This window comes from Pectobacterium actinidiae, from assembly GCF_000803315.1.
GTDB classification, from domain to species: domain Bacteria; phylum Pseudomonadota; class Gammaproteobacteria; order Enterobacterales; family Enterobacteriaceae; genus Pectobacterium; species Pectobacterium actinidiae.
Genome location: NZ_JRMH01000001.1, coordinates 1,498,073 through 1,613,415 on the forward strand (window position 1 = coordinate 1,498,073; position 115,343 = coordinate 1,613,415).

61 protein-coding genes and 2 pseudogenes (2 of these 63 running past the window's edge) are annotated in these 115,343 nt (G+C 54.9%); 23 read left to right on the plus strand and 40 right to left on the minus strand.

What is annotated here, in order from left to right; genetic code table 11:
• Positions 1–695, plus strand: partial view of an aminobutyraldehyde dehydrogenase gene (gene patD / locus KKH3_RS06335; RefSeq protein ID WP_039357090.1) — the end only. The gene continues 730 nt to the left of window position 1, outside the view; the window shows 695 of its 1,425 coding nt (coding positions 731–1,425); its start codon lies off the left edge, out of view; it ends in the stop codon at positions 693–695.
• Between the two features lie 328 nt (positions 696–1,023).
• The gene (gene ygjG, locus KKH3_RS06340) at positions 1,024–2,430 is read left to right on the plus strand and encodes a putrescine aminotransferase (protein ID WP_234991497.1); all 1,407 of its coding nucleotides are present in this window, start codon (positions 1,024–1,026) and stop codon (positions 2,428–2,430) included.
• Between the two features lie 96 nt (positions 2,431–2,526).
• Here the strand turns inward: ygjG and KKH3_RS06345 are convergent, their stop codons facing one another.
• On the minus strand, positions 2,527–3,513 hold the full coding sequence (locus KKH3_RS06345; RefSeq protein WP_039357095.1) for a class I SAM-dependent methyltransferase: 987 nt from the start codon (positions 3,511–3,513) through the stop codon (positions 2,527–2,529).
• A 66-nt stretch (positions 3,514–3,579) separates the two neighbouring features.
• Here KKH3_RS06345 and KKH3_RS06350 point away from each other — a divergent pair, with 66 nt between their 5' ends.
• The 4 genes from KKH3_RS06350 to KKH3_RS06365 all read left to right on the plus strand — a co-directional run bounded on the left by KKH3_RS06350 (position 3,580) and on the right by KKH3_RS06365 (position 8,430).
• Entirely contained in the window at positions 3,580–4,569 is a 990-nt protein-coding gene (locus KKH3_RS06350; protein WP_181939648.1) for an AraC family transcriptional regulator, read from the plus strand.
• Positions 4,570–4,852: 283 nt separating this feature from the next.
• The gene (gene proP, locus KKH3_RS06355; RefSeq protein WP_039357101.1) at positions 4,853–6,355 is read left to right on the plus strand and encodes a glycine betaine/L-proline transporter ProP; all 1,503 of its coding nucleotides are present in this window, start codon (positions 4,853–4,855) and stop codon (positions 6,353–6,355) included.
• 168 nt (positions 6,356–6,523) lie between these two features.
• Positions 6,524–6,961 (plus strand): IS200/IS605 family transposase, encoded by a 438-nt coding sequence (tnpA, locus tag KKH3_RS06360; protein ID WP_039281630.1) that lies wholly within the window; start codon positions 6,524–6,526, stop codon positions 6,959–6,961.
• Between the two features lie 149 nt (positions 6,962–7,110).
• Positions 7,111–8,430: a hypothetical protein gene (locus KKH3_RS06365; RefSeq protein WP_039357104.1), complete on the plus strand. Its 1,320-nt coding sequence runs from the start codon at positions 7,111–7,113 to the stop codon at positions 8,428–8,430.
• A gap of 69 nt (positions 8,431–8,499) precedes the next feature.
• On the opposite strand, the gene KKH3_RS06370 is transcribed toward KKH3_RS06365, so the two are convergent.
• The 11 genes from KKH3_RS06370 to KKH3_RS06420 form a co-directional block, all read right to left on the minus strand.
• Positions 8,500–8,739 carry a hypothetical protein gene (locus tag KKH3_RS06370; RefSeq protein ID WP_039357106.1) on the minus strand — a complete coding sequence of 80 codons (240 nt, stop codon included), beginning with the start codon at positions 8,737–8,739 and terminating at the stop codon, positions 8,500–8,502.
• Positions 8,740–8,846: 107 nt separating this feature from the next.
• Positions 8,847–10,307 carry an AMP nucleosidase gene (locus KKH3_RS06375; protein WP_039357109.1) on the minus strand — a complete coding sequence of 487 codons (1,461 nt, stop codon included), beginning with the start codon at positions 10,305–10,307 and terminating at the stop codon, positions 8,847–8,849.
• 131 nt (positions 10,308–10,438) lie between these two features.
• Complete coding sequence (locus tag KKH3_RS06380; RefSeq protein WP_039357114.1) at positions 10,439–12,217, minus strand: ABC transporter permease subunit; 1,779 nt, start codon at positions 12,215–12,217, stop codon at positions 10,439–10,441.
• A gap of 37 nt (positions 12,218–12,254) precedes the next feature.
• A complete protein-coding gene (locus KKH3_RS06385) occupies positions 12,255–13,766 on the minus strand; it encodes an ABC transporter substrate-binding protein (protein WP_039357118.1) in 1,512 nt (503 codons plus the stop codon).
• A gap of 10 nt (positions 13,767–13,776) precedes the next feature.
• Complete coding sequence (locus tag KKH3_RS06390) at positions 13,777–15,024, minus strand: MDR family MFS transporter (RefSeq protein ID WP_039357121.1); 1,248 nt, start codon at positions 15,022–15,024, stop codon at positions 13,777–13,779.
• An 85-nt stretch (positions 15,025–15,109) separates the two neighbouring features.
• Positions 15,110–15,946 (minus strand): ABC transporter ATP-binding protein, encoded by an 837-nt coding sequence (locus tag KKH3_RS06395; RefSeq protein ID WP_039357124.1) that lies wholly within the window; start codon positions 15,944–15,946, stop codon positions 15,110–15,112.
• Entirely contained in the window at positions 15,943–16,782 is an 840-nt protein-coding gene (locus KKH3_RS06400; protein WP_181939649.1) for an ATP-binding cassette domain-containing protein, read from the minus strand. Before KKH3_RS06400 ends, KKH3_RS06395 begins: the two co-directional genes overlap by 4 nt.
• A 188-nt stretch (positions 16,783–16,970) precedes the next feature.
• The gene (locus KKH3_RS06405) at positions 16,971–17,867 is read right to left on the minus strand and encodes an Rpn family recombination-promoting nuclease/putative transposase (protein WP_039357127.1); all 897 of its coding nucleotides are present in this window, start codon (positions 17,865–17,867) and stop codon (positions 16,971–16,973) included.
• 173 nt (positions 17,868–18,040) lie between these two features.
• Complete coding sequence (locus KKH3_RS06410) at positions 18,041–19,834, minus strand: aryl-sulfate sulfotransferase (RefSeq protein ID WP_039357131.1); 1,794 nt, start codon at positions 19,832–19,834, stop codon at positions 18,041–18,043.
• A gap of 16 nt (positions 19,835–19,850) precedes the next feature.
• Positions 19,851–20,660: an ABC transporter ATP-binding protein gene (locus tag KKH3_RS06415; RefSeq protein ID WP_039357134.1), complete on the minus strand. Its 810-nt coding sequence runs from the start codon at positions 20,658–20,660 to the stop codon at positions 19,851–19,853.
• Entirely contained in the window at positions 20,657–22,258 is a 1,602-nt protein-coding gene (locus KKH3_RS06420) for an ABC transporter permease (RefSeq protein ID WP_039362193.1), read from the minus strand. Before KKH3_RS06420 ends, KKH3_RS06415 begins: the two co-directional genes overlap by 4 nt.
• A gap of 237 nt (positions 22,259–22,495) precedes the next feature.
• On the opposite strand from KKH3_RS06420, the gene KKH3_RS06425 reads away from it, so the two are divergent.
• Positions 22,496–23,632, plus strand: coding sequence for an ABC transporter substrate-binding protein (locus tag KKH3_RS06425; protein WP_039357137.1), 1,137 nt, complete (start codon positions 22,496–22,498; stop codon positions 23,630–23,632).
• A gap of 12 nt (positions 23,633–23,644) precedes the next feature.
• On the opposite strand, the gene KKH3_RS06430 is transcribed toward KKH3_RS06425, so the two are convergent.
• The 6 genes from KKH3_RS06430 to KKH3_RS06455 all read right to left on the minus strand — a co-directional run bounded on the left by KKH3_RS06430 (position 23,645) and on the right by KKH3_RS06455 (position 30,817).
• Positions 23,645–24,583, minus strand: coding sequence for a LysR family transcriptional regulator (locus KKH3_RS06430; RefSeq protein ID WP_039357140.1), 939 nt, complete (start codon positions 24,581–24,583; stop codon positions 23,645–23,647).
• 145 nt (positions 24,584–24,728) lie between these two features.
• Positions 24,729–25,478: a CDP-diacylglycerol diphosphatase gene (locus KKH3_RS06435; protein WP_039357143.1), complete on the minus strand. Its 750-nt coding sequence runs from the start codon at positions 25,476–25,478 to the stop codon at positions 24,729–24,731.
• Between the two features lie 215 nt (positions 25,479–25,693).
• On the minus strand, positions 25,694–27,310 hold the full coding sequence (locus KKH3_RS06440; protein WP_039357146.1) for an ABC transporter ATP-binding protein: 1,617 nt from the start codon (positions 27,308–27,310) through the stop codon (positions 25,694–25,696).
• On the minus strand, positions 27,307–28,140 hold the full coding sequence (locus KKH3_RS06445) for an ABC transporter permease (RefSeq protein WP_039357149.1): 834 nt from the start codon (positions 28,138–28,140) through the stop codon (positions 27,307–27,309). Before KKH3_RS06445 ends, KKH3_RS06440 begins: the two co-directional genes overlap by 4 nt.
• Before the next feature lie 68 nt (positions 28,141–28,208).
• Positions 28,209–29,183: an ABC transporter permease gene (locus KKH3_RS06450; protein ID WP_039357152.1), complete on the minus strand. Its 975-nt coding sequence runs from the start codon at positions 29,181–29,183 to the stop codon at positions 28,209–28,211.
• 5 nt (positions 29,184–29,188) lie between these two features.
• On the minus strand, positions 29,189–30,817 hold the full coding sequence (locus KKH3_RS06455) for an ABC transporter substrate-binding protein (protein ID WP_039357154.1): 1,629 nt from the start codon (positions 30,815–30,817) through the stop codon (positions 29,189–29,191).
• 367 nt (positions 30,818–31,184) lie between these two features.
• Here KKH3_RS06455 and KKH3_RS06460 point away from each other — a divergent pair, with 367 nt between their 5' ends.
• The gene (locus KKH3_RS06460) at positions 31,185–31,997 is read left to right on the plus strand and encodes a VOC family protein (protein WP_052201300.1); all 813 of its coding nucleotides are present in this window, start codon (positions 31,185–31,187) and stop codon (positions 31,995–31,997) included.
• 11 nt (positions 31,998–32,008) lie between these two features.
• Positions 32,009–32,809, plus strand: a complete 801-nt coding sequence (locus KKH3_RS06465; protein WP_039357157.1) for a pyrroline-5-carboxylate reductase family protein — start codon at positions 32,009–32,011, stop codon at positions 32,807–32,809.
• Positions 32,810–32,945: 136 nt separating this feature from the next.
• Here the strand turns inward: KKH3_RS06465 and KKH3_RS06470 are convergent, their stop codons facing one another.
• From KKH3_RS06470 to KKH3_RS06485, 4 genes are all read right to left on the minus strand, one after another.
• Positions 32,946–34,955: a TonB-dependent siderophore receptor gene (locus tag KKH3_RS06470; protein WP_039357159.1), complete on the minus strand. Its 2,010-nt coding sequence runs from the start codon at positions 34,953–34,955 to the stop codon at positions 32,946–32,948.
• Positions 34,956–35,163: 208 nt separating this feature from the next.
• On the minus strand, positions 35,164–36,399 hold the full coding sequence (locus KKH3_RS06475) for an MFS transporter (RefSeq protein ID WP_052201301.1): 1,236 nt from the start codon (positions 36,397–36,399) through the stop codon (positions 35,164–35,166).
• Positions 36,396–36,818: a hypothetical protein gene (locus KKH3_RS06480; protein WP_039357162.1), complete on the minus strand. Its 423-nt coding sequence runs from the start codon at positions 36,816–36,818 to the stop codon at positions 36,396–36,398. The genes KKH3_RS06475 and KKH3_RS06480 overlap by 4 nt, the downstream gene beginning before the upstream one ends.
• Positions 36,819–36,931: 113 nt before the next feature.
• The gene (locus tag KKH3_RS06485; RefSeq protein ID WP_039357165.1) at positions 36,932–37,900 is read right to left on the minus strand and encodes a helix-turn-helix transcriptional regulator; all 969 of its coding nucleotides are present in this window, start codon (positions 37,898–37,900) and stop codon (positions 36,932–36,934) included.
• A gap of 214 nt (positions 37,901–38,114) precedes the next feature.
• On the opposite strand from KKH3_RS06485, the gene KKH3_RS06490 reads away from it, so the two are divergent.
• Complete coding sequence (locus KKH3_RS06490; protein WP_039357169.1) at positions 38,115–39,941, plus strand: ABC transporter ATP-binding protein; 1,827 nt, start codon at positions 38,115–38,117, stop codon at positions 39,939–39,941.
• Positions 39,941–41,713, plus strand: a complete 1,773-nt coding sequence (locus tag KKH3_RS06495) for an ABC transporter ATP-binding protein (RefSeq protein WP_039362200.1) — start codon at positions 39,941–39,943, stop codon at positions 41,711–41,713. Before KKH3_RS06490 ends, KKH3_RS06495 begins: the two co-directional genes overlap by 1 nt.
• A 17-nt stretch (positions 41,714–41,730) precedes the next feature.
• Here KKH3_RS06495 and KKH3_RS06500 read toward each other — a convergent pair whose 3' ends face one another.
• Positions 41,731–42,468 (minus strand): LuxR family transcriptional regulator, encoded by a 738-nt coding sequence (locus tag KKH3_RS06500; protein WP_039357171.1) that lies wholly within the window; start codon positions 42,466–42,468, stop codon positions 41,731–41,733.
• A 484-nt stretch (positions 42,469–42,952) separates the two neighbouring features.
• On the opposite strand from KKH3_RS06500, the gene KKH3_RS06505 reads away from it, so the two are divergent.
• Complete coding sequence (locus KKH3_RS06505) at positions 42,953–43,567, plus strand: TetR/AcrR family transcriptional regulator (RefSeq protein WP_039357174.1); 615 nt, start codon at positions 42,953–42,955, stop codon at positions 43,565–43,567.
• Here KKH3_RS06505 and KKH3_RS06510 read toward each other — a convergent pair.
• From KKH3_RS06510 to KKH3_RS06530, 5 genes are read right to left on the minus strand one after another with little or no spacing between them, the layout of a single operon-like run.
• Positions 43,545–44,189 (minus strand): PqiC family protein, encoded by a 645-nt coding sequence (locus KKH3_RS06510; protein WP_039357177.1) that lies wholly within the window; start codon positions 44,187–44,189, stop codon positions 43,545–43,547. The genes KKH3_RS06505 and KKH3_RS06510 overlap by 23 nt on opposite strands.
• On the minus strand, positions 44,186–45,829 hold the full coding sequence (locus tag KKH3_RS06515; RefSeq protein WP_039357180.1) for a PqiB family protein: 1,644 nt from the start codon (positions 45,827–45,829) through the stop codon (positions 44,186–44,188). Before KKH3_RS06515 ends, KKH3_RS06510 begins: the two co-directional genes overlap by 4 nt.
• On the minus strand, positions 45,826–46,449 hold the full coding sequence (locus KKH3_RS06520; protein ID WP_039357182.1) for a paraquat-inducible protein A: 624 nt from the start codon (positions 46,447–46,449) through the stop codon (positions 45,826–45,828). The genes KKH3_RS06515 and KKH3_RS06520 overlap by 4 nt, the downstream gene beginning before the upstream one ends.
• On the minus strand, positions 46,439–47,074 hold the full coding sequence (locus tag KKH3_RS06525) for a paraquat-inducible protein A (protein WP_181939667.1): 636 nt from the start codon (positions 47,072–47,074) through the stop codon (positions 46,439–46,441). Before KKH3_RS06525 ends, KKH3_RS06520 begins: the two co-directional genes overlap by 11 nt.
• A 36-nt stretch (positions 47,075–47,110) precedes the next feature.
• A complete protein-coding gene (locus KKH3_RS06530) occupies positions 47,111–47,773 on the minus strand; it encodes a DUF3313 domain-containing protein (protein ID WP_039357187.1) in 663 nt (220 codons plus the stop codon).
• A gap of 539 nt (positions 47,774–48,312) precedes the next feature.
• Between KKH3_RS06530 and KKH3_RS06535 the strand changes: the two genes are divergently transcribed.
• A complete protein-coding gene (locus tag KKH3_RS06535) occupies positions 48,313–49,284 on the plus strand; it encodes a chemotaxis protein (protein ID WP_039357190.1) in 972 nt (323 codons plus the stop codon).
• A 164-nt stretch (positions 49,285–49,448) separates the two neighbouring features.
• Here the strand turns inward: KKH3_RS06535 and KKH3_RS06540 are convergent.
• Positions 49,449–51,635: pseudogene (locus KKH3_RS06540) on the minus strand (TonB-dependent siderophore receptor).
• Positions 51,636–51,812: 177 nt separating this feature from the next.
• The gene (locus KKH3_RS06550) at positions 51,813–53,099 is read right to left on the minus strand and encodes a TetR/AcrR family transcriptional regulator (protein ID WP_039357196.1); all 1,287 of its coding nucleotides are present in this window, start codon (positions 53,097–53,099) and stop codon (positions 51,813–51,815) included.
• A gap of 92 nt (positions 53,100–53,191) precedes the next feature.
• On the opposite strand from KKH3_RS06550, the gene KKH3_RS06555 reads away from it, so the two are divergent.
• The gene (locus tag KKH3_RS06555; RefSeq protein WP_039357199.1) at positions 53,192–54,448 is read left to right on the plus strand and encodes a multidrug effflux MFS transporter; all 1,257 of its coding nucleotides are present in this window, start codon (positions 53,192–53,194) and stop codon (positions 54,446–54,448) included.
• Between the two features lie 45 nt (positions 54,449–54,493).
• On the opposite strand, the gene yghU is transcribed toward KKH3_RS06555, so the two are convergent.
• The gene (gene yghU / locus KKH3_RS06560; protein ID WP_039357202.1) at positions 54,494–55,333 is read right to left on the minus strand and encodes a glutathione-dependent disulfide-bond oxidoreductase; all 840 of its coding nucleotides are present in this window, start codon (positions 55,331–55,333) and stop codon (positions 54,494–54,496) included.
• A gap of 156 nt (positions 55,334–55,489) precedes the next feature.
• Complete coding sequence (locus KKH3_RS06565; protein WP_039357204.1) at positions 55,490–56,101, minus strand: NAD(P)-dependent oxidoreductase; 612 nt, start codon at positions 56,099–56,101, stop codon at positions 55,490–55,492.
• Positions 56,102–56,224: 123 nt separating this feature from the next.
• Between KKH3_RS06565 and KKH3_RS06570 the strand changes: the two genes are divergently transcribed.
• Together KKH3_RS06570 and KKH3_RS06575 are read left to right on the plus strand one after the other, a co-directional pair.
• On the plus strand, positions 56,225–56,644 hold the full coding sequence (locus KKH3_RS06570; RefSeq protein ID WP_412458872.1) for a winged helix-turn-helix transcriptional regulator: 420 nt from the start codon (positions 56,225–56,227) through the stop codon (positions 56,642–56,644).
• 40 nt (positions 56,645–56,684) lie between these two features.
• A pseudogene (locus KKH3_RS06575) lies at positions 56,685–56,876 on the plus strand (helix-turn-helix domain-containing protein); the annotation flags it as partial.
• Here KKH3_RS06575 and KKH3_RS06580 read toward each other — a convergent pair.
• Both KKH3_RS06580 and KKH3_RS06585 read right to left on the minus strand, forming a co-directional pair.
• A complete protein-coding gene (locus KKH3_RS06580; RefSeq protein WP_039357208.1) occupies positions 56,866–58,065 on the minus strand; it encodes a multidrug effflux MFS transporter in 1,200 nt (399 codons plus the stop codon). The pseudogene KKH3_RS06575 and the gene KKH3_RS06580 sit on opposite strands and share 11 nt — an antisense overlap.
• Before the next feature lie 171 nt (positions 58,066–58,236).
• Entirely contained in the window at positions 58,237–59,472 is a 1,236-nt protein-coding gene (locus tag KKH3_RS06585; RefSeq protein ID WP_039357210.1) for an MFS transporter, read from the minus strand.
• Between the two features lie 66 nt (positions 59,473–59,538).
• Here KKH3_RS06585 and KKH3_RS06590 point away from each other — a divergent pair, with 66 nt between their 5' ends.
• From KKH3_RS06590 to KKH3_RS06620, 7 genes are all read left to right on the plus strand, one after another.
• Positions 59,539–59,994, plus strand: a complete 456-nt coding sequence (locus tag KKH3_RS06590) for a helix-turn-helix domain-containing protein (protein WP_039357213.1) — start codon at positions 59,539–59,541, stop codon at positions 59,992–59,994.
• Between the two features lie 199 nt (positions 59,995–60,193).
• The gene (locus tag KKH3_RS06595) at positions 60,194–61,630 is read left to right on the plus strand and encodes a glycoside hydrolase family 1 protein (protein ID WP_039357217.1); all 1,437 of its coding nucleotides are present in this window, start codon (positions 60,194–60,196) and stop codon (positions 61,628–61,630) included.
• A 246-nt stretch (positions 61,631–61,876) separates the two neighbouring features.
• A complete protein-coding gene (locus KKH3_RS06600) occupies positions 61,877–62,359 on the plus strand; it encodes a cold-shock protein (RefSeq protein ID WP_039357220.1) in 483 nt (160 codons plus the stop codon).
• A gap of 177 nt (positions 62,360–62,536) precedes the next feature.
• Positions 62,537–63,076, plus strand: a complete 540-nt coding sequence (locus KKH3_RS06605; protein ID WP_039362205.1) for a DUF2058 domain-containing protein — start codon at positions 62,537–62,539, stop codon at positions 63,074–63,076.
• A 298-nt stretch (positions 63,077–63,374) separates the two neighbouring features.
• Complete coding sequence (locus KKH3_RS06610) at positions 63,375–64,151, plus strand: isocitrate lyase/PEP mutase family protein (protein ID WP_039357223.1); 777 nt, start codon at positions 63,375–63,377, stop codon at positions 64,149–64,151.
• Positions 64,135–65,208, plus strand: coding sequence for a bifunctional transcriptional activator/DNA repair enzyme AdaA (locus KKH3_RS06615; protein ID WP_052201302.1), 1,074 nt, complete (start codon positions 64,135–64,137; stop codon positions 65,206–65,208). Before KKH3_RS06610 ends, KKH3_RS06615 begins: the two co-directional genes overlap by 17 nt.
• A gap of 135 nt (positions 65,209–65,343) precedes the next feature.
• A complete protein-coding gene (locus KKH3_RS06620) occupies positions 65,344–65,589 on the plus strand; it encodes a YmjA family protein (RefSeq protein ID WP_039357225.1) in 246 nt (81 codons plus the stop codon).
• 192 nt (positions 65,590–65,781) lie between these two features.
• Here KKH3_RS06620 and KKH3_RS06625 read toward each other — a convergent pair whose 3' ends face one another.
• From KKH3_RS06625 to KKH3_RS06650, 6 genes are all read right to left on the minus strand, one after another.
• The gene (locus KKH3_RS06625) at positions 65,782–66,126 is read right to left on the minus strand and encodes a gamma-glutamylcyclotransferase family protein (protein WP_039357228.1); all 345 of its coding nucleotides are present in this window, start codon (positions 66,124–66,126) and stop codon (positions 65,782–65,784) included.
• Positions 66,127–66,450: 324 nt separating this feature from the next.
• Entirely contained in the window at positions 66,451–67,482 is a 1,032-nt protein-coding gene (locus KKH3_RS06630) for a methionine synthase (protein ID WP_039357231.1), read from the minus strand.
• Positions 67,483–67,512: 30 nt separating this feature from the next.
• Positions 67,513–68,490, minus strand: a complete 978-nt coding sequence (locus tag KKH3_RS06635) for a DUF1852 domain-containing protein (protein ID WP_039357234.1) — start codon at positions 68,488–68,490, stop codon at positions 67,513–67,515.
• 455 nt (positions 68,491–68,945) lie between these two features.
• Positions 68,946–70,610, minus strand: coding sequence for a cyclic peptide export ABC transporter (locus tag KKH3_RS06640; RefSeq protein ID WP_039357236.1), 1,665 nt, complete (start codon positions 70,608–70,610; stop codon positions 68,946–68,948).
• Between the two features lie 85 nt (positions 70,611–70,695).
• Positions 70,696–91,845, minus strand: a complete 21,150-nt coding sequence (locus KKH3_RS06645; protein WP_052201303.1) for a non-ribosomal peptide synthetase — start codon at positions 91,843–91,845, stop codon at positions 70,696–70,698.
• Positions 91,838–115,343: the 3' portion of a non-ribosomal peptide synthase/polyketide synthase gene (locus KKH3_RS06650; RefSeq protein ID WP_052201304.1), read on the minus strand. Its footprint extends 2,225 nt past the window's final position; the window shows 23,506 of its 25,731 coding nt (coding positions 2,226–25,731); its start codon lies off the right edge, out of view; the stop codon is at positions 91,838–91,840. The genes KKH3_RS06645 and KKH3_RS06650 overlap by 8 nt, the downstream gene beginning before the upstream one ends.

Below are 115,343 nucleotides of genomic sequence, written 5' to 3' on the forward strand. Positions count from 1 at the left end.
ATATGGAGCTGGGCGGCAAAGCGCCGGTCATTGTCTTCGACGATGCTGATATCGATCAGGTGGTTGATGGTATTCGTAGTTTCGGTTTTTACAATGCGGGGCAGGATTGTACCGCGGCCTGCCGGCTGTATGTGCAGCGTGCGATCTACGATGAGGTTGTCGAAGCATTAGGAAAAGCCGTGGCGACATTGAAAATGGGCGACCCACACGATGAAACCACCGAACTGGGCCCGTTGATTACCGAACCACAGTTGGAACGCGTGATTGGCTTTGTCGAACGCGCCAAAGCGCTGCCGCACATTACGGTGGTGACCGGTGGCGAGCGGGTGAAAGGACAGGGATTCTACTTCCAGCCTACGGTGTTGGCGGGGGCGAAACAGGAGGACGAAATCGTACAGAAAGAGGTGTTTGGCCCGGTGATATCCATTACGCCGTTCGACGATGAAGCGCAGGTGATTGGTTGGGCGAATGCCTCACATTACGGACTGGCTTCGTCGGTCTGGACGCGCGATATCGGGCGGGCGCACCGTCTGGCCGCATGCCTTCAGTACGGCTGTACCTGGGTGAATACCCACTTTATGCTGGTGAGTGAAATGCCACACGGTGGTCAGAAGTTGTCTGGTTACGGCAAGGATATGTCGATGTACGGTCTGGAAGATTACACTATCGTGCGGCATATCATGATCCGGCACTGAGGAGCTTTTGTCTGCCGCAGGGTTCTACTCGTTCTGTTAGAGAACGTGGATAATTAGATAGCGCGTTTATCCAGCCTCAGCGTGCACCAAAAAAGGGCGCGCTGGACAAAAGCAGGGCATCGGAAGATGTCCTGCTTGCCTTCACACTGGCACTCACCCTATCAATTGGTTATTAATTTCAAATATTCGTATTTGGTTCAAATCATCTGCTGAATTTTTGGTTTAGATCGCGTTTTTGTATTTTATTCTGATTTGGGGCGGGCGACTGGCGTGTTATGTGCATTAATTAAAGTGGCATCGCGTGATGTCCGTTTTCAAGGAGCGCATTTTGTCCAGATCAAACGCCCACCTTAACCCGCTAGAGTGTACTCAGCAGGCACTGCATTGGATTCATAGTGACGCGCTATCCCACGATGACATGGCGGCACTGAACCAAGAAGTTTTGAATTGTTTTCGCGAATACGTCAACCCGGGTTTTCTGGAGTACCGAAAATCTGTCACTACCGGCGGTGATTACGGCGCAGTCGAATGGCGCGCCAGCGGCCCGAATACGCTGATTAATACCCAAGGGAATGAATATCTGGACTGCCTCGGCGGTTACGGCATTTTTAACGTTGGGCATCGTAATCCTAACGTGATTGCTGCCGTTGAGCGCCAGCTCGCCAGACAACCGCTGCACAGCCAGGAACTGCTCGACCCTCTACGAGGGCTGTTGGCGAAAACGCTGGCGGCGCTGACGCCGGGCAAGCTGAAATACAGCTTCTTTTGCAATAGTGGAACGGAATCGGTTGAGGCAGCGTTAAAGCTGGCGAAGGCCTACCAGTCACCGCGCGGTAAATATACCTTTATCGCCGCGACAGGTGCATTCCACGGGAAATCGCTGGGCGCGCTTTCCGCCACCGCCAAACCCGCGTTTCGCCGTCCTTTTATGCCGCTGTTACCGGGCTTCCATCATGTTGCTTTTGGCGACATCAACGCCATGCGCAAGCAGGTTCAGCAATGCCAGAAGACTGGCGATGACGTGGCTGCCATCATCCTTGAACCTATTCAGGGGGAAGGTGGCGTGATAGTGCCACCAGAAAATTACTTGCCTGCGGTCAGAGCATTATGCGATGAGGTTGGGGCATTGCTGATTCTGGATGAGGTACAAACCGGCATGGGGCGAACGGGCAAGATGTTCGCCTGTGAGCATTATGGCGTCCAGCCCGACATTCTGTGTCTGGCGAAGGCGCTCGGTGGCGGTGTGATGCCGATTGGCGCCACGGTGGCGACGGAAGAAGTCTTCTCCGTACTGTTTGAAAACCCGTTCCTGCATACGACCACGTTTGGCGGCAACCCGCTGGCCTGCGCGGCGGCGCTGGCGACCGTCAATGAGCTGCTGACCAGGAATCTGCCGGAACAGGCGGCAATACAAGGGGCATTTTTGTTGCAGGGTTTACAGCAGTTGGCAGCCGACTATCCTCAATTGATTGTCGAAGCACGAGGAATGGGGCTGTTGCAAGCTATCGAGTTCAGGAAAAATGAGATCGGGTATGCCTTCGCGAAAGAGCTGTTTCAACGAAATGTTCTGGTGGCGGGCACCTTGAATAATGCTAAATCGGTCAGGATTGAGCCACCGCTTACCATCACGCGCGAGCAATGTGCTCGGGTATTGAAAGAAGCGAAGGAAGTGCTCAAGAAACTCAATGGCACTATGCCTGACGAAAATAAAATGAAGGAATATGCGGTAGAGTGAAAAACGAGACCGAAACACGCAGCACCCCATTATGTTCACTCCGAAAGCCAGTCAGCCACAATTGACTGGCTTTTTTTATCCGATTTTCAATACGGCTTAATGACCTTTGCGGGCGATCAGCACATTCAGCGGTGCCATAGGGAAGGCTTGATGACGATGAGTTTCGACCGAGGTAAAGCCCGCAGCCAGCAACCACTGCGTCAGTTGGCCTTCACGCGTGACGTGGCGTCCACTCATTTGCATCGGCAGATAAAACGGCAGAACCGGTGCGGCATCCTCCGGCGTTTCGGCAATTTCAGCCTGTGCCAGAATCAGCGTGCCCTCAGATGTCAGCGTATCGTGGAGCGTGCTCAGCATGGCGGGAATGTCTTCAACAAAATGCAGGAAAGAAGAGCTCCAAATCAGATCGTATTTTTGGCTGGGAAATGCGCCGCTTTGCGCCGACAGGCGTGCGGATAATCCGGCATCGTCGATATTGCGCTGCGCCACGGCGGCGGTCTGCGGCAGGTCATACACCGTGCCAGAGATCTGAGCGTGACGCTGCGCCAGTGTAATCGCCACCCAACCGGGGCCACCGCCCAGATCGAGAACGTGCCTGATTTGCGGAAAATCCAGCAGGCTGGAGATAAACTGCTCGGCACGGTCGGCTGTTATCGATCGCTGTTCCTGTGCGATTTGCTGTTCTGCGGCGTTGGCCCACGCCGCATCGCGCGGCAACTCGCTCAATTGTGTCGGCAAAGGCTGGCGCATACCGTTAGCGAGTCCCTGACCAAACTGGCGCAGGCTGGTCAGGCGAAAACGCCACGCATCGCCCAGGAAATGTGCGCTATTTTTACAGAGTACGGCGGCGCAGGCCGGAGCAGTGCGATAGCCGTCATGATGGCGCGTTAAGAGCTGCATACTCCACAGAATCTCAAGCAGAAATCCGGTTTTCTCCGGCTGCCAATCCAGCGCTTCCGCCAGCTGTTCCGGTGTGGTGACCTCTTCCAGCCGATCGAAAATCTGCTGTTCCAGCGCCAGATGTAAAGCGTCAGCCTTTACGCTGCTGGCGGCAAGCTGCCATAACGTCTCTAATGGATTCATAAACGGTTTTTCTCATTGATGGTCAGTCGATAGGGAATATGCTATCTATAAATGAGAATGGTTATTATGTTCATTGTTATGCGAGGCGGCGTTTTTCATATGCGAAACGGCGGGGGAAAGAGGGTGCAAAGACAGCAGCAGGGGCGAGAGGGATTGTCATCTGGCGATCAATGCCGTATAGGGGAGGTTCGTTCTGATTCGCGTCGAACACTGCCGGGCGAAATCGGTGAATGCTGGTCGGATTTTAGCCATATCGACACGGATCTGTCGCTGGCGCGGTCGCAATATCGCCCGCATCGCGCGCTGGTGGAGGAAACCCACAACCCTCATTCACAGCCGATGCTGGTGATGACGTTTGCGTTGGCTGGGGAATCGGCCTATTACGATAGTAGTGGTTCACAGATCTGGTTTCGTCAACAGCATGTCACCATCACGACGTTTGGTACCAGCGTGGGTGAACGCCATTATCAGGCTCAACAGCAGGTCGATCAGCTACGGCTGCTGGTGGGCAAAACGGCGGCGACTCGCTATTTTGGCGCGAACTGTGCAGAGCAGCTATTCAGTGACGATGGGGTAGAGCAGCGCGCGTTTACGCCCCTATCTGCGGCCAGTCAGGTTCATGTCAATGCGCTGTGCGCTGACGCCGATCCGTTGAATCGCCATATCCATGCTTTAAGCCTGTTGTCACAGTATCGACATCTTCTGCAACCGAAGAGCGAACGCGGCGGTATCCATCCGCAGGAACGGCAACAGTTGGAACAAGTATGCCGGTGGATGCGTGAACATTTGGCTGAACCGCTGACGCTAGCCTGTATTGCTGCGCAGGCTGGAATGAGTGAATCCAGACTCAAACTCGGGTTTTACCGCTGTTTTACGACCACGCCGGGTCAAATGCTATTGCGGATGCGGATGGAACGAGCGCACCAGCTATTGGAACAGGGGTTTCAGGTGGCTCAGACCGCCTGGCAAGTTGGCTATCGGCATCCGGCTAATTTTAGCCTGGCATTTACGCGTTATTTTAAACGTAACCCGAAAATGATTACTTCGCGTAAGTAAAATATTTCATTGAAGACAATATGAACGTTTTGTCATAACCCTTTACGATTATTTTCCTTTCATTATATTTCAGTGCGTTATTTAGGCATACAGCGGCATGCTCGGACGTGAAACCTAGCCTTTGTGTAAATTCTTCTATACTCCATTCAGTAGTATCAACGTGTAATGACTATTGCGGCCAACAACCTGTTCATTTTTTAGTGTGCAGTCGGGTGGTTCCCTGTGCATGAAATAGGCAGTTTTATTTTTATAAATGGTCGCTTTTTAAGCAAAGGAAGAAAGGATGAGATTAAAAAAGAAAAAAATTGAACCGATGAAAATTCAGGACATAACCATTATCGATAATGCCAGACTCAAGAAAGCCATTACCGCTGCCGCATTGGGTAATGCCATGGAATGGTTTGATTTTGGCGTATATGGTTTTGTGGCGTATGCGCTCGGGCAGGTCTTTTTCCCCGGCGCCGATCCGGGGGTGCAAATGATTGCCGCGCTGGCAACGTTCTCGGTTCCCTTTTTGGTTCGGCCATTAGGCGGGATATTTTTTGGTGCGATGGGGGATAAATTTGGTCGCCAGAAAGTCTTGTCGATCACCATTATTATCATGTCGGTAAGCACATTCTGTATCGGCCTGATTCCTTCCTATGAATCGATCGGTATTTGGGCACCGATATTATTGCTGCTGGCTAAATTGGCACAGGGATTCTCCGTCGGGGGGGAATATACCGGTGCGGCTGTTTTCGTTGCCGAATATTCCCCGGACAGGCGACGTGGCTTTTTAGGTAGCTGGCTGGATTTCGGGTCTATCGCTGGGTTTGTCATGGGGGCTGGCGTCGTGGTGCTGATTTCCTCCATCGTAGGGGAAGACAGTTTTCTGGACTGGGGATGGCGTATTCCGTTCTTTATTGCCGCGCCGCTTGGGTTAATCGGTATTTATCTGCGCCATGCGCTGGAGGAAACACCGACGTTCCAACAGCATGTTGACAATATCGATAAAGAATCGAAAGACAGCATTCAATCCCCGCCGAAGATTTCCCTGCGTGAGATCGTGACCAAGCAATGGAGAGGGTTACTGGTTTGTATCGGAATGGTGATTACCACCAATGTGACCTATTACATGCTGCTGACCTATATGCCGAGTTACCTCTCACACAGCCTGAATTACTCTGAAGATCATGGGGTGATGATTATCATCGCCGTCATGATCGGGATGCTGTTTGTGCAGCCAGTGATGGGGCTGATGAGCGATCGCTATGGGCGTAAACCGTTTATTATTTGCGGCAGCATCGGGTTACTGCTGCTGTCAGTTCCCAGCTTCATTTTGATCAACAGCGATGTGATTGGGCTGATTTTCTGCGGGTTATTGATGCTGGCTGTATTGCTGAATTCCTTCACGGGGGTGATGGCGTCGACGCTTCCTGCACTGTTCCCTACGCATATTCGTTATAGCGCGCTGGCGACGTCATTTAATGTTTCCGTGCTGGTCGCGGGCTTTACGCCGACGGCAGCGGCCTGGCTGGTGGAGTCTAGCGGTAATTTGTATATGCCCGCGTACTATTTGATGGTGATTGGGTTGATCGGCCTGATTACCGGGATGTCGATGCGAGAAACCGCTAACAAGCCACTGAAAGGTGCCACGCCTGCGGCGTCGGATCGGACGGAAGCCAAAGAGCTGTTGCAGGAACAGTACGACAATATTGAGCAGAAAATAGAAGATATTGATGAGCAAATTGCCGAACTGGAGAAGAAAAGAAAACGGCTGTCCGAACAGCATCCTGAAATTAATTAGCCTCAATTTTACTGTCTTCAGCAAGCGCCACAGATGTGGCGCTTTCATTGTCAGCCTTAAACCACCTCCTCGGGAGGTGGTGATTGTCCCTGTGAGGCTATAGCCTGAAGGAAGCCCATGCCAGAAAATTCCAGCTTACTCACCACAAGTAAGAAGGAAATCACTGACATGAGCAGTTATAGAAGTTCAGCACATGTGTTTTGGCGTTGCAAATACCACTTGGTTTGGACCCCAAAATATCGCTACAAGATTTTAACGGGCACAGTAGGGAAAGAGCTTTACCGTTCGATTTACATACTTTGCAATATGAAAGATTGCGAGATATTGGAACTAAATGTTCAACCAGACCATGTTCATCTTGTCGTGATGGTTCCACCGAAACTCTCAATTTCAACGCTAATGGGCGTCCTGAAAGGGCGCACGGCAATTCGTCTCTACAATAAATTCCCGCATATAAGAAAGAAACTGTGGGGCAATCACTTTTGGGCTAGAGGATACTTTGCGGACACGGTGGGAGTGAACGAAGAAATTATCAGACGTTACGTGAGGCATCAGGATAAGAAAGACCAAGAATACGAACAGCAAATGGAGTTATTGCAGGATTAAAACGGACAAGGCCCCCTTCTAGGGGGCCCCACTTAAAGCCACCTCTTCAAGAGGTGGATTTTACTATCTCCCTTCCTGTACGATTCTGGCATTCTCAATTGTTATGTTATAACATAACTTAAAATCACAATGACATCACGGAGAGAAAGATGCAGAAAACGACAATCGCAGCGACTCTGGCGCTGTTGGTGGGGGCGGGGAGTACAAGTGTTCAGGCGCACGATCATGAGGTATTGCGCGGACGGTTAATCTTTTCCGATCACCAGAAACCGACGCTCAGCGTGCTGGATCTGGATACCTTCAAGGTTACGCATACCTTTGACGTAGGTCGGGCGAATGCGTCGCTGGTGCCTACCGAGGATGGTCGATTCACAATCGTCAACCTTTACGATAACGCTGGTACGATTACTTTTCTTGATACTGGCCTGACCTATGAATCGCACGATGATCATCTGGACGTGCATAAAGGTGAGCCACGTCTTCTGCCGCTGCGGGTGACGGGAGACAAACCTTCGCATATTACCTCGGAAAATGGCTGGGTGGCCTGGTCGTACGATGGGTTACGCCCGTGGGATGGCCCCAGCAAACCAGAATCGGTCATGATCCGCTTGTCGGATCTGGATAGCGCGAATCCCGTGGTGGAGAAGCGTAAAAGCCCGGCACCGCAGCACGGCATCACTGCACCGTTGGGGAATAATCAGTGGCTGATTTCTGTGCCGAAAGCGACTTATGCCAAAGGGGATGATAAAACGGTGACGTCGCGCCCTAATGGTTTTGTCGTCTATCAACAGGACAAGAACTGGAAAGCGATAGCAGACTTTAATCAGGAGCAGGATCCACAGCGTTCTTGTAAAGAGTTTCACGGGCACAGTGCGCTAAATCACGTCCACGTTTTTGGCTGTAACGCGACATTGTCGAATGGCGATGTGAAAAGTGACGGCGGTGTTTTGATCGTAAAACAGCAGAGTGAGAAATGGGTATCACACAAGCTGGCTTATCCTGACGATCGCCGTACCAGTACGCTGAAATCTGGCCTGCAAGGCACTTATGTGATTGGTAATTACGGTGGGCTGGGCGGGCAGCCGTTTAATGCACTCATTCGCATCGATCCTCAGGCTAAAAAACTCACGGCACAGGATGTGTTCTCTATCCCAGACGCTCAGGCCGTGTGCAAATTTGAAGTCTCTGCTGATGGCAAGCGGGTCGCCAACCTGACGCCGGATGGCAAACTGAGGTTGTATGACGTTGCACCAGACTGGAAGCAAATCGCCAGCTTTGATGCGGTTGAGGCGTTTGACTGCGCTTACGGTGCGAAAACGCCAACGCCGTCGCTCGCTATTGTCGGTGGCAGCGTGTACGTCAGCGATCCGGTGAACCAGCGCATTCGTGAATTTTATCTGAACAGCGCGAAGCAGGGACTGGATATTAAGATTGATGGTGCGCCTACCGAACTGGCAGGCAAGCGCTAAAGCATCGATTGGAACAGAAGCAGTACGTGGGCAGGGATGCCCACATTCTCTCTACTTACGAGGCTGCGCTTAGCGACCAATAAGCCGCAACTGGGTGCAAAATGGGCAACCGCAGCCGTTAACGGAGGTGGCATCACACTGTCCGGGGTGAATCGTTTCCAGCCCCATTGGCGTAAAGCCAGAAAAGGTGCGCTTAGCCTCACCGATATTGCGTAATCCAGAATCATCGGACTGGGCTATTTTCGCCTGAAACGCAGAGGCTTGCGTCGCGACGAGGGAAAGAAACAGAATTGACAGACCTTTTTTCATCGGGCTTATCCGCTATGGAATTTGTTCTGTTATAACATAACGTATTGGGTCGCACCAGAGCAGCCGACTGCCCGAATCGCGTCGGCTGTCTGAACAACGTCGTTCAATTAGCGGAATGGCGGCTCGTTAAAGGTGCGCAGCTTACGCGAGTGCAGCTTGTCGCTTTCCGCCCGCAGCAGATCGATAGCGCAGATGCCAATCTGCAAATGCTCCGAAATCGCCCCTTCATAGAAACGGTTTGCCTGTCCCGGTAGCTTGATTTCACCGTGCAACGGCTTATCCGAGACGCACAGCAGCGTGCCGTAAGGTACGCGAAAGCGATACCCCTGTGCGGCAATCGTCGCACTTTCCATATCCACTGCCACGGCGCGACTGAGGTTAAATCGTAGGGCGGAGGCCGCATAGCGTAGCTCCCAGTTGCGGTCATCGGTGGTCACAACCGTGCCGGTACGCAGGCGCTGTTTAACCTCTTCCCCCGGCATACCGCTGACCATCTTGGTGGCGTCGTACAGCGCGCGCTGCACCTCGGCGATACTGGGAATCGGGATATCCGGCGGCAGCACGGCGTCGAGTACATGATCGTCACGCAGGTAAGCGTGCGCCAGCACATAATCGCCGATGGACTGGCTTTCGCGCAGGCCACCGCAGTGGCCGATCATCAGCCAGGCGTGCGGACGCATCACCGCGAGGTGATCGCAGATGGTTTTAGCGTTGGATGGCCCGACGCCGATATTGACCATCGTAATCCCTTTGCCTTGACGGGGAATCAAATGATAGGCAGGCATCTGGTGGTTCTTCCAGGCCAGATCGGACACCGTCTGTTCAGGGTTAGGCGTGTCAGCGGTGATGTAGATCCCCCCCGCGCAGGACAGCGCCTCATACGGGCTGTCGGGATCGGCAATCTGCGCACAGGCCCAGCGCACAAACTCATCGACATAGCGGGTGTAGTTGGTGAAGAGAATGAACGGCTGAATATGTTCTACCGGTGTGCCGGTATAGTGGCGCAGTCGCGCCAGCGAGAAATCGGTACGTAGCGCGTCGAAGTGCGACAGCGGCGATGTCGTGGTGGCGTGAAACAGCCCATCTGCCGTCTCGTCCCCAATTTGCGACAATTCCGTCGTGGGGAAATGCTTGGCGATGCCCGCGCTCATGGAACGATCAAGAATCAGGTCGGAACCGTCGAGCACGTAGGGGAACGGAATTTCCTGCTGTGATGGGCCGACTTCGATGATGACATGATAATCCCCCTCCAGCAGCGCCAACTGTTCCGCCAGATAAGCCCGCAAAAATGCCGGACGGGTAACGGTAGTGGAGTAACTGCCGGGATGCGTAAAACGCCCATAAGCGCGATGTCGGGGATGACCGGTCGAATTGCCACTCCAACTGACGCGGAGGGCCGGGTAGGCAAATAACCCTGCCGCGCGCGCGTTGGCGTCAGGCAGGGTGCCATTATTGATGAAGTCCCCGATGGCGTCACGCAGCGCTGAGACGGCATCATCATACAGCGCTTCCAGTTTATCCAGAGTCTGAGTGACGGTAAGGCTGACGTGGGATCCGCTGTTGTGCATATTCTCTCCTTTAATCACGCTCTGCTGTTAGCTCACAGCGTAACTGAAGATGCACAGCCCCGCCATCGTGAAATCGGGCAGGGCTGTGAACGTGGAGAGAGGCGAACGCTTAGGCGGTGTCTCTCGAGAGATTAGTGCTTGTGGCGACCGGAGAGGTTCGCTGCGCTCACGGCCAGTATCGACAGCACGCCGAGTGCGGCCGCCGGTGCCAGCACGCCCCAGAAGGCACGTTCGATATACGGCATGCCTTCAGCAAGAACCCGTCCCCATTCTGGCGTCGGCGGTGACGCGCCCAGACCTAAAAAGCCGAGCGATGCCAGCGCCAGCGCGATGCCTGGCAGTTTCAGCATGGCGTGACGGAAAAGCGGACCAATGAGCGCGGGCAGAATATAGAACAGACTGCGCCGTATCGGACCGACGCCGAGAATCGGCAGCATCCGAATATAAGGACGCGCATTGATTTCGGCGACCAGCGCTGCCGTGTGAGCCGCGAGTGGAGCCCAACTGACGGCAATGACGGCAATCGCCGCGCCCGTTGCCGTCGGACCATTGACCGCAGCAACCAGCAGCCCGGCAATCACTGGCGGCAGGGCGTTAGTCACTTCGATGGGGCCGCTAAACAGACGCGGGAACAGCCCAACCAGCAGCCCAATCGCCAGACAGGCCAGCGACACCGCCAGCGCCAGCAAGCAGGTATGTAGCGTGCCGTGTGCGACGCGCGCCAATAAATCGCGCCCCATCGCGTCCGCGCCAAAAGGCAGCAGTAACGACGGCGGTTGCAGGCGCAGAAAAGCGGAGGTATAGGGATCGCGCGGCAGGCCAGCCAGCAGCAGAAGCGCCAGCAGCAGTACGCAGATAATCGGCAGCCAGATAGCATGACGAGACGCGGGGCTACCGTGTTCTTCCGGCACCGGCATAGCGCCGCTCCGCAGTGCGCGTCCGAGAATCAGCAGTCGTACGCCGCTTGCTGCTATGCCAGCCAGCGAGGCGATGAGTAAGAGAATCAGCACGCCGACCTGCAAGGCGGGCAGATCCTGCGCGGCTGCCGCCCCCAGCGTTGCACGTCCCAGTCCGGGGATCGCGAACACTTTTTCGACGGCGATGGCACCGCCGGTTAACGAGACCAGCACCAGCCCGACCAGCGGCATCACGCTGGGCAACGTGCGTTTCAGCACTGCCAGTGCGATATGACGGCGACTTACGCCCGACACGCTCCAGGTGGTGAGCCAGTTTTCGCTGAAAGTGGCGGAGAGCGCGTCGGCAATAATCCGACCAAGGTAACCGCCTGCTGGAATACCGAGCGCCAGCGACGGCAATACCGCGTAGTGCAAGCCTAGCCAGCCATAGGGTGGGAACCACTGTAGCCAGACGGCACCGACGATCAGCAGAAATGACGCCAGCAGGAATTCGGGCAGTGCGGTAAACAAGGCGGCAAACAGGCCGCCTGAACGATGAACCTGACCGCGTAACCCTTGCCGAAAGGTCGGGGCGCACAGCACGGCAGCCAGCGTGAAGGCCACCAGCGCCGAAGACGCCATCAGCGTCAGTGAGACGCCCGCCGCCTGCAACATCCCCGGAAGGACCGGTCGACCAGAAACCCAGGAGTTACCCGCATCGCCGTGCAATAGGCCCGTCAGCCAGTTCAACAGCAACTGCAACGGGCCTTGATCCAGCCCAAGAGCGTGACGAATCGCGTTTAGCGTTTCTGCCGTCGCTTCCTGATCGCCGGAACGGGCGCGCAGCAGCGCCAGCGCCGGATCCTGACCGGATAGCCACGGCAACATGCCAATCAGCACCACGATGCCCGCCAGCGTCAGCAGCCGCGAAAACAGCGGGATCAGCACGCCATATCGCGGGCGTTGCGTCTGGTTGATGGTCGCACAGGTGCGGCAATACAGCGATTCGCTCATAAACTCGTCATCTTTCTGGTTGCGGGTGTGCTATCCGTTACTTGGCGCTGGTGGCAATATGCGTGGCGGCGTTAATCAGTGTGCGTTCACGCGGGTCGCGTAGGGCGTCTTTGACCTGTGCGCTTTCACCTTGAATCACGCGCTCATGCAGCATTGGGATCGCGGCATCGCTGGCAAGAATCAGGTTTTCTGCCTGCATGATGGCCTGACGACGTGCAACGCCCGCAGGAATCGCGGCCGCTTTTTGCAGCGCTTGATCGATCTCTGGGCGGCACAGCTGGGCGATATTGAACGACCCTTCACAGGCGAAGTCGCTGTACAGATAAGCCACCGGATCGCCGGAATCCAGTACGGTGGCGCGGGATAAAATAAAGGCATCGAACTTGCCTGCCAGTGCGTCGGACTCAATCTGCGCATACTCACGCACCACCTGTTTCACCGTAAATCCAGCGGCCGTGAGCTGCTGTGCCAGATAGACTGCGACTTCAGGCAGCTCGGCGCGATCGCTGAATGTTGCCAGCGTGATGGTGGCTCCCGCAGGTGTACCGGCTTTGACCGGATTCGCTACTGGCTGACGCAATTCCGCAGCCCACGGCAGCGCGGGACCTAACAGACCCTGCGCGATATCAGCACGCTTTTCATAGACGTTATCCACCAACTGTTGGCGATTGATCGCATCGCGTACGGCAGCGCGCATCGCGGGATCTTGCATCACGCCGTGACGCGTATTCAGATACAGTGTGTTGGTGCGTGGCATGGGGACTTCATGCACCAACGATTGATCCAGCAGCGGTGCCTGTGAAACCGGAATGGCTTCGACAATATCTGCTGTGCCGGTACGTAATGCAGCAGCGCGCGCCGCGCCGTCAGACACAAAACTGACGTCGATACCGCTGGCCTGTGCTTTATCACCCCAATAACCGTCGAATCTATCTAACACCGCGCTGCTGGTGCCGGTGACGGTACGCAGAACGAACGGGCCGCTTCCGGTGTTGATCGGATTGACGACGCCATTTTTACCGTATGCCGCGGTGGAGAGAATCGCCAATTGTGGGCTGGATAAACGCTGTGGCAGCAGTGGATCCGCTTTAGCGGTGGAGACAATGACGGCGTTATCGCCATCGGCTTTTACCGTTAACTGCACGCCGTCCAGAATGCGCGGTTTGGGGGCAGCCGTGGACGCCACGGTGAGCGCATTCACTACGGTGGCGGCGTTTAAGGTGGTGTTATCGTGAAAATGGACGTTTGGCCGCAGTTCAAAACGCCAGGATTGATCATCGATCTGTTGCCATTTTGTCGCCAGCGCAGGCTGGGCTTCGCCGAGTTTGTCGAGCACCACCAGCGTTTCTGCCGTGCTCCAGCGCGACAGCTTAAAGGCATCATCGCTCAGCGGCGTCAGGCCGGAGCGCGGTGGTTGAAGCATCGCCAGTTTGATTCGCCCGTCATGATGCGAGGTCTGATGTTCCTCCGGCTCATTGAAGCAGCCTGAAAGCAGCAGCGTGGCTGAGAGCAAGCCGGAAACGGGCCACAGGAGATTGCGCATATTCATCAGTCTGTCCTTATTCATTCACGGTTGAAGCGGATTTAAACGGGCGGCAGATGACCATCATGGCCAGCGAACTGCACAGCGGCACGGCGGCGAGCAGTACCCACGGAATGGCGGCCTGTGGCGATGGCGTCAGCGCGCGATCGAGCTGGCTGCCGAGTATAAAGTTGCCGACCAGTACCGCGATGCCACCCATCGACGCCAGCGCGCCATAGTGCGCACCCAGATTTTTGTTGTTGGCAAAGCGGGGGATGAGATCCATTCCAACGGGAACGATTAACATCTGGCCCAGCGTCAGCAGCGTAATTAATGAGATAGCCGGAAGCAGGCGCTGCCACCCGTCAGGCGGCGTGCTGGAAGCAAACAGGGCGACGCTAAAGAATGACGCGGCCAGCAGTGCGAAGCCCAGTGGCAGCATACGTGCCGCACCAATCCGGCGAGCAAAACGCGCCAGCGGAAGCTGTAATCCGATCACCAGCAGCGAAGCAAGAACAAACAGCGGGCCGAGATCTTTCTCGCTACTGCCGGAGCGATGCAGTTCAACCGGCAGTGCCAGATAGAGCTGGTTGTAGCTGAACAGGTAAGCGCTGTAGGCAATGATGAACGCGACAAAGCGGCGCTGGCGGAAGGTTTCCCACCACGGGGCAATGTGTAATTCGTTCTGATTGCGCTGCGTCGGCGGCAGGCTGAAAAACAGGACGATGAGCGCGATAACAAATACGCCTGCACCCGCGAGCGCCACGCGCTGGAATCCGAATCCGGCCAGCACCGAACCGAGCAACGGCCCCAGCACCGCGCCCAATTCGCCGCAAATGGCAAACAGGGCGAACCACTCGGAGCGGCTGCGTTTTCCCTCTTTTTCACTTTGCGTACCGGCCTGTGCCATGAGCGCTTCAATGGCGGGAGAGAACAGGGCACCGCCGACACCGGTCAGACAGGCACCGAGGATGATCGGCCATAGCGAGTCGCCTAACGCCAGCAGGAGATAGCCGCTGATACGCACGACACAGCCACACAGAATGATCACGCGTGCGCCGAATCGGTCAGCCAGCGCGCCGCCGACTAAAAACATGCCCTGTTGAGAAAAGGTGCGTAAGCCAATCACCAGCCCGATAGCCCAGCCCGAAAGCAGCATGTCGTCGCGCAGGAATATCGCCAGAAACGGCACGACGGCATAAAAGCCAATATTGAAAACAAGCTGGCTACCCAGAAGCAACGGGGGATAAGGCCGTGGTGCGCGGTTGGCGGTAAGGTCTGACATGTCATGATCCGTTATAAAAAGCCCGTTACGGGGGGAATGTGTTATTGATGCGATATTTTATTGTAAAAAGCGCGTTTTCAGCGAGCTAATAGCCTGACGTCGATAGCGCGGGGACGGCCTGCAACAGATGAGCGGTGTGCGCCTGCTGCGGTGAAGCCAGCACCTCTGTCGTGGGGCGATCTTCGATAATGCGTCCGCCGTCCATGACCAGCATTCTGTCGCACAGCCCGGCGAGCATGGAAATATCGTGCGAGACCATCAGCAAGCCCATTTTGTTTTGTTCGGTGACCTGCTGAAGCAAGGCTTTAATCTGTTCGCGCAGCGGTAAATCCAGACCGCTGACGGGTTCGTCCGCCAGTAAAAATTCGGGCCGAACAATCAATGCTCGTGCCAGCGCGACACGCTGTGCCTGCCCGCCGGAAAGCTGCCCGGCGACCTTGTCCAAAAGTGTGGCGCTCAGCCCTACCTGATCCATGACTTCGCTCAGGTGGGCAGAATAATGTCCATTAGCGTGACGGATCTCATCGGGGCGGAGTCGCTTCAGTGGTTCGATGAGGAGATCGGCGACGCGCTGACGCGGCGCGAGCGAGCCTGCCGGATCCTGCGGAATGTACTGAACGCGGCGGCGATACCAGAGCAGCGAACGCACCGAGCCGGGTTTAATCAGGTTGCCATCGCAGTACACCGCACCACTTTCTGGCGCTTCAAGCGCGAGCAGGGTTTTTAGCAGCGTGGATTTACCACAGCCGGAGGCACCGACCAGCCCGACGCGTTCATGCTGTTGCAGGTTTAGCGACAGGTCGTGAAAAATGGCACTGGCAGGATCGGTCTTTTGCCACGGCAAACGTGATGTCTGGCGATAGCGGCTGACGTGCTCAAGGCTTAAAAACGGTGAGGGAACCGCATGCAGGTGGTGGTTCATCCGGCAAGCGCTCCGGCAACAGAGGTGGGTAACACCGTGTCAGGAAAAAGATTGTCAGATAAAAGCGTGTCAGCACGACGTGCGGCAGCGACCAGACTACGGGTATAAGGCTGCTGTGGCGCATTCAGTAATTGCAGCATACTGCCGGATTCAACAATTTGACCGTTTTCCATCACCAGTCCACGCTGGCAGAGTTGGGCGGCAACGGCGATATCATGCGTAATAAACAGCAGAGCGGGAGCATCCGGTTGCGCGCTACGTTCCTGTAAGACCTGCAATACCTGTTGCTGGGTAATGACATCAAGCGCGGTTGTCGGTTCGTCTGCCACCAGCAGGCGCGTCTTGCCGAGTAGGGCGAGGGTAATACAAATGCGCTGGCGCTGTCCGCCGGATAGCTCGGCAGGATAGCGTTGCAGGAGATTGGGAATATCATCCAACTTCATGGCAGCCAGAAGTGCAGAAAGCTCAGCGGAAGAGGGGGCTTTCAACGCCAGAGACAGTTGTTTTCCCAACGGCATGAGGGGATTAAGCGCCGTTGCGGAATCCTGAAACACGGCAGAGACACGGCTGGTCTGCGGACGTGCCAGCGCTTTCAACTGGCTGACTTCTTCGTCATTCACCCGAATACTGCCGCTCATCTGGCAGCCCGGCGGCGGCGTGCCGATGATTGCTTTGGCGGTGAGGGATTTACCGGAACCGGATGCGCCGAGTAAACAGACACGTTCACCTGCGAACAGCGTAAAGCTGATATCGCTAACTTTGGTTTCACCACCAATAGACAGGCTCAGGTTCTCTATCTGAAGAATGGTGTCTGTGTGTCTGTTCCAGTTAATCATGGCTAACGTATGTATAAGGTCAGTGTAAATCGATATGTAATAACATAACAAATTACGACAAGATGATGCAAAGGAAATGTGACCCAGCGCGTATAAATTGACGCCGTGACGCAGCCTTAGCCGACTGCGTCGATGATGAAAATAGGGGGGAGAATAAATTGTAGAAAGGTGCAGACTATCTTTAGAGCCTACTCATTCGATGAATCAACAAGCTGTGCCAGTTCCGCTGTGCTCAACTGAGTAATTTTACAAACCTGAGCAGGTTCCATGCCGCTAAGTAGAAGTTGACGGGCAATATTTTGAGCACTGGCTTTCATACCTTGCTTGATACCTTTTTCAAACCCGATTTTCTCAAGCTGCTGTGCGATAGTCATGATCGCCTCCCGATCCGTTGACAGAGACTGCGCGACGGTCTCAATAAACTCTGCCGGCTTTGACGTGTTGCCGCTCCGCGCGATGTAAAAAAGCATCGCTCTTTTTTGCGGCAGTGGTACCTGCCAGCGCTCAAATAATAGCCCGATATCCTGTGCTAATTCCAGCATATTTCGTGTGCGAATGTGTTTTTGCACCAGTTCCAACAGCGCTACGCGGCGATGCGTTTTGATGTCCTCATCCGGTATCACAGTTAGGTCAACCAAAGGAAAGGGGGCGTTGTAGAGCTTTTCTGCCTGAATAACGTCGGCAAATCCATCGAGCCAGCGCAGCGTATAGGGATAAGGGCTACGCTGGCCGTGATAAAACAGTAAAGGAACGACGAGCGGCAACGTATCGTGACCTTGAGAGAGGTGCTGCTGCATAGCAGCCAGCGCGTAGCGCAGCAGGCGAAACGGCATCAGCTTTTCTGGGCGGCTCTGATGCTCAATCACGCAATAGATATAACCTTGCCCTGTGGTGGTCTGAATTGAGTACAGCATATCCGATATTCTTGCGTGTAGTTCCTCGTCCACAAAAGAGGCTGATTGCAGTTGCAGCGAGCTGAAGTCGCAGATATGCCTGATTTCTTCTGGCAGGTGAATGGCGAAAAAATCCTTTGCGACGGCTGGGTCGCTGAGAAACTGTTTAAAAATCGCATCATGCGCGGCCATGCTGTTTTTCTGTCCCTGAATAATCTGTAGGCAATGATAAAAGAAGCGGATATGGGTGGGGAAGAAGCGCAGAGGATGACTGTGTTGGTATGGAAAGATGTACGCAAGAAAAGTGAGAGATGAAAGCAACGACGCGATCTCACTGGGAGCGAGATCGCGTTAAGGGGTGAGGGTTAGCTCTGTTGCGTGGTCAGCCACTGGCGCAGGCGTTCGGGCTGTTGCGCGCCACTCAAGCGAGCAAGCTCTTCACCGTTTTCGATCCAGAGTAAGGTCGGCAACGTTCTGACCGCCAATTTCTCCGCCAGTGCAATGTGATGATCGGCGTCCAGATAATGGCTCGGTAATTGTCGGTACTCTTCGTTATCCAGAATCACTGCTAACTGGCGGTAGAGGCTTTTGCAGTGGACGCAGCGCTCCGCGCCGACTAGCAGCAGCTGTGGGCCACGTTGCGCTGTCAGTTCAGACCACTCTTCGGCAGTAAGCGGCGTGAAGCGCTCGCGGTTAACGGCAAAGAGCTTAGGACTGCGCTTGAGATCGTCGCTGTCGGTCGCGACACACAGGGCATCGCCGCTCTTTTTATAAGGACGTGTGCCATCAATCCTCACCACGCTGGCGAAGCCGGGCGCGGCGGCTCCGGGCTGGCGTAGCTGAGTATTATCAGGGGCAATCACGAGTGTTTCCTGTGGGCGCGACAACTGCGGTATCCATTCATAGGGCACGCGGTAGGCGCGATACAGCATGTTGGTGTTCACCGTCTTACCCCAATAGGGGGAAATAAACTCCCAGACGATTTCATGATCGGCGGTGACTTCAAACAACCGACCGTTGGCCCCTTCGTTAATCAGCGTATTGCCGTTCGGCAGGCGCTGGATATTACTGATGTACGGGCTGTAAAAACGGAAGGCGTCCGTCGGATGTGGAATGCCCGCTTCGTAGGGTGAGTAGCGCCAGACAATATCCAGCGTAACCGGGTTGATTTCCAGCACGCGGGAATAGTCACGCCAGGCGTTTTTCACCCCGTCGGCCGATGCCGGGTTGGGCGCGCCGTAGCCAGCCCAGCCGCCGTTATCAAACACCAGAATATTGCCCGCGCCCGGTAAGCCTGCGGGGATCATATGCGCGTGATGCTGGCCGATAATCCAGCCGATGTGTTTGAGCTCAGGCGTGTTGTAGTTGGGGCCAAGCTGCCAGACGATGTTGCCACTTTTCTTGTCGATGATGGCGATGATGTTGGATTCACGTGCGTCCCAGATGATGTTATCCGGGTGGAAACGGGTATCGCCTTGATCGAACCACGGATTGGGACCGAGTGCCGACATGGAGTTGATGTGCATCCAGTCGCCCATCCCGCCGCCGCTTTTGCGCAGGTTAGGATTGTTGTACAGCGCGGTTTTTGCATCGTCATCAAAGCCGAGTTCATCGAAATGGTCGCTGCAACGCCATTCCCACAAGATATTACCTTCCCAGTCTACTTCGATGATGGTGTCGTCGAGCAGCAGTTTGTCGCTGATTCGTTCATTATGCAGGTTGGTATGCGCCAGCAATAATGTGTTGCCGCCAATCGACTGTGGTTCCTGACCCGGCGCGTAATAGCCGACCGGATTGCCGCTGCGCTGGTAGTCATGGTGGACGCGTGCCATCCATTCTGGTGGAAGGTCAGGATCGGTAATGTGTTCATAGCCGTTAAATTTCCAGACGACGTTGCCGTCCCAGTCGACCTGAATCAGATCGACCATATCCTGCATGCCATAGCGTGAATCACGTTCGCCGCTGTGCCCGAGGATGTAACCGCCGGGCAGGATTTTGTTAGGGAAGCCATGCAGGCCTTCCCACAGGCGCAGTTCGGTGCCGTTCATATCCACCAGCACCGCGCCCCGTTCCAGCGCCTGAAAGACGGTGTAGCCGCCCCAGGCTTTTTCCGGGTTGTAAATTGTCGTGCCGGTTGGGTAGACGGAAGGGTGTCCCATAATGGTGCTCCAGTGTTTACGTGTTCAAAGAAGATAGGTCGGCGGCCGTATCGGCAGGCTGTGTCAGCAGTGCAAGTAGTTCGCTGCACTGCTGGTGAAAGGCCTGACTGTCACGCTGGCGTGGATGCGGTAGCGAAATGGTCGCAATCTGGCGGATACGTCCTGGCCGCGGTGCCAGCACGACAACACGATCGGCGAGATAAACGGCTTCCTCGACGTCGTGAGTGACCAGCAGCGTGGTGGTACCTTCCGCCTGATGAATGCGGCGCAGCTCCTGCTGCATCTGCTGACGGGTCAACGCATCCAGCGCGCCAAAAGGTTCATCCAGCATCAGGATGCGTGGATTGGCGACGAGCCCACGTGCGATGGCCACACGCTGCGCCATGCCGCCGGAAAGCTGGGCGGGCAGGGCATCGGCAAAATCCTGCAAATGGACGAGCTGAATAAAATGGTCGATCAGGCGCTTGCGTTCGTTGTTATTGATTGCTTCATTCGCCAGTCCAAGTGCGATGTTTTGCCGCACCGTCAGCCACGGAAACAGGCGCGGTTCCTGAAACACCATGCCGCGCTCACGTCCGATGCCGCGCACGGTTTTTCCTTCGACCAGTACGCGTCCCTGATAGTCGTTGTCCAGACCGACCAGCATGCGTAACAGCGTAGATTTGCCGCAGCCGCTGCTGCCGACAATGGCGACCAGTTCACCGCTGTGAATCGACAGGGAAAAATCATCGATTACCGTCAGCGACTCCCCCTGAACACGAAACTGTTTACGCAGGCGATCGAACTGCACTACTGGCGGTGATACGTCAAGGGGTGTGGACGTCATACGATTTCTCCTGCGGAACGCCAGCGCGTCATCCGCTGTTCCAGACCTAATCCGACGCGGTCGAGTACCGCGCCTGTTAATCCAATCAACAGCATGCCGCTGATAATCAGGGGCATATCCAGTAACTGTTGGGCGTTGATCATCAGGCTGCCGATCCCGGTGCCGGATGACATGAAATATTCCGCGCCGATGGTGCCAAGCCAGGCGTAAATCAGCGACAGACGTAAACCAGCGAAGATAGCGGGCGCGGCACCGGGCAGGATCAGCACCCGCAGACGCGTTGATAAACGCAGTTGCAGTACCTGTGCGACTTCCTGTAAGGCTTGGGATCGCTGGCGGATACCGCGATGGCTGGCGACCAGCATGGGGAAGAAGGAGGCCAGCGCGACAAACGTGATTTTCCCAGTTTCATCGTTGCCAACCCAGGCGGTCAGCAGCGGCAGCCAGGCAAACAGCGCGATCTGACGCAGCGTCGCAACCGTAGGCGTGAAGAGGGCGTCGCTGGTGGCATTCAGCCCCAGCAGCACGCCGCACACGAGACCTACGACAATCCCACCTATCGCACCGGCGAGCGCACGGGTCAGACTGGCCTGCATCGCCTCGGTGAGTGAACCGTCACGCACGCCTTGCAACAGCATGTGCCACACATCGGCGGGCGGTGGCAGCAGCAGCGGATCGATCCAACTGAAACGGCTGGCCTGTTGCCAGAGCAGCAGAAGCAGAAAGGGGAAAACCAACGCCGATAAGCGGCGAGATGGCGCGGCGGTTAAGCGGCTGAGCGGCGGATGCGGCCAGAAAACCAGACGGTGTTCCAGTTGATTGATTGCCCACTCCATCGTCAGCCCCGCCAGCCCGATGACGGCGATACAGACAAACACAATATCCAACTGAAACAGCTGTCGCCCCCACACCAATAGGTAGCCAATGCCCTGAGACGACGCCAGCAGTTCGACCACGATCAGCGACACCCACGCCTGTGAAAGCGCGAGCCGTAAACCGGTTAACCAGGTAGGGAGAGCGGCGGGCAGCGTTAATTTGATGAGGCGCTGATGCCACGGCAGGCGCAGAGTGCGAGCGATTTCCTGTAGTGCATGCGGCACGTTGCGCACGCCCGTTTGCGTATGCAGCGTCACGGGGATAAGCACGGCCTTGATGATCACGGCAAGTTTCAGCCCGTCATCGATGCCGAACAGCACCATAAACAGCGGGATCCAGCCCAGCGTTGGGATTTGTGCCAGCGCGTAGACGGTGGGGTGCAGCAGGTGTTCGGCGCGGCGTGAAGCTCCCATCAGCGCCCCAAGCAGCGTCCCCGCCAGTACGCCGGCTAGCAGGCCGCTAGCCAGCCGTTGCAGGCTGATAAAGAGCTGCGGCAGAAGATCGTTATGCCAGAGTTCGACGGCGGTTTTCGCGACGATGTCGGGAGCTGGGAGAATCTGGGCGGGCATCCAGCCGTAATGGGTGCTGATATACCACAGTGCCAGCAGCGCCAGCGGCACGATTAACGGCACCACAATTGACACGACAAGAGAATAGACCCGCGCAATTGGCAAAGCAGGCCAGACGATCGCGGTTTTTTTCAGCAGTATCGACTTATTCATTTTATTCCCGAAAACCATCGCAGCTGGATGAATAGGGAATAAAAAACAGGTTTCGACGTTGAACGCCAATGCAATAAAGCGATGGTCGTCGTGCAATAAATGCATACGCGTAGCCCAAGCCCGTCAGCCCTGATTTATGCTTTTTTCCGCTGAACAAACCTGTAAATGTTATTTAAGCCTGACGCCGACGGTTCGCTAGTTTCATGACAGATGAAACGAATTATTAAGGAAAACCGTATGCAGCACGCCACCCTGTTGATCACCGCCTCGCCGATAACGGCATCTTCCCGCTGGCGCTGGGGGATGAAGGTATTAAGTACTGCCTTGCTGATGGGCGCCGCGCTCGTTTCCACCGTTCAGGCAAACGACGCTGCCCCGCAGGATGCACAGAAGCCGACAGAAATTCGTATTGGTTTGCCGGATCAGAGTGCAGGTAGCAAACCCTTTATTCGTGGACCGCTGGGGCTGGCGCATATTCGCCAACAGTTAGAGAAAGAATTTGAGCCGCAGGGCATCAAGATTCAGTGGTCATTCTTTAAAGGCGCGGGGCCAGCGGTGAATGAGGCGCTGGCAAACAAACAACTGGATGTGGTGTATCTGGGCGATCTGGCGGCGATTATCGGCCGTGCGGGTAGCCTGCCGACACGGGTGCTGGTGGGATCGCGTGGCTCTAATTCTTATCTGGCGGCGACGCCGGAATCGGGTATTCAGCGTATTGAAGATTTACGCGGCAAGCGGATTGCGGTCTACAAAGGGACGGCCGACCAGCTGTCATTTGAACGCGCGATTAAAAGTGTCGGGCTAAATGAGCGGGACGTGCGCGTCATTAATCTGGACTGGACGGCAGGCAAGGCGGCGCTGGCGGCCAGACGCGTGGATGCGGTGTGGGGCGGCGTCTCTCTGCTGGCGTTACGTAAGCAGGGCATTAATATTGTGACCACCAGCCGAGCGCTGGGCTGGCCGAATACCACGCAGGCTGCGGTGCTGGCGACGCAGGACTTTATCGACCGCTACCCAGGCACGACGCAGCAACTGGTGAATGTGCTGGTGGACAATGCGCAATGGATCGGTGATGCGCAGCACCTGACGGAATACACGGCGCTCATGGCTGAGCAGAGTCAGATTCCGCAGGCGATTTTTCAGGAAGAGCTGAAAGCGGAAGATCTTCCCTTCCAAAGCTCACCGCGTCTCGATCCGTTCCTGCTCAGCAGCTTGCAGGACAGCATTGAGCGGGCGAAAGCCGCCGGGCTGATTCGCAACACGTTCTCGGCCAGCGACTGGTTTGCCGGCCAGTTTGTTGACCGGGCGCTGAAAGCCAAAGGGCTGGAATCGAACTGGCCGGTGTATGACGCCAGCGGTGATCCTGCGAAATAATCACCAATGCGCTCACAGGGTTGGCAGTGCCGGAGCCGGTGAGCGCAGCCTGTCTTGCGTCAGTATGCTTTCGATCATCAGCTCAGCCAACGGCGGCAGCGTTCTCTGCAAACAGGTGACAATACCGAAACGGGTTTGCATGTTTGCCCATTCCGGCGGGGTGCCCGTGAGCGGAATTTCGACCAGTTGATGACTTAATCGTCCCAGTGCAAACCCATCCTCGCTGGCAAAGCTGATGGCCTGCGTATGCCGCAGGATGCTGAAAACAGAATAGATATGGTCACACTGAATCTGTGGCCGATAATCGGGCTGACGCGTTAAGGCGGCCAACACCTTGCGCATACCTACGGGCATAAAAGGGGAGGCGAGCGGGAAGCGCAGGAGATCGTCCGGCGTAACGTTTGCCTGCTGCACTAGCGGGTGCGAAGAGTGGCAGATAAAAAAGCAGCGTTGCTGGCTTAATGGCTGGACATGAAGGTTGGTTTCCATTTCGGCCTGCCAGGTATCGGCAACGATAAAAGGCCACTCGTCGGCTAGCAACCGCTCACGCAGGGATTGCCAGTTATCTACGCTGTAGGTGACTCTGGCTCGCGGACGGAGGGCGTGAAAATGCGCGACCGCCTTGGGGATCAGCGTGGTAGACGGCGCCGGGCCGCTGCCAAACGTCAGTTCGCCTTCCTGTGCCTCGCTGATCTGCCGCATGTCGGTCATCAGTTCCCATGACAGCTCCTGCATACGCCGCGCAAATGGCAGCAGCGTATTGCCCTGCCACGTTAGCGCAAAGCGACGGCTCTGGCGGTCGATAAGCGGATGCCCCATCGTTTGTTCCAGCGCCTGAATGCTGCGGCTGAATGCCGATTGCGACAGGCAGACGGCCTCTGCGGCCTGTACAAAACTCCCATGTTCTGCCAGTGCAAGAAAATTGCGTAATTGCCGTAAATCCAGATGCATATTGCAGCTACCTACCCTATCTATTTTCCCCACTTTTTAGGCGGAGGTCGGCTAGCAACGCAATGAACAAAAAATCATAACTTATAGCGAATTGATTGCTATAGGCCTTCAGCGCGCGCAGGCTGCCGTCTGGCGCGGTCAGCGGCTATTTCGCCAGTGCACAGGAAAAATCCTGAATTTCTTCCACGGAGCCGAGGCTCATATTGAACACATCGTGGCCGCTGGCGAGCAGCACCTTTTCTCCCGTCGGCATAGAGATCATCGCAAGGCCGTATTTGCCGATAGACTCATTCTGTTGCTGTGCGTAGCGATCGAGCGTTTTGAGCGGATCGCTTTGCGACAGTTCGTTCACCGCGAGCGTTTTTGCCAGATAGACGTGGCCGTTAATTTTTACCGGCAGCGTTTTCCAGTCAGTAGAGAGCGTGGGGAACTGCTGGTTCAACGTGTGATAAATCTCCGGGCGCAGGCAGGCAATGTGGATATGCAGCTGGTTTTGTGTACGGCCATAGCGTGAATTAATCGCTAGCGAGAGATAATCATCTCTGATCGGTTTACCCGCTTCGCGCGACAAATGGCCGCGTCTGTCCCATGCCTGTTCAAAGAAATTGGGTATGTTTTGCTGCAAGAGTTCAGGGCTTTCGATGCCGCTGATTTTCTCGGTTGGGAGCAGCAGGTCATGATAGGGGCCGTTTCTGTCATCAAAAAGCACGTAACCTTCCGCCAGATTGACTTCCAGACAGGGGGCGGGTTTACCGTTACGCTGTTGGTTGGGCACGCACTGTTCGCTGACGATCTCCCACAGCGCATTGCTGTTTCCCCGACCAACCTTCCACCCTATAGCGGCAATGATTACAGCGAGTAATAGCACCATGCCGATGACACGTTTTTTCGGCATATTGATTATCTCCATTAGGATCGAACGCCCAAAATAGAATGCCGTGAGCAGATGACATGTATCTCTGCGGTGCTGCATCGACAAAATACCGTACCAGTTTTTTAACGTCGAGTGCGGCATGCATGCCGAATAGCACACCATACAAAAATGACAGGTCAATGACGATAGCGGTTCGTGGGGGGATGCCACAGATTGTGATTCTGCGGCATCTAGGGTCAGGCTATTTGTGCTTGCCAGTCGCGACCAGGAATGGCGCTGAGCAACTGCCGGGTATAGGCGTGTTGTGGATGCTGAAATAGCTGTTGCGTGGTGCCTTGTTCCACAATCTTGCCTGTTTGCATCACGATAAGACGGTCGCATACCTGTGCGGCCACGCGGAGATCGTGGGTGATGAAAATCATGGACAGCCCCAGCCGTTCGCGCAAGTCGGCCAGTAGTGCCAATATCTGCGCCTGCACCGACACATCTAGCGCGGAAACCGGTTCATCAGCCACCAGTATACGAGGTTCCAGCGCGAGTGCTCGCGCCAGCCCGATGCGTTGCCGCTGCCCGCCAGAGAATTCGTGTGGATAGCGTTGGATCGCGTGTTTATCCAGCCCAACCAGCGTGAATAACGTTTTCACTTTTTCCAGTGCTTCGGCGCGTGGCACCCCCTGAATCAACAGACCTTTTGCCACGATTTCTCCTACCTGTTGGCGGGGATTAAGCGACGAGTAAGGATCCTGAAATACCATCTGGATATGGCGGCTATATTCGCGTAGCTCGCGTTGTCGCAATCGAGTGAGGTTGTGTCCGTCGAACTGAATCTCGCCAGAATCAGGCTGATAAAGCCGAACAATACAGCGTGCCAATGTCGATTTGCCGGAGCCGCTTTCGCCCACAATGCCCAGCGTGCTGCCCTGCGGCAGTGTCAGGCTGACACCCTGTAGCGCTTTTTCTTCACGTCTGTGGCGCGAAAACCAGCCCGGTTGACGGAATGTTTTCACCACATGATTGAGCGTCAGGATGGGCGCGTTGTCTGACACTGGACGCGGCGCTGCCGGGTGTAGCGCAGGGATTGCGGCAATCAGGGCACGGGTGTAAGGATGCTGCGGCGCATAAAGGATCTGTTGTGCGGCACCTTGTTCTATCCGTTCACCCTGTCGCATCACGACAATACGATCGGCGATATCGGCGACAACGCCGAAATCGTGTGTGATAAAAAGTACCGATGTTCCCTGACGCTGCTGTAGTTCACGAATCAATTGCAGAATTTGTGCCTGCGTGGTGACGTCCAACGCCGTGGTCGGTTCGTCGGCAATGAGCACATTGGGTTCCAGCGCCAGCGCCATAGCAATGACGACTCGCTGGCGTTGTCCACCGGACAACTGATGCGGATAAGCCTGTGCCGTCGTTGCAGGATCGGGAATATGTACGTCTGTCAGAAGAGCCTGCACGCGGCGGTCGCGTTCACGGCGCGTCAGCGTGGGCTGGTGGGTGATAAACATCTCGGCAATCTGGTCGCCGATTTTTTGCAGGGGATTCAGTGCGGTCATCGGATCCTGAAATATCATGCCGATGCGTGCACCGCGTAACTGGCGCATAGCCTGCTCAGGTAACGTCAGTAAATCGCGCCCCTCAAAGAGAATTCGTCCTTGCGTGGCTCGAACCTGATCCGGTAATAGCCCCATAATGGCACTGGCCGTCATGGATTTGCCGGAGCCACTTTCGCCAACGACACACAGAATCTCGTTAGCATAAAGTTCGAGCGAAACATCGCGGAGTGCCCACTGGCGGTCTGCGTCTGCTGGCAGAGTGACGCTGAGATTTTCTATGGATAACAGTGGACTCATGATTTTTTTAGCCTCGGATTGAGTGCATCGTTGAGCCCTTGTCCCACCAACGAAACGGAGAGTACGGTTAATAGGATCGCGACACCGGGAATAGCGGACACATACCATTCCTGACGCAGCACACTGCGGCCAGCGCCAATCAGATTGCCCCATGACGGCACGTTGGGATCGGAGAGATTCAGGAAAGCCAGCGCACTTTCCAGCAGGATGGCTACGGCCATAATGACGCTGGCGTAGACGATGATAGGCGGCAGTGCGTTAGGCAATATCTCGCGAAACATGATGGGCATATCGCGCATGCCAAGCGATCGGGCTGCCTGCACAAATTCCCGGTTACGCAGAGAAAGAAATTCGGCGCGTGTCAGGCGAGCCGCAGGCGGCCAGGATACCACGCCAATGGCCCAGATGACGGTATCCAGTGAGGAACCGAACACGGCAATTAACACCAGCAGCAGGAGAAAGTTGGGCAGAACCTGAAAAGCTTCGGTGAGACGCATTAACACGTCATCGACAATGCCGCCATAAAAACCGGCCAGTGCGCCAACGGCAATGCCAATAACGATCGCGATGAAAGTGGCGATCAGCCCAATGGTCAGTGAAATCCGTGTGCCGTGGAAAATTTGTGCGGCGATGTCACGCCCGGTTTGGTCGGTTCCCAGTATAAAGCGGGGATTTTGCAACGGCCATTGCAGCGGTCGCCCTGCCAGCCGTAATGGGTTGTCAGGGAAAAAGAGATCGGCGGTAAGCGCCATGGCTACCACCATAAACAACACCGCCAATCCGAATAGCGCGGTGGGGTTGTGTGCGTAACGTTTACAAAAAAGAAGCATCGTGTTTCCCTGCAAGTCTTACATCATGAGTCATCTGCTACCTGTTGGTCGCGTTATTCTCAGTGGCGTTATTCACGAATAATGCGTGGGTCGAGTTTGGCGTAGAGTAGATCGACTAAAAAATTAAGCGCAATAACCAGCAGCGCCGACACAAATACGACGCCAAGCAGCGTGTTGAGGTCGCGCTGCATAACGGATTCGTAAGCCAGTCGGCCCAGACCTGGCAGTGAAAAAACGCTTTCCACAACCACTGAACCACCCAGCATGGTGCCTGCCTGCAAGCCGACCAGCGTGATCAGCGGCAGGAGGGCGTTACGCAAAATATGTCGTATGACAATGCGGTTTTCCCGCACGCCTTTGGCTCGCGCGGTACGCACAAAGTCCTGCGTCGCGACCTCCAACATCGCCGCGCGCATGATGCGCAGGTAAATGGCGAGAAAAATGAGTGCTAGCGTCAGCGTCGGAAGCACCAGATGCCGGGCGATGTCGAACAGGCGATCGAAGCCGGTCAAGCCGCTGGCGATGGTTTCAAATCCGCCGGAGGGCAGCCAGTCGAGATAAATAGAGAAGAAAAAGATGCCCATCAGCCCAAACCAGAATGAGGGGGTGGAGTAAAATATCAACCCGAGCAGAGAGATCAGGGTATCCGGCCAGCGATTCACCCGACGTGCGGCGATGATACCCAGCACCATGCCTGCCGCCACGGCCAGTGCCAGAGAGCTTGCCATTAGCAGTAGCGTGACGGGCAGGCGCTCAATAATCACGTCGACCACGGGTTTACCATAAATCGCCGACTGTCCCAGATCGAGGTGTACCAGCCGCCACAAATAGTCGCCGAGTCGCACGGCAGTGGATTGATCCAGTGCATAGTAACGGCGAAGCTCTTCAATCATGGTGGGATCGCCGCCGCCCATTTGTGCAACCAGCGCATCCACCGTGTCGCCCGGCGCGAACTGCAACAGCAGAAACAGCCCCGTGAGAATGATCAGTAGGGCTGGAATGGCGGCCGCCAGACGGCGACCGACGAGCAGTAAGAATGTCATACCACTCACGCCTCCAGCCAGGCGTCGTGCCAGCTACTGGACGGCCAGCGTGCGTTGTTGAGGGCATTTTTTAGCTTTTTATTCACGACGGTGTAGAACTGACGCTCGGTAACGAACCACACTGGGAACTGCTCATTGGCTTCTTTCACCAGTTCAGCATAAAGCGCGCGCCGTTTGGCCGGGTCGATTTCGGAGGCGGCATCGTCAATCAGTTTATCCACTACGTCTGACTGCCAGCCGTACTGATTCGTCCATGGCGAGCCTGCCGGGCTGCCGGAGCGCAGCCAGACCGTGGTGGAAACCGCGGGATCGCCCCGATACTGATGCCAGCCGGTGGCGATATCGAAATTGTGCTCTTTGTATACTGCGGACAAGGAACCTGCATAGTCGAAGTTGGTGATGTCCACGCGTATACCGATTTCCGCGAGTGATTGCTGAATAAAAGTGGCGAACAGCGTGACGTCTTCACCGTTGGTGATCGGCACCAGTTTTAGGGTAAAGCGTTCTCCCTTGGCCTTGCGTGGGTAGCCGGCTTCATCCAGCAGCGCATTGGCTTTCTTGGGATCGAACGGATAGGGGACTTGGCTGTTTGCTGGGTAAAACGCGGTTGAGGTTGACGGAATTATCCCGGTAGCCGGTTTACCCTGGCCGTATAAAAAGTTTTCGATAAAGAACGGTACGTCAATCGCATGAGCGATGGCTCGCCTGACGCGCACATCGGCAATCTCTTTACGGCGGAAGTTGAATTCGAGCGTGTTGTTGAACACATTGGCTTCAGAACCATGTTCAGTAACCTCGAAGTCTGGATGTTTCTTCAGGCGATCCAGATCGGCAAGCGAAAGTTGCGAATAGGCGCTGAGTTGAATTTGCCCGGTTTCCAATGCGGCCGTGGCAGCAGATTTATCGGTAATAATGCGCCAGACAATGCGCTCAATATAGGGTTGGTCCTGCCGCCAATAGTCTGGATTGCGGGTTGCGATGATGTATTGGCCGCGCTCGTACTGAACAAATTTAAATGGTCCAGTACCGATAGGCGCATTATTGGCCGGATTTTCCAGCACGTTACTGTTTTCGTAAACGTGGCGCGGTACAACGTAGCCGAGATCGGCTAGCGCGCGCAGCAGCAGTTCGAGTGGCATGGGGCGCGAATAGTGGAAAATAGCGGTGTGGTCATTCGGCGTGTCGACGGTTTCTAAATGCTGGTGCAGCGCGGTGCCATAGTTGAGCTGTTTCTTCCAGAGCTCAAGTGCGTTGTATTGCACATCTTTAGATGTAAAGGGTTTGCCGTCGTGCCATTTCACCTGTTCACGTAGCGTAAAGGTAATCGTTTTTCCATCTGGCGAACTCTGCCACGCTGTGGCCAGTTGCGGAACGATAGCGCCGTTGGCATCAAGATCGACCAATGATTCGATAATTTTACTGGTAACGATATACACGCCAGTAGACGCGCGAAGCGCCGGGTTAAGGATGCGTTGCTCAGCAGCAATATGTACGCCGAGCGTGCCGCCTTTAACCGGTGGACTGGATAACACGTTGCCCTGACTGGCGTGGGCGGTCGATAAAAACGTTGTGAAAGGCCATACCGCTGTCATAGCGGCAGAAGAGAGCAATAGCCGTCTGCGTGAGATGTTCATAATAGCCCCTGTATATCGCCATTCTTCGAGCCATGAATCTACTGACTGGCCGTGGCTTGAAATAGGCTGAATAAAAATAGAAAACCCAAAGGAGTGAAAGCATAAAAGCGAGAGTGATTATTAGTGAAATGACGATTTATGCTATTGCTTTGCATTATTGATATATATGAGATTCGAATTTTATATATTCAATTTTCGATAAATTAAAGTTAAATAAATTATTAGTGAATGGGGGTAATTGGTTTCTAATAGTACTTTGTTCTTTCTTCACGTCATGACCGCTTGTTTGTGTATCAACGTGTTCTGCCAATGAATAACAGGGAACACGTTAACCCGATAGTGGTGATGTATGTTATCTGGGGAAGTTATGAGTACGCTATTATTGGATCACGTCGTACACTATGTGAATAACCTGCAAGACGCTGTTAAGGTATTGACTACTCACCACCTGCATGCCTTTCCTGGTGGTTCGCATCCCGGCTGGGGAACCCATAATGCGCTGAGTTATTTCGGGCTGAACTACGTCGAATTTTTAAGTATTCGTGACGCAGATGAAATTGCTGCGGCGCGGGACTCGTTTCTGCTCTCAAGGGATATTCAGACGTTTCTGCCGGCACGACAGATTTTGCATCGAGTGGCGCTACGTAGTGATGATATTGAAGCCAGCTATGCTGAGCTCCAGTTACAGGGACTGGTGCTGTCGCCACTTATTGCCGGTCAACGCCATGATAAGCAGGGGAACCTGATCGAATGGCGGATGTTTACCATCGACGGCGATTTTCAAGGTGTCGCTTACCCTTTCATTATCCAGTGGGGAGAGCCCGACAACGAACGGCTAGCTCTGCTACGTGAGCGTGGCCTGGATCGGCCGCATCCCGCAGGCGAGATGACTCTCCAGTCATTAATTTTCAAGGTACAGCAACCTGAGCAGGTCGCTGCACACTGGCAGAAGCTTTTCCATTTTTCTTTAGCGGGCGCGTCTACCACGGAATTACAGGTAGGCGATCGCCGTTTTATTTTTCAGCATGGTGAACAAGACGCATTAACTGCGGTGCAACTGGCAACGAATAGTCAGTCGTTAATCAATAAAAGCCTGTTTGTCGGCGAGGGAGAATATCAATTCGTCGCTATAGGTAATTATTCTCCAGCAGAAGTACAAGGAACGATTGAAGAAAACTGAAGCGAGGATATATGGCAAAGGTTCATTTTATTGGCGCAGGACAAATGGCTGAGGCGATTATTCGTGCGTCTCTGGAGAGAAATACGTTTAGTGCGGCGAAAATCAGCGTGGAGGATATTGATGGCAGTCGTGTGAAGGCGCTAACCGAGGCGTATCATCTGGCTTCTCATCACGTAGATGACGCGCTGGCACAGGCGGATCTGATCGTTATCGGTGTACGTCCACAGGATGATATTGCAGGAGTTGCCAGACGAATCAGCAATCTGGCGTCGGAGCAAAGTACGGTGGTGTCGATTGTCGCAGGGGTAACGCTGGCACAGTTGGCTGCGCTGTTAGGCGAAAAACAGGCGATTGTACGGGTGATCCCTAATACCTTGACGGATACCGGTTATGGTTACAGCGGTGTGGCGTTGAACGCGTTAGCCCAGCCGGAACATATCGAGACGTTTCTCTCGGGGTTCGGTAAAACGCTGTATCTGGAAGAACGCCTGATCGATATTTTCACCGGGTTTGCTGTGGCAGGACCCAATTATATCTACTATTTCGTCGAGTCTCTGACTGATGCGGGAGTCTTAGCCGGATTGCCGCGTGCTCAGGCAACGCAGGTGGTACTGGAAAATCTGGTGGGGGCGGCGGAAATGTTACGTCTTAGCCAGAAACATCCTCGTCAACTGCTGGATATCAATAATTCGCCCGCCGGAGTAGGGATGCATGGGCTATATGAGCTAAACAATAGCGATTTTGCCGCAGGATTGCAGCGTAGCGTCTTAGCGGCCGTAAAACGAACCACTGAACTTGCTCATGCCCGCTAGCGTTGCATCGTCGGTTTATTGGGAATGTAGCTGATTCTCCAGGATCGTTCTAAGCATCATGTTTACGGTATTCCCGGCAGTATTTTGCCTGCCGGGTTCCGTTACCTCTAAGTTTTCAGCGGTAGCGCCATCGGAATCAGAACAAATCGACCCGTACGTCCACGCCAACGGTTCGGCCTTCATTGACCTGCGCGTAGCCCGCTGTTCCGCTCATAAAACCAAAGGTGCGGTAGCGGCGGTCAAAGACGTTATCCACATAGCCAGCGATATTCACCCGGTCAGTGGCCTGCCAACTGAGGCGCAGGTCGGTCGTGGTATAGGTGCCCTGACGCAACGCGTTATCGCCGTCGAAGTAGTGCGGCCCTACCACGTTGAAGGCCAGACGTGGCATCAACGCACCGAACGAGGTATCAATCAATCCGTTCAGGCTGGTGCCAGCCCCGTAGCGGGGTACGAAAGGCACACGTTTATCCTGATAGCTTTCGCTGTCGCCACTGAATTCAGATCGGACATAGGTGCCGTTGACATCCCATGACCAGTTAGGAACGAACTGCCATTTCAGCATCATCTCGACGCCGCTGGCATCGGCGCTGCCTGCATTGCTGAGCGTTTGCATGCCGACCGGGCCCGAATACAGCTGCATATCACGCGTGTGGGTATGGAACACGGCCCCCTGAAGCTGCACATCGCCGCTCTGATAGCGCGAGCCGATTTCATAGTTAATCGATTTCTCTGCGCTATACGGAATAGCCTGTGTGCCGGCGGCAGGTGAGTAGTTAAAACCTGTGGGTTTGTAGCCTTGTGCGACGCGGGTATAGACACGCCAGTCAGTGTTCAGCAGGTAGCTGGCGGAAAGTTGCCCCAGCACCTGATCGTCATCGACGCTATTGCTGTCGCCCACGTTCACACCGGAGAATTGCTGGTGGTAACGGGTTTCGGCTTTATCGTGTGACACGCGCAGCCCGCCGCCCAGATCGATGCGGTCGGTCAGGTGCCAGGTGAGATCGCTGTAGGCGGCTAGCGTCTCCGACGACGTGTTGGCATTGCTCTTCATGAATGGAGAACCTGCCATGCTGTAGGCCAGATCGAGCTTTTCCCGTGTATTTTGTCGGTAAAGGCCAAACACCATATCCACCTCGCGGCCTGCGCCATGTGTGGCGGCACGCAGCTCTTGCACGTCCTGATTCCAGCGTTCCGGCATATCGGCAATCAGCGTACCGTTCGGGAACGTGCGGTCATAATTTTGCTGCTGCCACGCGCCAATCAGGCTAAAAATCCAGTTATCGGTGGTGTATTTTCCGCTCAGCGACTGACTGTGCGTACAGCGGCGCAATGTAGGATCGGGTGAACCTGCGGCGATCTCCAGCGTTCGATTTTTGGCATCGCCAAACGGCAGATAGGTATCCTGTGTGGCGCGCGTGCAGTCTTCCGTCAAAGCCAGACTGGTTTCCCACGGCTGATCATCGGGTGCCAGTCGCAGTCGAAGATTCCCGACGCTGGATTTTGTTCCGCCGAGGTTATCGCTGCCCGTGGCGGGGTTCGTCATCGCGCCCGAATCGACCTGACGCAGCAGCGTGACGCTACCGTACAGCAGGCCATCCTGAATAGGGCCGCTGAGATTGATTTTGCCGTGATAGCCGTCGCGGCTGGCGACGCCGCCTTCGACATAGCCACGCGGCGTGCTGTCTGGCTGCTGAGTCACGATATTGATAATGCCACCCTGTGCACTTTTACCGTACAACGTCCCCTGTGGGCCTCGCAGCATTTCGATGCTTTCTACATCGGAAAGCGCTTGCACGGTGTTGGTGGCGAGCTGCGGTACGCCGTCTATGTAAACAGTCACCGCCGGGCTGTAGAAGTCCTGCGCCGAAGACACGCCGCGTAGTGAGATGGATGGGAACAGCAGGCTACCGTTATTGCCGAGATTCAGGCCGGGCATCACACGTGTCAGCTTGTCGGTGCTGGTGACGCCAGCGTCTTTTAGCTCCGGTGCCGTCACGACGGTGGAAGAGACGTTATTGGCCGAGGCAGAATAGGGCGACTGTTTGCTGGCGGTGACAACCAGCGTATCTTCCTGAGCGGCAAAGGCGCAGGAAGAAAGAAACACGCCGGTTAAGGCGAGCGGATAAAGACGCATTATTTTCATTATTGAATCCCTGAAAAGACTAAAATCGATGTCAAAGGCAACGGCTTTCATCACGACACGCTTTCTTACGATAGGGAAAGCGTGTGAGACAGAGAATGATGAAAGTTAAATGATAATCGTTTGCGTTTTTTGAGCTACCCGTATCGGGTCTATTTCAACCCGAATACAGCAGATGTCCTGCATGTTTCTCCGGTCATAAATCCTGTCCCTATTGGTTTGCAACCACGGGGGAGGTTCCCTCTGAAAACGCGCAGGAAAGCCGTACAAATAGCCGTTTAGCGGGCCACAGGCTGACGACTGCGAAGCAGGCCAGCACGCCTAGCGTGATTTGATAATTGGTGTGATGCGCTAACTGGAGCGCGGCAATCGACACGATCATGGCGACGGCGGCATCGGTCGATTGGAACAGCGCATAGTCAGAGATGGGCTGATGGGGTCTGACCAGACCCATCAGGACGTTGTATAGCGTGACAAACCCGACGGCGGCAGCCAGATTGACCACGCCAAAGAGTACGATCCAGGCGTTCAATGAATACCGCGGGTAACCGACGGCCAGCACAATGGCCAGCAGGGCGTGCACAACCATCACGGGTAGCAGGCAGCGCAGTGCGCCCATGCGTCGAATCAGAACGTTGGCGAGAACAATCCCTACGCCGCTGACGGCGGTGCTGTACACGGTCATGACGATGCCCAACTGGCTCAGGCTAAGCTGTCTGTCGATCAGCATGACGGTTTGTAACGCCATCATGCCGCGCATCGCCAAATAGAAAATGGCCGTAAAGACTAATACCGGCCAGAGCGCGTTAAACGTCAGGCGATTTAACGTCGGGCGGGCGGCTTGTTGAGTCTGATGATGCTGAATAGCGGGTTGTCGGGTATAGCGCAGCGGCAGGATGAGCATCAGCAGCGACAGCCCTGCCAGCGCGAAGAAGCCACCTCGCCAGCCCGCCTGTTCCGCAATACTCAGGAACGCATAGGAACCGAACAGAATACCCAGATAGCTGCCGCCGACCTGTGCGGTATTCGCCAGAGCACGGCTGGACGCGTTGGTGGTGCAGATCGTGATGCCGTCGGCATAGATATCGTGGCTGGCGGAGAGCAGCGCCAGCAGCATTAGCGCGATGACGATTATCAGGACGGATTGTTCAGGAGAGATGACGCCAATCACGACCAGCGTTGCCGCCATCGCGATCTGGATCAGCACCAGGCTGCCTAAGTAGGGATTGCCACGCAGGGGAAGGGCGTGACGCTCGCCCCACGGTGCCCACAGGCACTTGGCAATCCACGGCAAAAAGGTCAACGACAGCCAGCTTAATTGCGCCAAATCGAGCCCTGCATGGCGAAAATAACCCGCCACGCCTTGCATAATGAGGGCGGTGATCATGCCCTGATGGAGGTAGAAACACCAATAGGGCAGATAACGTGTCATCGCGCTGTCTGTCATGGTTTGTCGCGATCCAGCAGTGTTATCGCCAGCGCCTGTGCTTCAAGTGGGGTGGCGACAACATAGTAGGCGTACGGCGCCTGCCCGGATTGCGCCCAGTTGTCCGCCCACTGGATGTATTTTTCCCTTGTGACCTCGTCATTTTCGATACGAATGGCACCCGCACAGTATTGCTGTTGCAGGCCGATGTTATCGCGCGTCCACTGAAGGTAAGCGTTCATAAAAACGGGGGAGCGATGGGGCAGGTCGGCACCCGTCATGCAAAGTACAAAGCGTTCCTGTCTGGCATACAGTTGATGGATTTGCGCCATATAGGCGGCGGATTCAGTATCGGACACCTGTTCTGGCATATGTAAGAACACCACTGGCCAGGCCTGCGTATCAAGAAAAGTGGGTTGTGTTGCGATGAAATCGGACATGGCGGTTTCTCCTACTCATAATGGAGAAAATGATAATCATTCGCTGTTGCGACGCTACCCGAATCCAGTCTATTTGTATCCGTATCGGGATGAACGGTGGCGTTGGCTATCGACTACACGTTCAGACGCTTGAAAGCGGAAGGCGTCACGCCGAACTGCTTTTGGAAGGCGGCGCTAAAGTGGCTGGCATTGGCGTAGCCCAGATCGGTGGCGACCACCATAACGGGTGCACCCGTGACAAACAGCCGACGCCGCGCTTCGTGCATGCGTTCGGCCTGAAATAACCCATAGATACTGTTATTGAAGAGCTGGCGGAATCCGCGTTTCAGCTTGAGCACGCTTAACCCCGTTTCTCTGGACAGCATGGCGATGGTCGGGGCTTGTGACAGATCTGCCAGCAGCAGATCTTTTGCTCTCAACAGTTTCTGACGATCGGCCAGGCTTATCGCATCTTGCTGTGAAACCGTATCGGCATGCCCGGCGACGGCGAGGCTGACCAGAATCATGCTTTGCCCCAGCAGCCATAGCGGCGCATGGCAGTTTTCACCGGCCTGCTGTGGATGCGTCAGGCTGGACAGCGCGTGGCTTAATACTTGCGCGGTTGCTCGCATTTCGGCATTGCAGTCGCAGTGAGTACAGAGCCGACCAGAATCCAGTTGCTGTTGCAGGTTACCGGTGAGATCCGGTACCCAGCCAGCCAGTAGCTCAGGGCTCAGCGACACGGTGACGCTTTCAAACTGTCCTCTATAGGAGGATGTGCCCTGACAGTCAGGGGTATAGCTAATACAGCCCGATCCTTGCTTCAGCACGTGCTCTCGTCCCCGTTCGCCTTTCAGTAAAAATTGCGAATCTCCCTGCAACGAACAGGAAAAATTGATGCGTCCCCAGTCGTCGTGCAAATGCATGGTCGTCGGCTGCTGGAACTGCCCGCGCCACACCAGAATATCCAGCCCTTCCTGAAGCGTAGCGCGCAGCAGGCTACAGTTCGCACCGGTATCCGGCCGTATGACGTGCCGTTCCTCGATCAAATTTGAAAGGGTGACTTCAGGCTGGTGGGCGGATTTCAGTGGGGAGGCATTCAATGGGTAGACTCCTGACGATACGAGTTGCGGTCATCGGACGATCGTCGCAACGCGGTTGATAGCGATAACCCGTACCGATTCGGGTAGAAATCGGCTCGAATCGGGTAGATACGCAATTGAGAATAGTTATTATTCCTGACTTTATTGCCGTCGTCGAGTTGATTTGCTTGTCTTGCAGATAAGCGACTGTGCGGGAAGGAGAAAAGAGAAAACTATGCCACATTCCGCTGTTGAGGGCGGTTCATCCGCTGCCACGTCGCCGTCTACGCCACAGAATCGCGCCTGGCACATTATGCACCCCGTACGCGGGCAGATTCGCCTGGCGATGGGGTTGTCGGGGCTATCGGTTCTCGCTGGTATCGCATTTCTGCTCTTTCTGGCGTGGAGTATCCAATCGCTAATCGTGCAGCCTGCGTCGTGGCCGTTGCTGACGATGAGCGGCGCTGTGCTGTGCCTGTGCGCCAGCTATTTGCTGCGTCTACTGGCCTTTAATCAGTCTCACTACGCTGCGTTTCGGCTGGAGAATCAGATTCGCAGTGCGTTGGCGGAACAGCTGGCGCGGATCCCGCTGGGTGAGGTGCAGCGTCTTGGCACTGGCTCGCTGGCGAAGATCCTTCAGGATGATGTAAAAGCGCTCCACCTGTTTGTGGCAGACAGTACGCCACTCTATGCTCGCGCGGTTGTGGCACCGCTATGTACGGGCGCATTGCTGTTCTGGCTGGACTGGCGTTTTGCACTGGCGGCTTTGTTGGTACTGGTCATCGGAGCCCTGGTGCTGATGCTGGCGATGCGTAATGCGAGTGAGATGAACCAGCGCTATAACCAGGCGCGGGAAGACGTCAGTACCGCCGTGATCGAGTTTGTGCAGGCGATGCCGGTAGTGCGCACCTTCGATACAGGTGCCTCAACGTTTGGGCGCTACCAGCAGGCGCTGGAAAACTATCTGGACGTGCTTACGCGGTGGTATCAGCAGGCGGGGTTCTCGGCGCGCTTCTCCTTCGCGGTGCTAAACCCGCTTCCTACGCTGCTGGTGCTGTGCTGGGTGGCATACGGTTTCACTCACGCTGGCGAGCTTGATTTCAGCCAGTGGGTAGCCGTGCTACTGCTCGGTAATGGCATGGCGGAGGCCGTCATGCCGATGATGGCGCTGAATCACATGGTGGCGAAAACCCGTTTGAGTATCAGCCGGATTCAGGACGTGCTGGCGTTGTCGCCGTTACCGGAAGCTGAAAGTGATGCCTTGCCCGCTGACGCTAGCGTCAGCGTTGAGCAGGTCAGTTTCCGTTACGATCGGCACGCGAGCGACTGGGTGTTGGAGGACGTCAGTTTTCAGGTGCCGGCAGGGTCGGTCACGGCGCTGGTGGGGGCATCTGGCGCGGGGAAAACGACCATGGCTCGGCTTATTCCCCGCTTTTGGGACGTAACGGCCGGGCGTATTTTGATTGGCGGTGTCGACATCCGACAGATGAAAACCGCCACGCTCATGCAGCAGGTGTCGTTTGTTTTTCAGGAGTCATTCCTGTTTGCGGACACCATCGCTAATAACATTCGGCTCGGTTTACCTGAAAAAAATAGGGAAGAGGTGGTTGCCGCAGCGACGGCGGCGCAGGCACACGATTTTATTATGGCGCTACCGCAGGGCTACGACACGTTGGCCGGTGAGCGCGGCCAGTTCCTTTCTGGCGGGCAGCGTCAGCGCATCGCTATTGCGCGGGCGTTGTTGCATAACCGACCGATTTTGGTGCTGGATGAACCAACGGCCTTTGCCGACCCGGAAAACGAGGCGGCGCTGCTGGCGGCTCTTGGCGTCTTGATGCAGGGTAAAACGGTCATCATGGTGGCGCATCGTCTGTCGACGATCCGCGATGCTGACCAGATCGTGGTCTTCGATCGTGGACAACTGAGCGAGTCTGGCCGTCATGACGCGCTGCTGGCGGCACAAGGTCGCTATAGCGAACTGTGGCGACACTATGAGCAGGCGCAGAATTGGGCGCTAGGCAGCGCATCACCGAGTAACGAACCGTCAGGAGATCGCGCGTGATAAACAAAGGCCATTCCGCCATTACGACGCAGCTATCTGCGTGGTGGCACACGTATCGTCAGTTGCAGCGGGTGACGGGTTCACAAGCTCATGTATTCCATCGGTGCTGCCTGAGTTTGCTGGCAGCGGCTATGACTCAGGGGCTGGCGCTGGCGTGCCTGTTTCCGTTGCTGTCGGCGTTCACGGGTGCAGTGGCTGCCCGTGAGATAGTGATATGGCTGGTGCTTATGACGTTTCTGAGCCTGCTGACGCTGGTGCTGCGCTGGTATGGACAAGGGTTTGAATATCGCGGGCAGCTTGCGGCGGCGACCCATGAATTGCGTATGCGTCTTGGGGAACAGCTGCGGAGTATGCCGCTGACTACGCTTCAGTCCGCGCGGGCGGGGGACATTAACGCGCTGCTGCTGGGCAGCGTGGATGAGAACCTGAACTATATGTTAGCGATAGTCAACCAACTGCTGCTGGCTATCGTAACGCCTGTTGTGATCGCGCTCGTCATGCTGCTGGTGGAGTGGCGATTAGGTGTGAGTCTGCTGCTGATCTTTCCCGCTATCGCGCTGCTTTATCGCTGGAGGCGGCCAGCATTTGCACGCACGATGCAGGCGCTGGCGGAGGCGAATCAGCAAACCAGCGCCGATATTGTGGAATATGTACAGGGGCTTGCGGTCCTGAGAACCAGCTGTCAGCAGGCTGAACGTACGTCGGCACTGCGTCAGCGTTTTCAGCATCTACAGCAGATACAAACGTCGGCTCACCGCAGCGGTGCGAAACCCGGTACAGTGGTCGCCAGCGTCGTGGAGTTGGGGCTTCAGGGCGTGCTGATTTTGGGTATCAGCGGCGTTGTTGTGGGGGCGTGGGATATCGCCATCGTTGCCGCGATGATGGTGATTGTGGTGCGCTTCTCTGAGCCACTGGCAACGTTTGTCAGCTATACAGCCGTGCTGGCGCTGATTGATACGGCGCTGCGTCGCATTGACGATCTGCTGGCGATTGAACCGCTTCCAGTACACCCACCTGCCGAGACGCCGACGACGTATGCGATTACGTTCGAGCAGGTGAGTTTTCGCTATGCCGATGAGGCTGAAGCGGTGCTTGATGAGGTGGATATCGCGCTGCCGGAGAAGGGGATGACGGCGCTGGTCGGGCCGTCTGGCTCGGGGAAAACGACGATAACGCGACTGCTGATGCGCCATACGGATCCGCAACAGGGGCGCGCGTGTATCGGCGGCGTGGATATTCGCTGCATTCCAACGCGTGAATTGAATCGGCTGATTTCCGTGGTGTTTCAGGATGTCTATTTATTTGATGATTCGGTGTTGGCGAACATTCGGATGGCGCGGCCGGATGCCAGCGATGCAGAGGTCGAGCAGGCTGCGGACGCCGCCCAGTGTCTGGAATTTATTCAACGGTTGCCGCAGGGATGGCAAACGCGGCTGGGCGATATCGGCGGCCGATTATCCGGCGGCGAACGGCAGCGTATTTCGATTGCGCGAGCATTATTGAAGGACGCGCCGATTGTGATTCTGGACGAACCGACAGCGGCATTGGATACCGAAAGCGAACTAGCCGTACAGCGGGCGATTGACAGGCTGGTTCAGGACAAGACGGTCATTGTCATCGCGCATCGGCTATCGACAATTGTGGGCGCACATCGAATTCTGGTTGTGGAGAATGGCGTTATATCCCAGCAGGGAACACATAACGAATTACTATGTGCCGAAGGCCGCTATCGTGCGCTGTGGAAGGCACAGCAGTCTATCTCACGAAAGTGAAATAGACGTGATTAGGATTATAAAGGCTCAGGCTTGATGAGCTGTAATTCTACGCCCAGTCTGATGGCATGTTTGGCATTCAGCACGCCGAGTTTTTTTACCACATTACCAATATGGAATTTCACGGTGCTGATTTTGATATCCAGAATCAACGCAATTTCCGGGTAGGTTTTTCCCATGCTTGCCCAGTAAAGAATTTCGTTTTCGCGCTGGGAGAAAATCTCTTTGTCACTCTGTTTTTTGCTCTGAGGGCTTTGCGTCATCTCTTTGTAAAGCGTGGTGATTTTCTCATGAACCGCAATGAGCAACATTTGCAGTTTGTCTTTATTTTCCTCAACAATATTTTCCATATCCGTTGGCGCGTGTTCTTCAAACATAATCGATAACGCCGCCAGATTATTATTATTGTCATGCAAGACAAAGGTGCAGCCATTAACAATATCGTACTCTTTTGAAAGATTAAAAATCTTGGAGAACTTCAGCTTAGAGTTAATAACGATGTTGTCTTCCCAGGAGAACGGCGAGACTTTATTTATCGCTGTCAAAATAACCGGATCGATATGCTGATAGTTATTTTCTTTATAGGTATTAACCCATTCCTGCGGGTAATTTGAGATGATCACAACCTGAGACGGGTTCTTCTTGTTCATGATCATGTAGGCGTATTTCAGGTCGCCATATTGTTTTAATTTTCGGCCGAGATAGCTTTTTATCGTGTTATTGATAATTTCATTGTCAGAGCAAAATACAGACATGTAACGGCCTCAATAAAAAGCGAGAAAGTACCCATGATATAGATGACGTCATAAAAGTATAGTGCTTACCTATACCTAAGTCTAACTACTGTTACTCCATGATATCACTTATAATTTTTTCATGAACAGGACAATTTATAAAAAAATTTAAGAAAGTAAATTTTAAAAAAATTGTTACAAATTGATTTGCCAACCCAGGGAACTACCCATAATTTTGTTCCTGTTCTGTCTACTGAATTTAGGGTGTGTGGTACCAAACCACACGCCCTAAAAGCAGTTCTCCCGTCATTCGGAGCTGGATAGTAGATAATCCGTTTTCACTTATCAACTCCCGCCGTCCTTTGCCGTTCATCGTCATGCTTTTCTCGTCCTTCTCCCGTGCAATGTTGCTTTGTGTAAAGAGGCGGCAGCGAGGCTAATGTTTTGATAATATTGCTATATCGAATCCTATTTTGCTCGTCAGCATCGGCTGGCAGGAGTGGTGATGAAAGTCCGAACTAAGGCGCGTCGTGAGGCCATCGTTAAAACGGCGGCGCAGCTTTTTCAGGAAATGGGTTATGAACGTGCCACCATGAATGAGCTGGCGAAGCGGGTCGGCGGTTCCAAGGCGACGCTGTATGGCTATTTTTCAACCAAAGATGAACTGTTTACGGCGGTCGTTCGTGAACATGCGACGATGCATCTGTCCGAAGCAACGGCGGGGCTGATGACGAACACGCTGGCCGCCGAAACGCTGGATGTGCAGTTGACGCGCTTCGGCGAACGCATTCTGTTCGTGTTGACCAACGATAGCAGCGCGATGGCGATTTATCGGATGGTGGTAGCAGAGGCCGGACATTCCGATATTGGCTCGCTGTTTTATGAATCAGGCCCGAAAGATAACGTCGATAAGCTTTCTGAACTGATGGCAGCGGCGATGGCACGACAGGAACTAAAACCGGGGAATCCGCGTTTGAGAGCCGTTCAATTTTTATCACTGCTGACGGCAGAAATCGACGATCGCATATTCCACCGCCATTTGCAGCCGATAAGCCTCGAACGTATTCGTGAGATGGTCGATAATGCTGTCAGTATGTTTATGGCCGGAGCGGGGGCGTAAGGCAGGTGCCTTGGCGATCCGGCATCCAGCGGGTCGCCGTTGTGGCGATCTGCTCAGCCAACCGCGTGATGATCTGCTGCTGAGCGTGCAGCATAGCGGTATCACCGCCCGCTGCCTGTTCGGCAAGCTGGCTGCGGCAAAGTAATCGTGCGCGATCATTTTCTTCCCCGATGGCGCTTAGGCTCCAGTCGGCGTCAAACGTCACCGATTGTCCGGGCCAGCTATCAAATCGCCGAACCTGAAGGTGAATTCTGACCACCGGCGTTTTTGCCGAACGCACCAAGCCTGAAACATCCTGCGTATTGAGACGCTGCGTCAGATCGGCGGAAAGCGCGGTGCGGATTTCTTCGCTCAGAGGGCTGAGCCAACGGTCGTTCTCGAGCACGACGGCACCGCTATCACCCTGTCGAATAACACGCTGCGACGTATCGATTTGTGCCGGTACACCAACGGGCAGCACATCAATGAAAAAAGGTGCTGCGTGCGTCGTGTTTGCCATTGGTGATAGGGTCGCAACGGGTGAGGCGGGCGTCAGCAGCGTGTGGTAACGCACCGAAGGTGACGAGCAGGCGTTCAACAACGTAATGGCAACAAGCTGACAGAAGAGTACGACTGGCTTCATCTTGAAGATCCTTTTTGGGAAAGGGGATCGTGGTTAACTGCCGACGACGAGTCGCTTGGCCGTCCTTGCAGCAGCGATTCCGGGTGACGGTCAATCTGCTCGACCAGGCTGCGCAGGGCGCGTAGCGTGCGCTGCATTTCCTGTAGTGACTGCGTGATACCCAGTTGCAGCGGCGAATCCTCTTCCAGAACATCCTGTGCGCGGCGTGTGGCCTGCTGCATGTGTTTCATCAATCGATTGGCCTCCGGCAATGTCTGTCCGTTGACCTGTCGCAGCGCTTTATTGGCTTCTATCAGCGTGGTGTTCACGTTGCGACCGATAGCGTCCAGCGGCAGGTTATCGATCTTGCCGATGATGCTCGCCATCTGCGTTTGTAATCGGTCAAATCCCCCGTCGACGGTGGGCAGCACTAACGGGCGGGCGTTGAGATCAAACGCTGCCTTCGCCGCCTCGGGCACAAAATCGAGTGAGATATAGAGCTGTCCGGTCAGCAAATTGCTTGGCGCAACCTGGGCTCGCAGACCGTGTTCAACCAGATCGCGTGTAAACTCGGCCGTTTGCTGTTCGAGCGACGTCGCCTGCTTAGGCAGCTTATCCAGCACGTTGCCGAGCCGGTTAGGAAACACGTCAATGCTGACGACCGTCGGAAAGCGGTAGCCCGTTTTACTGTAGTCCAGCTCAATAGCAGTGACATGGCCGATTTTGACGCTGGAGAATTCCACGGGCGCACCGATCTCCAGGCTATGCAACGAACGGTCAAAGCGGAGCTTGAAGGTGATGGGCGGACCATCTGGCGGTGATAGGGCTGATTCCCGATCGCTCGCCAGTTTGTAGGTGGTCAGCGGTTCCGGTCGGGCAATCGTGTTGTCCAGATCGGGCGTGGAAAACGCGATGCCGCCAGTCATGACGGCAGCGAGGGTTTGTGTTTTGAGGCGAAAACCGTTGGCGTCCACCGAGAGATCCACCCCGCTGGCATTCCAGAAGCGGGTATTTGGCGTCACAAAGCGGTCATAGGGTGCATCGATAAAAACCTGAAGCTGAACGCTGTGACCATCGCGATTCAACTGGTAAGACGCGACGCGCCCGACGGGGATGCGACGGTAGTAAACCGGCGACCCGCTATCCAGCGACCCGAGATCGTCTGCCTGGATAACAAAACGGCTGCCCGGCATACCGTTAATTACGGCGGGCGGCGACTCTAAACCGATAAAGTGAGTTTCTTCCTGCGTCGATTCGCCTTTATCGGCGCCGATGTAAGCGCCGGAAAGCAGGGTATCGATGCCCGTCACGCCATTGATGGCGACGCGTGGGCGAACGACCCAAAAACGGCTATCGGTATGTGCCAGATTTTCCGCATTTTTATTGAGCTGTACCGTGACGAGAACCTGCTGACTGTCCTGACTCAGCGAGATGTCTTTTACGCTGCCTACCGCGACGTCTTTATATTTGACGACGGTGCGCCCCGCCTCAATACCGCTTGCGCTCTGAAAGGAAATCACGATTTCCGGCCCGGTATCCGACCAGGTGTGAATCAGCATGGCGAGCCCCGTTAGCATGGCGAGCGCCGGTACCAGCCAAATTAATGAGATTCGCCAGCGTTGGCGGATAATCACCGGATCGCCGGGTTGTTCGTGGATCATTTTTTGCCACCTTTCCAAATAAGACGCGGGTCATAACTCATGGCAGATAGCATGGTCAGTATCACCACCAGCCCAAAAAAAAGGATGCCGCTGCGGGGTTCCGCTTCACTCAGCGGCGGAAATCTGACGAGTGCAGAGACGGCGGCAATGACGACGACATCCAGCATGGACCAGTAACCCACCCATTCCGTTAGCCGATACAGTGCCGCGCGCTCGGCCATTGCCTTACGGCTTTTTTGCCGTGACAGGAATAGCAGCAGGCCAAGAATCAAAAACTTCATACAGGGGATGACGATGCTGGCAATAAAGATCAGCAGGGCGATGCCGTAATCGCCGCTGTGCCAGAAATCCATCACACCGCTTAGGATGGTGCTTTCGTTTCCCAACCCAAACAGACGGGTGTACATCACGGGTAACACGTTGGCGGGAATATAGAGAATTAGGGCGGCAACCAGCAGCGCAGAAGAGTACGCGGTGCTGTTCTTATGGGAAGACGTCAGCCGCGACTGGCAGCGTGGGCAGCGTGCCGCACCGTGCGTGTCGGCATCATGCTGGCAGACGAGGTCGCATACCGGACAGGCAACCAACGGCAAGGGCTGGACGGACGGATTACTTTTCATGACTGACCACGCTGCGGTGGCTGTCTGTGGGCACCAGCGACCACAGACAGCGAAGATCCAGACTATTGACGACGACGAGCAGCAACATCAGCGCCGCTAACGCCCAGCAGCCGGCTCCCGGCATTACCTGCATAAAACCAGATAGCTTGATGGCGGCGATCAGAAAGCCCAGCACCGCAATCTCCAACATGCTCCAGGGACGAAGCCACAGCAGTATCTTCATCACCGGAATAAAACCAGGAGCACAGCGGCTTTGGTTGGCGAATATCAGTACCCAACCGGTCAGCATGATTTGCATAAAAGGGGCAATAATCAGGAGAAAAAAACAGCCTATCGCCAGCGGCAAGGTAGCACCGTTAGCTAGCACGAGCGCCGCTTGCCACAGCGTTGCCGTATTCTGTAACGCATGGAAACTGACGCTGAGCACCGGATAGACATTCGCAATAAAAAACAGGATGGCCGCCGTCTGTATCAGCGCCAGTCGATGCCCAATATTCATCCAGCCTGAACGATAAAGTGTGGCCTGACAGCGTGTGCAGCGTGCTGCTTCACCGGGGTTTAACACCCGGTAATGATGCACGCTGTCGCAGTGCGGACAGATAATTAAGTGGGGATAGATTGTCATCATGCTGTTCCGCACCGTCGTATATTCGTTTTTGGCTTACTTCAGCATGTCAGCCAGTTCTTCAGCGGCTTTATCGATACCTACCTCCGCAGCGCTCAGTGCACCCACGCTGGCGCTGACGTTCATGGCGTTCGGGTACTGCTTCGCAACATAGGCATTGAGCAGCTTGTTGGTCGTCGCATCATAAATTTCAACGGCATAGTTCACCGAACCGTTGAGCAGACCTTCTTTGCCACGGATGGACTGCACGATGTTGTATGGCCCGCCAGCCAGGTCAAATTTGGTAAACGTACCGGCGACCGGCGTCGTGGTATCGGCACCCGTCAGCGTCAGTTTCAGCCGCAATGTGCCGGGCGCAGGCGAGGTCACCTCGTTGAAACGGGAACGCAGGGTTTTACTGAATGTATCCTGCATGTAGGTGGCCAGCGACTGCTTATCTTGCTGTGACATGTCGTTAAATTGGTTGTCACTTCCCTGATAAATACTGACCGGATCGATGATGATGTGGGTGTACTGCTTCCAGTCGACAGGCGTGGTGTAACGGTAAGGAATGCGATCCGCGTGTTCACCTGAGTTTTGCGCCAATTGCGAAGACGATGCGATGCCGCTGTAGCGCACGGGAGGATTGCTTGCGCAACCTGCGAGTACGATAGCCAGAGCCAATACGGTAGGATGTGCAACCCGGGATAATGTGAGCATATAAGAATCCTGTAAAGAGAACCGCAACATAGCGTGATAACACGCAGCCTTAGCCACACGACGTCTAATCACGCCAGCCGTTTAGGTGCCAGAGCACCGTCACTGTCGTTATGCGTTAATGTCGCCATGTGTATTCTTAAAACTAAACTGTACGGTATGTTTTTAGTTTTTTCTGGTTGCTGTGTCAAGAGATGTGTGAGGTTTTCTTCTCAGGCAATATTTCTGTCACGATTTGGGATAAGGTGTTGGCAAATTCTGCCGATATTAATGATTCAGGGAATGTTATTTGCACCTTAAGGATGCTAGCCGACAGTTATACTGAAGAGGGCTGATATCCGTCTACTGGTCCGATGATTGCCATCGTTGGATGATGAGGTTGACACACTTAAAAATATTTTACGTTTTACGCTGGATAAGATTGAAGAACACGACTATCACGTACAGTGGAGCGGTCGGATGTTGGTTCCTGTTTGCTCACATCTCGAATGTTGCCTTGTTACGGTATACCTATAATGACAATGACTCGCACTGAGGAAAGCATGGATAATTTTCAAAAAGAAATCGATGAGAGAACAAACCTCACCTCTGCTAATAAATTTGAACTCTTATTATTCCAGCTGGGCAAATCACCTGAAGGTGGCAAATCGGAGCTGTTTGGCATCAACGTGTTTAAACTGCGTGAAATTGTGCCGATGCCTACGCTGACCAAAGCGGCTGGTATGAAATCGCCGATGCTGGGTATGGTCAACATTCGTGGACAAATCATTCCGGTTATCGATCTTCCTGCCGTGGTCGGCAGTTCATCGGAAACTGGCCTGAACATTCTCCTTATCACGGAATATGCACGTAGTACGCAGGCATTCGCCGTGGAATCAGTAGACGATATCGTTCGTCTGGAATGGAGTCAGGTTCTGACTGCGGAAGCGGGCGTGAGTAGCTCCTATATCACCAGTATTGCGCGCCTGGATACCGACAAAGACAGCAATCGTCTGGCGCTGGTGCTGGATGTTGAACAGATTCTGTTTGATATTATTCCTGGCGATCGCGAAACCAAGCTCAAGAACGCAGAAGATAAGACCTATCCCTATACGTCTGGCGCGATTGCGATTGTGGCAGAAGATTCCAAAGTCGCGCGTTCGCTGCTTGAGCAGGGGCTAACCCAGATGGGCATTCCGTTTAGCATGCACATCACCGGACAAGATGCCTGGAACAAGATTCGACAAATTGCGCAAGAAGCCCAGTCAGAAGGTCGACCTATCTCGGATAAGATCTCGCTTGTTCTGACCGATTTGGAAATGCCGGAAATGGACGGCTTTACGCTAACAAGAAACATCAAACGTGAAGAATTCCTGAAGAATATCCCAGTGGTGATCCACTCTTCACTGTCGGGTAGCGCGAACGAAGATCACGTACGCAATGTGGGTGCCGATGCTTACGTCGCGAAATTCGAGATTAATGAGCTGTCAACGGCGATTCAGACGGTGCTGAATAAAGCGAAAGAACGCCGCTAATTAGTATCGCGCACGTATCACCACATTCGGCCTTTGCTTACTTCTTGACGGGAGAGGGCAGAGGCCGATTTTTTGAGTCGTTGAACGTTGCCAGCCGCCGACGCTTATCCTGATGAATTCGCTTTCTGGCCCCTGAATAAGCCGAGCCAGATAAGCGGTAATGATCAGAATGAGGTCGTTACCCCTGCATAGTAGGCACGTCCCGGTTCGTTATAGGTGGACGCGCCTTTTGCCTCGCGATAAATCTGCTTATCAAACAGGTTACTGATACCGGCATTGACGCGCAGGTTCTTGTTAAACTGATAGTTCACTCCCACGCCCGCAACGGAATAGCTGCCGATTTCGCGCGAAGAAAGCCCACTTCGGCTCTCTGTCCAGTTTGTCGCGTACTGACGGGGTTTTTGCTTGCCATACATTGTCCAACTAACATTGGCGGACAGCTTATCCGTCGCCTGCCAGTCCAGTAGGGTATTGACGGTGTATTTCGGGATAATCGACAGCGGGTTACCGGTGTCTTTGTTTTTCGATTCAATCATATAGGTGGCGTTGGTGCTCCAATCCAGCGTGTCTTCCATCACCGGCACCAGCAGGTTGGCTTCCAGCCCTTCCACCAGCGCTTTTCCGCCATTTTCCCAACGTAAAATCGCTGCATTTGACTGCGTCAGCCCGAGAATATCGGTGCCGGAAACAATCTTGTTTTTATAATCATTACGAAAATAGGTCACACCCGCCTGCCAGCCGGCATGTTTGAACTCCAGACCGATTTCTTTGTTGACGCTGATTTCGGGCTCCAGATTGTCATTTCCCGCCAGATAGCAGCCACCGCCGTTATTATAATCAACGCCGAATGGGCAACCGTTACCGCGCGAATAAAGCAAATAGCCGGTAGAGGATTGATAAAGATTTGGGGCTTTAAAGGCGCGCGCAATACCGGCTTTCACGCTGAACATCTCACCCAACTCCTGCTGGATATTCAGGCTGGGGCTGTAGTTGCCGCCAAATTTGTCGTGATAATCGAAGCGCAGGCCGGGAATCACTTTGGTACCGGGTACCACTTCGATATTGTCTTCAAAATAGAGTGCGCTGAGTTCGGCGCTGTTTTTGCTGCTGCGTTGTGAAGGATTGACGGACGTACCGGGGAGAGTATCGCCGCTGTTTCCTGTATAACTGCTTGCGGCAGGATCGTTTAACTGTTCTCGATTCCACTCCGCACCCAGCGTGAGCGTTTGTTCCATCCAAAGCTCAAGCGGGATATTTAACTCGCTGTTAATGCGTAAATTTTTTAAACGACTGGTACTGTAGCGATCGCTGTTGATTGATCCTTCAAAGCGGCCATACAATCCTTCATCAAGCCGGGTGTTATTCGTTTGGTCATAAGCGATGCCCAGCTTGGATTATCCCCAATCCCAGATGCCGTTATGCGTAATGGCATAATTCTGGCGGTACAGTCTGTTGGTTTCTGCGCCGCTCTTTGCCAGACTTTCGGGGATTACCCCTCCGCCGCTGAACTGCGTGTCGCCAGTATAGATATTACCCTGACGGCTATAGCCCGCTTCAATATCAACAATCTGCTGTGGGGAAAGTTTCCATGACAGCAGCGTATTGAGATCCTTATTGCGCACGCCTTCACGCCCGGCAGCAGAAGAACCGTTCTGGTTCCGGTTGATATCCCAACTGTCGGAATCGGTTTTATTGATATTACCGTATAGGCGCATGGTCAACGCATCACCGGCTAGCGGGCCGCTCAGGTTGATATTGGCACGGCGTGTGGCACCTTCTTTGCTATTTTCCGGCTGATTGCCATACAGCGAGAGTGAGCCAGTCCAGATGTTGGACGGACGTTTGGTGATGATATTCACTACGCCGCCAGCCGCACCGGAACCGTAGCGTGCCGCAGCAGGACCACGGATGACCTCGATACGTTCTACCTCTTCCACTGGCACCCAGTTGGTGTCGCCTCGGGTATCGCGTTCTCCGTCCCAGGCGTAGCGAACCGCGTTACGCGAGGTAACCGGACGACCATCAATCAGAATCAGCGTATTTTCCGGCCCCATTCCGCGCAGATCGATCTGGCGGTTGTTGCCTCTTGCCCCGGTGGCGCTGTTGCCTGTGAGGTTTACCCCCGGCATTTTGCGGATAATGTCTGACAGATCGTTAACGGGCGGCGCTTTTTTAATGTCTTCCGCTGTGATGATGGAAACGCCGGGCTGCTGTTTTAATTCCTGCTCAGCGGTGGCTTTTACCGTCATCACATCGTCATCGGCTGCCTGTGCCGTACCCAGATGGGCGCCGAGTAATCCGGCAACGATCAACGCTAATGGTTTTATGGTATGGAACTGCTGTTTGTGCATTTTTATTTTCATCCCTAACGACGCGCATATGTACGAATGCAAACGAGAGTTATTTGCGTTTGGTAATTTGGCAAAAAATAGTACATATGTACAGTTTTTATTGTGGCGATATACGGGAGAGAGAGAAAACGAGCAACAGCAGATGGGAAATGGCTTCCCACCAGAAAATCGTATTACTTAGTGGAAAGCGTTATACAAGGCTGACACCGCCTGATGGACCAATTCGCGTGGCAGTGTGCGTTCATGCTTTTCCAACAGTGCACGGATGAAAAAACCGTTCAACAGCGTCCCCAGCGGGAGCGCGGCGCTATCGGGCGCGACCACTTTAATGATGGCGACCACGGTGTTAGACCATTCAAGCGCGATAGGGCGGAGGGAAGGGCGAGAAATTGCGGCGGTAAATAACTCGTACTCACGTGCCAGATCGTCAATATCTTCGATGCCACGCATGACAAAATCGGTCAGGACATCACGCGGGTCGTCGTGGCGGCGTTCAAGAAACCAGCTAAACATGTCATCGCGAAACAGCGCAATAGCGCTACTCATGACGGCATTCAACATGTCGTCCAGACTCTTAAAATGGTAGGTGGTGGACCCCAGCGGCACGTGCGCCTCATTCGCGACAGCGCGGTGTGTCAGAGCACCAATGCCGTCACGTTTGATGATGTTCATCGCAGTTTCAACAATATGTGCCGCACGCGAATGCGTGGCTTCCAAACCTGTACCACTTGGCGTAACGCCTTTTTCCGCCAGCCAGGCGTTCGCCCATTCTGACGTCGTTTCGCCAGCGGAAATGACGGACGTGTCTTGCTGCAAAACGGTGGCAGACGCTAGCGGCGCGGCGTGAGTTGTTGCACCGGTGTGTGCCGTCATCGTGTGTGCGGTGTCGTCCGGCGAGAATAAGGATTTGGCATCATTAAGCATCGATTGCCGTTCCTCGCGATCGAGCGTCACGAAGCCTAACCCTTGTAGCAAAAAAACGCCTTCTGTGGCGAGGAACGCCAGACGGATACGGCGCATTGTTGGCGTGGCATCGCGTAGCTGGTCCAGTCTGGTGCGATAGAATGCCCGCACCGGTTCCAGCATGGCAGGGGAATGAACCAGTGCGGTAAGCAGGCCAACGGCACGGGAGGTGGTTTCGTCTTCTTCCTGAGCAATAGCCGTAATGTGGCCTAGCACATCGGCATGAGGCTGAGCGTTATAGCGTGCGGTTTGCAGCAGTGCTTCCTGCTCAAAACGGCTGAGTTCGCGCGACAGCATGGTCATGATCAACAGGTCTTTGCTGGGAAAGCTGTAAACCAACCCGCCTTTGCTAATACCGGCTTCGGCGGCGACAGCATCTAGCGTGAAGCGATGCACGCCATCGCGCAGCAGCACCTTTTCTGCGGCATCCAGAATCAGATCGTTTTCAATGGTTTTTTTGCGCGCCATCACATTGCCTTGTATTTTCGACTGGTCAGTCATATATTGCGCTCAGCAACACGCATCTTATCCGATTCGCAGTCCCTTTGCTGTCGGTTCTTCATGATTAAGTCGTCTATTTTGAGGTGTTATCGATGTCTGATTCGTCTTTACTGGCGTCGCGCAGTTTTGTTCTCATCGGCATTTTAGGCATTCTGTGTGCCTTTGATGCCATGTCGATTGATATGTATCTCCCTGCTTTTCCTGCGATCCAGCAGGATATTGGGGCCGATGCGGCAGGAATGCAGACCTCGCTGTCTGTCTTTCTGATTGGGCTGGCGCTTGGGCAACTGGTTTATGGGCCGCTGACCGATCGCTATGGCCGCAAAGGTCCGCTGTTGCTCGGTATCGTGCTGTTTGCCGTGTCTTCTTTGCTTATCGCCCATGCCTCCACGCTATCGTGGTTTGTCTTCTTCCGCCTGATGCAAGGCCTCGGCGGTGCAGCGGGATTGGTGATCCCGCGAGCCATCGTGGCGGATTTGTACTCGGAACGTGATGCGGCAAAGGTATTTTCTCTGCTCATGCAGGTGATGGCGATAGCGCCGATTATCGCGCCGCCGCTGGGCGGTGTTCTGCTCGGTTCGCTGGGGTGGTCGGCTATTTTCTGGGTGCTGACCGTCGTGGGTATGCTGATGCTGTTTGCCACCTGGCGCTGGGTGCCGGAAAGCCTGCCACGGCGTGAGCGCGTCGGTGGCGGTATGTTGTCGGCCTTAACGGGCTATGCGGCGTTACTGCGACAGAAAAAATTCATGGGCTATACGCTTTCAGGCTCTTTTGTCATGGGCGGTCTGTTTACCTACATTGGTGCGTCTGCCTTTATTTTTATTGAATATTTCCACCTGTCGCCCACCACCTACAGCTATATTTTTGCATCGAATGCGCTTGGCATGGTGGCGCTGGGGCAAATTAATATCTTTCTGCTGAATCGCTGGCGCGAATACCAAATCTTGCCCATCGGGATTGCTCTGCATGTTGTGGGCGGGCTGGTATTATCCGGTGTTCTGCTGGCTGGCATGACGTCGCTGTGGGTTGTGACGGCATTGCTGTTCCTGACCATGAGCTTCCTGAGTCTGGTGTTCGGCAATGTGGTGGCGGTGGCGATGAATGCGGCACCGGGACAGACCGGTTCGGCGTCTTCGCTGCTCGGCGTATTGCAGTATGTTTTCGGCGGGGTTGCGGGTGTCATCATGGGGATGGTGCATGACGGCACGCTGCTTCCGCCAGTGATGTTATTGACGGCCTGTGCGATAGGGGCACTGCTGAGTTGGTGGTATGCCTCGCGGCAAGTGGATATCGATACGGCGAAAGCGGCGTTGGCAGATAACGGTACGCCGCAAAGGGAAGGGAACTAAGGCGAATCGGGATGCCGCCTGCGGTGATTAGCAGGCGGCAGAAAATTAATCCAGATCGGATGCCTGATGGCGCTCGGCGACCTGCTCAGATTCTTCGCCCCAGGTCCGGTTGACCTTGCGACCACGAATGACTGCCGGACGGGCGGCAATCTCGTCAGCCCAACGAATCACATGCGTATATTCGTGCACGGACAGGAACTCTCCGGCGGAGTAAAGCGCGTTTTGTACCAGCCCGCCGTACCACGGCCAGACGGCGATATCGGCAATCGTGTAGCTGTCACCCGCCAGATAACGACTCTCTGCCAGTCGACGGTTGAGCACATCCAACTGGCGCTTGGTTTCCATCGTGAAGCGGTTGATAGGATATTCAAATTTTTCCGGCGCGTAGGCGTAGAAGTGCCCGAATCCACCACCAACGTAAGGGGCGGAACCCATCTGCCAGAAGAGCCAGTTCAGGGTTTCGGTGCGCGTGGCCAGATCGTTCGGCAGCAGCGCGCCAAATTTCTCGGCCAGATACACCAGAATGGAGCCGGATTCAAACACGCGAACCGGTTTTTCGCCGCTTTGGTCAAGCAAGGCGGGGATCTTGGAGTTCGGGTTGACGTCGACAAATCCGCTGGAGAACTGATCTCCATCACCTATCTTAATCAGCCAGGCATCGTACTCTGCACCCGAATGGCCCAGCGCCAGTAGCTCTTCCAGCATGATTGTCACTTTCACGCCATTTGGCGTTGCCAGCGAGTAAAGCTGAAGCGGATGCTTGCCGACGGGCAGCGCTTTTTCGTGCGTCGGGCCAGCGATTGGGCGGTTAATATTGGCGAAGGCACCGCCGGAAGAGGCGGGCTGCCAGACCTTTGGCGGCACATAAGTTGGGGACGTAGCCATTCAAAATCTCCTTATGCATGAAAAGAGAGCGAGTTAAGTCAACACCATAACAAACTCACGCGGCTCGCTGATACCGTTCTGTTCTATCTCTACTTATTTAGGATATAACGCGAGATCCGCACCTTGTTGAAGGAACGTGCGGATCGTCGTCAGGGCTTAATAGCCGACGGTAAAGCGCTGGCGAGAGTGTGCCGGGTTTTCAATTTCATCAACTAGTGCAACGGCATAATCTTCGAAGGAGATACTGCTACCTTTATCGTTACTCAGCAGCGTGTCTTTGCCGAGGCGGAAAGTGCCTGTGCGTTGACCCGGAACAAATTCGGCGGACGGAGAGAGGAAAGACCAATCAAGATCTTTCTCCTGTTTTAACAAGTCGAGGAAGGCTGCGCCGCGAGAGGCTTCAGGACGATAAGCATCAGGGAAGTTTGGCTGATCGATCAGGCGCTGACCGGGCGCAATTTCAAGGCTCCCCGCACCGCCGACGACCAGATAGCGTTTCACGCCTGCGGCTTTAACGGCGGCAATCAGGATAGCCGGATCGGACGAACCAAATTTAACGGCGCTGACTACGGCGTCATGCCCTTTGAATAACGCGACCAGCGCCTCTTTGTCCAGAGCGTCACCCTGCTGAGCCGTAACGTTCGGCAGTGAAGCAATTTTTTCTGGCGAGCGGGCGATAGCGGTGACCGTATGCCCACGGTCAGATAATTCTTTAAGAATGCGTGAACCGGCGTCGCCTGAGGCGCCAATGAGTGCGATATGTGACATGTAGACTCCTTATTTTCTTTTTTGTGGACTAAGTAACAAAAATAGACCGTAGAGAGTCTGGATGGTACATTGCCGACTTTCTCCCTACAAGAAGTCACCCGTATGCAACCAGGTCACACAACAATGACTAATGACGCCTTCACCGATGACACGGTTAGCCAAAAAGCATCGCCAGCGGAAAACCCTGACGATGCCGCATTTGACCATCCATGCCCGATCCGTGATGTGTTGGATCGTATTGGCGATCGGTGGAGTTTGCTAATACTGGAAGCGCTGGCGCAAAAGACGCTGCGTTTTAACGAATTACATCGCCATATTGACGATATTTCGCGCCAGATGCTGTCACGCACGCTAAAACGACTCGACGCTGATGGATTTATACATCGGACACTCTATGCGGAAGTTCCCCCGCGCGTGGAATACACGCTGACGCCATTAGGGCACTCCTTTTTACAACCGATGCAGTTGTTGATTCAGTGGGCGGATCAGAACCATGCCGAAATTTGCCGTTCTCGCCGTCAGGCCAGACAAAGCAAGGACTGAACGGTTATTTGACGCTTAATCCATTGGTCTCTCCACGCTAAAGAGGGTGCAAAAAACGCAAGTAGAAATGGCACAGGTGCTTGGGTTAAAACAGCCGACCGTGGCGGTCATGGAAAAACCCGGTCGCGATCTGAAACTTTCCACGCTTAAACGCTATGTCGAAGCGACCGGCAGTAAGCTACGTCTTGATGTTGAACTACCGGACGGCTCGCATTACGAATTTATGCTGTAACGCCTGGTTCCCGCGCGGTCAGCGCGATGAGTGCACTGGCTGCGGTAAACAAGGCGATGATCCACGCCATGGTCCACGGTGTCCCATCGCGCAGTAGCGCAAGCAGCAAAGAGGAGATAATGCCGCTGCCGTACTGTAGCGACCCTATTAATGCTGACGCTGAACCTGCCATGTTTGGCACCGCATCAAGGGCGGCGGCTGTTGACGTTGCAGCGATGATGCCGTTCATCGAAAAGAACACGAACACCGAGACCACAATCAGAATTATTCCCCCGATATGCAGTTTCGTGCCGATAGCCAGAATGAACGATGCGGCGGCTGCGATCAGCACGGCAAATTTAAGCAGCTTCTCAAGCGGATAGCGCTGAACCAGACGGCGGTTTACCATGCTCATGCCCATCACGCCGACGATATTCAGCGCAAATAGCCAGCCGTAATGCTGTGGATCAATACCGAAATAGGTGATGTAGACAAAGGCCGAGCCGGTAATAAAGGCGTAGGCGGCGACATAATAGAACGTCAGGCATAAGGTGAAACGCATGAAGTTCGCGTTCGTCAGCAGGGCATAATAATTGCGAAAGGCGTTAGGCAACGACGCTTTTACCCGCCTGTCTTCGGGTAACGTTTCTGGCAACCAGCGTAATGAAATCAGCATGACGACACCAATCACCGCCAGCAGCCAAAAAATGGCGTGCCATGAGGTTACTTTGATCAGCTGTCCGCCGAGTAGCGGCCCGGCAATGGGCGCAATCGCCATCACGATAATGAGCGTCGAGAGCATTTGCGCCGCACGGGTACGGCTAAAAAGGTCGCGAATCATCGCACGAGCCAGCATCGGGCCTGTACATGCCCCCAGCGCCTGGAAGACACGCCAAAAAACGATTTGCAGCATATCCGTAGACAGGGCACAGCCGACAGAGCCGATGATAAACAACACCATACCAATAAACAGCGGTATTCGGCGGCCCAGGTGATCGCTTAACGGCCCCCAAATCAGCTGCGCGATGCAAAAGCCGATTAAAAAGCCGGTGATGGTCAGCTCCACATCACCCTGTAACTCTTTTGCCATGATGGGCATAGCCGGTAAATAAATGTCTGTCGATAAAGAGGTAAACGCCATCAGTGCACTGAGAATGGCAATAAAAAATACCCCTGACGTTTTTTCTAAGCGCGTCTGAATTTGAGTCATATCTGTCCGTCTGGTTTTACATTCTTTGGGATTATCTTACTGGGATTACGTCCTGTGATAATCGCGCAGGACAGGATAGAGGTTATGAATGACGCTCATAAATCAGTGGTGATTGGTGCGGGAAAGGGGCTGCCGTCGCCCCGTGAATGTGAACAGTGCATGTCTGGTTTATTATTGGGCGAAACGCCTCCACCTTGGCAGGCGGGCGAATGCGATGGCGACAAGCACCATACCGCCAGCCAGAAAGAAGGTGAGTTGCATGCCATCCGCGAGGGCATCAGGAGCCGCATGGGTAAAATCTTCCGTGCCAACCCCCAAGGCGAAAATCTGCCCCATGATCGAGGCACCGGCGATCAACCCAATATTGCGCGACAGGTTAAGCAGGCCAGAGACGGTACCGCGCTGGTTCCCAGGAACCTCGGCAAGGGTGGCGGTGTTGTTTGCTGCCTGAAAGAGCTGGTAGCCCGGCGTCAGAACAATAATGGCAAGAATGTATCCCGTGACGCCGAGCAGATTGGGCAAGATCGCCAGCATAAAGGTGCCGGTAACCACGAGAGAGAGCCCGGCGGTGAGCGCTCGTCTACCCCCCCAGGTATCGACCAATCGCCCTGATGGGATCCCGCTAAAGGTCGCAACGGCAGGGCCTATGGCCATCACCAGTCCCACCAGCGTTTCCTTCAGTCCAAGACCCAGACCAAGGTAGTAAGGGCCGACGATTAACGTCGTCATAATAACGGTGGTGGTAGCCGCATTGATCGTGAGATTTGGCAATAAAGCGGTGTTCCGTAACGGCGATTCCCCTGATAGCGCGGCCTTTTCCTTCACTGGCGTGGCTGGCAGTAGAGTAAAGGCCATGAACAGAACGATCGTGACCAGCGGGATCTGTATCCAGAACAGGCTACGCCATCCTGCTAGCGCAAGCAGGAATCCCCCAACAGAAGGGCCAAGTGCGGTACCCAGTGCGGATACGGTTCCCACTATCCCCATTGCTCGCCCGACATGTTTCTCCCCAGCCGTCTGCCTCAGCAGCGCCATGCCAAGTGTCATCAGGAACGCCGCCCCAATCCCCTGAAGTGCTCTTGCCCCGATAAGCGACCACAGTTGGGGGGCAATGGCGCACAGCAGCGAAGCGACGGCGAAGAGCCCAAGACCTGTAATGAAAACGGGTTTCAGCCCATAGCGATCGCCAAGGCGGCCTGCGGGTACAACCGAGAGTGCCATCGCTGCAAGGTAGGCGATGACAACGGCCTGCACCTGTGCGAAGGGGGCTGAAAATACCGCAGTCAGCGTTGGAAGGGCAATATTGGCAATGCTTGTTCCCAGCGAGGCCGACAGTATCGCGAGTGCCAGTGTGAGGGTGACCCAAGGTGTGGCCTGCTCTGGTTGGCGCGGTTGGTTAATTGTCATTTTTTATCCTTGTCAGAATGTGGGTTCCAGAGCATGCTACGAATTAAAGTCGACTTGAGGTCAAGCATGAAATTTTTGGATATAGGTGAAATCGCGGAGAAGAGTGGGCTCAAGCCTTCCGCGCTGCGTTATTACGAGGAGATCGGGCTGATTGCTTCGGTGTCCCGACATGGGCTTCGGCGGCAATTTCCTGCCGATGTGCTGCTGCAACTCAGGCTGATTACGATGGGGAAATCGGCGGGATTCTCACTGCAAGAAATTGCTGGCATGTTTAATCAGGATGGGATGCCGGATTTGCCGCGCACCGCGCTACATAAGAAGGCCGACGACATCGATCGGCAAATCCATGAGTTGACGATATTGCGCGACACGCTGCGGCATGTCGCCGATTGTTCTGCGCCATCGCATATGGAGTGTCCGACGTTCAGGAAACTCGTTGAGACGACACACCGAAGAGGACAGATGCGGGATAACACGAGCCATTTATCCACGCGAAAGGCACCCCAGAAGACGAAAAAATAAAGCGTCATTCGCTGCCCGTGGCGAATGTCCCTATGCTGACGAACCTACATACACCGGATATGCAACCGGTTTCTTATTTCTGTTCATGCCCTCTTTTTTCCTCTAGAATTTCCGCCGTTCGGCGTGCGCTGAATCCAATCAATATCAGGCGGGCGCGCGATTATCGATAACGAATCAGCATTGAGAAAGGATAAGTGCCATGAGCGAAAGATTTCCGCACGGTTTTATGTGGGGCGGGGCCACCGCAGCCAATCAGGTTGAAGGAGCTTACAATATCGACGGCAAAGGGCTGTCGATTGTGGATGCTATTCCCGGTGGTAAAGCGCGTTTAAACATCGTTGCTTCCGACGCGTTTGATTTCACGCTGGATGAACAGCGTTACACCTATCCTAACCATAAAGGCATCGACCACTATCATCGCTTTCGTGAGGATATAGCGCTGTTTGCCGAGATGGGCTTCAAATGCTACCGCTTTTCTATTGCCTGGACACGCATCTACCCGAATGGCGTTGAGCAGCAGCCCAACGAGGCGGGGCTGAGCCACTACGAACAGGTAATTGATACCTGCATCGCCCACGGCATTGAGCCCGTGATTACGATCTCTCACTATGAGATGCCGCTGCATCTTGCCACCGTCTTTGGCGGCTGGAAAAACCGCGAGTTAATCGGCCACTTCGAGCGTTTTGCCCGTACTGTGCTGGAGCGTTTTGGTCACAAAGTGAAATACTGGATGACCTTTAACGAGATCAATAGTGCTGCCCATTTCCCAATTATGAGTCAGGGGCTAACGGTGCAAACTGGCGCGCTGGATCCACAGGCGAAATTCCAGGCGTGGCATAACCAGTTTGTCGCCAGCAGCCTGGCGGTGAAAATTGCGCATGAGACGAATCCGCAGATCCAGATTGGCTGCATGATTCTGTTTGCCACTAACTATGCTTATGACTGTAACCCCATCAATCAACTAGCGACGCTGAAAGAGACGCAGGCATTTAACTTCTACTGTGCGGACGTGCAGGCGGGTGGGAAATATCCTTACTACGCGAAAAGCCTGTGGCAGTCGCTGGGTATTACGCTGGATATTCAGCCGGAGGATCTGGAACTGATCAAGCAACACACGGTTGATTACATCGGCTTCAGCTACTACATGTCTTCCACCATTTATAAAACGGATCCAGATGCGACAGCCGCTCACGGTAACCTGCTGGGCGGGGCGCGTAATCCGTTTCTGGAAGCTAGCGAATGGGGCTGGGAAATTGATCCGGTGGGGCTGCGCATTGCGCTCAACCAATTGTATGACCGCTACGAAAAACCGCTGTTTATCGTCGAAAACGGGTTGGGAGCGGTGGATAAACCGAATGAAGATCGCTATATCGCCGATGATTACCGCATCAACTATTTACGCCAGCACATTGAAGCAATGGCGGACGCGATTGCCGACGGCGTCGAACTGATGGGCTACACCCCGTGGGGCTGCATCGATCTGGTCAGCATGTCTACCGGCGAGATGAGCAAACGCTACGGCTTTATCTACGTCGATCTGGATGACACGATTTCCGGCAGCGGCAACCGCTATAAGAAGAAATCGTTCCACTGGTATCAGAAAGTGATTGCTACTAATGGTAGTGATATCAGTTAAATGAATATTTCCCGGTGCTGAGGGAGTCGGCATCGGGAATGTTTTTATGTGGACTGAATGAATAAGAATGGCCTGATGTGGTCAATAGCAAAAACCCGGTTTACGGAAACTTAAGCGGGGTTTTTAAATTTGGCTCATCAGAAATTTATCATCAATACTTTAACCAAAGACGTAGTCTGCGCAGACATTGTGCTTTACACTGCGCGCTGCAAAAAACTGAGTAGATAAACGATTACGTAGGCGGTAATGGCGATGAACGGAACGATCACAACCTGGTTTAAAGATAAGGGCTTTGGATTTATCAAAGATGAAAACGGTGAGAACCGTTATTTTCATGTGATTAAGGTCGCCAACCCCGATCTGATTAAGAAAGATGCGGCGGTCACTTTCGAGCCCACCACAAATAACAAGGGGCTGTCAGCGTATGCTGTGAAAGTCCTACCAGAAAGCAAATACATCTATATCGCCGGTGAGCGTATCAAGCTCACGTCGATCAGATCTTATGTGGTTTACAGCGAAGAAGTGCTTGCTGATACGCACATTGATAAAGACAATACGGTGCTGTCAGTAGGAATATTGATGAATAGCATCAAGCCGAAAGCAGCCACTAAGCCCGATGAAATGCGCTCGCTGAAAAAACTGGCGATCACCACCTTCCAGGGTACAACGTTAATCTTCTCGGAAGATGAGATAGACGTGGATGCCACGGTGAAAATGCTCAAGGTCTGAAATCATTCGGGCTAGCCCTGTGCTGAAATTCTGCGTCATGCATAAGCAGAATTTCGGCATCGCTTCTGATCGCCCCTTCAAGCTCAAGCCACACCGCGTTTGGGTCCTGTAATCTGGCGCAGTCTCAAAAATTACAGGTATAATCCTGTGAATTATTCAACGGGTTTAGAAACGAAAATGACAAAACTCACCTTACAAGAGCAGATGTTAAAAGCTGGATTAGTGACCAGCAAAAAAATGGCTAAAGTTCAACGAACGGCTAAGAAATCACGGGTTCAGGCGCGTGAAGCAAGAGAAGCTGTGGAAGAAAATAAAAAAGCCCAGCTTGAGCGTGATAAGCAGCTAAGCGAACAGCAAAAACAGGCTGCGTTATCTAAAGAATACAAGGCTCAGGTGAAGCAGCTCATTGAAATGAACAGAATCACGGTCTCAAAAGGCAATATTGATTTTAACTTCACCGATAATAATTTAATTAAGAAAATAACGGTGGATAAGCTGACTCAAGCTCAGCTAATTAGCGGTCGTCTCGCCATTGCTCGTTTGGTGGTTGATAGCAGCGGTGAGAATCAATACGTTATTATCCCTGCGAGCGTAGCCGATAAAATTGCGCAGCGAGATGCGAACAGTATTGTATTAAATAGTACGCTGAGTCAGGAAGAGCAGGATGAAGACGATCCGTACGCTGATTTTAAAGTGCCTGATGATTTAATGTGGTAATTAACGTTTTTGCCAATACTTATCGATGAAAAGCCCTTCGGGGCTTTTCATGACGGCATTATTTTCAGCCCGTTCATGTAACAACGCCGTGTTATTCTGAACACCGTTGTGACCAGCCGATCGTATTACGTCTTTTTAGCTTCCCCGCTTTATTATATCTAGGTTAAACCTTTTTGCTGTTCTGGATAAACACGGCGTCATGTGTGGAAAGGCAGAGAAAATGGTCGTCCGATTTTCGGTTGTGAGCGCGTCGTGGAGTGTTCTAGATTCATCCTGTACATTACAACAGGAGAACGCCATGAACTTCACTGAACTTCATCATCAAAACAAACCCTTACTCATCGCGAATGTCTGGGATGCTGGCAGTGCCATTGCCGCTCAGGAAGCGGGTTATCAGGCTCTGGGAACATCAAGCGCAGCAATTGCTGCAATGCTAGGTTATGAAGATGGAGAAGCACTATCATTCGATGAGCTGCTCTATATCGTCACTCGTATCATGTCCGTTACTCACCTTCCATTAAGCGTTGATGTTGAAGCAGGGTTTGGTAGAACAGCAAGCGAGATAACTGATAATCTTAAGCGCCTCGTTCAACTCGGGGTGGTTGGTGTCAACCTTGAGGATAGCAGCGTCGTTAAGGGTGTCCGACAACTCGATGATGCAATGGTATTTGCCAGCCTGTTAAAAGAGATTCGCAATACGCTGGACATGGAAAGCGATCAATTATTTCTTAACATTCGAACCGATACTTTTCTTCTGGGCCATCATCAGGCGTTGCAGGAAACGCTATTACGCGGTCGATTATATCAAGAGTCTGGAGCTGACGGCCTTTTTGTGCCGTGCCTAACCTCTGAACATGATATTGAGACCCTTTCCCAGGAAATGACTTTGCCACTCAACGTCATGTGCATGCCCGAACTCCCGTCCTTCAACAGGCTGGAAAAACTAGGCGTAAGACGTATCTCGATGGGTAATGCGGTTCATTCAGCCATTCAATCGAATCTCAAAAAATTAATGTTAATTATCCCGTCGCAGCAGTCATTTGCAGGAGTTTTTGTTGATGAAAGTTCTCGATAATGACCTGTGTGATGTCTGGTATCAGGCTCTGCTTGAGCGTGCTCCAGAGTATACGGGGGTGTTTTTTGTTGGCGTAAGAACGACAGGCGTATTTTGTATTTCTATCTGTCGGGCACGAAAACCGAAACGTGAAAATGTTGAGTTTTATAAAGATTTCAAAGCTGCACTGGATGCGGGATTTCGTCCCTGCAAGGTGTGCCGACCAACAGAAAATGCACATAGCGCACCGCCTGTAATTGAACAGGCGCTGGAACTCGTTCGTGCCAATCCGAAAACACGCATAAGCGATGCCGATCTTCGTAAGTATGAGATCAGCCCGGAGCGGGTGCGGCGATGGTTTCTGCAAAATCACGGCATTACCTTTCAGGCTTTTCAGCGTATGCAGCGGGTGAATATCGCACTTCAGGAACTAAAAGGTGGCCGTACTGCTACGGAGGTTGCTTTTGATAGCGGCTACGAATCACTGAGTGGTTTTGGCTATACCTATAAACGGCTCACGGGCGGTAGCCCAACCGAACAGAGCCAGGTGATTATGATTCACCGTTTTACCACGCTGCTCGGCCCCATGTTTGTCTGTGCCACCGAGCGTGGTGTTTGTCTGCTAGAGTTTACTGACCGGCGAATGCTGGAGACCGAATTTCGCGATCTTCAGCGCTTGCTCAACGCTCGAATCATGTCGGGTGAAAATAATCATACCCGACAAGCTGAAAAAGAGATTGGCGAGTATTTTGCCGGAACACGCCAACAATTTACGCTGGTGCTTGATACGCCCGGCAGCGATTTTCAACGTACCGTTTGGCAAGCACTACAAACGGTTCCTTATGGTCAAACGTCCCACTATCAAGCGCTCTCTGGGCAGATGGGGAAACCCAATGCCGTACGAGCGGTGGCGGCGGCAAATGGTGCAAACCGCGTGGCAATTGTCATTCCATGCCACCGAATTATCGGTAAAGATGGCTCGATGACAGGTTATGGCGGCGGTATTGCGCGCAAAGAGTGGCTTATTGAGCATGAGAAAAAGTGCTTCATGATGTCAGCTGAACAAAAACTCACGTAGTGTTTAACGTAAGATATTTTTTGTTTTTCAGACCGCTCCCCACATGGATGACAGAAAACGAAATAAGAATGATATTATCTAGGCCAAGCGATGCCAGTCGCAACTGACATAGATTTTAACCCTTGGGGACAACGTATGAGCAATGACGTACCACTTAAATTTTATGACATCGTGGATGAGTATTCGACGGAATGCGAAAAGCCAGTGAGCGAACCAGAACGTGACCCTCTGGCGCGTTATTTCCAGTTGTTGATCACTCGATTAATGAATAACGAAGAAATCAGTGAGAATGCGCAGAAAGAGATGGCGAGTGAAGCGGGTATCGATGCGCATCGTATTGATGAGATCGCGACATTCCTGAATCAATGGGGTAATGAGTAACGCCTGTTGAGGACATGTTGGAAAGGTTGAAAGCTCGTGTTTTCACGTCTTCTACTTAGCTGACAACCCAACGTGACTGAAAAAATCCCGCATAAGAAAACTTAAGCGGGATTTCTACATGTGGCTCTCTGACGGGATCATCCGAATTTCTACCATCCAGCCTGATAGGCTAGGAAGGTGAACGTATTTTATCTATGCCATGTACTGGCCTGTTTGTGGCTGTAGTTGATAAATCCACGCCGTAACCTGCTGGTTTTCAACGGTAGTCACCATAACCTCAACGCGATCGTAGCCCTCTTCAAACTCATCCAGCATTGACCAGTGCGTCTCAAGGTTATCGGAGACAAACAGGTAACCGCTGACGCGCGGCCCGTTATTATCCAGTACGATCCCTGGAAAATCCGCGGCGGCACCCCAGCCGCGTTCATAAAACGTGCCTGTTACGTAACCCGGCAACCATTCTCCACCGATGTTTTCCAGAATATAGGCATTAGCGTGACCCGGACGCAGCGTACCGTAGACAAACAAACGTTCCATTTTCCCTCGTTAATCAAAACAATGCATACTCAAAGGGTGAAGAGTAATACTCAAGTTAGGATTTAATAAAGTGGTTCGCAACAGATACCTCACCGCTGATGTTCGGGTACTGAGCGAATCGTGCCTTTCGCATAGCGATCTTCTTAGAAGGAGGTAATGAGTATGTGGACGATTTCTAAAAGTGAATGGTTCGATTCAGTAGGATAGGGCACAGACAGCGGCGATGATCGTTATCGCTCAGCCCGGTTGGTGGTTTGGAATAGTTGGCGACGGATAGATCGCCAACTCAGACTGAGCTTGCTTCAAGTGATCGACCTGGCGACGTTATTTAGCCAAGAGTTCTCTTCGGACGATTTCTGCACCCGCACTTAACGCATTGAGTTTGCCTCTTGCAACTCGGCGAGATAAGGGAGTCATACCACAGTTGGTCGAAGGGTAGAGCTTGTCGGCATCCACAAACTGAAGCGCTTTACGTAGCGTATCGGCGACTTCTTCTGGCGTCTCAATGGTATTGGTTGCCACGTCAATGGCACCTACCATCACTTTTTTACCGCGAATGAGTTCAATAAGATCCATTGGAACACGAGAGTTCTGACATTCCAGTGAAATGATATCAATCGCCGATTTTTGCAGCTTAGGAAAAATTTCTTCATATTGCCGCCACTCGGATCCCAGCGTCTTTTTCCAATCAGTATTGGCTTTGATGCCATAGCCATAGCAAATATGCACCGCCGTTTCACATTTAAGCCCTTCAACGGCTCTTTCTAACGCGGCAATTCCCCAATCGTTCACCTCATCAAAGAAGACATTAAATGCGGGCTCATCAAATTGGATAATATCGACACCCGCAGCCTCTAATTCTTTGGCTTCTTGATTGAGAATTTTGGCGAATTCCCAGGCGAGTTTTTCGCGGCTCTTATAGTGGCTATCATAGAGCGTATCGATCATCGTCATGGGACCCGGTAAGGCCCATTTAATGGGTTGCGTGGTTTGCTGGCGTAAGAACTTGGCATCCTCGACAAAAACGGGCTTTTGGCGAACCACGGCACCAATGACTGTCGGTACACTCGCATCATAGCGATTGCGGATTTTAACGATCTCACGTTTCTCAAAATCAACACCGCTGAGGTGCTCAATAAACGTCGTGACAAAATGTTGGCGCGTTTGCTCGCCATCACTGACAATATCAATCCCTGCTTGTTGTTGATCTGCTAGGCTCAAACGTAGCGCATCTTGTTTGCCCTCAATTAACTCATCGCCTTGCAATTTCCAGGGTGACCACAGTGTCTCAGGCTGCGCCAGCCAAGAGGGTTTCGGTAAGCTGCCAGCCGTTGAGGTGGGTAACAATATTTTCATAATAATCGGTGACCTTTTGTTTTTGGTTAATCAAAGAACGTAATTAGCAGACCATTGCTCAAGGATAGCGTGGTATGGTTTGATGAAGTTTTTCTCAGTAAACTTTCCCTGCTCGATAGCCAACAGGCTACGTTCTTCTCGATCATAAACAATTTGAGTGAATGAATGATCCTGATGGTTCAGGCTTGGCTGATAGCACTGACCTGCCGGAGAGTTCGCATTGTAAATCTCAGGTCGGTAAATCTTTTGAAACGTCTCCATCGTGCTGATGGTACTGATCAGCTCAAGGTTCGTGTAATCACTCAATAAATCACCAGAAAAATAGAAAGCCAAAGGCGCGACACTATTTGGCGGCATAAAATAACGAGCCTGCAACCCCATTTTATGGAAGTATTGATCGGTCAATGAATATTCATCTTGCTGGTATTCGACGCCTAATACGGGATGCTGATTTCCAGTCCGATGATAGGTGTTTTTACTTGAAACACTTAGGCATATAACCGGTGCTTTACTAAAGCTTTCTTTGTAAGCATCTGAATTAACGAAGCATTTAAATAGATTTCCATGCAGATCGCCAAAGTTATCTGGGGTGCTAAATCCGGGGTGATTCTTATTATGATCTGACAGTAATACGCTAAAATCATAATCTCGCACGTAGGAGGAGAAATTGTTTCCCACAATGCCTTCAATGCGCGCGTTAGTTTTTTTATCAACGATATTCGTTTTCAATATTTCAATGACTGGGAAGCTGCTGCCATTGCCTTCAATATCAACCTCAACGGAAATGATATCAAGTTCCACAGAATAGCGATCGCTTTTAGGGTTATCCCAATGCGCCAGGGAATTGAAACGATTGTCGATCATCGTTAACGCGTTGCGCAAGTTCTCCTGGCGGTTCTTTCCTCTCGCCAGGTTCGCAAAGTTGGTCGTGATACGCGTGTTTTCGGAGGGGTTATAATTTTCATCGAAACACGTGTTCTTAATCGTAAAGGTAAAATTCTTATTCATCGCGATCTGGCATCCTAATTCTTGCTATAAAACCTGAATTTATTTCTTGTTTTTCCAAGGTTTTCAGGTCTTATAATTTTGCAGGTTTCGTATTGTCTATAGTACTGCACAATTTATGCCAGAGTCATTGAATGAGTAAAAGTGATTTAATTTCAATAGACATGAGCCATCTTCATGATTTGGTGTGTGGCCGGGATCGCTGCGGTTACTGAAGTTCTTACTGAACATAATTTGTTTTTGTAATTCAATGGATTAATTGATTTTTTCTGAATGGTCTTCTGGTAAGGCTAAAACGGAAAGCTCACCCTGCCTTTCGCTCTTAAGAGGCCGAACCGTCCTCGTTGGGTTCCTGGCCTCTGCATGGATGACATAATGAATCAATGGGCAATGAGTCGCGCTTGTTGAGAGCCTTTTTGATATTCCTCTTTGCCAAGACCACCAGAATGGCCTCAGGGCTAAACAGTATTACTGTCATCAGCGATGAGTCGGCCATTTTCGAGCTTGATGCAATGATCGGCCAAGTGGAAAAAGCGATCGTCATGCGTAATAGCCAATACCGCTTTACCACGAGCAGCTAACTCGGGCAGAAGTTCCTGATAAAAGACGCGTTTGAATAGAGGATCCTGATCGGCCGCCCACTCATCAAACAAATAGAAAGGGCGATCCTCAAGATAGGTCACGACCAGTGCGAGACGCTTACGTTGCCCCTGAGAAAGGTCGCGAGTAGAAAAATAGCCGTTTTCCACCGTAACTTTATGCTCCAGATGCAGTTTGGCTAGTAACGCGTTAGCGCGTGTGTCCAATGTGGAGTTGACATCATTCAATCCAATCAATGACTCGAAAAGATGAAAATCAGAGAATACGGCAGAGAAAAGCTGCCGATAGTTGGCTCGATTGCTGTCAACGACCTCGTGGCCGTCAACGGTAATTGTGCCGCTTTCCGGTGTATATAGGCCGACCAGCAGTTTGGCGAGTGTCGTTTTTCCACTTCCATTACCGCCAATCAGAAACGTAATCTCACCCCGCTTGAGTGTCATATCAATAGGGCCTAGCTGAAACACTCTGTCTTCTTTTTCACGGTAATAGCTATGGAGGACGCCAGATAGACGGATCGTCTCGGCGTTGCCAAATTCATGTGCGGAGACGGTATGATCGATGGCATCACGCTCGTCTAACTCAGATAATATCGTACTAATCCTTCGTAATGACACACGAGCTGAATTTAGCGTTGGAACGCTATTGAGCAATCCTTCCAGCGGCATCAGCATGAATAAAAATACAATGACGTAGCCTGCCAGCGCGGTTGATTCAAGCCCCGGTATTACGGAAGGGGAAAAAATGACCAGACCAAGGAAGCTATAGAAAAGAAAGAGGATCCAGCCAACGCCGAAAGCATAAACGCCGAAGGCGCGGGTACGGTTTTTACGTACGGCATCGATTTCTTTACCGAGTGACTGATTGAGAAACGCATACGCCCGGGAGACATGCAATTTGAGCTCTTTTGCACCAGAAAATAGCGCATTGAAGTGGGTAAATAAGCGATCTTGTGCCTGACCTGCCGCTCTCAGGGAGGTGAACGCCGTGTTTCCTCCCAGGCTGTAACCCAGTGAACCAATGACAACAATTGTCAGTGCCAGAAAGAAAATAGGGAGTGATAGCCAGGCAAGGTATCCCAGACAACCGATGACGATAGAACCTTGCATCACGATATTCGGCAGGGTGAAAAACAAGAGTGATACGCTGGTTGAGTCATCCGTGATGATCGACTGTGCACGTGATGCACCCAGTTCTTCTATCTGACGGAAGGGCGCACGAGCCACGCGACTTGAAATCAGTTCGCGCATTTTCGCCATTGTTCCCTGACTCAGTCTGGCGAAAATGACGCCGCTGAGAATACGGCAGGCAATGGCCAGAACCGTCAATATGGCAAAATACCAAGCGAGCGGCGCATAGTCATCGGTAGGCGTCAGCAGCGCCTTGTTGATTAAGGTAATCAGTAAAACGCTGGAAATACCATTCGTGACGCTGGCTACCGTGGCAATCGCCAATATCCATCGTGAATCGAACAGGAGTGAGAGTAAAAGCTGTAGCGCTGGGTTCTTATTCGTCGACGTATTCATGTTATGTCCACACGTTATTGAGGCGTACACGATGCCGGAATTCGCGACCAGCCGATACGCTGGTCGCGTCAACAGCCTGTTCTTGCTATTTTTTAGGGTTCAAGGTCTGCCATAGCCAATCTGCAAGTCGCCCGACCTGTGGCATGGCGAGCATCGTCATGTGGTTGCCCGGCATCAGGATCGGTTCTAGCTGGCTAACATGCGTGCTCCATTCGCTGTCGTTTGTCGTTCTTTCATCGATATCCCCCTCTTTGGCACTAACCAGATAAGCTTTTCCGTTATAGCGAGCTCGTGGCGTATACACTGTGTTCAGATTGGCCTGCATAACTTGAACAATTCCCTGCAACAGCGATCGGGTCGTCTGTGTAGAGAAAATACCGGCTTTCACCAGAGCGCGATGTAACTGTGTTATCTGCTCCTCCTCTACACTGTCCGCAAACTGAGAGCGTGTTAGCGCTAAAGGCTGCTCGAGGAGCATGTTGTAGATCTCGATCAGTTTCATCATCGTCTCAACGCGATCAATCGATTTTGGCGGACACGTCTTAGCATCAGGAGCATCGGTATCAACCAGTATCAGACTGGCAACCGATTCTCCCTGCGCTTGTAACTGCAAAGCGAGTTCAAATGCGATCCAGCCGCCAAAGGAATGCCCCATCAAATGGTAAGGTCCATGAGGTTGTTTTTGCCGTATTCCCCGAAGATAGGCTCGCGCGGCACCCTCGACGCTGATGTAAGGCGGCTGGCCGCTTTCTGTTAGGCCGCGTGCTTGCAAGGCGCAGACCGCTTGTTGCGTCGGCAGCGCCAGCGCCAGTTCAATAAAGCTGGAAGCATTGGCTCCTGCACCAGGGATACAAAAAAGCGGAGGAATTCCCGGTGTACCGTTTTGGATAACGATGTTTGGCACATAGTCATTGGGTAACAGGAAATCGCTAAACGAGTCGGCAACCTGATTCAGTAGCGGCGGCTGCATTATCGTGTAATGGGTTCCACCAATAGGGTGAAGCATGGACTCCTTACCGACGATGCCTTGCCATTCCCCCCAGATATCGTCACCCGTGGTGTGTTCTGAGCGATAGAGGTGAATCGGCAGCGTTGAAGCTGGCGTTTGGTAATGTTGGGATAGCTGCAAGATAGCTCTTTGGCTGTTGAGGCGCAGAAGAATATCCTCTTTTGTAATGCCAGACGGGAGCCATTGGCGTTCATGGCAACGTGCGATTATCTGGTTGATATCTGCGAGCGCTCGTAACTCCTCCAACGCTTGTTCATCGACCATTGGCATGTGATTGCGTAAATAGATAAAGATGATATTGATGTTTTCCTGCTCATCACTTTGCTCTCTATGGGAATCAACGCTTTTTTGCTCGCTTACGTGGGCATCTGGCCGATGGAGATTATAAGAATCAATCATGCCCAGAAACTCGACCTCCTCACCGCTATCGCGAATCTGTAGTCCGATTTCGTAGGCAATCGAACCACCTAATGACCATCCGGCAAGACGATAAGGGCCATGAGGCTGAATACGGCGGATAGCATTTAGATGACAAGTCGCCAGTTGCTCAAGAGATGCTGGCGGCGACGGCAGCGTATGTAGACCTAACGCCTGTAGCGCGTAGACAGGCACAGCAGCTGGCAGCAGCGTGGCGAAGGTCGAATAGACTAATGGGTCGCCGGAAGATTCGTGTATCAGGAATAGCGGCAGGAGATTCCCTTCTGGGCTTAGCGGTACAGGGTTCACATCAAACGGCGATCCTGATGTCGCTGAGGTATCGCTGCTAACGACAAAGGCCAGATCGCACAGCGTGGGATGAGAGAAGAGCGTAGCAAGTGATACCTCCATGTCCTGTTCACGCATGTGGTTGAGTAATTGCACTGCCAGCAGCGAGTGACCGCCAAGTTCAAAGAAATGGTCATAGCGGCCAATTTTTTCCAAGCCCAGTAGCGTCTGCCAGATATGCGCTAGCCTTATTTCCACTTTACCTTGCGGGGCTTCATAGCCATGGCTGACGACCGCCGTTTGGTCTGGTGCCGGCAGGGCTTTACGATCCAGCTTGCCATTCGGGGTAAGCGGGAAGGCGTCGAGGGTGACGAAGGCACCGGGCACCATGTACTCGGCCAGATGCAGGCTCAACTGCTGACGCAGGTCGGCCGGGTCGGGCGTGATGCCGGGCTGCGGACAGAGGTAGGCGACCAGCCGGGTATCGCCGGGGCTGTCCTCGCGGGCAACCACCACGGCGTCCTGCACGCCGTGGCACTGCATGAGACGGGCTTCGATTTCGCCGAGTTCGATACGGAAGCCGCGGAGCTTGACCTGAAAGTCGTTACGGCCGAGGTATTCGATGCTGCCGTCGGGCAGCCAGCGGGCGAGGTCACCGGTCTTGTAGAGCCGGGCATCGGGGCGGTCGCTGAACGGGTCGGGAATGAAGCGCTCGGCGGTGAGGTCAGGACGGTTGAGGTAGCCGCGCGCCACACCGACGCCGCCGATATGGAGCTCGCCGGCGACGCCGAGTGGCACGGGCTGGCCGAGGGCGTCGAGGATATAGATTTGGGTGTTGGCGATAGGGCGGCCAATGGGAACGAAGCTGCGATAGTCGTCCGGCTGACAGGCCCAGAAGGTGACGTCAATGGCGGCCTCGGTGGGGCCGTAGAGGTTGTGTAGCTGGGCATTGAAACGGGCAAAGAAGCGCTGCTGTAGCTCGGCCGGGAGGGCTTCGCCGCTACAGATGACGCGTCGCAGAGAATCACAGGCGCAGCCGGCATCAGCCCAGAGGACGAACTGCTGTAGCATGGACGGCACGAAGTGCAGGGTGGTGATACCGGTCTGCTCGATAAGGTGAGCAAGGTAGTCGGCATCCTTGTGTCCGTCGGGTCGAGCCATGACGAGGCGTGCACCGTAGAGCAGCGGCCAGAAGAACTCCCAGACGGAGACGTCAAAGCTGAAGGGGGTTTTTTGCAGCACGCGGTCATCGTGGGTAAGGCGATAGGTGTTCTGCATCCAGACGAGGCGGTTGCAGAGTCCGCGATGGCTGTTCATGACGCCCTTGGGCTTGCCGGTGGAGCCGGAGGTGTAGATGACATAAGCCAGATGGTGAGCGTCGAGGCCGGCGACGTGGGGGTTGTCCTCACTGAGATGGCTGACGTCGGCGGTATCGAGCAGGATGACCGGCAGGGAATGGGTCTGAAGCTCATGGCGATCGGCCTGGGTGAGCAGGGCGACGGGAGCGGCATCGTCGAGCATGTAGGCGAGGCGCTCGGCGGGATAACCGGGGTCGAGCGGGACGTAGGCGGCGCCGGCCTTGAGAATGCCGAACAGTCCGATGACCATGTCGACGGAGCGCTCGACGCAGATGGCGACGCGGTCATCGGGCTTGACGCCGAGGGCGATGAGGTGATGAGCGAGCTGGTTGGCGCGGCGGTTGAGCGCCTGATAGGAAATGTACTGGTCTTCAAAGAGTACGGCGATGGCGTGTGGTGTGAGAGCGGCCTGTTCTTCGAAGAGCTGATGGATGAGGGCGTCGCGTGGGAAAGGGACGTCGGTGGCGTTGAAGTCGAGCATGACCTGCCGGCGTTCGCTGTCCGGCAGGATTGGCAGCGTCATGATAGGGCGCTGTGGCGCCGAGGCCAACGCTTCAATCAATCCCTTAATCGCGGTCTCCAGATACTGGGCGATACGGCTGGCGTCAATTTCTGAATGCGTTTGAGCAACCAGACGGAAATTTTTGCCGAGATCGTCTACCGATACGGTTAACGGATAGTTGGTGCGTTCCTCTACGGTCAACTGGCGCATACCCTGCCAGACGCTGACGGTGGTGTCGTGGTTAGCGGCACTGTGCTGACTATGGCGGTAGTTGAATAGCGTACTGAACAGCGGTAGCGGCGGCATAACACCACTGCATCGTTGCGCCAACGCCAGCGGCGTTTGTTCATGCTCCAGCAGTGAGATGAGCTCATCATAGGTTGAACGGACGACATCAATGATGCTGCGGTTATTAAGGGAAATGCGCAGCGGCAGTGTGTTAATAAACATCCCCATGACCCTGTCCGCGCCGTCTGTCCCTTGTAAACGGCCAAGCAGAACGGAACCAAACACCACATCATCACGGTTGCTGATGTGTGCCAATACCTGTGCCCAGGCCACGTGGAACAACACGCTGGGGCTGACACCCAGTCGGTTTGCCCGGTGGCGTATCGCTTGTGCTAATGCAGGCTCAAGATACTGCATAGCTTCATCCACATTCTCGCCGCCAGTTTGTATATCGACCAGACCAAAGGGTGCCGTAGGCTCGTCGACATCAACCAACCGGGAACGGAAATACGCTTCATGCGCGGACATGGGCACACTTAAAATTTGAGCGATAAAGTTACGGTAAGGTAGCGGTGTTGGCAGGTCATCATCGTGACCCTGCAAGATTGTGCGTATCTCGTCAATCATCAGGGCGAGTGTGATGTGGTCACAGACCAGATGATGGAAGCCGAGTGCCAGCAACCATTCCTGATTGGCAGCATCGTGAGCGATATCCGCGGTGAGTAATGGTGCCTGATTCAGATTGATACGGCGCGTATGCGAGCTGGTATGGGCGCGCAACTGACCGGGGACATCATCGTCTGAGTCGCTCTCCAGCGTGTTTATCGCTAACCGCGCATGACGCCAGACCACCTGTACAGGCTGGCTAAGCCCCTGCCAGCAGACGGCGGTGTGCAGGATGTCATGGCGTTCGATAACACGTTGCAGCGCGCTGAGAAAAGTATCAAGGCGTTCACGGGTATCAAAAGCAATGACGGTTTGCGACAGGTAGGTATCTCCCTGTTCCTGAAGCAGATAATGGAACAAGATCCCCTCTTGCAGCGGCGCAAGCGGGTAAATGTCCTGCACATTAGCCGCCCCGCCGGGGACGGTCGCGACAATAGCGTCAATATCACGTTGAGAGAGTGATATGAGCGGCAGCAGCTCTGGTGTAATCGCCGTGCAGTCCGCTGAAATCTGGCAGGGGGGAACGACCAGAGGTTGTTTCGAGCGATTAGCCTGTATGGCCTGCGCCATCTCGCAGAGCACGGGAGCGGAGAAAACGCTACGAACGTCCAACGTGTGGCCGATATTACGTAACCGCTCAATCAGACTGACAGCCATCAACGAATGGCCGCCAAGTTCGAAGAACTGGTCATGCCGACCAACGCGCTCCAGCCCCAGCAGGTCTTGCCAAATCTGTGCCAGTGCGATCTCGAGTTCTCCCTGAGGGGCGACGTAGCCGCGAGTCGCGACGGCAGAGTGATCTGGCGCGGGTAGCGCTTTACGGTCAATCTTGCCGTTTGGCGTGAGTGGGAAGGCGTCGAGCGTAACAAAGGCGCTGGGGACCATGTATTCAGCCAACTGTTCAGCTAACTGCTGACGCAGTTCGGCGGGATTGAGATCGGTGTCAGGCTGGGCGCGGAGATAGGCAACCAGACGCGTATCGCCGGAGATATCTTCACGTGCGGTGACCACCGCTTCTTGCACGCCCGCAAGCTGCATGAGGCGTGCCTCAATTTCACCCAGTTCGATACGGAAACCGCGTACTTTGACCTGAAAGTCGTTACGGCCCAGATAGTCGATATTACCGTCCGGCAGCCAGCGACCAAGGTCGCCGGTTTTGTACATCCGGGCTTCTGGCGTGTTTGAGAAGGGATCGGGAATAAAGCGTTCCGCTGTCAGATCTGGACGGTTCAGATAGCCTCGTGCCACGCCCGCGCCGCCAATATGGATTTCTCCAGTGGCGTTGAGCAGGGCTGGACGCCCCTGAGGATCCAAAATATAGATACGGCTATTGGCGATAGGGTGACCAATCGGCACCGTGAATCGTTCATGAGAGGCTTCGGGCGAGGTTACAGGGTAGACGGAAGCCCACACCGTCGCTTCTGTTGGACCATATTCGTTATACAGTGCGGTTGACAGACCGAGCTGTTCAATCGCGGTGTGGATTTCCGGCGGGCAGCGTTCACCCGCCACAATCAGCGCTTGCAGAGAGGTCAGTTCCTCATTGTGGCTCATCTGCAACAGGCTCAGGGCTAAAGACGGCACGCACAAAAGACAGCAAATGCGGTGCTCATGAAGCCTATGTAAAATGGCCGTCGGATCGACGGTTATCGCCTGTTCTGGCAGGTAGAGTCTGCCTCCGCGCGTGAGCGTGCCAAATACGCTGGCAAGTGCACTGTCAAAGGCAATGGAGGATAGCAGCAGTACCCGTTCGAATGTGGGATAGGTTAATTGCCGCGCGTAGGTCGATGCCACAATGTTGCGGTGTTCGACCATGACCCCCTTAGGTTTACCCGTCGAGCCGGAAGTATAAATGATATAGGCCAGATGATGAGGTGCCAGCCCTATCGCCTGAGCCGCAGGGTTGCTGTTTGGGTAGGCTTCGAAAAGAGAGACGTTATCCAGCAAGATGGTCGAAACCGAGGTGCGCAATGACGCCGCCAGAGAGGAGTGGGTCAGAAGCGCAACGGGTGCAGAATCATCCAGCATATAAGCGAGACGTTCCGCTGGGTAGGACGGGTCAAGTGGTACATAGGCCGCACCGGCCTTAAGGATACCCAGCAGACCGATCACCATTTCTGGGCTACGCTCGACGCAAATCGCGATGCGGTCATCAGGTTTGACATTCAGAGAACGCAGATGATGAGCCAACTGGTTGGCGCGGTGATTGATTTCCGCGTAGCTGAGTAACTGCGCTTCGAACACGATAGCGATAGCATCTGGCGTCTGCACGACCTGCTGTTCGAACAGATGATGAAGCAGCGTGTCCGGGAGCTTGGTTTCGGTCGCGTTAAAGTCGAGCAGCAGCGTTTTGCGTTCCGCTTCTGGCAGAACAGATAAGCTAAGAATAGGCTGCTGCGGATCAATCGCTAATGCCTCAACGAGCGCGCGTAGTGCCGTCATCATGTAATTCACGATTCGATCGGGATCGATCTCGCTAACGGTTTGAGCCACCAGACTAAATCCTTCTCCCAGATCGTCTACGGAGAGTGTGATGGGGTAGTTGGTACGTTCTTCTGTCGCCAGAAGCGTTATGCCGTTCCAGGTGCTGTGGTCGTTCGTCTCTGTTTGACTGTGGCGGTAGTTGAGCAGCGTACTGAACAGCGGCATTGGCGGCGTCATGCCGCTACAGCGCAGCGCGACGGAAAGCGGGGTTTGCTCATGCTCAAGTAAGGCGGTGAGATCGCGGTAGGTGGATTGGACGACATCGCGTACGCCGTGTCCGGCCAGTGAAAGGCGCAGTGGCAGCGTATTGATAAACATCCCCATGACCCGATCCGCACCAGCCGACCCTTGAAGGCGCCCCAGCAACACCGATCCGAAGACGACATCATCACGCCCGCTGGTTTGTGCCAGCACCTGCCCCCAGGCAACGTGGAATAGCACACCTGGGCTGATACCTAACTGGCGGCACAGCTTGCGGATCCCCATCGCGAGCGACGGGGCGAGTTGCTGGCTGGCTTTCACGACATTGCCCCCATCGCCTTGTATATCCAGTAAACCGAAGGGGGCGGTAGGCTCATCGATATCAGCCAATCGGCTGCGGAAATAATCTTCATGTGCTGACGCAGGTACGCTGAGATTTTGCGCAATAAAGTTACGGTAGGGCAGTGGGGTCGGCAACGCTTCAGTCTGGCTCTGTAAGATCAGTCGAACTTCATCAATGATCAGTGCCAGCGTCATATGGTCGCCGATCAAGTGGTGGAATGTCAGCGCTAACAGCCATTCATTACGCTCATCATCGTGAACAATGTCGGTAGCAAATAGCGGTGCCTGATTAAGATTAAGTCGACGCACGCTGGGATCGGTATAAGCCTTTAACTGTGCCAGAACGTGTTCTTCCTGCGCCGGAACAAACGTATTCACGCTCAACGGTGCCTGGCGCCAAACAACCTGTACGGGCTGATTTAATCCCTGCCAGTAAAGAGCGGTACGCAGAATATCGTGACGGTCAATGACGTGCTGTAGCGCATCCAAGAAGGCATCGAGACGTGCACGGGTATCAAAGGCGACAAGGTTGTTGAGCAGATAGGCGTCTCCCTGTGTCTGTAATCGGTGGTGGAATAAAATACCTTCCTGCAACGGAGACAGCGGGTAGATATCCTGCACATTGGCCGCCCCGCCCGGGACACTTGCCACGATAGCGTCGATCTCACCCTGAGATAGCGTGACCAGCGGTAACAAGTCAGGCGTAATTTGTTGGCAATCTGTAGGGATCACATTAGGCGCAACGCTGCTGAGGTTGCTCTCCTGCTGCACCTGCATCGATTCTGCCATGTCGGCAAGTATGGGGGATGCAAAGACGCTGCGTACGTCAAGCCGGTAACCCAGATTACGTAATCGCTCAATCAGGTTGACCGCCATCAGTGAATGACCACCGAGTTCAAAAAAGTGATCTCGGCGTCCGACATGCGTTAAGTCCAGCAGATGTTGCCAAATGGACGATAGAACGGTTTCTTTTTCACCTATGGGCGCTTCATAGGTACGGGTCACTACGGCCGTCTGATCGGGAACGGGTAACGCTTTGCGATCGAGTTTGCCATTCGGCGTGAGCGGAAAAGCCTCCACGGTGACAAATGCACTGGGCACCATATATTCGGCTAAATGGTGAGCCAATTGCTGACGCAGATCGGCAGGCACGAGTTCAACACCGGGCTGTGCAATGAGATAAGCGACGAGGCGAGTCTCCCCTGGCTCATCCTCACGCGCGATCGCGACGGCTTCTTTTACACCAGAACACTGAATAAGACGCGCTTCAATTTCCCCCAGTTCGATACGGAAGCCGCGTACTTTTACCTGGAAGTCATTACGACCCAGATAGTCTATGTTGCCATCGTGCAGCCAGCGACCCAGGTCACCCGTTTTGTAGAGTCGGGCACCGGGATCATCGCTAAACGGATCGGTAATAAACTGCTCTGCTGTTAATTCGGGACGGTTAAGGTAGCCCCGTGCGACGCCGATACCGCCAATATGAATTTCTCCGGTCGCGCCGATGGGAACCAGTTTGCCTTGCGGATCCAAAATATAGATCCGCGTATTGGCAAGCGGGCGGCCAATACAAGGCTCTCTCTCATCCTGAATACTGCATGGATAAAGCGTGGCGCAGACGGTGGTTTCCGTTGGACCATAAGCATTAAACATATGCCGTCCGGCAGCCCAGCGTTTGACTAATGCAGGTGGGCAAATTTCACCGCCGACCACCAGCGTCTGTAAGGTTTCCGGAAGTCCATCCAGTGCCGCCAATGCTGTTGGCGTTATCAGCATGTGTGTAATCGTATGGTCTTCCAGCGTTTGACGAAGTGCTGGACCCGGTAGGATAGCTGCGCGTTCGGCAAGGTAGAGTGTCGCCCCTGTTAACAGCGTCATGCAGCATTCCTGCATACAGACGTCAAAGCTGAAGGAAGCCAACTGAATCACATGGCTGTCTGCTGTAATATGCAGAGCGTCAATCTGTCCGTTAAGTAGGTTGCACATACTGCGATGCTCAACCATCACGCCTTTGGGTTTACCCGTAGAGCCAGAGGTATAAATCACATAGGCCAGATGATGCGACGTTAGGCCGAGCGACTGAGGTTCAGGATTACTGTCTGGCACCTCGTCAGCGATAGCGGCTGGCAGATTATCGAGTTCGATCGTGGGCAGCGGGCTATTCAGCAAGGTCGTCAGATCGGTTTGCGTCAGTAGCGCGACTGGAGCCGCATCCGCCAGCATGTAAGCCAGGCGGTCAACGGGATAAGACGGATCTAACGGCACATAGGCTCCGCCAGCTTTAAGAACCGCCAGCATGCCGACAACCATCTCCAGACTGCGTTCGACGCAAATCGCGACCCGATCGTCCGGCCGTAGGCCGAGTGAGAGCAGATGGTGGGCAAGGCGGTTTGCTCGGCGGTTAAGCTCGTCGTAGCTCAATGACTGCGACTCGAATACCACTGCTGTTGCATCAGGGGTACATTTAACCTGCTCTTCGAATAGCACGTGGGCCAATGCAGGGCCAGGTCGTGCGATATCGGTGGCGTTGAAATCGACCAACAGTTTCTGGCGTTCGCTTTCCGGCAGAATGGATAACGTCAGGACTGGGCGCTGTGGTTCATTCTCCAGCGCGTCAACCAGACCGTGGATTGCGGTGAGCAGATAGTGAGCGATTCGCGCAGGATCAATTTCTGTGCTGGTTTGCGCCAGGAAACTGAAACCGTCCCCGATATCATCCACCGAAAGCGTAAACGGATAGTTGGTACGTATATTTTCTGTCAGTACCCGAATGCCTTCCCAAGGGCGGGTATCTTTATTTATCTGCGTATGGCGATAGTTGAGCAGGGCGCTGAATAGCGGTATGGGGGGAGCGACACCGCTACAGCGTTGGGCTAGCGCAAGCGGTGTTTGTTCATGTGCCAACAGCGTTGTCAAATCGCGATAGGTTTCCTGTACCGCGTCCAAAACGCTACGTTCGGCAAGAGAAATCCGCAGCGGCAGGGTATTGATAAACATCCCCATGACCTGATCGGCACCCGCAGAACCCTGCAAACGGCCTAACAGCACCGTGCCGAAGACAACATCATCACGGCCACTGGTCTGCGCCAGAACCTGAGCCCAGGCTACATGGAACAGTACACCCGGACTGATCCCTAAACGGCGGGACTGCTGATATATCGCGTTGGATAATGGCGCAGAAAGCGGTACGCGAACTTCAGCGATATTTTCGCCTTCTCCCTGTATATCCTGTAAATCAAAAGGCATCGTCGGCGTATCGACATCCGCCAACCGTTCGCGGAAATAGGCCTCATGTTCCGCGTTCGGGACGCTTAATATTTGGGCGATAAAGTTACGATACGGTAGCGGCGTCGGCAGGGTGTCCTGCTGACCCTGCAACAACTGACGGATTTCCCCGACGATCAGCGTCAGCGTCATATGATCGCTAATCAAGTGGTGTAATCCGAAGGCCAGCAGCCATTCCCCCGTAGCGGGATCGTGGGCAATGTCGGCCGAGAGCAACGGTGCCTGATTCAGATTAAGGCGATGGGTGCGTGGATCGGTTCGCTGCTTCAACTGAGTCAGCACGTCATCTGATGAGGTAGGTTCGAAAGTATTGACGGACAAGATCGCCTGACGCCATACCACCTGTACCGGTTGATTTAGCCCCTGCCAGCAGACGGCCGTGCGCAGAATGTCATGACGTTCAATCACCTGCTGAAGTGCATTTAAGAAGGTATCAAGACGATCGCGATCCTGAAACGCAAGCAAGTGGTACAGCAAATACGTGTCGCCTTGTTCCTGAAAACGGTAGTGGAAAAGAATGCCTTCCTGCAAAGGTGAGAGCGGGTAGATATCCTGTACGTTGGCGGCTCCGCCAGCGACGGTATCCACCACCGTATCGATCTCCTGCTGCGTAAGTGTTACCAGAGGCAGCAGGTCAGGCGTGATGGCGGTACAGTCCTCTGGAATATGATTAGGGGGCACGACAAACGCGGGCTTATCCTGATGTGCCAGTATTGCCTGTGCCATTTCACTGAGCACGGGTGCGGAAAAAATGCTGCGCACATCCAGCGTCAGACCCGCATTACGGAGTCGCTCAATCAAGCTGACGGCCATCAGGGAATGGCCGCCGAGCTCGAAGAAGTGGTCATGGCGGCCAACGCGTGCCAGTCCCAGCAGTTCCTGCCAGACAGCGGCGAGGGCCATTTCGACATCCCCCTGCGGGGCTTCGTAGTCGCGGGTGGCGACGGCGGACTGGTCGGGAGCGGGCAGCGCCTTGCGGTCGAGCTTGCCATTCGGAGTGAGCGGGAAGGCGTCGAGGGTGACGAAGGCACCGGGCACCATGTACTCGGCCAGATGCAGGCTCAACTGCTGACGCAGGTCGGCCGGGTCGGGCGTGATGCCGGGCTGCGGACAGAGGTAGGCGACCAGCCGGGTATCGCCGGGGCTGTCCTCGCGGGCAACCACCACGGCGTCCTGCACGCCGTGGCACTGCATGAGACGGGCTTCGATTTCGCCGAGTTCGATACGGAAGCCGCGGAGCTTGACCTGAAAGTCGTTACGGCCGAGGTATTCGATGCTGCCGTCGGGCAGCCAGCGGGCGAGGTCACCGGTCTTGTAGAGCCGGGCATCGGGGCGGTCGCTGAACGGGTCGGGAATGAAGCGCTCGGCGGTGAGGTCAGGACGGTTGAGGTAGCCGCGCGCCACACCGACGCCGCCGATATGGAGCTCGCCGGCGACGCCGAGTGGCACGGGCTGGCCGAGGGCGTCGAGGATATAGATTTGGGTGTTGGCGATAGGGCGGCCAATGGGAACGAAGCTGCGATAGTCGTCCGGCTGACAGGCCCAGAAGGTGACGTCAATGGCGGCCTCGGTGGGGCCGTAGAGGTTGTGTAGCTGGGCATTGAAACGGGCAAAGAAGCGCTGCTGTAGCTCGGCCGGGAGGGCTTCGCCGCTACAGATGACGCGTCGCAGAGAATCACAGGCGCAGCCGGCATCAGCCCAGAGGACGAACTGCTGTAGCATGGACGGCACGAAGTGCAGGGTGGTGATACCGGTCTGCTCGATAAGGTGAGCAAGGTAGTCGGCATCCTTGTGTCCGTCGGGTCGAGCCATGACGAGGCGTGCACCGTAGAGCAGCGGCCAGAAGAACTCCCAGACGGAGACGTCAAAGCTGAAGGGGGTTTTTTGCAGCACGCGGTCATCGTGGGTAAGGCGATAGGTGTTCTGCATCCAGACGAGGCGGTTGCAGAGTCCGCGATGGCTGTTCATGACGCCCTTGGGCTTGCCGGTGGAGCCGGAGGTGTAGATGACATAAGCCAGATGGTGAGCGTCGAGGCCGGCGACGTGGGGGTTGTCCTCACTGAGATGGCTGACGTCGGCGGTATCGAGCAGGATGACCGGCAGGGAATGGGTCTGAAGCTCATGGCGATCGGCCTGGGTGAGCAGGGCGACGGGAGCGGCATCGTCGAGCATGTAGGCGAGGCGCTCGGCGGGATAACCGGGGTCGAGCGGGACGTAGGCGGCGCCGGCCTTGAGAATGCCGAACAGTCCGATGACCATGTCGACGGAGCGCTCGACGCAGATGGCGATGCGGTCATCGGGTTTAACGCCGAGGGCGATGAGGTGATGAGCGAGCTGGTTGGCGCGGCGGTTGAGCGCCTGATAGGAAATGTGCTGGTCTTCAAAGAGTACGGCGATGGCGTGTGGTGTAAGAGCGGCCTGTTCTTCGAAGAGTTGATGGATGAGGGCATCGTGTGGGAAAGGCGCGTCGGTGGCGTTGAAGTCGAGCATGACCTGCCGGCGTTCGCTGTCCGGCAGGATTGGCAGCGTCATGATAGGGCGCTGTGGCGCCGAGGCCAACGCTTCAATCAATCCCTGAAGAGCGGTTTCCATATAGCGTGCGAGACGCAGCGGATCGATGCCTTCAATAGCCTGAGAAACCAGACGGAACCGCTCACCAATATCATCGACTGACAGCGTGAAGGGGTAGTTGGTACGTTCTTCCGCTGTGAGCAAACGCATACCGCGCCATACCCTGTCTGTCGTTGTTCCCGGCTGACTATGACGGTAATTGAATAGCGCACTGAACAACGGCATTGGTGGAATGACGCCACTACAGCGTTGCGCCAATGTTAGCGGTGTCTGCTCGTGTTCCAAAATTGCTGTTAGATCGCGATAGGTCTCCTGCACAACATCCAGCACGCTGCGATCTGCGAGGGTTATACGCAGAGGGAGTGTGTTAATAAACATCCCCATGATTCGGCTTGCCCCCGTGGTTCCTTGTAAACGTCCAAGGAACACGGAACCAAACACCACATCATTACTGTTACTGACATGGGCCAACACCTGAGCCCATGCGACATGGAACAACACGCTTGGGCTGATACCGAGCTGACGAGCCTGTTTGCGAATCGCTTGTGCTAATGCAGTATCGAGAGGAAGGCGTGCTTCAGCGATATGTCCGCTGTCATCTTGCGTATTCAATATGCCGAAAGGTGCGGTTGGCGTATCGATGTCCGCCAGACGAGAACGGAAGTACTGTTCGTGAACAGAGGACGGCACACTCAGTATTTGAGCAATAAAATTACGATAGGGAAGTGAAGGCGGTAACGCCTCAGCACGCCCCTGAAGCAGTAGGGTGATTTCACTGACGATGAGGTCCAGCGTCATATGGTCGCCCACCAAATGGTGGAAACCGAATGCCAGAAGCCATTCCCCCGTCGCCGTATTATGGGCGATATCGGCGGAGAGCAGCGGTGCCTGATTCAGGTTAAGGCGACGATGGCTCGGGTCGGTGTAGGCTTTCAACTGTGAGAGAATATTGTCATCTGAGGCTGGGACAAACGTATTCACCGGCAGCGGTGCGTGACGCCATACGACCTGAACTGGCTGAGTCAGTCCCTGCCAGCAGAATGCGGTACGCAAAATATCGTGGCGGTCAATAACCTGTTGCAGGGCATGCAGAAACGTATCAAGCCGCTCGCGGTTATCAAAGGCCAACAAGCTGTTAAGCAGATAAGCATCACCCTGCTCTTGCAGGCGGTGATGGAACAGAATGCCTTGCTGAAGTGGTGAAAGAGAATAGATATCCTGCACATTGGCCGCGCCGCCGGGTACCGTAGCGACAACGGTGTCCAGCTCTGCCTGAGTGAGCGTGGCCAGAGGCAACATCGTGGGCGTGAGCGCCGAGCAGTGTTTTGGAATACAGTTAGGCGGCACCGAAAACGCCGGTTTATCCTGATTAGCTTGTACCGCCTGTGCCATCTCGCACAGTACGGGCGTAGAGAAGATACGGCTAACATCAATCGTCCAACCCAGATGATGCAGCCGTTCTATCAGGTTGACGGCCATTAACGAGTGGCCGCCAAGCTCGAAGAAGTGGTCACGGCGGCCAACGCGATCCAGCCGCAGTAGCGTTTTCCAACTATCCGCCAATGCGATCTCGATGTCTCCTTGCGGTGCTTCATAGCCGCGGGTGGCAGCAGAGAGTTGGTCAGGCGCTGGGAGCGCCTTACGGTCGAGTTTCCCGTTCGGGGTCAGTGGAAACTGTTCCAGTGTGACAAACGCGGCAGGCAACATGTATTCGGCCAGATGCTGTGAGAGCTGTAGGCGCAATGTTGCCGGTTCGATTTCAGCACCGGTATGGGGCCGGATATAGGCAACCAGCCGTTTATCGTTAGGATTATCTTCCCGGATGATAACGATGGCATCCTGCACTCCTGAACAGGCCATGAGACGCGCTTCGATTTCGCCAGGCTCAATACGAAAACCGCGCAGTTTGATCTGAAAATCATTGCGGCCTAAATATTCTATATTGCCATCGGGCAGCCAGCGGCCAAGGTCGCCAGTTTTATACATTCTGGCACCGGCTTGGTCGGAATACGGATCGGGAATAAAGCGCTCGGCGGTCAGTTCGGGGCGGTTGAGGTAGCCGCGTGCGATACCGACGCCGCCCAGATAAATTTCGCCAGCGACGCCGAGGGGCGCGAGCTGTCCCTTCGCATCAAGAATATAAACGTGGGTATTGTCGATGGGTTTCCCGATGGGCAGAAAATCATCGTCAGCATGATGGCAATGGTAGATTGTCGCACAGACGGTGCTTTCCGTCGGGCCATAGGCGTTAATGACCTGTTTATCGGTTGCCCAGCGTTTGGCTAATGCCGGAGGACACGCCTCGCCCGCGACTATCAGCGTTGTCAAATCAGGAAGCTCGGCGGCAGGATCCAAGGCGCTGGCAGCAATCGGCGGGAGCGTCACATGAGTAATGGCCTGTGTTTGCAGCGTATTGAGCAGCGCATCGCCGGGCAAGAGTTCCTCGCGAGAGGCCAGAACGAGACAGGCTCCCTGACACAACGTGGTCGTCACTTCGGAGATACAGGCATCGAAACTGAAAGAGGCAAACTGCAAAAGGCGGCTATTCGCAGTGATGCCAAATGCACGAATCTGCGCGCTGGCAAGATTACACAGGCTGTGGTGCTCGATCATTACCCCTTTCGGCTTGCCAGTAGAGCCCGAGGTATAGATGACATACGCCAGATGATGTGGCGTGAGCCCCAACGTAGTCGCATCCAGATTGTCTTGCGGAGCAGACTTAAAGATGGCGGATTGCGGATCATCCAGTATCACCAGCGGCAACGTGCTGTTTAGCGTTTCAATCAACGCCGTCTGGGTTAACAGTGCGACCGGTTTCGCGTCATCAAGCATGTAGGCCAGACGCTCGGCTGGATAAGCCGGATCGAGTGGTACATAAGCCGCACCCGCTTTCAGAATCCCCAATAGGCCGACGATCGTTTCCACGCTACGTTCTACACAAATGGCAATGCGGTCATCCGGCTGCACACCGAGTGACAGGAGATGGTGAGCTAATTGGTTGGCGCGACGATTAAGGCCGTCGTAGCTAAGCGTCTGCGCGCCGAACACGACCGCAATCGCGTCAGGCGTTTGGGCAACCTGTTGTTCAAACCGTTGATGGATTAAGGCGTCATCTGGGAGATCGCGATGGGTTGCATTGAAGCCCACCGATAATTGCTCGTATTCTGAGGCAGGTAATATATCAATCGCTTCTGCCAGCGTTTCCGGCGCAGTGGTTAATAGGGAGACGACCTGTTCTATTGCCTGCAACAGATAAGCATTCACCCGATTCGGATCGATAGGGCTGATGGTTTGGGTCGAGAGCGAAAAATACTCACGATTATTATCAATTGAGATGCCCAATGGGTAGTTGGTGCGTTCACGACTAAACAAGCTCTCTACACCAAACTGTCTCAAATTCGGCGCTTCGACACCTCTGTCATTGGTGTGGCGACAATTGAGTAACGCGCTGAACAATGGCATCGAACCGAGCCCGCTGCATCGCTGGGCCGTGGACAGCGGAGTTTGCTCGTAGCGCAATAAATTGGCGCAAATATCATTCGCGGTGTTGACCAGTGTCGCCACGCTCATGCCAGCCAGTTTTATCCTGAAAGGAAGCGTGTTGATAAACATGCCTAGTGCGGTTGTACTGCCATCGAGACCTGACATACGCCCCGATAATGTTGTGCCGAACACGATATCGTCCCGTCCGCTGGTTCGAGCGATAACCAATGCCCAACTGGCGTGAAACAGTGCCGCCGGACTGATGCCGAACCGACGGGCAACGTCACGGATCGTGTGTGAAAATTCGGGACTCAGTGATTGACGCGCTTCTGCTGCACTTTCACCGTTGGCTTGAACATTCACCACGCCAAACGGTGCCGTAATTTCGTCGATGTCCGCCAGATAGTCTTGGAAAAACGCTTCTGCTGCCTGGTTTTTCTCCTCCTGACGGGAATAAGCCACAAAGTTTCTATATGGGAATGATGGCGGGAGCGTTTCACCTTTTCCCATCAGAAACGCGGTGGTTTCCGCGAGTAGCTGACGCAATGAAAGGTTGTCATCAATGATGTGGTGAAACTGGAGCAGGACATAACGCGTCGGTGATGTTGAATCCGGTGTAACGTACAAATGCATTAATGGTGCCTGAGTCAAATCCATTGCGGTGTGTGAGGAGACGACGCGATCTCGCATCGTGGTGACCACATCATGGCGGTTTTCGGGTTCCAGATAATGCACATTCAGCGGCGCGTGGCGATGTACCACCTGAACCGGCTCCGTCAATTCCGTCCAGTGAATCGACGTGCGCAGAATATCGTGTCGGTTAATCACGGACTGTAATGCGGCAATAAAAGCATCCAGCTTCGTCTGGTTTTCGACCCGCAAAAGCGACGAGACGACATAGGGATCTTTATCGGGATGCAGGCGATGGTGGAAGAGAATCCCTTCCTGTAGTGAAGCCAGCGGGTAGATGTCCTGTATATTGGCGGTGCCGCCAGACACGTTATCAGCAATGGCATCAATGTCCTGCTGCGATAGCGTTACCAGTGGCAACATATCCGGTGTGATTTGTTCAGCATCGTCGGGGATAAGGTTATCTGGCGTAGTGAAACGGGATTCGCCCCGATCGTGTTGAACGGCATCAGCCAGTTCGATGAGCGTCGGTGCGGTAAATACGCTGCGAACGTCGAGTTTTAAGCCGAGGTGACGCAGTTTTTCAATTAAGCTGACAATCAGCAATGAATGGCCGCCGAGTTCAAAAAAGTGGTCATACCGTCCCACCCGTTCTAGTCCTAGCAGGTCTTGCCAGATTTCAGCCAATGCGTTTTCAATCTCTCCGACAGGTTCTTCATAGTCGCGTGTGACCACGGCGGAACGTTCAGGCGCGGGAAGTGCTTTACGATCCAACTTGCCATTCGGCGTGAGCGGGAACGTATCGAGAGTGACGAAGGCTGCTGGGATCATATACTCGGCCAGATTCTGACTGAGCTGCTGGCGTAGTTCGGCAGGTTCCAGCACGGCTTCAGGCTGGGGCTGAATGTAGGCCACCAGACGGATATCTCCCGGTATATCCTCACGGGCAAGCACCACTGCTTCCTGAACGCCGGGGCACTGCACCAGACGAGACTCGATTTCCCCCAGCTCGATACGGAAACCGCGCACCTTGACCTGGAAGTCGTTACGCCCCAGATAGTCCAGCGTCCCGTCGGGCAGCCAGCGGGCGAGGTCGCCGGTTTTGTAGAGGCGAGTTACTGCACCCTCAGAGAACGGGTTGGCAATAAAGCGCTCGGCGGTCAGGTCGGGTCGGTTGAGGTAGCCACGTGCGACACCCGCTCCGCCGATATAAAGCTCGCCGGCCACGCCAACGGGTACCGGCTGACCGTGCGGGTCAAGCAGGTAGGCACATAGGTCCGGTAAGGGCTTGCCGATAAGGCTGCCGCGACCCGCGATGATATCGGCGGCGGTCAGTTCGCGGAAGGTCGCGTGAACGGTAATCTCGGTGATGCCGTACATGTTAATCAGACGGGTGTGTTCAAGTGGGTTGTTTGCTATCCACGGTGACAGCATGTGTAACTCAAGCGCCTCCCCGCCGAAAATGATGCAACGCAGTGCATGCTCGGTGTTGTCTCGTGCGGCAATTAATTGGCGGAATGCTCCCGGCGTCTGGTTAAGTATGGTCACTCGTTCCCGACAGATCAGGGAATAGAACTCCTGCGGTGAGCGAGCACACAAAGCGGGCACGATGACGAGTTTGCCGCCGTAGGCGAGCGCCCCCCATATTTCCCAAACGGAGAAGTCGAACGCGAAGGAGTGGAACTGAGTCCAGACGTCGTGGCTGTTAAAATGGAAATAGCCCTGCGTGGTGTCGAGCAGGCGAGTGACGCTGGCATGCTCGACCATGACGCCTTTGGGCTTGCCGGTAGAGCCGGAGGTGTAGATGACATAGGCCAGATGGTGGGGTATGACGCCCAGCGCGTGCGCGTCGGGATTGTGGTCAGGCTGTGCATCAAAGACGTCGTGCGCGTCAAGCAGTACGGTGGGCAGCGCAGTGTCCGGCAGGATCGCGGTTAATGCCAACTGAGTGAGTAGGGCCACAGGCGTGGCATCTTCCAGCATATAGGCAAGGCGCTCGGACGGATAAGCCGGATCTAATGGAAGATAGGCGGCACCAGCTTTGAGAATAGCCAATAGACCAATAATCATCTCCGGACTGCGTTCGACGCAAATGGCGACGCGGTCATCGGGTTTAACGCCGAGGTTGTTGATGAGGTGGTGAGCGAGTTGGTTGGCGCGATGGTTGAGAGCCTGATAGCTGAGCGAGCGGGATTCAAAGACGACGGCTGTCGCCTCGGGTGAGCGTTGGGCTTGAGCTTCGAAGCGAGCCTGAATCAACGCGGGATCAGGCCGTTCGGCTTCAACCGGATTAAAGTCGACCAACACCTGTTGGCGTTCGCGTAACGACAGCATAGGCACGGACCATAGCGGCTGTGTCACGTCGGTGGCAATCGCGGTGAGTACATTCACTACGTAGCCAACCACGCGCTCAATCGTTTCCCGTTCGAAGAGGTCGATGGCATATTCCAGTGACCCCGTCAGACCATTATCTGTCTCGTTAATCGACAACATGAGATCAAACTGAGCGCTGTGTTTGGGTTGTTCAATAAAAGAGACGTCCAAATCGGGCAGTGTTAAATGTTGTGACGACGTATTATTCAGTGCCAGCATTACCTGAAAAATTGGGCTGTAGCTGAGGCTACGTGCGGGTTTCAGTACTTCTACGACCTGATCGAATGGAAGATCCTGATGAGCATAAGCAGAAAGTGACAGTTCTCTAACCTGCGTCAGCAGGGCTTCCAATGTCTCACATTGATTCAGTTCAATGCGTAGTGCCAGCGTGTTAACGAAGAAGCCGATCAGGCCTTCCAACTCATGACGGGTACGATTGGTGATCGGCGTACCAATGACGATGTCGTCTTGACCACTGAGGCGAGACAACACAAGGCTCCATGCGGCAAGCACCGTCATAAACAGCGTGGTTCCCTGTTGATGGCCTTGTGTTTTTAGCGCATCAAGAATATCGGCGCTGAGATGGAAAGGCACATGGTTGCCCGCATAGCGCTGTACCGCAGGGCGTGGATGGTCAGTTGGCAGTTCTAACAGGGCGGGGGCACCTTGTAATCGGTTATGCCAAAAATCACGCTGTTCGGTGAGCGCATCCTCTTTGAGCCAGTCGCGTTGCCAGGCTGCATAATCGGCGTACTGAATCGGTAACGGTGGTAAATGTGCCGCGTGGCCGCTGAGCGCGGCGCGGTACAGGGCTGAAAACTCACGGACAAAGATCCCCAGAGACCAGCCATCGGAGATGATGTGGTGTTGCGTGATCAGCAAAACATGTTCTTTATCACTCAACTGCAATAGCTGGCCGCGAATCAGAGGGCCTTGCATGAGGTCGAACGGCTCACGCGCTTCATTCTCGGTTAATTCAGCGACCCGCTGGGCTTGCGTTGTCTCATCAAGGTCACGCAGGTCAAGGCTGGACAAGCAAAAGTGGGTCTCTGCGGGGGCAATCTGCTGGTAGGGTTGACCCTCAACCAGTGCAAAATGTGTGCGAAGGCTTTCATGGCGAGCGATCAGGCTATCAAGCGCAGCCGTGAGCGCCGATTTATCGAGCTTGCCGGTAAGTCGCAGAGCGGCGGGAAGATGATAAGCCTGACTCGCGGCTTGATCGAGTTGACCAATAAACCACAGCCGCTGCTGAGCAAAAGAGAGTGGCAGCGGTGCATGCCGATCGGCTTTCTTTATCGATGGCCGCTGCTGATGTCCACGCTGCTTCAATTGTTCTTTAACTTTTTTCTCCAGAACGGCGCGTTTTAGCTCTTCAATGCTCATGTTTTCTTTATTCATCTTTTGTGTCTCCGTCTAAAATCGCCATTAACTCTTCTGCTGACATTGAGTCGAGATCGTGTGTGAGTGCGTCAGTATCATTTCCCCATGCTGCATGTATTTGTGCGGCCAGAATGACCTCCGCCAGCGCGGATAGCTGGGGATGTTGGAAAATGGCAACGATAGGGATATCGGTGAAAAATTCTGCGCGTATGCGGGCGTTTAACTGCACGGCAAGAAGTGAGTGTCCGCCGAGCTCAAAGAAATGGTCATGGCGTCCGACACGCTCTAGCCCCAGCAGTGTTTGCCATATCTGGGCCAGCGCACGTTCGAGTTCACCCTGCGGTGCTTCATAGCCGCGAGTCACCATCGCCGACTGGTCTGGTGCGGGTAGCGCCTTACGATCGAGTTTGCCGTTTGGCGTGAGTGGAAAGGTATCCAGCGTGACGAATGCACTTGGGATCATGTATTCGGCCAGTTCCTCGCTAAGCCTTTGGCGCAGATCGGCAGGATCAAGCACCGTATCCGGTTGAGCACGAAGGTAGGCAACCAGTCGTTTGTCGCCGGGGCTATCTTCACGGGCAATGACCACGGCATCGTGCACCCCTGGGCAGCGGTCGAGGCGGGTTTCAATTTCGCCGAGTTCGATACGGAAGCCGCGGACTTTGACCTGAAAATCGTTACGACCCAGATACTCAAGGGTACCGTCAGTCAGCCAGCGTCCGAGATCGCCCGTCTTGTACATCCGAACGTCTGGCGAACGTGAGAACGGATCGTGGATAAAGCGCTCTGCAGTGAGATCGGGACGACCAAGATAGCCGCGAACGACGCCCGCACCAGCGATATGGATTTCCCCCGCAACGCCGAGAGGAACCACGCGCCCCTGCGGATCCAGAATATAGATCTGGGTATTGGCGATGGGGTGACCAATATAAGGCGTCGGTGTAGTCAGGCCGTTTAGCGTTGACCAGATCGTAGTTTCTGTCGGGCCATACAGATTCCAGAGTGTCGTTACCTTCTGAAGCAACGCGGTCGCCAGATTTTCAGGCAGCGCTTCCCCCCCACACAGTGCTTTAAAGTCCGGTGGCAGAGTGAAATCACTTAGCTCTACTAGCATACGCCAGGTTGACGGCGTGGCCTGCATGAAGGAGACCGCGTGACGTTCGATCAGCATCGCCAGCTGTTGTGCATCTGCCGCCTGTTCCTGTGTGGCCAGAATCAATCGAGCACCGTTCAATAGCGGTAGGAAAATTTCCAATATGGAGATATCAAAAGACAGAGACGTAACGCCGAGCAGAACATCCTCTTGGGCTATGCCTGGCTCCTTACGCATCGAACAGAGGAAATTAACCATGTTGGCATGTTCAACCATGACACCTTTGGGTTTCCCCGTGGAGCCGGAGGTGTAGATGACATAGGCCAGATGACGTGGTGTTAACCCCCGCTTCCGAGCCTCAGGCGACGTATCGGGTTCGTTATCGAACGGACTGACGTCTCCGCTATCAAGCAGAACTACTGGCAGGTTGCCGTTCATTATCTCGATATGTGCCGACTGCGTGAGCAGAGCGACCGGTTTGGCATCATCGAGCATGTAGCGCAGACGTTCTACGGGATACGTCGGATCTAATGGCACATAGGCTCCGCCCGCTTTGAGAATACCGAGTAGCCCAATAACCATGTTCAGACCGCGTTCGACGCAAATCGCTACCCGCTCATCGGGGCGTACACCGCATGAGAGAAGATGGTGGGCAAGACGATTAGCTTGGCGGTCAAGCTCGTTATAGCTAAGGGCAGTGTCCCCAAATACCACGGCGATAGCATCGGGCGTTCGGGTAACCTGTGCTTCAAACAGTTCGTGGATAAGCGCGTGCTGTGGGATATCCATGTCGGTCGCGTTGAAATCAACCTGTATCTGTTGACGTTCGTCATCCGGCAGTACTGGCAGGCTCAGTATGGAACGCTGAGGTTCTGTTTCCAGTGCGTCAACCAGGCTACTGATGGCCGTCATGAGATAGTTCACCAGACGGTGAGGATCGATGTCTGCCAGTGTCTGCGCAACCAGACTAAATCCTTCATTTCGATCGTCCACTGCAAGCGTGAGTGGATAATTGGTGCGTTCCTCTGACGTCAGCACACGGATGTCGTTTAAGGTATTGTCGGTCGAGTCAGCCTGCGTGTGGCGATAGTTAAGTAAGGCACTGAATAGCGGCATGGGCGGTGTCACACCGCTACAGCGTTGAGCCAATGCCAGCGGCGCTTGCTCATGCTCCAGCAGCAGCATCAAATCGTGCGAGGTTCGCCTAATCACCTCTGCTGCGCCACGATCTGCAAGAGAAATTCGCAGCGGCAGCGTATTGATAAACATCCCCATAATGCGGTCAGCGCCTTCCGTACCAGCAAGACGGCCAAGTAGAACAGAGCCGAATACCACGTCGTCACGGCCGCTGGTTTTCGCCAGAACCTGCGCCCAGGCCACATGGAACAACACGCTGGGGCTGACACCAAGGTGACGAGCCTGTTGTCGAATAGCGGATGCTAGCGTGGCGTCCAATACCAGACGGGCTTCGTGGATGTCCTCGCCGCTCCCTTGTATGTTGAGTAACCCAAAAGGTGCGGTTGGCTCATCAATATCGGCTAGCTGGTCGCGGAAATACGCTTCATGTGCTGAGTTCGGTACGCTTAGCGTCTGGGCGATAAAATTGCGGTACGGGAGCGGAGTCGGTAACGCGTCAGCCCGATGTTGCAATAATAAGCGGATTTCGCTGACGATCAGCGCGAGCGTCATATGATCGCTAATCAGATGATGGAAACTCAGTGCCAGCAACCATTCATTTCGTTTAGGGTCGTGGGCGATATCAGCGCTAAATAACGGTGCCTGACTGAGATCGATCCGGCGTGTGCGCGGCTCAGTATGAGCCTGCAACTGTGCCAGCACGTCGTCCTGTGAGGTCGGTTCAAAATGGTTGATTGGCAATATTGCCTGACGCCAGACTACCTGCACGGGCTGGCTTAAATCCTGCCAGCACACGGCAGTGCGCAGAATATCGTGGCGATTAATAACCTGTTGAAGTGCATCGAGAAATGCATCAAGACGTTCGCGGTGAGTAAAGGCCACCATGCTGCGGAGCAGATAGGTATCGCCCTGTTCTTGCAGGAGATGGTGGAAGAGAATGCCTTCCTGCAACGGTGCGAGCGGATAGATGTCTTGTATATTGCTCGCCCCGCCAGACACCGTTTCGGTGATCCGATCGATCTCCACTTGAGTCAGCGTTGCCAGTGATAGCATATCGGGAGTCACTGCTGTACATCCCGCTGGAATACGATTCGGTGGGACGACAATCGGCGGCCTGTTCTGATACGTTTGTATTGACAGCGCCATTTCACTGAGAACCGGTGTTGAGAAAACACTGCGTACATCTAGCGTCAGGCCCGCATTACGGAGTCGCTCAATCAGGCTGACGATCATCAGCGAGTGGCCGCCGAGCTCGAAGAAGTGGTCGTGACGGCCGACGCGATCTAATCCCAACAGATCTTGCCAAAGTGTTGCCAGGGTGACTTCGACGTCACCTTGCGGCGCTTCATAGCCTCGAGTGACCACCGCAGACTGGGCGGGAACGGGCAGGGCTTTCCGGTCTAGCTTACCGTTTGGCGTAAGTGGGAAAGCATCAAGCATGACAAACGCAGCCGGAATCATATAGTCGGCTAAACGTGTCGAGAGCTGTTGACGTAGGTCGGCAGGTACCAGTTCAGCGTCAGGCTGAGCAATGAGGTAGGCCACCAACCGGGTATCTCTCGGACTGTCTTCACGGGCAATCACTACGGCCTCCTGTACCCCCTGACAGTGCAGGAGGCAGGACTCGATTTCACCCGGTTCAATGCGGAAACCACGCACCTTAATCTGGAAATCGTTACGACCGAGGTATTCGATATTACCGTCGGGCAGCCAGCGGCCGAGGTCACCGGTCTTGTACAGCCGGGCTGCTGTTGAGCCAGAGAACGGGTCGGCAATAAAGCGCTCGGCGGTGAGGTCGGGACGGTTGAGGTAGCCGCGAGCGACGCCGGCCCCGCCGATATAGAGCTCCCCGGCGACGCCGAGCGGAACGGGCTGGCCCTGTGTATCCAGAATATAGATACGGGTATTGGCAATCGGCCGGCCAATGGGAACGCTGTCGGTGAGCGGATTAGGAGTACGGGCATCAAAGGCAATACAGCCGACGACGGTTTCCGTGGGGCCGTATTCGTTGATGATACGGGAGCCGGAAGACAGCGTCTGCCAGAGTGCGACGGTGGCAGAGGAGAGAGCTTCGCCGCCGACAACAAAGAGCAGGTCCGGACAGGCCTGGTGAACGGACTGTCGTTCCTGACCGAGCGCGGCAAGGTGAGTGGGTGTGATTTTGACCAGCGTACCGGGCTGAGCGTCGAGCAGCGCGGGGAGTAACTCGGTCAGTTCCTGCCCGTCGTGAATGAGCCGCATTTTGCCGCCGGACAGGAGAGGCAGATAGAGGCTGGTGACGGTGGCATCAAAGGCGACAGGGGAGGAGACGATACTGTCGAGTGAGCCGGATGTGGCGTAATACTCGCGGGCCCAGAGCAGGTAATTACTGAATCCGCGGTGTTCGACCATGACACCTTTGGGTTTACCGGTGGAGCCGGAGGTGTAAATGACATAGGCGAGATGGGTGGCATTCAGCCCCTGTACCACCGGATTGGTGTCTGGTTCGTCTTCGGTAGCAGACGTATCCAGCAGGACGGTCGGCAGCGGGCTGTGGAGCAGCGCCACCAGAGCCGACTGGGTCAGAAGCACGACCGGGTCGGCATCGTCGAGCATGTAGGCGAGACGTTCGGTCGGATAAGACGGGTCAATCGGAACATAGGCGGCACCGGCCTTGAGGATAGCGAGCAGTCCGAGCACCATCTCGGGGCTGCGTTCAAGGCAAATGGCGACGCGGTCATCGGGTTTAACACCGAGGTTGAGCAGATGGTGTGCGAGTTGGTTGGCGCGGCGGTTAAGCTGGTCATACGTGATGTGCTGTGCTTCGAACACGATGGCGGTGGCATCGGGTGTCTGTTCAGCCTGTTGTTCGAACAGATGGTGAACCAGCGCCGATGGGAGATCGGCATCAGTGGCGTTAAAATCAACCAGCACCTGCCGGCGCTCGGCCTCCGGCAGCATGGGCAGCGAATGAAGCGGCTGCGTGACATCGTCGGCCATCGCCATCAGGATATTTTCTACATAACCCGCCATGCGAGTGATGGTGTCCCGGTCGAACAGGTCGGTGGCATAGATCAGCCCGCCTTCGAGACCGTTTTCCGTTTCGGTCAGGGAAAGTGTCATATCAAAGTGGGTGCTATGCTGCGGCCGCTCAACGGCAGAGAGTGCCAGGTCGGGCAGCGTCAGGGCTTGCGAGGGGGTGTTATTCAGCGACAGCATCACCTGAAAAATGGGGCTGTAACTGAGGCTGCGAGCGGGTTGGAGTGCTTCCACGACCTGTTCAAACGGCAGAGCCTGATGGGCGTAGGCGCTCAGCGCCCGCTCGCGAACCTGCTCGAGCAGTTCCGCAACGGAGTGGCACTGCCCCGGCTCGGTACGCAATGCCAGCGTATTGACGAAGAAGCCGACGATGCCTTCCAGCTCCTGACGGGGGCGGTTGGCGACAGGAGTACCGATGACGATATCATCCTGCCCGCTGAGTCGTGACAGCACCACCGACCATCCGGCAAGCAGTGTCATAAACAGAGTCGACCCCTGCTGCTGACTCAGGGTATGCAGACGACGCAACTGCCCGGCATCCAGATGGAAGGGAACCTGAGCGCCGGCATAGCGTTGAACCGCCGGGCGGGGCCAGTCGGTCGGGAGTTCCAGCAGGGCTGGTGCCCCCAGCAGATGATTGCGCCAGTAGTCACGCAGGTCGTCGAGCGTCTCGCCCTGTAGCCACTGGCGCTGCCAGACCGCGTAATCGGCGTAGTGAACCGGCAGCGGCGGCAGGTGGGCGTCACGTCCTTCAAGCGCGGCCTGATACAGCGCCGCCAGTTCACGTGCCAGAATACCGATGGACCAGCCGTCGGAGATAATGTGGTGCTGGGTCAGCAGCAGCACATGGGTTTTATCATCCAGTTGCAGCAACTGACCGCGGATCAGCGGCCCCTGTGTCAGATCGAAAGGCGCCCGCGCCTCCTGTTCGGCCAGTTCTGCCACGCGTGTGGTGCGTGTCGCCTCGTCCAGCTCACGCAGATCATGGCTGGACAGGCTGAAGCCGAGCGTATCCGGCTCAATCTGCTGGACGGGCTGCCCGTCGACCGAGGTAAAACGGGTACGCAGGCTTTCGTGACGCGCGACCAGCCCGTTGAGCGCGGTCGTGAGTGACGGTCGGTCAAGCTGGCCGGTCAGGCGCAGCGCGGCGGGCAGGTGATAGGCCTGACTGGCGGCCGGATCGAGCTGGGTCAGGAACCACAGCCGCTGCTGGGCAAACGACAGCGGCAGGGGCTGAGTGCGGTCGGCGACGGGCAGGGTGAGCGGTGCATCGTGGGCAGTGGCCGTGACGGCCGCCGCCAGATCGCACAGCGTCGGGTGTGCAAACAGCGTAGCCAGCGCCACGTCCATCCCGGCCTTGTTCATGCGGTTCAGCAACTGCACCGCCAGCAGCGAATGGCCGCCCAGCGCGAAGAAGCTGTCGTGGCGGCCCACTTGCGCCAGCCCCAGCAGGTCTTGCCAGAGCGCGGCCAGCGTCGTTTCGGTCTCCCCCTGTGGTGCTTCATAGTCGCGGGTGGCAAAGGCCGTCTGATCTGGCACCGGCAGAGCCGTGCGGTCAAGCTTGCCGTTCGGGGTGAGCGGCAGGGCGTCAAGCGTGACAAAGGCGGAGGGGATCATGTATTCCGCCAGCGAGGCGGCCAGTTGCTGGCGCAGGCTCGCGGGATGAAGCTCCGCATCTGGCTGGGCGCAGAGATAAGCGACCAGTCGGGTATCGCCGGGGCTGTCTTCACGGGCAATCACCACGGCCTCCTGCACACCCGGACAGCGCAGCAGGCAGGACTCGATTTCACCCGCTTCGATACGGAACCCGCGCACCTTAATCTGGAAGTCGTTACGACCGAGATAGTCAATGCTGCCGTCGGGCAGCCAGCGGGCGAGGTCACCGGTTCTGTACAGCCGGGCTGCTGTTGAGCCAGAGAACGGGTTGGCAATAAAGCGGTCGGCGGTGAGGTCGGGTTGGTGGAGATAGCCGCGGGCGACCCCGGCGCCGCCGATATGGAGTTCCCCCGTGACGCCGATCGGAACGGACTGACCCTGAGCATCGAGAATGTAGATGCGGGTATTGGCGAGCGGTTTACCGATGGTTGGCAGCGGCTGGGTGCGGTCGACCACACAGGCGGTGGCATCAACGGTACATTCGGTCGGGCCGTATACGTTGATAAAGCGGGTGTCGGAAAGCGACGGCAGGCGCGACCAGATGGCGGGTGCAATGGCCTCCCCGCCGACCAGCACCTGCGCGGGTTGATAGGCCGGATCGGTGCCGAGCCCGGCGTCGAGCAGCCACTGCAACTGCACCGGGGTGCAGTCAAACAGGTCGACGGCATGACGGGCGAAATAGCGCCAGAGCTGGCGGGCATCGGCGCGGATGGCCTCGGGCACCAGAACCAGGGTGTGGCCTGACAGCAACTGCATCCAGTTTTTCACCGAGGCATCGAACACGATGCTGGCGTTGAGGGCAATGCGGCTGGGGTGGTCGAGAGCCAGCAGGGGGCGTAATCCGGTGGCAAGGTTAAGCACGTTTTGGTGTGCGACCATGACGCCTTTGGGTTTACCGGTGGAGCCGGAGGTGTAAATGACATAGGCCAGATGAGTGGCGTTCAGCCCCTGTACCACCGGGTTGGTGTCTGGTTCGTCTTCGGTAGCGGACGTATCCAGCAGGACGGTCGGCAGCGGGCTGTGGAGCTGCGCCACCAGAGCCGACTGGGTCAGAAGTACGACGGGAGCCGCATCATCGAGCATGTAGGCGAGGCGCTCTGCCGGATAGGCGGGATCCATCGGGACGTAGGCGGCACCGGCTTTGAGAATGCCGAGCAGACCAACCAGCATCTCGGGACTGCGCTCGACGCAGAGGGCGACGCGGTCATCGGGTTTAACGCCGAGGGTGAGCAGATGATGAGCCAGTTGGTTGGCGCGGCGGTTGAGTTCGCGGTAGGTCAGGTGCTGGTCTTCAAACAGCACGGCGATAGCATTGGGTGTCTGTTCAGCCTGGGCTTCAAAGGGTTGCTGGATCAACGTCTCACGCGGGAAGTCGGCGTCGGTGGCATTGAAATCAACCAGTACCTGCTGGCGCTCGGCTTCCGGCAGCATGGGCAGCGAATGAAGCGGCTGTGTGACATCGTCGGCCATCGCCATCAGGATATTTTCTACATAACCCACCATGCGAGTGATGGTGTCCCGGTCGAACAGATCGGTAGCGTAAATCAGCCCGCCCTCAAGACCCTTTTCGTTCTCGATAAGCGACAACGACAGATCAAAGTGAGTGCGGTTTAATGGTTGCTCAACGGCAGAGAGCGCCAGGTCGGGTAGCGTCAGAGCCTGCGAGGGGGTGTTATTCAGCGACAGCATCACCTGAAAAATGGGGCTGTAACTGAGGTTACGAGCGGGTTGTAGTACCTCGACCACTTGTTCAAACGGCAGAGCCTGATGGGCGTAGGCGCTCAGCGCCCGCTCGCGAACCTGCTCGAGCAGTTCCGCAACGGAGTGGCACTGCCCCGGCTCGGTGCGCAATGCCAGCGTATTGACGAAGAAGCCGACGATGCCTTCCAGCTCCTGACGGGGACGGTTGGCGACCGGGGTGCCGATGACGATATCGTCCTGCCCGCTGAGACGGGACAGCACCACCGACCATCCGGCAAGCAGTGTCATAAACAGAGTCGACCCCTGCTGCTGGCTCAGGGTATGCAGACGACGCAACTGCCCGGCATCCAGATGGAAGGGAACCTGAGCGCCGGCATAGCGTAGAACCGCCGGGCGGGGGCGGTCGGTCGGCAGCGTCAGCAGAGCGGGCGCCCCTTCCAACTGGTGACGCCAGTAGTCACGCAGGTCGTAGAGCGTCTCGCCCTGTAGCCACTGGCGCTGCCAGACGGCGTAATCGGCGTAGTGAACCGGCAGCGGCGGCAGGTGGGCGTCACGTCCTTCAAGCGCGGCCTGATACAGCGCCGCCAGTTCGCGTGCCAGAATACCGATGGACCAGCCGTCGGAGATAATGTGGTGCTGGGTCAGCAGCAGCACATGGGTTTTATCATCCAGTTGCAGCAACTGACCGCGGATCAGCGGTCCCTGTGTCAGATCGAAAGGCGCCCGCTCCTCCTGTTCGGCCAGTTCTGTCACGCGTGTGGTGCGTGTCGCCTCGTCCAGTTCACGCAGATCATGGCTGGACAGGCTGAAGCCGAGCGTATCCGGCTCAATCTGCTGGACGGGCTGCCCGTCGACCGAGGTAAAACGGGTACGCAGGCTTTCGTGACGCGCGACCAGCCCGTTGAGCGCGGTCGTGAGTGACGGTCGGTCAAGCTGGCCGGTCAGGCGCAGCGCGGCGGGCAGGTGGTAGGCCTGACTGGCGGCCGGATCGAGCTGGGTCAGGAACCACAGCCGCTGCTGGGCAAACGACAGCGGCAGGGGCTGTGTGCGGTCGGCGACGGGCAGGGTGAGCGGTGCATCGTGGGCAGTGGCCGTGACGGCCGCTGCCAGATCGCACAGCGTCGGGTGTGCAAACAGCGTAGCCAGCGCTACGTCCATCCCGGCCTTGTTCATGCGGTTCAGCAACTGCACCGCCAGCAGCGAGTGGCCGCCCAGCGCGAAGAAGCTGTCGTGGCGGCCCACTTGCGCCAGCCCCAGCAGGTCTTGCCAGAGCGCGGCCAGCGTCGTTTCGGTCTCCCCCTGTGGTGCTTCATAGTCGCGGGTGGCAAAGGCCGTCTGATCCGGTGTCGGCAGAGCCGTGCGGTCAAGCTTGCCGTTCGGGGTGAGCGGCAGGGCGTCAAGCGTGACAAAGGCGGAGGGGATCATGTATTCCGCCAGCGAGGCAGCCAGTTGCTGGCGCAGGCTCGCGGGATGAAGCTCAGCATCTGGCTGGGCGCAGAGATAAGCGACCAGTCGGGTATCGCCGGGGCTCTCTTCACGGGCAATCACCACGGCCTCCTGCACACCCGGACAGCGCAGCAGGCAGGACTCGATTTCACCCGCTTCGATACGGAACCCGCGCACCTTAATCTGGAAGTCATTACGACCGAGATAGTCAATGCTGCCGTCGGGCAGCCAGCGGGCGAGGTCACCGGTTTTGTAGAGCCGGGCTTCTGTAGAGTCAGAGAACGGGTCGGCAATAAAGCGGTCGGCGGTGAGGTCGGGTTGGTGGAGATAGCCGCGGGCGACCCCGGCGCCGCCGATATGGAGTTCCCCCGTGACGCCGATCGGAACGGGCTGACCCTGAGCATCGAGAATGTAGATGCGGGTATTGGCGAGTGGTTTACCGATGGTTGGCAGCGGCTGGGTGCGGTCGATCACACAGGCGGTGGCATCAACGGTACATTCGGTCGGGCCGTATACGTTGATAAAGCGGGTGTCGGAAAGCGACGGCAGGCGCGACCAGATGGCGGGTGCAATGGCCTCCCCGCCGACCAGCACCTGCGCGGGTTGATAGGCCGGATCGGTGCCGAGCCCGGCGTCGAGCAGCCACTGCAACTGCACCGGGGTGCAGTCAAACAGGTCGACGGCATGACGGGCGAAATAGCGCCAGAGCTGGCGGGCATCGGCGCGGATGGCCTCGGGCACCAGAACCAGAGTGTGGCCTGACAGCAGCTGTATCCAGTTTTTCGCCGAGGCATCGAACACGATGCTGGCGTTGAGGGCAATGCGGCTGGGGTGGTCGAGAGCCAGCAGGGGGCGTAATCCGGTGGCAAGGTTAAGCACGTTTTGGTGTGCGACCATGACGCCTTTGGGTTTACCGGTGGAGCCGGAGGTGTAAATGACATAGGCCAGATGAGTGGCGTTCAGCCCCTGTACCACCGGGTTGGTGTCTGGTTCGTCTTCGGTGGCGGACGTATCCAGCAGGACGGTCGGCAGCGGGCTGTGGAGCTGCGCCACCAGAGCCGACTGGGTCAGAAGCACGACGGGAGCCGCATCATCGAGCATGTAGGCGAGGCGCTCCGCCGGATAGGCGGGATCCATCGGGACGTAGGCGGCACCGGCTTTGAGAATGCCGAGCAGACCAACCAGCATCTCGGGACTGCGCTCAACGCAGAGGGCGACGCGGTCATCGGGTTTAACGCCGAGGGTGAGCAGATGATGAGCCAGCTGGTTGGCGCGGCGGTTAAGCTGGTCATACGTGATGTGCTGTGCTTCGAACACGACGGCGATAGCATCGGGGGTCTGCTCGGCCTGGGCTTCAAAGGGTTGCTGAATCAACGTCTCGCGCGGGAAGTCGGCGTCGGTGGCATTGAAATCAACCAGCACCTGCTGGCGCTCGGCTTCCGGCAATATAGGCAGGTTTAACGCCATCCGCTGAGGTGTTTTCTCCAACGACGTGACCAAATTCTCGATCGCGGTAAGCATATAGTGAACAATCCGTTCAGGATCGACGCCCATTACGGTTTTTGCGGTCAGGTTAAAGCCATCGCCCAGATCGTCTACTGACATCGTGATTGGATAGTTAGTACGCTCTCGCCCACTCAATTGGCGCATGCCCTCCCAAAATGGATTACTGGCATCTTTTTGGGAATGGCGATAGTTGAATAGCGTACTGAACAGTGGCAGAGGAGGGAGAACCTGACTACATTGTTGAGCCAAGGCCAGAGGGGCTTGTTCATGTAGTAGCAACGTCATCAACTCATGAGACGTGGTCTGAATAACATCGATTACGCTGCGTTCACGGAGTGATACACGCAGCGGTAGCGTGTTAATGAACATTCCCATCACCCGATCAGCACCCGAACTTCCCTGTAAGCGGCCGGAGAGCACGGAACCAAAGACCACGTCATCACGACCGCTGGTCAGTGCGAGAACTTGTGCCCAGGCAACGTGGAATAGCACGCTTGAGCTAATCCCCAGATGGCGAGTCTGGCGGCGGATGTCATCAGCTAGCAAAGGGTCGAGTGAAAGATGGGCTTCGGTGATGTCCTCGCCGTTGCCTTGAACATCCACGCGATCGAACGGTGCTGTCGGCGCGTCAATATCCGCCAGTCGGTTGCGAAAATAGTGCTCATGCTCTGAAAGTGGGACGCTCAGAATCTGCGAGATAAAGTTACGATACGGTAGCGGTTCAGGCAGATCTTCAGCTCGATCCTGTAACAGTAAGCGGATCTCATCGATGATCAACGCCTGTGTCATATGGTCGCTGATTAAATGATGGATACTCAACGACAATAGCCATTCGCCGCTCATTGGATCATGTACCGTTGTTGCCGAAAGCAGCGGTGCATGGTTGAGATTGATTCGGTGATTGCTGGGATCGGTAGCGGCGCGTAATTGAGCTGGAATATCGTCTGATGACGTTGTCGTTAGGGTGTTTACCTCCAGTGCTGCCTGTCGCCAAACGACTTGTACAGGTTGATGAATCCCCTGCCAGCAGATAGCGGTGCGCAGGATATCATGGCGTGCGATAACCTGTTGCAATGTATCGAGAAAAGCGTCAAGTCGAACTTGAGTGTCAAAGGCGAGCAGGCTGTTTAACAGATAGGTATCGCCTTTCTCCTGTAGCTGATAATGGAACAGGATGCCTTCCTGCAAGGGAGCCAGAGGGTAGATATCCTGCACATTGGCTACGCCGTTGGGTACTGTCGCGATAACCGTATCGATTTCTTCCTGAGACAGTGTGACCAGTGGCAACAGCTCGGGCGTAATGATTGTGGCGTCTGTGGTAATCCGATTAGGCGGGACGATGAACGCCGATTTATCTTGGTTCTCCAGTATTTCCTGCGCCATGTCGCAGAGAACAGGGGTAGAAAAGAGGCTTCGGGCTTCAAGTGTCCAGCCAAGGCTGCGTAGACGTTCAATGAGTCTGACGATCATCAGCGAATGACCACCGAGTTCGAAGAACTGATCGTGTCGTCCGACGCGATCAAGCCCTAGCAGGTCTTGCCAGATTTGCGCGAGCGCCACTTCCAACTCACCCTGTGGGGCTTCATAGCTGTGACGGGCGACGGCGATTTGGCCTGGCACGGGAAGTGCATTACGGTCGAGTTTCCCGTTCGGTGTGAGCGGGAAAGCATCAATCACGACAAAAGCAGAAGGCAGCATATACTCTGCCAGGGACTGGCTGAGCTGCTGACGCAGGTCGGCCGGATCCAGTTCCGCCCCCGCTTGCGGGCAGAGGTAGGCCACCAGTCGGGTGTCGCTGGGGCTCTCTTCACGGGCAATCACCACGGCTTCGCCGACGCCGTTGCACTGCATCAGGCGTGATTCTATTTCACCCAGCTCAATGCGGAAACCGCGCAGTTTGATTTGGAAGTCGTTACGACCCAGATACGCTATATTGCCATCCGGCAACCAGCGCCCAAGGTCTCCGCTCTTATAAAGTCGTGCATCAGGATGATCGCTAAACGGATCGGCAATAAAACGCTCTGCCGTCAATGCCGGTCGATCAAGATAGCCACGGGCGACGCCCGCTCCGCCAATATAGATTTCACCCACGACACCAAGGGGCACGGGCTGTTGTTGCTCATCCAAAATATAGATGTGCGTATTGGCAATCGGGCGACCAATGGGGGGCGCTCCGCTATGGCTCGCATCGCAGTGAGACAAGGTCGCGCAGACGGTAATTTCCGTTGGACCGTAGGCATTAAACACGCATCGGCCTGGTGCCCATCGCTTAACCTGTGCCGCTGTACACGCTTCTCCTCCCAGAATCAGCGTCTTCAACAGAGGCAGTTCGGCTTCAGACGGCAAGGCACTGGCGGCAATAGGCGGTAATAATGCATGAGTCACTGACTGCGTTTGCAGTGTCGTCAGCAATGGCTCGCCGGGCAGTAATGCTTCTTTGGGCGCAAGTACCAGACAACCGCCATGAGAAAGCGTTGTCGCGATTTCAAAAACACAGGCATCGAAACTGAAGGAAGCAAACTGCAACAGACGGCTGTCGCGGGTGATATTGAGGGTACCCGCTAGCGCATCAACCAGATTACATACGCTGTGATGTTCAACCATGACGCCTTTGGGTTTCCCCGTGGATCCCGAAGTGTAGATCACATACGCCAGATGGTGCGGCGTCAGGCCGAATGACTGTGGTTCAGGATTACTGTCTGGCACCTCGTCAGCGATAGCGGCTGGCAGATTATCGAGCGCGATCGTGGGCAGCGGGCTATTCAACAAGGTGACCCGATCGGTTTGCGTCAGCAGCGCAACAGGTTTTGCATCTTCCAGCATGTAAGTCAGTCGATCGATAGGGTAAGACGGATCCAGCGGGACGTAGGCAGCACCTGCTTTGAGGATACCGAGCAAACCAATAATCATCTCTGGACCACGCTCAATGCAAATGGCGACTCGGTCATCCGGCTGTACACCGATCGTGAGGAGATGATGAGCGAGACGGTTAGCACGGCGGTTGAGTTGATCGTAACTGAGTGTGTGTTCACCGAATACGATGGCAACCGCATCCGGCGTCTGTCGTGCGGCGTGTTCAATCCGTTCGTGAATCAGCGCATGCGGCAGGATATCCGTGTCGGTGGCGTTAAAATCAATCAATAACTGTTGACGTTCTGCTTCTGGCAGCACGGATAGACGGCGTATTGGTCGCTGGGGCTCCGTTTTCAATGTAGCAATCAGGCCGCTGATTGCCGTCATCAGATAATTCACTATGCGCTCAGGATCGACTCCCTCGATGGCTTGCGCTTCGAGGCTGAACGCGCTCCCCCGATCGTTGACAGAAAGAATGAGTGGATAATTGGTGCGTTCTTCTGACGTGAGCAAACGCATTCCGCTCCAGGCACTATCGTCAATATATTGTGAGCTATGACGATAGTTGAACAGCGTGCTGAACAATGGCATCGGTGGTGTTACGCCGCTACAGCGTTGAGCCAATGCCAGTGAGGCTTGTTCATGTTCCAGCAGCGTCATGAGATCGTGCGAGGTGCGCTGAACGACTTCTGCTGCGCTGTGATCGCTGAGCGATACTCGTAACGGCAGGGTATTGATGAACATTCCCATGATCCGGTCGGCATCGGCGGTACCCGCGAGTCGACCAAGCAAAACGGAACCAAATACGACGTCATCACGACCGCTGGTCTGTGCCAGCACCTGTGCCCAGGCTACATGGAATAGCACGCTGGGGCTGACGCCCAAACGGCGAGCCTGACTGCGAATCGCCGATGCCAATGTGGTTTCCAGAGGCAAGTGTGCTTCGGTGATGCTGCCACCGTCTCCTTGTACATCCAGCAGGCCAAAAGGCGCTGTTGGTGCATCGATATCAGCTAGCTGTTCGCGGAAATAGGCCTCATGTTCTGAGGTCGGTACATTTAAGGTTTGGTAGATGAAATTACGATACGGTAGCGGCGTCGGCAGGGCATCCTGCTGACCCTGCAACAACTGACGGATTTCCCCGACGATCAGCGCCAGCGTCATATGGTCACAGACCAGATGGTGAAAACGTAGCGCCAGCAGCCATTCCCCCGTAGCGGGATCGTGGGCAATGTCGGCCGAGAGCAACGGTGCCTGATTCAGATTAAGGCGATGGGTGCGTGGATCGGTTTGTTGTTTCAACTGAGTCAGCACGTCATCTGATGAGGTGGGTTCGAAAGTATTGACGGGCAAGATCGCCTGACGCCAGACCACCTGTAGCGGTTGATTTAGCCCCTGCCAGCAGACGGCCGTGCGCAGAATGTCATGACGTTCAATCACCTGCTGAAGTGCAGTCAGGAAAGCATCGAGATGTTCACGGGTATCAAACGCTGCCAGATTTCTTAATAGGTAGGCATCGCCGTGTTTTTGCATTTGGTGATGGAAAAGAATGCCTTCCTGCAAAGGCGAGAGCGGGTAGATATCCTGTACGTTGGCAGCTCCGCCAGTGACGGTAGCCACTACCGTATCGATCTCCGGCTGCGTGAGTGTTACCAGCGGCAGCAGGTCGGGCGTGATGGCGGTACAGTCCTCTGGAATACGATTAGGCGGCACGACAAACGCGGGCTCATCCTGATGTGCCAGTATTGCCTGTGCCATTTCACTGAGTACCGGTGTGGAGAAAACCCCTCTCACATCAAGCGAGTAGCCCTGACGCCGCATTTCTTCGATCAGATTCACTATCATCAGGGAGTGGCCGCCGAGCTCGAAGAAGTGGTCATGGCGGCCAACGCGTGCCAGTCCCAGCAGTTCCTGCCAGACAGCGGCGAGAGCCATTTCGACATCCCCCTGCGGGGCTTCGTAGTCGCGGGTGGCGACGGCGGACTGGTCGGGAGCGGGCAGCGCCTTGCGATCGAGCTTGCCATTCGGGGTAAGCGGGAAGGCGTCGAGGGTGACGAAGGCACCGGGCACCATGTACTCGGCCAGATGCAGGCTTAACTGCTGACGCAGGTCGGCCGGGTCGGGCGTGATGCCGGGCTGCGGACAGAGGTAGGCGACCAGCCGGGTATCGCCGGGGCTGTCCTCGCGGGCAACCACCACGGCGTCCTGTATGCCGGTACACTGCATGAGACGGGCTTCGATTTCGCCGAGTTCGATACGGAAGCCGCGGAGCTTGACCTGAAAGTCGTTACGGCCGAGGTATTCGATGCTGCCGTCGGGCAGCCAGCGGGCGAGGTCACCGGTCTTGTAGAGCCGGGCATCGGGGCGGTCGCTGAACGGGTCGGGAATGAAGCGCTCGGCGGTGAGGTCAGGACGGTTGAGGTAGCCGCGCGCCACACCGACGCCGCCGATATGGAGCTCGCCGGCGACGCCGAGTGGCACGGGCTGGCCGAGGGCGTCGAGGATATAGATTTGGGTGTTGGCGATAGGGCGGCCAATGGGAACGACGCTGCGATGGTCGTCCGGCTGACAGGCCCAGAAGGTGACGTCAATGGCGGCCTCGGTGGGGCCGTAGAGGTTGTGTAGCTGGGCATTGAAACGGGCAAAGAAGCGCTGCTGTAGCTCGGCCGGGAGGGCTTCGCCGCTACAGATGACGCGTCGCAGAGAATCACAGGCGCAGCCGGCATCAGCCCAGAGGACGAACTGCTGTAGCATGGACGGCACGAAGTGCAGGGTGGTGATACCGGTCTGCTCGATAAGGTGAGCGAGGTAGTCGGCATCCTTGTGGCCGTCGGGTCGAGCCATGACGAGGCGTGCACCGTAGAGCAGCGGCCAGAAGAACTCCCAGACGGAGACGTCAAAGCTGAAGGGGGTTTTTTGCAGCACACGGTCATCGTGGGTGAGGCGATAGGTGTTCTGCATCCAGACGAGGCGGTTGCAGAGTCCGCGATGGCTGTTCATGACGCCCTTGGGCTTGCCGGTGGAGCCGGAGGTGTAGATGACATAGGCCAGATGGTGAGCGTCGAGGCCGGCGACGTGGGGGTTGTCCTCACTGAGATGGCTGACGTCGGCGGTATCGAGCAGGACGACCGGCAGGGAATGGGTCTGAAGCTCATGGCGGTCGGCCTGGGTGAGCAGGGCGACGGGAGCGGCATCGTCGAGCATGTAGGCGAGTCGCTCGGCGGGATAGCCGGGGTCGAGCGGGACGTAGGCGGCGCCGGCCTTGAGAATGCCGAACAGTCCGATGACCATGTCGACGGAGCGCTCGACGCAGATGGCGATGCGGTCATCGGGTTTAACGCCGAGGGCGATGAGGTGATGAGCGAGCTGGTTGGCGCGGCGGTTGAGCACCTGATAGGAAATGTGCTGGTCTTCAAAGAGTACGGCGATGGCGTGTGGTGTAAGAGCGGCCTGTTCTTCGAAGAGTTGATGGATGAGGGCGTCGTGTGGGAAAGGCGCGTCGGTGGCGTTGAAGTCGAGCATGACCTGCCGGCGTTCGCTGTCCGACAGGATTGGCAGGGTAGCGACAGGCTGTGTTGCATCGTCGGCCATCGCCATTAAAACATTTCGCAGATAGCCTTTGAGTCGGACAATCGTTTCGCGATCAAAGAGGTCGGTGGAATAGATCAGCCCGCCTTCGAGACCGTTTTCTGTTTCGGTCAGGGAAAACGTCATATCAAAGTGGGTACTACGCTGTGGACGCTCAATGGCTGAGAGCTCAAGGCCGGGCAGCGTTAGGGTCTGCATTGGCGTGTTATTAAGCGACAGCATCACCTGGAATATAGGGCTGTAACTGAGGCTGCGAGCGGGTTGCAGTGTTTCCACTACTTGTTCGAAAGGCAGATCCTGATTGGTATAAGCGGCAATTGCCCGTTTACGAATTTGAGTAAAGAGATCGCCGACCGTCTGGCACTGGCTCGGGGTGATCCGCAGAGCCAGCGTATTGACAAAAAAGCCGATCAGCCCTTCAGTTTCGCTGTGTTTACGGTTAGCGAGTGGTGTACCAACGACGATATCGCCCTGTCCGCTCAGGCGGGAGAGTACCACACTCCATACGGCGAGCAGCGTCATAAACAGGGTCGTCCCCTGCTGGCGACATAATGTTTGCAAAGCTGCCAGCTCTTCTGGATCGAGTCTGACGGGAAGAATGTTGCCTTCGTAGCGTTGTACTGATGGGCGAGGCCGATCGGTAGGCAGTTCTAGCAGGGCGGGCGCATCTTGCAACTGCTGACGCCAAAAATCACGCAGGTCATTGAGCGTATCGCCTTGCAGCCACTGACGCTGCCAGACGGCGTAGTCGGCGTACTGAATTGGCAGCGGCGGTAAGTGCGGGTCACTGCCATCCAGCGCAGCCTGATACAGCGCCGCCAGCTCACGTGCCAGAATGCCGATAGACCAGCCGTCGGAGATAATGTGGTGCATGGTCAGCAGCAGTACATGTATCTCATCACCCAGTTGTAGCAACTGACCGCGGATTAGCGGCCCTTCTGTCAAATTGAAGGACTTGCGAGATTCCTGAGTGGCAAGTTCAGATACGCGCTGTGCGCGGGTCGCCTCATCCAGTTCACGTATATCGAGACAGGACAGGCTAAAGCCGATGGTCTCTGGATCAATATGCTGGCAGGGTTGACCGTTAACTGAGATAAAACGGGTACGCAGGCTTTCGTGACGCCCGACCAGTCTATCAAGTGCGGTGATGAAAGCATGCCTGTCGAACCGGCCAATGAGGCGCAATGCGGCAGGTAGATTATAGGCGCGGCTGGCCGTTGGATCGAGCTGTGTAAGGAACCACAGCCGTTGTTGAGAAAACGAAAGCGGTAGCGGTTGACTGCGGTCTGCAAGTGGGATGGCTGTGACCGTAATCGTGGACGTATTGGTAAGTTCCTGTGCAAGATCGCTGAGAACGGGACAGGAGAAAATTTTCTGTACCTGAAGATCCAGTCCTAACATCTGACGTACACGCGTGACACATTGCACGGCGAGTATTGAGTGACCGCCAAGTTCAAAAAAGTGATCGTGACGTCCGATACGTTCCAGCCCCAGTAAATTCTGCCATATCTCAGTCAAAGCCATTTCCAATTCACCCACAGGGGCTTCGTAGCCACGGCTGACAATCGCGGAGTGTTCTGGCACCGGTAGGGCTTTGCGGTCGAGCTTGCCGTTCGGCGTAAGTGGAAAGGCGTCAAGGGTGACAAAGGCACCGGGCACCATGTACTCAGCCAGATGGAGAGCAAGTGCTTTGCGCAATACTGAAGGGATGAGTTCTGTGCCAGGTTGTGCGATGAGATAGGCCACTAGCCGGGTATCGCCGGGGCTATCTTCACGGGCAATGACCAGCGCCTCCTGTACGCCGTGGCACTGCAACAGGCGGGCTTCGATTTCACCCGGTTCAATGCGGAAACCACGCACCTTAATCTGGAAATCGTTACGACCGAGGTATTCGATATTACCGTCGGGCAGCCAGCGGCCGAGGTCACCGGTCTTGTACAGCCGGGCTGCTGTTGAGCCAGAGAACGGGTCGGCAATAAAGCGCTCGGCGGTGAGGTCGGGACGGTTGAGGTAGCCGCGAGCGACGCCGGTTCCGCCGATATAGAGCTCTCCGGCGACGCCGAGCGGAACGGGCTGGCCCTGTGCATCCAGAATATAGATACGGGTATTGGCAATCGGCCGGCCAATGGGAACGCTGTCGGTGAGCGGATTAGGGGTACGTGCATCAAAGGCAATACAGCCGACGACGGTTTCCGTGGGGCCGTATTCGTTGATGATACGGGAGCCGGAAGACAGCGTCTGCCAGAGTGCGACGGTGGCAGAGGAGAGTGCTTCGCCGCCAACAACAAAGAGCAGGTCCGGGCAGGCCTGGTGAACGGACTGTCGTTCCTGACCGAGCGCAGCAAGGTGAGTGGGTGTGATTTTGACCAGCGTACCGGGCTGAGCGTCGAGCAGCGCGGGGAGTAATTCGGTCAGCTCCTGCCCGTCGTGAATGAGCCGCATTTTGCCGCCGGACAGGAGGGGCAGATAGAGGCTGGTGACGGTGGCATCAAAGGCGACAGGAGAGGAGACGATGCTGTCGAGTGAGCCGGATGTGGCGTAAAACTCGCGCGCCCAGAGCAGGTAATTACTGAATCCGCGGTGTTCGACCATGACACCTTTGGGTTTACCGGTGGAGCCGGAGGTGTAAATGACATAGGCGAGATGGGTGGCATTCAGCCCCTGTACCACCGGATTGGTGTCTGGTTCGTTTTCGGTAGCAGACGTATCCAGCAGGACGGTCGGCAGCGGGCTGTGGAGCAGCGCCACCAGAGCCGACTGGGTCAGGAGCACGACCGGGTCGGCATCGTCGAGCATGTAGGCGAGACGTTCAGTCGGATAAGACGGGTCAAGCGGAACATAGGCGGCACCGGCCTTGAGGATAGCGAGCAGTCCGAGCACCATCTCGGGGCTGCGTTCGACGCAAATGGCGACGTGGTCATCGGGTTTAACACCGAGGGTGAGCAGATGGTGTGCGAGTTGGTTGGCGCGGCGGTTAAGCTGGTCATACGTGATGTGCTGTGCTTCGAACACGATGGCGGTGGCATCGGGCGTCAGTTCAGCCTGTTGCTCAAACAGATGGTGAACCAGCGCCGATGGGAGGTCGGCATCAGTGGCGTTGAAGTCGAGCAGCAATCTCTGACGTTCTTCTTTAGGTAAGATCGATACGCTGAGAATAGGGCGTTGTGGATCGGATTCCAGCGCGTCAACCAGACCGCGCAGCGCCGTCTCCAGATAGCGGGCGATACGCGCCGGATCGACGCTTGCGATGGTCTGAGAAAGTATCTCAATACCGTCACCTTGATCGTCCACAGAAAGATTAAAGGGATAGGTGGTGCGTCTGCTTTCAGCCAACAGCGTCATCCCTGCCCACGTTGTCGCCGCCGTATTTGCCTGAGTTCGACGATAGTTGAGAAGCGTGCTGAAAAGCGGTATCGGGGGCACAACGCTGCTGCATCGTTGCGCGAGCGCCAGAGGGGCCTGCTCATGCTCCAGTAAGGATAAAAGCGCATTGTTAGTGCTATGCACGATGCCTAGTACGCTGCGATCGTTAAGGGTAATGCGTAACGGTAACGTATTGACGAACAACCCCATGACATGGTCAGCACCGCTGAAACCTTGCAGGCGGCCTAGTAATACCGAACCGAAGATAACATCGTTGCTGCCGCTGATTTGTGCCAAAACCTGTGCCCAGGCAACATGGAACAAGACACCTGGGCTGACGCTACATTGACGTGCATGGTGATAGATAGCACCGGCTAAGTCCTGATCTAATGAGAGCGTGGCTTCAGCCATCTCTCCGTCATAATCCTGAACCTGAGTCAGACCAAAGGGGAGCGTAGGTGTATCGACATCGGCCAGGCGAGAACGGAAGTATTGTTCGTGAACGGTGTTGGGAATGCTGAGAACATGAGCGATAAAGTTACGATAAGGCTGAGGTATCGGGAGTTCATCCGCTTTCCCCCACAGCATAAGGCGGACTTCCGCGATAATCAGGTCAAGCGTCATGTGGTCGCTGACGAGATGATGAGTTCTTAGTGCCATCAGCCACTCGTTGCGTGACGGATCGTAGACGATATCAGCAGCCAGTAGAGGTGCCTGATTTAGATCGAGACCGCGCGTTTGAGGAGAAATATAGGCCTGTAATTGAGTGGCGATATCTTCTGACGATTCTGGTTCGAAGGTGTTCACCGGCAGCGGTGCATGACGCCAGACTACCTGCACTGGCTGGCTCAGACCTTGCCAGCAGATAGCGGTACGAAGGATATCGTGGCGATCGATAACCTTTTGTAGGGTATTCAGAAAAATGTCGAGACGTTCTCGAGTATCGAAGGCAACTAATAGGTCTAACTGGTACACATCACCCGTTTGCTGATACAGGCGGTGGAAAAAAATGCCTTCCTGTAGCGGAGCAAGTGGATAGATATCTTGTATATTGGCGACCCCACCCGGCACCGAACTGGTGATAGTGTCTATTTCAAATTGCGAAAGGGTAACCAGTGGTAATTGATCCGGTGTAATAGTGGTGCAATCCTGACGAATGAGATTAGGAGGAATGACTGGCACGGCGTCGTTTTGATGGATCTGTATTGCATGAGCCATTTCATACAGCACAGGGGATGAGAAGGCGCTGCGAACATCGAGCGTTTTTCCTTGATTACGCAACTGTTCAATCAGGCTAACAACCATGAGCGAGTGGCCACCAAGTTCAAAGAAATGGTCATAGCGGCTAATACGGTCTACGCCTAACAATGCCTGCCAGATAGTGGCCAGCATTGTTTCCATTTCTCCCTGTGGTGCTTCGTAGTGGCGCGTGACCATCGCGGATTGATCGGGCTTAGGTAGCGCTTTGCGGTTGAGTTTACCGTTTGGGGTAAGCGGGAACGTATCCAGCGCGACAAATGCGCTGGGAATCATATACTCCGCCAAACGCTGTGAAAGCTGTAGACGCAGATCGGCTGGGGTTGGCTGAGTATCCTGCTGAGCCTGAAAATAGGCTACCAGACGTTTATCGCCGGGTGTATCTTCGCGAACAATGACGACAGCTTCCTGAATCCCAGGATGTTGCATAAGGATGGATTCAATTTCACCAAGTTCAAGACGGAAACCGCGCAGTTTGACTTGAAAGTCATTACGTCCCAGATAGGCGATACTACCGTCGTAATGCCAGCGACCGAGATCGCCGGTTTTGTAGAGTTTGGCATCTTGTTTATCGACAAAAGGATTGGCAATAAAACGCTCTGCGGATAGCTCGGGGAGATTGAGGTAGCCGCGCCCTACGCCAGCCCCGCCAATGTAGATCTCTCCACTCACGCCGATAGGCACGGGTTGGCCCTGCGCATCCAGAATATAGACTTTTGTATTGGTGAGAGGGCGACCGATAGAGGGAGCGGGCTGTGAGGCGTCGATAAGGCAGGCGGTGGCATCAACGGTACATTCTGTCGGCCCATAGACGTTGATAAATCGGGTACCGGTAAGCAACTGCAAACGGGACCAGATACCCTGTGAAATGGCATCTCCACCGATGAGAACCTGCTCA

Excerpts from the sequence above, each read along its gene's own strand:
- KKH3_RS06345 (WP_039357095.1), bottom strand. The coding sequence starts at position 3,513 with ATGAATCCATTAGAGACGTTATGGCAGCTTGCCGCCAGCAGCGTAAAG.
- KKH3_RS06350 (WP_181939648.1), top strand. The coding sequence starts at position 3,580 with ATGTTCATTGTTATGCGAGGCGGCGTTTTTCATATGCGAAACGGCGGG.
- proP (WP_039357101.1), top strand. The coding sequence starts at position 4,853 with ATGAGATTAAAAAAGAAAAAAATTGAACCGATGAAAATTCAGGACATA.
- tnpA (WP_039281630.1), top strand. The coding sequence starts at position 6,524 with ATGAGCAGTTATAGAAGTTCAGCACATGTGTTTTGGCGTTGCAAATAC.
- KKH3_RS06365 (WP_039357104.1), top strand. The coding sequence starts at position 7,111 with ATGCAGAAAACGACAATCGCAGCGACTCTGGCGCTGTTGGTGGGGGCG.
- KKH3_RS06370 (WP_039357106.1), bottom strand. The coding sequence starts at position 8,739 with ATGAAAAAAGGTCTGTCAATTCTGTTTCTTTCCCTCGTCGCGACGCAA.
- KKH3_RS06375 (WP_039357109.1), bottom strand. The coding sequence starts at position 10,307 with ATGCACAACAGCGGATCCCACGTCAGCCTTACCGTCACTCAGACTCTG.
- KKH3_RS06380 (WP_039357114.1), bottom strand. The coding sequence starts at position 12,217 with ATGAGCGAATCGCTGTATTGCCGCACCTGTGCGACCATCAACCAGACG.
- KKH3_RS06385 (WP_039357118.1), bottom strand. The coding sequence starts at position 13,766 with ATGAATATGCGCAATCTCCTGTGGCCCGTTTCCGGCTTGCTCTCAGCC.
- KKH3_RS06390 (WP_039357121.1), bottom strand. The coding sequence starts at position 15,024 with ATGTCAGACCTTACCGCCAACCGCGCACCACGGCCTTATCCCCCGTTG.
- KKH3_RS06395 (WP_039357124.1), bottom strand. The coding sequence starts at position 15,946 with ATGAACCACCACCTGCATGCGGTTCCCTCACCGTTTTTAAGCCTTGAG.
- KKH3_RS06400 (WP_181939649.1), bottom strand. The coding sequence starts at position 16,782 with ATGATTAACTGGAACAGACACACAGACACCATTCTTCAGATAGAGAAC.
- KKH3_RS06405 (WP_039357127.1), bottom strand. The coding sequence starts at position 17,867 with ATGGCCGCGCATGATGCGATTTTTAAACAGTTTCTCAGCGACCCAGCC.
- KKH3_RS06410 (WP_039357131.1), bottom strand. The coding sequence starts at position 19,834 with ATGGGACACCCTTCCGTCTACCCAACCGGCACGACAATTTACAACCCG.
- KKH3_RS06415 (WP_039357134.1), bottom strand. The coding sequence starts at position 20,660 with ATGACGTCCACACCCCTTGACGTATCACCGCCAGTAGTGCAGTTCGAT.
- KKH3_RS06420 (WP_039362193.1), bottom strand. The coding sequence starts at position 22,258 with ATGAATAAGTCGATACTGCTGAAAAAAACCGCGATCGTCTGGCCTGCT.
- KKH3_RS06425 (WP_039357137.1), top strand. The coding sequence starts at position 22,496 with ATGCAGCACGCCACCCTGTTGATCACCGCCTCGCCGATAACGGCATCT.
- KKH3_RS06430 (WP_039357140.1), bottom strand. The coding sequence starts at position 24,583 with ATGCATCTGGATTTACGGCAATTACGCAATTTTCTTGCACTGGCAGAA.
- KKH3_RS06435 (WP_039357143.1), bottom strand. The coding sequence starts at position 25,478 with ATGCCGAAAAAACGTGTCATCGGCATGGTGCTATTACTCGCTGTAATC.
- KKH3_RS06440 (WP_039357146.1), bottom strand. The coding sequence starts at position 27,310 with ATGAGTCCACTGTTATCCATAGAAAATCTCAGCGTCACTCTGCCAGCA.
- KKH3_RS06445 (WP_039357149.1), bottom strand. The coding sequence starts at position 28,140 with ATGCTTCTTTTTTGTAAACGTTACGCACACAACCCCACCGCGCTATTC.
- KKH3_RS06450 (WP_039357152.1), bottom strand. The coding sequence starts at position 29,183 with ATGACATTCTTACTGCTCGTCGGTCGCCGTCTGGCGGCCGCCATTCCA.
- KKH3_RS06455 (WP_039357154.1), bottom strand. The coding sequence starts at position 30,817 with ATGAACATCTCACGCAGACGGCTATTGCTCTCTTCTGCCGCTATGACA.
- KKH3_RS06460 (WP_052201300.1), top strand. The coding sequence starts at position 31,185 with ATGAGTACGCTATTATTGGATCACGTCGTACACTATGTGAATAACCTG.
- KKH3_RS06465 (WP_039357157.1), top strand. The coding sequence starts at position 32,009 with ATGGCAAAGGTTCATTTTATTGGCGCAGGACAAATGGCTGAGGCGATT.
- KKH3_RS06470 (WP_039357159.1), bottom strand. The coding sequence starts at position 34,955 with ATGAAAATAATGCGTCTTTATCCGCTCGCCTTAACCGGCGTGTTTCTT.
- KKH3_RS06475 (WP_052201301.1), bottom strand. The coding sequence starts at position 36,399 with ATGACAGACAGCGCGATGACACGTTATCTGCCCTATTGGTGTTTCTAC.
- KKH3_RS06480 (WP_039357162.1), bottom strand. The coding sequence starts at position 36,818 with ATGTCCGATTTCATCGCAACACAACCCACTTTTCTTGATACGCAGGCC.
- KKH3_RS06490 (WP_039357169.1), top strand. The coding sequence starts at position 38,115 with ATGCCACATTCCGCTGTTGAGGGCGGTTCATCCGCTGCCACGTCGCCG.
- KKH3_RS06500 (WP_039357171.1), bottom strand. The coding sequence starts at position 42,468 with ATGTCTGTATTTTGCTCTGACAATGAAATTATCAATAACACGATAAAA.
- KKH3_RS06505 (WP_039357174.1), top strand. The coding sequence starts at position 42,953 with ATGAAAGTCCGAACTAAGGCGCGTCGTGAGGCCATCGTTAAAACGGCG.
- KKH3_RS06510 (WP_039357177.1), bottom strand. The coding sequence starts at position 44,189 with ATGAAGCCAGTCGTACTCTTCTGTCAGCTTGTTGCCATTACGTTGTTG.
- KKH3_RS06515 (WP_039357180.1), bottom strand. The coding sequence starts at position 45,829 with ATGATCCACGAACAACCCGGCGATCCGGTGATTATCCGCCAACGCTGG.
- KKH3_RS06520 (WP_039357182.1), bottom strand. The coding sequence starts at position 46,449 with ATGAAAAGTAATCCGTCCGTCCAGCCCTTGCCGTTGGTTGCCTGTCCG.
- KKH3_RS06525 (WP_181939667.1), bottom strand. The coding sequence starts at position 47,074 with ATGACAATCTATCCCCACTTAATTATCTGTCCGCACTGCGACAGCGTG.
- KKH3_RS06530 (WP_039357187.1), bottom strand. The coding sequence starts at position 47,773 with ATGCTCACATTATCCCGGGTTGCACATCCTACCGTATTGGCTCTGGCT.
- KKH3_RS06535 (WP_039357190.1), top strand. The coding sequence starts at position 48,313 with ATGGATAATTTTCAAAAAGAAATCGATGAGAGAACAAACCTCACCTCT.
- KKH3_RS06550 (WP_039357196.1), bottom strand. The coding sequence starts at position 53,099 with ATGACTGACCAGTCGAAAATACAAGGCAATGTGATGGCGCGCAAAAAA.
- KKH3_RS06555 (WP_039357199.1), top strand. The coding sequence starts at position 53,192 with ATGTCTGATTCGTCTTTACTGGCGTCGCGCAGTTTTGTTCTCATCGGC.
- yghU (WP_039357202.1), bottom strand. The coding sequence starts at position 55,333 with ATGGCTACGTCCCCAACTTATGTGCCGCCAAAGGTCTGGCAGCCCGCC.
- KKH3_RS06565 (WP_039357204.1), bottom strand. The coding sequence starts at position 56,101 with ATGTCACATATCGCACTCATTGGCGCCTCAGGCGACGCCGGTTCACGC.
- KKH3_RS06570 (WP_412458872.1), top strand. The coding sequence starts at position 56,225 with ATGACTAATGACGCCTTCACCGATGACACGGTTAGCCAAAAAGCATCG.
- KKH3_RS06580 (WP_039357208.1), bottom strand. The coding sequence starts at position 58,065 with ATGACTCAAATTCAGACGCGCTTAGAAAAAACGTCAGGGGTATTTTTT.
- KKH3_RS06585 (WP_039357210.1), bottom strand. The coding sequence starts at position 59,472 with ATGACAATTAACCAACCGCGCCAACCAGAGCAGGCCACACCTTGGGTC.
- KKH3_RS06590 (WP_039357213.1), top strand. The coding sequence starts at position 59,539 with ATGAAATTTTTGGATATAGGTGAAATCGCGGAGAAGAGTGGGCTCAAG.
- KKH3_RS06595 (WP_039357217.1), top strand. The coding sequence starts at position 60,194 with ATGAGCGAAAGATTTCCGCACGGTTTTATGTGGGGCGGGGCCACCGCA.
- KKH3_RS06600 (WP_039357220.1), top strand. The coding sequence starts at position 61,877 with ATGGCGATGAACGGAACGATCACAACCTGGTTTAAAGATAAGGGCTTT.
- KKH3_RS06605 (WP_039362205.1), top strand. The coding sequence starts at position 62,537 with ATGACAAAACTCACCTTACAAGAGCAGATGTTAAAAGCTGGATTAGTG.
- KKH3_RS06610 (WP_039357223.1), top strand. The coding sequence starts at position 63,375 with ATGAACTTCACTGAACTTCATCATCAAAACAAACCCTTACTCATCGCG.
- KKH3_RS06615 (WP_052201302.1), top strand. The coding sequence starts at position 64,135 with ATGAAAGTTCTCGATAATGACCTGTGTGATGTCTGGTATCAGGCTCTG.
- KKH3_RS06620 (WP_039357225.1), top strand. The coding sequence starts at position 65,344 with ATGAGCAATGACGTACCACTTAAATTTTATGACATCGTGGATGAGTAT.
- KKH3_RS06625 (WP_039357228.1), bottom strand. The coding sequence starts at position 66,126 with ATGGAACGTTTGTTTGTCTACGGTACGCTGCGTCCGGGTCACGCTAAT.
- KKH3_RS06630 (WP_039357231.1), bottom strand. The coding sequence starts at position 67,482 with ATGAAAATATTGTTACCCACCTCAACGGCTGGCAGCTTACCGAAACCC.
- KKH3_RS06635 (WP_039357234.1), bottom strand. The coding sequence starts at position 68,490 with ATGAATAAGAATTTTACCTTTACGATTAAGAACACGTGTTTCGATGAA.
- KKH3_RS06640 (WP_039357236.1), bottom strand. The coding sequence starts at position 70,610 with ATGAATACGTCGACGAATAAGAACCCAGCGCTACAGCTTTTACTCTCA.
- KKH3_RS06645 (WP_052201303.1), bottom strand. The coding sequence starts at position 91,845 with ATGAATAAAGAAAACATGAGCATTGAAGAGCTAAAACGCGCCGTTCTG.